The sequence below is a fragment of the Nostoc sp. genome, assembly GCF_036917275.1.
Taxonomy (GTDB): Bacteria; Cyanobacteriota; Cyanobacteriia; order Cyanobacteriales; family Nostocaceae; genus Nostoc.
In genome coordinates this window covers 1-115,343 of the sequence record NZ_JBALDF010000070.1, presented here as the reverse complement: position 1 = coordinate 115,343, position 115,343 = coordinate 1, and the positions used below count along the sequence as shown (strand labels likewise).

General features: G+C 41.9%; 94 protein-coding genes and 4 pseudogenes (1 of these 98 running past the window's edge). 42 read left to right on the top strand and 56 right to left on the bottom strand.

Annotation, left to right across the window (positions count from 1 at the left end; all coding sequences use genetic code 11):
• The 6 genes from V7K35_RS27380 to psbP all read right to left on the bottom strand — a co-directional run.
• Positions 1 to 273 carry the 5' end (the start) of a DevA family ABC transporter ATP-binding protein gene (locus tag V7K35_RS27380; RefSeq protein WP_335083358.1) on the bottom strand. It extends 438 nt beyond the left edge of the window, so only the first 273 of its 711 coding nucleotides appear in the window; it begins with the start codon at positions 271 to 273; the stop codon falls past the left edge of the window.
• A gap of 124 nt (positions 274 to 397) precedes the next feature.
• A complete protein-coding gene (devC, locus tag V7K35_RS27375) occupies positions 398 to 1,552 on the bottom strand; it encodes an ABC transporter permease DevC (RefSeq protein ID WP_335083356.1) in 1,155 nt (384 codons plus the stop codon).
• A gap of 278 nt (positions 1,553 to 1,830) precedes the next feature.
• Entirely contained in the window at positions 1,831 to 3,270 is a 1,440-nt protein-coding gene (locus V7K35_RS27370) for an HlyD family efflux transporter periplasmic adaptor subunit (RefSeq protein ID WP_335083354.1), read from the bottom strand.
• Between the two features lie 925 nt (positions 3,271 to 4,195).
• Positions 4,196 to 4,933 carry a phycocyanobilin:ferredoxin oxidoreductase gene (locus V7K35_RS27365; RefSeq protein ID WP_335006625.1) on the bottom strand — a complete coding sequence of 246 codons (738 nt, stop codon included), beginning with the start codon at positions 4,931 to 4,933 and terminating at the stop codon, positions 4,196 to 4,198.
• A gap of 194 nt (positions 4,934 to 5,127) precedes the next feature.
• On the bottom strand, positions 5,128 to 5,721 hold the full coding sequence (locus V7K35_RS27360; RefSeq protein WP_335083352.1) for a Maf family protein: 594 nt from the start codon (positions 5,719 to 5,721) through the stop codon (positions 5,128 to 5,130).
• Between the two features lie 103 nt (positions 5,722 to 5,824).
• Positions 5,825 to 6,370: a photosystem II reaction center PsbP gene (psbP, locus tag V7K35_RS27355; protein WP_335083350.1), complete on the bottom strand. Its 546-nt coding sequence runs from the start codon at positions 6,368 to 6,370 to the stop codon at positions 5,825 to 5,827.
• A 1,472-nt stretch (positions 6,371 to 7,842) separates the two neighbouring features.
• Between psbP and dapB the strand changes: the two genes are divergently transcribed.
• Entirely contained in the window at positions 7,843 to 8,679 is an 837-nt protein-coding gene (dapB, locus tag V7K35_RS27350) for a 4-hydroxy-tetrahydrodipicolinate reductase (RefSeq protein ID WP_335083348.1), read from the top strand.
• A gap of 32 nt (positions 8,680 to 8,711) precedes the next feature.
• Positions 8,712 to 9,398: a phosphate ABC transporter permease gene (locus V7K35_RS27345; RefSeq protein WP_335083346.1), complete on the top strand. Its 687-nt coding sequence runs from the start codon at positions 8,712 to 8,714 to the stop codon at positions 9,396 to 9,398.
• Positions 9,399 to 9,605: 207 nt separating this feature from the next.
• Here the strand turns inward: V7K35_RS27345 and V7K35_RS27340 are convergent, their stop codons facing one another.
• From V7K35_RS27340 to V7K35_RS27315, 6 genes are all read right to left on the bottom strand, one after another.
• Entirely contained in the window at positions 9,606 to 11,018 is a 1,413-nt protein-coding gene (locus V7K35_RS27340) for a right-handed parallel beta-helix repeat-containing protein (RefSeq protein ID WP_335083344.1), read from the bottom strand.
• Positions 11,019 to 11,118: 100 nt separating this feature from the next.
• Positions 11,119 to 11,748, bottom strand: a complete 630-nt coding sequence (locus V7K35_RS27335; protein WP_273762167.1) for a precorrin-8X methylmutase — start codon at positions 11,746 to 11,748, stop codon at positions 11,119 to 11,121.
• Between the two features lie 103 nt (positions 11,749 to 11,851).
• Positions 11,852 to 12,661: a TPM domain-containing protein gene (locus V7K35_RS27330; protein ID WP_334794450.1), complete on the bottom strand. Its 810-nt coding sequence runs from the start codon at positions 12,659 to 12,661 to the stop codon at positions 11,852 to 11,854.
• Between the two features lie 355 nt (positions 12,662 to 13,016).
• Positions 13,017 to 13,556, bottom strand: coding sequence for a DUF948 domain-containing protein (locus tag V7K35_RS27325; protein ID WP_335083342.1), 540 nt, complete (start codon positions 13,554 to 13,556; stop codon positions 13,017 to 13,019).
• An 11-nt stretch (positions 13,557 to 13,567) separates the two neighbouring features.
• Positions 13,568 to 13,918, bottom strand: a complete 351-nt coding sequence (locus V7K35_RS27320) for a YtxH domain-containing protein (RefSeq protein WP_273762171.1) — start codon at positions 13,916 to 13,918, stop codon at positions 13,568 to 13,570.
• A 245-nt stretch (positions 13,919 to 14,163) separates the two neighbouring features.
• Complete coding sequence (locus V7K35_RS27315; RefSeq protein ID WP_335083340.1) at positions 14,164 to 14,499, bottom strand: hypothetical protein; 336 nt, start codon at positions 14,497 to 14,499, stop codon at positions 14,164 to 14,166.
• 540 nt (positions 14,500 to 15,039) lie between these two features.
• Here V7K35_RS27315 and V7K35_RS27310 point away from each other — a divergent pair.
• Entirely contained in the window at positions 15,040 to 16,032 is a 993-nt protein-coding gene (locus tag V7K35_RS27310) for a metal ABC transporter solute-binding protein, Zn/Mn family (RefSeq protein ID WP_335083338.1), read from the top strand.
• Positions 16,033 to 16,128: 96 nt separating this feature from the next.
• On the opposite strand, the gene V7K35_RS27305 is transcribed toward V7K35_RS27310, so the two are convergent.
• Entirely contained in the window at positions 16,129 to 16,662 is a 534-nt protein-coding gene (locus tag V7K35_RS27305; protein WP_335066635.1) for a DUF4330 domain-containing protein, read from the bottom strand.
• A gap of 393 nt (positions 16,663 to 17,055) precedes the next feature.
• On the opposite strand from V7K35_RS27305, the gene V7K35_RS27300 reads away from it, so the two are divergent.
• The gene (locus V7K35_RS27300; protein ID WP_335083337.1) at positions 17,056 to 17,919 is read left to right on the top strand and encodes a M48 family metallopeptidase; all 864 of its coding nucleotides are present in this window, start codon (positions 17,056 to 17,058) and stop codon (positions 17,917 to 17,919) included.
• 78 nt (positions 17,920 to 17,997) lie between these two features.
• On the opposite strand, the gene V7K35_RS27295 is transcribed toward V7K35_RS27300, so the two are convergent.
• Positions 17,998 to 18,753 (bottom strand): metallophosphoesterase family protein, encoded by a 756-nt coding sequence (locus V7K35_RS27295; protein ID WP_335083335.1) that lies wholly within the window; start codon positions 18,751 to 18,753, stop codon positions 17,998 to 18,000.
• 258 nt (positions 18,754 to 19,011) lie between these two features.
• On the opposite strand from V7K35_RS27295, the gene V7K35_RS27290 reads away from it, so the two are divergent.
• The gene (locus tag V7K35_RS27290; RefSeq protein ID WP_335083333.1) at positions 19,012 to 19,308 is read left to right on the top strand and encodes a DUF2470 domain-containing protein; all 297 of its coding nucleotides are present in this window, start codon (positions 19,012 to 19,014) and stop codon (positions 19,306 to 19,308) included.
• A 696-nt stretch (positions 19,309 to 20,004) separates the two neighbouring features.
• Here V7K35_RS27290 and V7K35_RS27285 read toward each other — a convergent pair.
• From V7K35_RS27285 to V7K35_RS27185, 21 genes and pseudogenes are all read right to left on the bottom strand, one after another.
• Positions 20,005 to 23,142, bottom strand: coding sequence for a plasmid replication protein, CyRepA1 family (locus V7K35_RS27285; protein ID WP_335083331.1), 3,138 nt, complete (start codon positions 23,140 to 23,142; stop codon positions 20,005 to 20,007).
• Between the two features lie 343 nt (positions 23,143 to 23,485).
• A pseudogene (locus tag V7K35_RS27280) lies at positions 23,486 to 23,716 on the bottom strand (Txe/YoeB family addiction module toxin); the annotation flags it as partial.
• Positions 23,717 to 23,819: 103 nt separating this feature from the next.
• Positions 23,820 to 24,059: a type II toxin-antitoxin system Phd/YefM family antitoxin gene (locus V7K35_RS27275; RefSeq protein ID WP_335083329.1), complete on the bottom strand. Its 240-nt coding sequence runs from the start codon at positions 24,057 to 24,059 to the stop codon at positions 23,820 to 23,822.
• A gap of 28 nt (positions 24,060 to 24,087) precedes the next feature.
• The gene (locus tag V7K35_RS27270) at positions 24,088 to 24,777 is read right to left on the bottom strand and encodes a uracil-DNA glycosylase family protein (protein WP_335083327.1); all 690 of its coding nucleotides are present in this window, start codon (positions 24,775 to 24,777) and stop codon (positions 24,088 to 24,090) included.
• A gap of 264 nt (positions 24,778 to 25,041) precedes the next feature.
• Complete coding sequence (locus V7K35_RS27265) at positions 25,042 to 25,422, bottom strand: hypothetical protein (RefSeq protein WP_335083325.1); 381 nt, start codon at positions 25,420 to 25,422, stop codon at positions 25,042 to 25,044.
• Positions 25,400 to 25,651, bottom strand: coding sequence for a hypothetical protein (locus V7K35_RS27260; RefSeq protein ID WP_335083323.1), 252 nt, complete (start codon positions 25,649 to 25,651; stop codon positions 25,400 to 25,402). Before V7K35_RS27260 ends, V7K35_RS27265 begins: the two co-directional genes overlap by 23 nt.
• A gap of 3 nt (positions 25,652 to 25,654) precedes the next feature.
• The gene (locus V7K35_RS27255) at positions 25,655 to 25,990 is read right to left on the bottom strand and encodes a DUF6883 domain-containing protein (RefSeq protein ID WP_335083321.1); all 336 of its coding nucleotides are present in this window, start codon (positions 25,988 to 25,990) and stop codon (positions 25,655 to 25,657) included.
• A 165-nt stretch (positions 25,991 to 26,155) separates the two neighbouring features.
• On the bottom strand, positions 26,156 to 27,682 hold the full coding sequence (gene bchB, locus V7K35_RS27250) for a ferredoxin:protochlorophyllide reductase (ATP-dependent) subunit B (RefSeq protein ID WP_335083319.1): 1,527 nt from the start codon (positions 27,680 to 27,682) through the stop codon (positions 26,156 to 26,158).
• 486 nt (positions 27,683 to 28,168) lie between these two features.
• Complete coding sequence (locus tag V7K35_RS27245; protein WP_335083317.1) at positions 28,169 to 28,738, bottom strand: peptidylprolyl isomerase; 570 nt, start codon at positions 28,736 to 28,738, stop codon at positions 28,169 to 28,171.
• 120 nt (positions 28,739 to 28,858) lie between these two features.
• Positions 28,859 to 30,841, bottom strand: a complete 1,983-nt coding sequence (locus V7K35_RS27240) for a primary-amine oxidase (RefSeq protein ID WP_335083315.1) — start codon at positions 30,839 to 30,841, stop codon at positions 28,859 to 28,861.
• Positions 30,842 to 31,210: 369 nt separating this feature from the next.
• Complete coding sequence (locus V7K35_RS27235) at positions 31,211 to 31,735, bottom strand: tetratricopeptide repeat protein (protein WP_334794463.1); 525 nt, start codon at positions 31,733 to 31,735, stop codon at positions 31,211 to 31,213.
• A 91-nt stretch (positions 31,736 to 31,826) separates the two neighbouring features.
• Positions 31,827 to 32,645: a transporter substrate-binding domain-containing protein gene (locus V7K35_RS27230; protein ID WP_335083313.1), complete on the bottom strand. Its 819-nt coding sequence runs from the start codon at positions 32,643 to 32,645 to the stop codon at positions 31,827 to 31,829.
• Between the two features lie 12 nt (positions 32,646 to 32,657).
• Positions 32,658 to 33,014, bottom strand: a complete 357-nt coding sequence (gene rplT / locus V7K35_RS27225) for a 50S ribosomal protein L20 (protein ID WP_069069781.1) — start codon at positions 33,012 to 33,014, stop codon at positions 32,658 to 32,660.
• A 19-nt stretch (positions 33,015 to 33,033) separates the two neighbouring features.
• The gene (gene rpmI, locus V7K35_RS27220) at positions 33,034 to 33,231 is read right to left on the bottom strand and encodes a 50S ribosomal protein L35 (RefSeq protein ID WP_335083311.1); all 198 of its coding nucleotides are present in this window, start codon (positions 33,229 to 33,231) and stop codon (positions 33,034 to 33,036) included.
• A gap of 171 nt (positions 33,232 to 33,402) precedes the next feature.
• Positions 33,403 to 33,525, bottom strand: a complete 123-nt coding sequence (locus tag V7K35_RS27215) for a hypothetical protein (RefSeq protein WP_335083309.1) — start codon at positions 33,523 to 33,525, stop codon at positions 33,403 to 33,405.
• Between the two features lie 17 nt (positions 33,526 to 33,542).
• The gene (locus V7K35_RS27210) at positions 33,543 to 33,695 is read right to left on the bottom strand and encodes a ribbon-helix-helix domain-containing protein (RefSeq protein WP_335083307.1); all 153 of its coding nucleotides are present in this window, start codon (positions 33,693 to 33,695) and stop codon (positions 33,543 to 33,545) included.
• 76 nt (positions 33,696 to 33,771) lie between these two features.
• Positions 33,772 to 35,817: a ribonuclease catalytic domain-containing protein gene (locus V7K35_RS27205; RefSeq protein WP_334794468.1), complete on the bottom strand. Its 2,046-nt coding sequence runs from the start codon at positions 35,815 to 35,817 to the stop codon at positions 33,772 to 33,774.
• A gap of 239 nt (positions 35,818 to 36,056) precedes the next feature.
• Positions 36,057 to 36,272 (bottom strand): 30S ribosomal protein S18, encoded by a 216-nt coding sequence (rpsR, locus tag V7K35_RS27200; RefSeq protein WP_012411240.1) that lies wholly within the window; start codon positions 36,270 to 36,272, stop codon positions 36,057 to 36,059.
• Between the two features lie 2 nt (positions 36,273 to 36,274).
• Positions 36,275 to 36,469, bottom strand: a complete 195-nt coding sequence (rpmG, locus tag V7K35_RS27195) for a 50S ribosomal protein L33 (RefSeq protein ID WP_162397071.1) — start codon at positions 36,467 to 36,469, stop codon at positions 36,275 to 36,277.
• A 43-nt stretch (positions 36,470 to 36,512) separates the two neighbouring features.
• Positions 36,513 to 37,070 (bottom strand): RDD family protein, encoded by a 558-nt coding sequence (locus tag V7K35_RS27190; protein WP_335083305.1) that lies wholly within the window; start codon positions 37,068 to 37,070, stop codon positions 36,513 to 36,515.
• Between the two features lie 155 nt (positions 37,071 to 37,225).
• A complete protein-coding gene (locus tag V7K35_RS27185; RefSeq protein ID WP_335083304.1) occupies positions 37,226 to 37,357 on the bottom strand; it encodes a hypothetical protein in 132 nt (43 codons plus the stop codon).
• Positions 37,358 to 37,585: 228 nt separating this feature from the next.
• Between V7K35_RS27185 and V7K35_RS27180 the strand changes: the two genes are divergently transcribed.
• Together V7K35_RS27180 and V7K35_RS27175 are read left to right on the top strand one after the other, a co-directional pair.
• Positions 37,586 to 38,206 (top strand): PEP-CTERM sorting domain-containing protein, encoded by a 621-nt coding sequence (locus V7K35_RS27180; RefSeq protein ID WP_335083303.1) that lies wholly within the window; start codon positions 37,586 to 37,588, stop codon positions 38,204 to 38,206.
• Positions 38,207 to 38,391: 185 nt separating this feature from the next.
• The gene (locus tag V7K35_RS27175) at positions 38,392 to 39,657 is read left to right on the top strand and encodes a molybdopterin molybdotransferase MoeA (RefSeq protein ID WP_335083302.1); all 1,266 of its coding nucleotides are present in this window, start codon (positions 38,392 to 38,394) and stop codon (positions 39,655 to 39,657) included.
• A gap of 229 nt (positions 39,658 to 39,886) precedes the next feature.
• On the opposite strand, the gene V7K35_RS27170 is transcribed toward V7K35_RS27175, so the two are convergent.
• Positions 39,887 to 41,119 (bottom strand): cysteine desulfurase-like protein, encoded by a 1,233-nt coding sequence (locus tag V7K35_RS27170; RefSeq protein WP_335083301.1) that lies wholly within the window; start codon positions 41,117 to 41,119, stop codon positions 39,887 to 39,889.
• A gap of 176 nt (positions 41,120 to 41,295) precedes the next feature.
• Here V7K35_RS27170 and V7K35_RS27165 point away from each other — a divergent pair, with 176 nt between their 5' ends.
• Both V7K35_RS27165 and V7K35_RS27160 read left to right on the top strand, forming a co-directional pair.
• Entirely contained in the window at positions 41,296 to 41,568 is a 273-nt protein-coding gene (locus tag V7K35_RS27165) for a hypothetical protein (RefSeq protein ID WP_335083300.1), read from the top strand.
• A 76-nt stretch (positions 41,569 to 41,644) separates the two neighbouring features.
• Positions 41,645 to 44,062, top strand: coding sequence for a sucrose synthase (locus V7K35_RS27160; RefSeq protein WP_335083299.1), 2,418 nt, complete (start codon positions 41,645 to 41,647; stop codon positions 44,060 to 44,062).
• Here the strand turns inward: V7K35_RS27160 and V7K35_RS27155 are convergent.
• A complete protein-coding gene (locus tag V7K35_RS27155; protein WP_335083296.1) occupies positions 44,016 to 44,456 on the bottom strand; it encodes a hypothetical protein in 441 nt (146 codons plus the stop codon). The genes V7K35_RS27160 and V7K35_RS27155 overlap by 47 nt on opposite strands.
• Before the next feature lie 53 nt (positions 44,457 to 44,509).
• Between V7K35_RS27155 and pgmB the strand changes: the two genes are divergently transcribed.
• The 5 genes and pseudogenes from pgmB to V7K35_RS27130 form a co-directional block, all read left to right on the top strand.
• Positions 44,510 to 47,554 carry a beta-phosphoglucomutase gene (gene pgmB, locus V7K35_RS27150; RefSeq protein ID WP_335083294.1) on the top strand — a complete coding sequence of 1,015 codons (3,045 nt, stop codon included), beginning with the start codon at positions 44,510 to 44,512 and terminating at the stop codon, positions 47,552 to 47,554.
• A gap of 779 nt (positions 47,555 to 48,333) precedes the next feature.
• On the top strand, positions 48,334 to 48,771 hold the full coding sequence (locus V7K35_RS27145; RefSeq protein ID WP_335083292.1) for an RrF2 family transcriptional regulator: 438 nt from the start codon (positions 48,334 to 48,336) through the stop codon (positions 48,769 to 48,771).
• Between the two features lie 70 nt (positions 48,772 to 48,841).
• Positions 48,842 to 49,234 (top strand): pentapeptide repeat-containing protein, encoded by a 393-nt coding sequence (locus tag V7K35_RS27140; protein ID WP_335083290.1) that lies wholly within the window; start codon positions 48,842 to 48,844, stop codon positions 49,232 to 49,234.
• 98 nt (positions 49,235 to 49,332) lie between these two features.
• On the top strand, positions 49,333 to 49,821 hold the full coding sequence (locus tag V7K35_RS27135) for a DUF2243 domain-containing protein (protein ID WP_335083601.1): 489 nt from the start codon (positions 49,333 to 49,335) through the stop codon (positions 49,819 to 49,821).
• A 221-nt stretch (positions 49,822 to 50,042) separates the two neighbouring features.
• Positions 50,043 to 50,330, top strand: a pseudogene (locus V7K35_RS27130) (DUF4129 domain-containing protein); the annotation flags it as partial.
• Positions 50,331 to 50,474: 144 nt separating this feature from the next.
• Here the strand turns inward: V7K35_RS27130 and V7K35_RS27125 are convergent.
• Together V7K35_RS27125 and V7K35_RS27120 are read right to left on the bottom strand one after the other, a co-directional pair.
• Positions 50,475 to 51,755 (bottom strand): aspartate aminotransferase family protein, encoded by a 1,281-nt coding sequence (locus V7K35_RS27125; RefSeq protein ID WP_335083288.1) that lies wholly within the window; start codon positions 51,753 to 51,755, stop codon positions 50,475 to 50,477.
• A 524-nt stretch (positions 51,756 to 52,279) separates the two neighbouring features.
• Positions 52,280 to 54,067, bottom strand: coding sequence for an ABC transporter substrate-binding protein (locus V7K35_RS27120; RefSeq protein ID WP_442939771.1), 1,788 nt, complete (start codon positions 54,065 to 54,067; stop codon positions 52,280 to 52,282).
• Between the two features lie 269 nt (positions 54,068 to 54,336).
• On the opposite strand from V7K35_RS27120, the gene V7K35_RS27115 reads away from it, so the two are divergent.
• On the top strand, positions 54,337 to 55,356 hold the full coding sequence (locus tag V7K35_RS27115) for a potassium channel family protein (protein WP_335083284.1): 1,020 nt from the start codon (positions 54,337 to 54,339) through the stop codon (positions 55,354 to 55,356).
• A 44-nt stretch (positions 55,357 to 55,400) separates the two neighbouring features.
• Here V7K35_RS27115 and V7K35_RS29860 read toward each other — a convergent pair.
• The 4 genes and pseudogenes from V7K35_RS29860 to V7K35_RS27095 form a co-directional block, all read right to left on the bottom strand.
• Positions 55,401 to 55,550: pseudogene (locus V7K35_RS29860) on the bottom strand (heme-dependent oxidative N-demethylase subunit alpha family protein); the annotation flags it as partial.
• On the bottom strand, positions 55,546 to 56,100 hold the full coding sequence (locus tag V7K35_RS27105; protein ID WP_335083280.1) for a methylmalonic aciduria and homocystinuria type D protein: 555 nt from the start codon (positions 56,098 to 56,100) through the stop codon (positions 55,546 to 55,548). The gene V7K35_RS27105 and the pseudogene V7K35_RS29860, both read right to left, overlap by 5 nt.
• A 476-nt stretch (positions 56,101 to 56,576) precedes the next feature.
• Complete coding sequence (locus V7K35_RS27100; protein ID WP_229498956.1) at positions 56,577 to 56,783, bottom strand: glycogen debranching protein; 207 nt, start codon at positions 56,781 to 56,783, stop codon at positions 56,577 to 56,579.
• Positions 56,784 to 57,190: 407 nt separating this feature from the next.
• Positions 57,191 to 58,987 carry an alpha/beta hydrolase gene (locus V7K35_RS27095; RefSeq protein ID WP_335083278.1) on the bottom strand — a complete coding sequence of 599 codons (1,797 nt, stop codon included), beginning with the start codon at positions 58,985 to 58,987 and terminating at the stop codon, positions 57,191 to 57,193.
• Positions 58,988 to 59,350: 363 nt separating this feature from the next.
• Between V7K35_RS27095 and V7K35_RS27090 the strand changes: the two genes are divergently transcribed.
• On the top strand, positions 59,351 to 59,497 hold the full coding sequence (locus V7K35_RS27090) for a DUF6887 family protein (protein WP_335083609.1): 147 nt from the start codon (positions 59,351 to 59,353) through the stop codon (positions 59,495 to 59,497).
• A gap of 92 nt (positions 59,498 to 59,589) precedes the next feature.
• Here V7K35_RS27090 and rsmH read toward each other — a convergent pair whose 3' ends face one another.
• Positions 59,590 to 60,501: a 16S rRNA (cytosine(1402)-N(4))-methyltransferase RsmH gene (rsmH, locus tag V7K35_RS27085; protein WP_335083276.1), complete on the bottom strand. Its 912-nt coding sequence runs from the start codon at positions 60,499 to 60,501 to the stop codon at positions 59,590 to 59,592.
• A 253-nt stretch (positions 60,502 to 60,754) separates the two neighbouring features.
• On the opposite strand from rsmH, the gene V7K35_RS27080 reads away from it, so the two are divergent.
• Positions 60,755 to 61,939, top strand: coding sequence for an NAD(P)H-quinone oxidoreductase subunit H (locus V7K35_RS27080; RefSeq protein WP_335083274.1), 1,185 nt, complete (start codon positions 60,755 to 60,757; stop codon positions 61,937 to 61,939).
• 398 nt (positions 61,940 to 62,337) lie between these two features.
• Positions 62,338 to 65,757, top strand: a complete 3,420-nt coding sequence (locus V7K35_RS27075; protein WP_335083273.1) for a helicase-related protein — start codon at positions 62,338 to 62,340, stop codon at positions 65,755 to 65,757.
• A gap of 119 nt (positions 65,758 to 65,876) precedes the next feature.
• Here the strand turns inward: V7K35_RS27075 and V7K35_RS27070 are convergent, their stop codons facing one another.
• Positions 65,877 to 66,122: a hypothetical protein gene (locus tag V7K35_RS27070; protein ID WP_335083271.1), complete on the bottom strand. Its 246-nt coding sequence runs from the start codon at positions 66,120 to 66,122 to the stop codon at positions 65,877 to 65,879.
• Between the two features lie 297 nt (positions 66,123 to 66,419).
• Between V7K35_RS27070 and V7K35_RS27065 the strand changes: the two genes are divergently transcribed.
• The 5 genes from V7K35_RS27065 (at position 66,420) to V7K35_RS27045 (ending at position 75,724) form a co-directional block, all read left to right on the top strand.
• On the top strand, positions 66,420 to 69,977 hold the full coding sequence (locus V7K35_RS27065) for an Eco57I restriction-modification methylase domain-containing protein (protein ID WP_335083269.1): 3,558 nt from the start codon (positions 66,420 to 66,422) through the stop codon (positions 69,975 to 69,977).
• A 583-nt stretch (positions 69,978 to 70,560) separates the two neighbouring features.
• Positions 70,561 to 70,950, top strand: coding sequence for a VOC family protein (locus V7K35_RS27060; protein WP_335083267.1), 390 nt, complete (start codon positions 70,561 to 70,563; stop codon positions 70,948 to 70,950).
• Between the two features lie 338 nt (positions 70,951 to 71,288).
• Positions 71,289 to 73,034, top strand: a complete 1,746-nt coding sequence (locus V7K35_RS27055; protein ID WP_335083265.1) for a Dyp-type peroxidase — start codon at positions 71,289 to 71,291, stop codon at positions 73,032 to 73,034.
• 236 nt (positions 73,035 to 73,270) lie between these two features.
• Entirely contained in the window at positions 73,271 to 74,482 is a 1,212-nt protein-coding gene (locus V7K35_RS27050; RefSeq protein ID WP_335083263.1) for a class I SAM-dependent methyltransferase, read from the top strand.
• Positions 74,483 to 74,845: 363 nt separating this feature from the next.
• On the top strand, positions 74,846 to 75,724 hold the full coding sequence (locus V7K35_RS27045) for an NAD(P)-dependent oxidoreductase (protein WP_335083261.1): 879 nt from the start codon (positions 74,846 to 74,848) through the stop codon (positions 75,722 to 75,724).
• Positions 75,725 to 76,150: 426 nt separating this feature from the next.
• Here V7K35_RS27045 and V7K35_RS27040 read toward each other — a convergent pair whose 3' ends face one another.
• Both V7K35_RS27040 and hslO read right to left on the bottom strand, forming a co-directional pair.
• Complete coding sequence (locus V7K35_RS27040; RefSeq protein WP_335083259.1) at positions 76,151 to 78,175, bottom strand: chromosome segregation ATPase; 2,025 nt, start codon at positions 78,173 to 78,175, stop codon at positions 76,151 to 76,153.
• Positions 78,176 to 78,328: 153 nt separating this feature from the next.
• Positions 78,329 to 79,234, bottom strand: coding sequence for an Hsp33 family molecular chaperone HslO (hslO, locus tag V7K35_RS27035; protein ID WP_335083257.1), 906 nt, complete (start codon positions 79,232 to 79,234; stop codon positions 78,329 to 78,331).
• A gap of 139 nt (positions 79,235 to 79,373) precedes the next feature.
• On the opposite strand from hslO, the gene V7K35_RS27030 reads away from it, so the two are divergent.
• Complete coding sequence (locus V7K35_RS27030) at positions 79,374 to 79,760, top strand: hypothetical protein (protein ID WP_334794858.1); 387 nt, start codon at positions 79,374 to 79,376, stop codon at positions 79,758 to 79,760.
• Between the two features lie 266 nt (positions 79,761 to 80,026).
• On the opposite strand, the gene V7K35_RS27025 is transcribed toward V7K35_RS27030, so the two are convergent.
• Positions 80,027 to 81,361, bottom strand: a complete 1,335-nt coding sequence (locus tag V7K35_RS27025) for an HlyD family efflux transporter periplasmic adaptor subunit (RefSeq protein ID WP_335083255.1) — start codon at positions 81,359 to 81,361, stop codon at positions 80,027 to 80,029.
• A 966-nt stretch (positions 81,362 to 82,327) separates the two neighbouring features.
• Between V7K35_RS27025 and V7K35_RS27020 the strand changes: the two genes are divergently transcribed.
• The 3 genes from V7K35_RS27020 (at position 82,328) to V7K35_RS27010 (ending at position 85,532) form a co-directional block, all read left to right on the top strand.
• Entirely contained in the window at positions 82,328 to 82,582 is a 255-nt protein-coding gene (locus tag V7K35_RS27020; RefSeq protein WP_335083253.1) for a hypothetical protein, read from the top strand.
• A 417-nt stretch (positions 82,583 to 82,999) separates the two neighbouring features.
• Positions 83,000 to 83,275, top strand: coding sequence for a hypothetical protein (locus tag V7K35_RS27015; protein ID WP_335083251.1), 276 nt, complete (start codon positions 83,000 to 83,002; stop codon positions 83,273 to 83,275).
• A gap of 112 nt (positions 83,276 to 83,387) precedes the next feature.
• A complete protein-coding gene (locus V7K35_RS27010; protein WP_335083249.1) occupies positions 83,388 to 85,532 on the top strand; it encodes a peptidase domain-containing ABC transporter in 2,145 nt (714 codons plus the stop codon).
• 225 nt (positions 85,533 to 85,757) lie between these two features.
• Here V7K35_RS27010 and V7K35_RS27005 read toward each other — a convergent pair whose 3' ends face one another.
• Together V7K35_RS27005 and hisD are read right to left on the bottom strand one after the other, a co-directional pair.
• Positions 85,758 to 86,183 carry a universal stress protein gene (locus V7K35_RS27005; protein ID WP_335083247.1) on the bottom strand — a complete coding sequence of 142 codons (426 nt, stop codon included), beginning with the start codon at positions 86,181 to 86,183 and terminating at the stop codon, positions 85,758 to 85,760.
• A 491-nt stretch (positions 86,184 to 86,674) separates the two neighbouring features.
• A complete protein-coding gene (gene hisD, locus V7K35_RS27000) occupies positions 86,675 to 87,973 on the bottom strand; it encodes a histidinol dehydrogenase (protein ID WP_335083246.1) in 1,299 nt (432 codons plus the stop codon).
• Between the two features lie 741 nt (positions 87,974 to 88,714).
• Between hisD and rpsT the strand changes: the two genes are divergently transcribed.
• The 7 genes from rpsT (at position 88,715) to V7K35_RS26965 (ending at position 103,369) form a co-directional block, all read left to right on the top strand.
• Positions 88,715 to 89,011, top strand: coding sequence for a 30S ribosomal protein S20 (gene rpsT / locus V7K35_RS26995; protein WP_334794868.1), 297 nt, complete (start codon positions 88,715 to 88,717; stop codon positions 89,009 to 89,011).
• 192 nt (positions 89,012 to 89,203) lie between these two features.
• Complete coding sequence (locus V7K35_RS26990; RefSeq protein ID WP_335083245.1) at positions 89,204 to 89,980, top strand: TatD family hydrolase; 777 nt, start codon at positions 89,204 to 89,206, stop codon at positions 89,978 to 89,980.
• A 743-nt stretch (positions 89,981 to 90,723) separates the two neighbouring features.
• A complete protein-coding gene (gene rpoB, locus V7K35_RS26985) occupies positions 90,724 to 94,023 on the top strand; it encodes a DNA-directed RNA polymerase subunit beta (RefSeq protein ID WP_334794870.1) in 3,300 nt (1,099 codons plus the stop codon).
• A gap of 137 nt (positions 94,024 to 94,160) precedes the next feature.
• On the top strand, positions 94,161 to 96,038 hold the full coding sequence (locus V7K35_RS26980; protein ID WP_335083244.1) for a DNA-directed RNA polymerase subunit gamma: 1,878 nt from the start codon (positions 94,161 to 94,163) through the stop codon (positions 96,036 to 96,038).
• Between the two features lie 92 nt (positions 96,039 to 96,130).
• Positions 96,131 to 100,177, top strand: a complete 4,047-nt coding sequence (locus V7K35_RS26975; protein WP_335083242.1) for a DNA-directed RNA polymerase subunit beta'' — start codon at positions 96,131 to 96,133, stop codon at positions 100,175 to 100,177.
• A 751-nt stretch (positions 100,178 to 100,928) separates the two neighbouring features.
• Entirely contained in the window at positions 100,929 to 102,254 is a 1,326-nt protein-coding gene (locus tag V7K35_RS26970; protein WP_335083241.1) for a hypothetical protein, read from the top strand.
• Between the two features lie 158 nt (positions 102,255 to 102,412).
• On the top strand, positions 102,413 to 103,369 hold the full coding sequence (locus V7K35_RS26965; protein ID WP_335083239.1) for a putative 2-dehydropantoate 2-reductase: 957 nt from the start codon (positions 102,413 to 102,415) through the stop codon (positions 103,367 to 103,369).
• A 115-nt stretch (positions 103,370 to 103,484) separates the two neighbouring features.
• Here the strand turns inward: V7K35_RS26965 and V7K35_RS26960 are convergent, their stop codons facing one another.
• Entirely contained in the window at positions 103,485 to 106,559 is a 3,075-nt protein-coding gene (locus tag V7K35_RS26960; protein WP_335083237.1) for a thioester reductase domain-containing protein, read from the bottom strand.
• A 334-nt stretch (positions 106,560 to 106,893) separates the two neighbouring features.
• Complete coding sequence (locus V7K35_RS26955) at positions 106,894 to 107,331, bottom strand: response regulator (RefSeq protein WP_335083235.1); 438 nt, start codon at positions 107,329 to 107,331, stop codon at positions 106,894 to 106,896.
• Between the two features lie 205 nt (positions 107,332 to 107,536).
• Here V7K35_RS26955 and V7K35_RS26950 point away from each other — a divergent pair, with 205 nt between their 5' ends.
• Positions 107,537 to 107,659 (top strand): hypothetical protein, encoded by a 123-nt coding sequence (locus V7K35_RS26950; protein WP_335083233.1) that lies wholly within the window; start codon positions 107,537 to 107,539, stop codon positions 107,657 to 107,659.
• Between the two features lie 443 nt (positions 107,660 to 108,102).
• On the opposite strand, the gene V7K35_RS26945 is transcribed toward V7K35_RS26950, so the two are convergent.
• Complete coding sequence (locus tag V7K35_RS26945) at positions 108,103 to 109,470, bottom strand: DUF3370 domain-containing protein (RefSeq protein WP_335083231.1); 1,368 nt, start codon at positions 109,468 to 109,470, stop codon at positions 108,103 to 108,105.
• Between the two features lie 338 nt (positions 109,471 to 109,808).
• Positions 109,809 to 110,223: pseudogene (locus tag V7K35_RS29855) on the bottom strand (peptidase C15); the annotation flags it as partial.
• 76 nt (positions 110,224 to 110,299) lie between these two features.
• Between V7K35_RS29855 and hisH the strand changes: the two are divergent.
• Entirely contained in the window at positions 110,300 to 110,935 is a 636-nt protein-coding gene (hisH, locus tag V7K35_RS26940; RefSeq protein WP_298913920.1) for an imidazole glycerol phosphate synthase subunit HisH, read from the top strand.
• A 94-nt stretch (positions 110,936 to 111,029) separates the two neighbouring features.
• Positions 111,030 to 111,575, top strand: coding sequence for a 16S rRNA (guanine(966)-N(2))-methyltransferase RsmD (gene rsmD / locus V7K35_RS26935; RefSeq protein ID WP_335083229.1), 546 nt, complete (start codon positions 111,030 to 111,032; stop codon positions 111,573 to 111,575).
• 104 nt (positions 111,576 to 111,679) lie between these two features.
• Here rsmD and petG read toward each other — a convergent pair whose 3' ends face one another.
• On the bottom strand, positions 111,680 to 111,793 hold the full coding sequence (petG, locus tag V7K35_RS26930; RefSeq protein ID WP_273762277.1) for a cytochrome b6-f complex subunit V: 114 nt from the start codon (positions 111,791 to 111,793) through the stop codon (positions 111,680 to 111,682).
• Positions 111,794 to 112,003: 210 nt separating this feature from the next.
• Here petG and V7K35_RS26925 point away from each other — a divergent pair, with 210 nt between their 5' ends.
• From V7K35_RS26925 to V7K35_RS26905, 5 genes are all read left to right on the top strand, one after another.
• Positions 112,004 to 112,378 carry a cytochrome c gene (locus V7K35_RS26925; protein ID WP_335083227.1) on the top strand — a complete coding sequence of 125 codons (375 nt, stop codon included), beginning with the start codon at positions 112,004 to 112,006 and terminating at the stop codon, positions 112,376 to 112,378.
• A gap of 115 nt (positions 112,379 to 112,493) precedes the next feature.
• Positions 112,494 to 112,802, top strand: a complete 309-nt coding sequence (locus tag V7K35_RS26920) for a hypothetical protein (protein ID WP_335083225.1) — start codon at positions 112,494 to 112,496, stop codon at positions 112,800 to 112,802.
• A complete protein-coding gene (locus V7K35_RS26915) occupies positions 112,802 to 113,596 on the top strand; it encodes a peptidylprolyl isomerase (protein ID WP_335083223.1) in 795 nt (264 codons plus the stop codon). Before V7K35_RS26920 ends, V7K35_RS26915 begins: the two co-directional genes overlap by 1 nt.
• 129 nt (positions 113,597 to 113,725) lie before the next feature.
• Entirely contained in the window at positions 113,726 to 113,917 is a 192-nt protein-coding gene (locus V7K35_RS26910; RefSeq protein ID WP_335083599.1) for a helix-turn-helix domain-containing protein, read from the top strand.
• 208 nt (positions 113,918 to 114,125) lie between these two features.
• The gene (locus V7K35_RS26905; protein WP_335083221.1) at positions 114,126 to 114,536 is read left to right on the top strand and encodes a hypothetical protein; all 411 of its coding nucleotides are present in this window, start codon (positions 114,126 to 114,128) and stop codon (positions 114,534 to 114,536) included.
• A gap of 343 nt (positions 114,537 to 114,879) precedes the next feature.
• Here V7K35_RS26905 and V7K35_RS26900 read toward each other — a convergent pair whose 3' ends face one another.
• A complete protein-coding gene (locus V7K35_RS26900; RefSeq protein WP_442939774.1) occupies positions 114,880 to 115,092 on the bottom strand; it encodes a DUF29 family protein in 213 nt (70 codons plus the stop codon).
• Positions 115,093 to 115,343: the final 251 nt, after the last annotated feature.

Here is a 115,343-nt window from a genome sequence, read left to right as displayed (position 1 = left end):
ACCAATGCTGCGTCGCATCTGCACCAGTTTGTTTTGACTGACGCCAACGAGTTCTTCACCTAAAAATTTCAAACTTCCCTCTTGTACAGATCGCAAACCACCAATTAAGCTCAGTAATGTTGTTTTACCTGAACCCGATGGCCCAGTCATAATTACAATTTCACCAGAATCAATTTCTAGGTTAATGTCAAATAATATTTGTTTTTTAAGTGCGCCTCTGCCATAGTAATGATTGAGGTTTTTAATGGCAATAATAGGTTCTTTTTGGGTCATGATTCTGTTAGCTATAAATTAGGTTTTTTAAAATAAAACTGTAGTAGTTTCTGAAAAAACTTTTCTTAACTATTAATTTTAATCCATCAATCCTAACAATATCTTTTGCTTAATATTTAATTAATTAAAAGATATCTGCTGGATCGGCAGAACGTAATTTTCGGACTGCGATCGCACCAGAGATAATACACATAAGCATTGTCAAAATCAACACCATTACCGCCCGATCAAAACTCATAAAAACTGGTAAAAGTGTCGCATCTCTGGCAGCTTTATACATAAATAAAGCAAAAATAATTCCAGGGAAATATCCAAAAACTGCTAATAACAAAGCCTCTTGAAGAATGACTGTCAATAAATAGTTTTGTGTATAACCTATTGCCTTGAGAGTAGCATACTCAGCTAAGTGGTCTGCAACTTCTGTATAAAGGATTTGATAAACAATTACAGTCCCTACAATGAAACCCATGACAGTCCCTAATGTGAAAATAAAGCCAATAGCTGTACTATTTGCCCAATAATTCCGCTCGAAATCAATAAATTCTTGCTTAGTTAAAACATTTACCTCATTAGGTAAATATTTTTGTAGTTGTTGGACGACAACTTTAACATCTGCTCCCGGTTTTAATCTAATTAACCCAATATCAATTAATCCGGGTTGACGATTGTTGAATATTCGCAGAAAGTTAATATCACTTGTAATTAAATTTCCATCTGCACCAAATGATGCACCTAATGTAAATAGTCCTCCTACTTTAATTCGCCGCCTTCGTACTTCTGCTATTACAGTTTTTCCTTGCTCATAATTAGCAGCGATTGGCCCATACTCCACTCTAGAAGAACGGTCAAATAAAACTACATCAGGCAGTTTAAGTTTATCTAAATTCTCCTGAACTCCAGGTAAGTTAACTAGGTTGTTCTCTGGGTTCATTCCAAAGATAAGGATACTACGAGGACGGCCTGTTACAGGATTTTTCCAAACTGTATAGTCTAAATATATAGGATGTACTGATTGTACTGCGGGTAAATCTAAAGCTTTATATAACCGCCGTTGAGAAAAGCTCCTCATTGCCAGAACAGCACTGGATTGACTATTAATTAAAACAATATCGCCCTGCAAGCTGCTATGAAATCGAACGTTACTATAATACAAAGCGTCCCGGAAACCGAGTTGCATAAACATCAAAATATCAGCAAAGGCAATTCCTGCCAAAGCCACAGCTAGGCGAGTTTTTTCTCTTGTCAGTTGTAGCCACGACAGAGGTATTTTTTGATTCATGTTATAGGCATCCAAGCACAGTTATCAATTACAGTAGTATTTAGAACTAATTCAATTTTTGATTGAGGGAGAAATCTAAAATCTAAAATTGGCAGAGTCAGGAGTAAAATAGTCTTTATATCTCAATACGCTTGGGTTAAGGCTAAAATTATTTATTTTTTGAACGTAGATGCAAAGTGGTGAAGCAGCGCCGTATTCTCACATTAGGAGACGCTTTAGCGCATAGCGCAACATCGGAACAAGATCCAAAATATCAAATCATAAATTTGTATTACTGTTCACCTATAACTTGATTCGCTATTAATTTCAACAAGAACTTTAGCGTAAGTTAAACCCGAAACTTTCTGGCTATCTTGTGGAGGTAGAGCAATTTTCACTTCTACTACTCTGGCATCCACATCTGCTGCTGGATCTGTATTCAGCACATCTTTTTTACCAATTTTTCTACCAATTTCAGTAACAGTTCCTTTTAATTCGTCGCTAAATGCTCCATTATCGCTGCTGATAGTGGCGCTTTGACCAATACGCACTTTTCCAATACTGTCTTCAGCGACTTCAGCAATCACAAACATTTGGCTGGTTTGTCCAATTTCAGCAATACCATTTGCACCTATGGCTTCGCCTGACTTGGTGTAAACCTTTAAAATCTCTCCAGCTATTGGTGCTTGAACGTAGCTCAACCTCAATTCTGCTTCAGCTTTTCTAACATTTGCGATCGCATTACTAACTTGGGCTTGCGCTACTTGCACATCGGTAGGACTAACATCTAAAATTTTGCTCAGTTTGGCCTTTTCTTCATCGATTTGTCTTTGCAAAGTTGCTAAAGTTTTGTCACGGTTAACTTTGGCTTCGATTAGCTGCTGTTGCAAAGTTGCTGAATTTTGTATTTGGTTAGCTCTAGCTTCAGCAACTTGCTGTCGTAGGGTTGCCAATGTCTGCTTTAGTGTAGCTTGGCTTTCGGCAACCTGCTGATTAGAAGTTACTGCACTCAGGCGTCTACTATCCCGTTCTTGCTGAGAAATCGCACCTTCTCGGTATAAAAAATCATAGCGTCCGGCATCGACTTGAGCATTGCGCTGTTGGGCTTTAATACGTGTAAGCGTTGCTCTAAGAGTTTCTCTTTGCCCACTGAGTTCAGCTTCTATGCGATTCACGGTTGCTTGTTGAACGAGTTTATCTCCACTAAACTGAGCTGCAACCCGCGCGATCGTCGCTTGTTGAGCATCCCTTTCCCCAACAAACTGCGCTTGTAAGCGAGCAATAACTGCTCTTTGAGCTTGAATATCTCTTGGAGATCCGGCTCTGATTTGTGCTAAATTCGCACGGGATTCTTGCACCTTGGCTTTTGCCTCTTCTAGTCCGGCTATTTGGGAATCGCGGTTATCCAAAATTGCCACAATTTGGCCTTGCTTTACCTGTTCACCCTCTCTCACCAGAAGTTGCTGAATTCGTGAGGATGGCGCTAATCCTGAGGATGGAGCGGACAATTTAACAACTTCGCCTCGCGGTTCCAAACGCCCTAAAGCACTAATGCTATTGGTAGATGGCATTACGGGTGCAGATGTAGTTAGTTTTCTCAACTGCTCGATTTTCGCTGTACCTAGTATCCCAGCAGCTATTACTACTGGTACAGCTACAGCGATACCCCACCAAATCTTAGGTTGTTCATGATTAAGTGGCCGCTCACTTGGCTTTGGCTTTTCAGTCACCCTTGACATAGTATGTTGCCCGTTTACCTGAATTGTGCTGATGGAAGTAAAAATAAAAGGGTTTTTAATCAACAGCCAGCCGTTTAGGACAAACAACAGTGGTTTAAAGCTGGGTATGGCTTAAAATCCATTGTGTGATGAACGCTCAACACTATGGTTTTGCAAAATGGTGTTTTCTATAGCGTAGGCGTAGCCCGCCGTAGGCATCGCTCGTTTGTATGCAATACAGTGACCTCACTTCCATTTCTCTCTCTTAAAAAGAGAGAGGCTTTGAGGCTTACTTGAGGTTAGGTCTGTATTGAAACCTAGAAACGCTATAGTAGCTGGCTATTTAAGAACTCTGAGTATTATTGAGACATGAGTGCAATGCGAGTTAGCAGAATTCACAAGCAGTATGAATCTAGATGTATAAACGTGATATATCGCGTCTCTACACAAAATCCCAAATTGGTATGATGCGGTACTGTACTGCTACATTCGCTACGGCTACAGTTAGTCACAAAATTGAAAAAAAATATCAAAAATAGACTGTTGCCAATGCTTGATACAATCTTGCTACAAAAGTTAGTCTTCCTTAAGTGAATTAGTGATTAACTAACTAAAAAATATCTGTTCACCCTGAGCGTTCGCGTAGCGTCTCGTAGAGAAGTCGTTGGCGCAGCCTCTCGTAGAGAAGGGTCAACTTGAGCATTCTTAACATTAAAGTTTCCTTAACTTTCTGGTCAATGAGTTAGCTGTCTCTAGTTGCTTGCACCTACCAAGACAACAAACCATTTTGTAATATTTGCTTTAAAGACCTGACTACTTTTCCTGCTGCTGTTTTGGGACTCCATTAAACTCTCGTTGAATGAATTCTACATTTATCCGTTACGCGAAAACGTAACAGAGCTTACAGATGGGTAACTGTGAGTCTGAAAGGAGATTCGGGGGATGATTAATTTGGCAGGTCGAATAAAACTGTGGTCATGTAATGTTCTGCCCAAGCTGGGCCAAAGGCTTTTTCTAGTACGCGGCGGGTTTTATCGTTTTGCTGCTGTTTGGTGCAGTAGTTGTGTTGTCCGGCGATATTTTGTGTGACTTGTTCAACTGAAACAGGATGTGAGGCGATCGCTTGGGTGCAATGAATATCTAAAAATTCTCGCACACGCGAGAGAAACATTGTTTCTTCTTCTGGGGAACTGGGGCGGACAAAGATGCAATAATCTGAAAAAATATTTCCCCATTCAGGTAATTCACGGGGTTGAGAAAAGTTAAGCACTGTTAGCTGTGTCAGTGCAGAAGTATAAGATTCTGGTAAGGTGCGCTCTAATTGAATCGGAGAAAGGTCTGCGATCGCTGCACTAATTTGACCTCTACCCCCAACTAAATCGCAACCAAACATCGGCAGGTTGTATTCTGGACGGGGAAACATGACGCAGTGCAAAATATCCAGCATATTTCCGATTTTCGCCAGTTCCAAGTGCATTTTCCGAAACTGGGGCGTTTGATAGCAGCGATTTTCAATTGTCAGTTTTTCGCCTTCTAGTCTACCTTCCACATACCCCAACTCATCAGGCAAATGGTAGGGCGATAGATCCAAGTGCTGATGCCAAGCTGCCTCAATACAATCAGCTAGCTGACGAATTAGGGGATGTTGTTGCTCACGCAGCGAGGGCATAGAAGTAAATGACATATTCTAGTTGGGAATGCGATCTAGTAGCCAGTCTACAACTTGTTGTACCATACCTGTCGTGGACTGCAATATAAGCAAACACTTGGTGGGCATTGGGGAGCCACTGTATTGCCGGGGTTCTTGCGGTTGTTCGCGCAGCGTCTCCGACAGGAGAAGCAAGTGGCGTCATTGGGCAAATGACAAAACCCAAAGGACTATTGCCACAAATCAGTGACATCGTATCCCAATTCCCCTAGCATATGCCGCAGCAAGGGTAAACTAAGTCCAATTACATTGCTGTGACAGCCTGCGATTTTTTCTACAAAGAAACTACCAAAACCTTCAATGGCAAAAGCTCCAGCACATTTGAGGGGTTCACCTGTGGCAACATAGGCTTTAATTGCGCGATCGCTCATTTGAGCAAAGTAAACTTTTGTCACTTGAGACTTGACTATAGTACGGTTTTGCTCAATGTCAATTAAAGCGTGACCTGTGTACAAGTCGCCAAAGTTACCCTGCATTATCTGCCAACGAGCGATCGCTTCAGAGAAGTCTGCTGGTTTACCGTGAATTTGACCATTGATAGACAAAACTGAATCACAACCCATAATCAAAGCCGATTCAAACTGCGGGGCTACAGTTTCCGCCTTATATTGAGCAAGAGTTTTGACCAATTCTGCTGGTTCACTTAATTGGATTTGCGACTCATCAAAGTCACTTGGTCGAACTATCGGTTCAATACCAACAGTTTGCAGCAAGCGGCGTCGGGCTGGGGAAGCTGAGGCAAGTACAAAGGGTGGAATTTTCATGATATTTCTGACAAAATTGTTAATTGGGCATGGGGGATAAGGCATTGGGGATTGGTGATTAAGTTTCTTTTCTATCCCCTATCCCCTATTCCCCACTCGACAATTAATAGACAGAAAAAGAATTGACAACTTGATCAATCATTCCTTTAACTCTCTGCCAGCGTTTTTCAGGAATTGAGGCGTTAAAGGTAAAAAGCTTACCACGGCTAACAGCGACGCTGGCGATGTTGTGTCGTTCCTGTTGATTGGGAAGTTTAACCTCATACTCTAATAGGTAGTATATTTTACCGTCTACTTCTCGCTGTGCGGCATTAACTAATTCAGCTGAACGACCAGAGTCAGGAGGCGCAAGAGCTGCTTTTCCTAACTTATATCCTATTTCTGTTGGGGTTCCCAATTCTGACAAAGTTTTGCCTTCTTGAACTGGGCTAATCACAACCGAAACGTTTTCAGACACCTCAATCAAATCGTGAAAAACCACATCTGGCCCGTTGGCAACTTTTACTTGCAGCCAGCCGTTAGGATATAAAAACTGATAGCCATCATTCGTGTCTACAAAGCTTTTGAGTCCAGCCGCAGCCGCTACATTAGAATTACTCAGGCTGAAGCTCAACACCAATAGCAAAATTAATACAATTCGTTTCCACATTTCTACAAATTCCTTTGGGCTGGAGACAACACCAAGCAAGCATCATTTCTCGTTTTTATTCTCCCATCAACCGGGACGCTTCGGATGACGCATTAGATGGGGAGGGATCAATAAATGCCCAAATGTCGGCAAATACTCCCTGGTGTCTCGCCTTACTGATGAAGCGGTGGGAAATGCGTCAGCGTAGTTCGTCGTAAACATCGCTTACCCGCCTCGGAATTCATTCCAAGGCTAATAGCTCAAGCTGACTGGAAGATTTTTAACCATTGCGGGAATACTAGACGCAATAAATTTCATCAAAAACAGCACGTACATGGCTCAAAACTCACGCAGCTAAAGCAATGAATTCCATTAATCTTTAAGTTCTAGGACTTACGCACACTCTACGAATTCTCGGCGCTCTTGGCGTCTTGGCGGTTCGATAAATTAAGCTTTTTGGTAATTTTTGCGTAAGTCCTAAGTTCATTGAACCTTAGTACAACATTTCACTAATTCCTAGCGAATTAAATTTGCCAATACCCTGCTTTGTTAATGCGTCAGCTTACTTTGTTAATGCGTCGCCTTACATTGTTAATGCGTTAGCTTACATTGTTAATGCGTCAGCTTACATTGTTAATGCGTCGGCTTACATTGTTAATGCGTTGGCTTACATTGTTAATGCGTTGGCTTACATTGTTAATGCGTCGGCTTACATTGTTAATGCGTTGGCTTACATTGTTAATGCGTCAGCTTACCTTGTTAATGCATCTCAATGCAATCCCAATGTATTCCCCTGCATTAAAAACGCTACGCTTTTACGCAAAACTGTATTTAGTCAGCTTAAGCTGACTTGAGCTATGAGCCTCAGAATTCATTCTGAGGCTGACTTGTAGTCAAACCAATATTCCGCAATTATCATAATGTTCAATCTCGCGGCTGAACCATCACCCGTTATAGGTTAGAAACCTACAGCTAATAGCGAAAGTCATCTCAAAGATGACTAAATCAGTAGTAACTGCTAAAGAAAAGTTAATCGAGAATATAAAAACCCCGACTTAATAGCCGAGGTAGATGGGAGAAGTCTAAATGTTGATGAGATAAGCGATACAGAAATCTTATTTTCTTAGCTAACACCAGTTAGGTAGTTAAGTTTGGGCTTTGCTAAGTTATGTAAATAAATTTAACAAAAAGATTATAAATAGTCAATTGAACTTGACAAAAAAAGACTAATAGCTTTTATAAGAGCTACTTATTAAGGACAGTATCGGATTGTTTTTGGAGTGTGGTAAGTGAAGTAGGGAAAATAAAACGGGTTACTGGCTAAGATAGTGAGATGAAAATGAGAACCCATCCGCTTTCGGGAGTGGAAAAACTGAGCGATTAGCTGCATAACTCAAGGTAGTCGGAATTAAGCCAGAGATTTGAAAAGCTAGCTACTAGATCACTAAAGTCTTTACAATTCCTTTGTTGACTCAAAAAGTATTTCTTGACCTATGACGAATCAAGCTCCTATCCCGGTTATTATCAACGGTGCTGCTGGTAAAATGGGTCGTGAGGTGATTAAGGCGGTGGCGCAAGCGCCTGACTTGAACCTAGTGGGTGCAATTGACCACAGTTTGGAACATCAAGATAAAGACGCTGGAGAGTTCGCGGGTTTAAGCGAACCCCTGGAAGTGCCAATTACCAATCAATTAGAACCGATGTTGGGGTATGTGGCTGGCGACAGACACTCTCCTCCAGGGGTGATTGTAGACTTTACCCATCCCGATTCAGTTTATGACAATATTCGTAGTGCGATCGCTTACGGTATTCGTCCTGTAGTGGGAACCACTGGGTTAAGTCCAGAACAAATCCAAGAGTTGGCAGACTTTGCCGACAAAGCTAGCACTGGTTGTCTAATTATTCCTAACTTCTCCATTGGCATGGTGCTGTTGCAACAAGCCGCAGTTGCAGCCTCAAAATATTTTGACCATGTAGAAATTATCGAACTGCATCACAACCAAAAAGCTGATGCTCCGAGTGGTACTGCCATTCAAACGGCGCAGTTATTAGGAGAATTGGGTAAAACTTTTAACCCTGCTCTTGTAGAAGAAACGGAGAAATTACCAGGAGCTAGAGGGAGTATAGCAGATGAAGGGATTAGAATTCATAGCGTCCGCTTGCCAGGATTGATTGCCCATCAGGAAGTTATTTTTGGCGCAGCGGGACAGATTTATACTTTACGACATGATACGAGCGATCGCGCTTGCTATATGCCAGGAGTCCTACTAGCGATTCGCAAAGTCTTAGCGCTAAAGTCGTTAGTATATGGATTAGAAAAGATACTTTAAACACACTATCGCTCATTCATTACTCAGCACTCATGTTAGTACCACTGACTCGCCAGAAATTTGAACAAGTTGTCCCCCTAATTGGCACTGGTTTGCAGTACAAGTACTACTGGGGGAAATTCTCAAATTTTTTGCAACGGCTGTTAATTTCTGTAGTTGCAGTAGTTGTTATTTTGCTTGTGACAGTCGTTTTTAGGCTTCAGTTTGCTTCAATAGTATTTGTGGTGGGGATACTTAGCGCTTTTTTTTGGCTGTGGTATCCAGTGTTTCAAGCAAGTATGCGGAATTTGCAATGCCGCCGTTATAAGTATGGCGGCTTTTTCCGTGGTCGAGTGTTAGATTGGTGGATTACAGACCAGTTGATGGGTAAAACCGAAACAGTCAACAGCAAAGGCGAATTAGTGATTGTAGAAAACCGAGAAAAACAGATTAACTTAGAGGTGGGTGATGACACAGGATTTAGTATTGAGTTTGTAGCACCATTACGTCCTGCCCACAAAGTTATTACTCGTGGTCAAATTGCAGAAATGGTAGTGATGTCAAATCGCTCAGATTTGAGCAGTATTGAAGAATTCAGCGATATCTACTTTCCCAGTCGTGACCTATGGGTTAGCGATTATCCTTATCTACGGCGGGATTTCTTTAACGAAATCGGTCGCCGCTTGAGTGAAGACCAACAACAAAAGCCGCGTCGGCGGCGTCGGAGAGTAGAGGATTAAAGAAGTGAAGCTGGCAGGAGGATGTAATAACCATAGGCTTCTCTTTCAGACACATGCAAAGGACAGACCGACACTAATTATGAGCCACCTATTGCAGAGATTTTGGTAGTTTGCTCTTAACCGCAAGACTCCCCGATAGTCGCCCATGAGGTTCGGCATTTGGATTCAGCATAAATCATCTCCTACCCTGTGCCCTTTGCCTTCTTGCTAACGGGAGCATCCCACTTTGATGAGTTTGCCTTTCAAACGATAGGTCATTGACCCACAAACAAAACCTCCCGACTTAGACTCTACATAAGTCCGCCTCGGCGGATTTTGTTTAGCTAGCCGCGATTTCCAATTGCTAGATATTTTTTCTAGAGTGGGATGCTTCCTTAAAAACTCAGAGTCTGCAACAATATCGTGAGATCCCTTAACATTTACTTTAGAACTATTAATGTAGATATTATAATCATAAATAACGTTTTTATTTTTATTGTTACCGTTGATATTTTTGCCAGGATAAGCATAGAGAATGTTCCTTAAAATTTTGACATCAGATGACACATTGCCAAATATTTGCCCATCTTTAATTTCTGGACTCTGATTATTTAAAACAGCTGTGTTATTGACGATATCAACATGATCACTTGAAAATGTATGAATTCCTGAACCACCATTATTAAATGTCAAATTGTTTTGAATTAAAGTCCGTCCTATATATGCACCCAAATTTGGGTTCTGATCATTTCTGGTACTATCGATAATAATGCCATTACCATCTGTGATCTTTCCCGTCGCAACCCAAGGGATGTACATGCGATTGTTATATACCTTGTTATTGGTCACGAACATCTTATATCCCCGGTTGGTGTCAGAATTCCAACTGGTCCCTATCGTAATGCCACTGCAAGCATAAACACCATACCAGGCATTATTGAACACAGTGTTATTATCTATCTTCACATAATCAGCCTGCCCTGCTCCGATACCTCCTCCTCCACAGTCATGCACTTTGTTGTTCAGAATACGGATGTGATGAACATGACCATTGGCTCGTCCGTCAATGTTTATGCAGTTTCCGCTTGTAAGTGGATTTGATCTGTTAGTCTTCTGACTTAATGCATAAGCAAGGGTAATATTGGCATTGTTTCCTATGACCTCTAGCCTGTTGATCTCGATATATGAAGCTCTACTTGAAATCAGGATACCGTTCCATGTATTGTGTTTAATTTTTGGGAAATGACCAGGATATGCTTTATACTTAATCCATGCTTTTGCGGTTCCAGAACGTTTAATACTTACTACACTCGGAGCTTTTGCTAAATTTGTGTATACTCCGTTCATAATCAATACTGTATCGCCAGGGTTAGTTATATCTGCTGCCTTTTGAATTGTCCTAAAAGCGGATGAAGTAGAAATTCCACTATTTGTGTCGTTTCCGCTACCACTAACATAATATGTTTTCGGAGTCGCCTTAATGCTGATTAGTTTGTGGTTGGGTAGGATGATTTCCTTGTTAGTGGATACCTGACGGGCGTTTTCAACTAAAGATACTTTTATCCTTTCTTTCCCACCCAAAAGACTTAATACCACGGGAATTGCAAGAAATGCGATTAAACCAAAACGTTGAAATACCACAGGAAAAGGCTCCTTTATCGGCACTACTTAACAAAAATATCAGGTTATTTAGTAGTTTTAAATCCTATTTGGCATAAAGGGAACGATACGGCCGACTTTCCTAACTCCCCCGATTTCCATCTTGTCCATAGGCTTGCCAAGCCAAGTCTACCAATCCATCAACGATCGCAGCTGCTACAACTGCATTACCTTTGCGACTATCAATTGTAATGTGAGGCACTAGAGAATCTTGTAAGCGCTCCTTTGCTTCATTAACATTTACAAATCCCACTGGAGTCGCAATTATCAAAGCAGGTCTAATTTCCTCAGCTTCAATTAAATCCACTAGTGCTGTTAGTGCTGTTTGTGCTTGACCCACCACAAAAATGCCTTCTGGATAACGCTTTGCTAAAGTTTCTATTCCCCATGCTGCCCGAGTTTTTTCTTTTTGAGGGCGTGTCAGAGCTTCCATACTGCAATACACCGGATTGGCAAAGGTGTTTTGAATCTCGTAGGCAATACCTACTTGTACCATCGGTACATCTACCACAATCGTGGTGCGCGCGGCTAGTGCTGCTGCTCCAGCTTGCAAGGCACGCTCAGAGAAACGAATCAAAGACTTATACTCAAAGTCAGCTGTAGAGTATATTACCCGACGCACAATCTCATACTCTGCTGGTGAAAAAACATGATTTTCAATTTCACTATCAATGATTGCTAAACTTTGAGCATCAGTTACGTGCCATTCCATTTTTGTTGAGCTTCTCAAATATTAGCTTTCAGCTTATCAGCTTCAGAGAGTTAGGAGTTAGGAGTTATAAGTTAATTAAAAACTCATAACTCCAACTCAGCACCTATAACTCATTACTAGAAGAAGACCGACTGAAAATAGGAGATAAGTAGGCAACCAAGACGCCAATGAGAAACCCAGAGATATTGCGAACTAGAGGTAACCAGTCGCTTGTGCGTGTCACCACTGGCCCAATACCAAAGGCAATAAACAAGATTCCCCACAAAGGTGAGAAAATTAAAGCCCATTGCCAAGCGAAAACTTGTCCTTTCTCGCGGGGTTGAGCTGCAAATCCACAAATCACCCCACCAATGATTGAGCTAATCAAGGTGAGAATCCATTGCTCTCGTGGCAGTCCGGGGACAACATTGCAACCACCCTTGAGTAAACAGCCTTTAACCGATTCTAAAGCTTGCAGAATGGCTTGGTCTTCACCTTGTTCGCGGACAAAGTACAAATTACCAAAGCGGGTTTGTAGTTCTATCCAGAAAGTCCGGGGTAAAAGTTCATAAACAGCATCGCCGACGCTAAAACTGAGAATGTTACCGCCACGAGAATCGGCAACTAGCAGAATGCTTTTGTCATCCAAACCCCAATATTTTATGACTGCCCGACCTGGGGTGCGGTCATACTGGGTCAATACTCGCAATTTCCAACCCGTATCGGTTTCAAACTGCTCTAAATCTTTGACAAGCTTTTCTTCTTGCAGCACAGGAAGAGATTTTGCTAAGTCTACAACTGGGGTAAAGGTGTTAGGGAGTAAGTCAGGATTGTCATAAGCCAGTGCTGGGGGAGAGTGCATGACCCAAATTGTCCCAGCCAGGAAAAATACTGCGATAGATACCAGAATTCGTCGCCAAAAACAAGATTGCATGGACGTTTTTATACAAATATCAACGGTAGAAGTGAACAAGTTGTTTTAAAAGAGTACTGGAAAAGTGATACTTCTTTACACTTGTTTACTTTACTCTAATCTAAGGGATCAAAACAAAGCGTTTTTGGGTATTGGGAATTGGGGAGCAGCATTCGTAATAATTTAAAATAAAGTACATTTTGTCAATCAGTTAAAATACTCAAAATATCCTTAATAAAAATCATAATCGTGGCTGGGGAGAGGGGTAGAAGGCAAGCAACGATCTCTCTTTTTGATTATCATTATCGTCAAAGTTTTTAACAACTCAAAATTGACTAATACCAATTCTGTATAAAGATGCACAGCCTTTTTTTGGTCAATCTTCGTCATCGAAATTGGTTTCCCAGGTAGCAGCGTCATTGTAACCGTCATTAGCGCGGTATACTTCTGTCTTTATCCGGCGATTTTCTTGCCTGAGCACTTCTCGTTCTCGCAACGTGAGTGGTGGTAGTTCATTGCTTAGGGTGCGATCGCCTGTTCGCCTCGCGGGTTTTTGGCGTGTGAAGTTTCTCCAAGCAGCTTTCGCGCCAACAAAGATGCTGCGTGTACCTACTTGCAGATTTTGAGCCTGAATTCTTGCACTATCAAGGCTTTGATCAACTTGTTTCATGACTTGACTGGCACTTTTTACACCTTCACCAACATCATCAGTTAAGTCAGTGATTTCCAAACCAGTCACGCGGATAGCTTCTAGAGTGGGTGGTAAATCCCGTGAAAGTGTATCAAATAGCTTTTCTGCACTGCGAGCAGCGCGTGCTAACTGCTGGAAAGCCGGTATTGCCACCACTAAAACCGCAGTCAAACTTGTGGCGACTAAGAGTAAGGAAAGTCCCAACCAAAACAGGGGGTCAATCACGATTATGTTATTTATGAGCGTTCTAATTGCTGGGCAAGAGAATCTGAGTCTTCAACAGATGTTTGCCGCTTTAAGACTTGGCTTTCTTGCTGACTGGCATCTACACCTGCTGCGATCGCTTCCCGTAATCTATCTAAAGTCTCATCCCAGTTTCGCAGTGCGCTGGCAGAGAGACGATCTGCCTGAATTTGTACACTCGTTGATAAATCTTCTGCCAATTCTGGGATAGCATTGGCAGATTTCTTCAAAATTTTACGCGTTTCGCGCCCTGTGCGGGGAGCTACGAGCAAACCGGTCAAAGCACCGATGGTAGCTCCCAGCATCAAACCGCCAATAAATACTCCAGAACGGTTATTAGACATCTTGTTATTGCTCTCCTTACACCCATTTTAGGTGGGTTTTCTACCCTTGCAAGACTTAAACGATTTTATCTAATTAATCTATCGTGACAAAATATCAGCCAAAAATGTTGCTTTAATATCGAAACTGTTAATTACTTATAATTCAAAACTCCTAGTGTCACCGTCTCACCGTATTCTCACCTCCTTGTGTCACCGCATCCCCGTGTCAGCCCTAATTATAAATGTTCATCCGAACTTGACATAACTCATTTTGCGACTGTTTTTTTCCCAGGTGTTAACTCTAGTCTAGGAAAATAACGCTGCCAGATTTGCTGTCCTAGCAAAAGTAGACTGATAATTTGCTGCACTTGTTGAATTTGTATTTGTAGTGCTTGATTTTTCTGCCGTAAGTTGTAAATATTCTCCTGGCTAAGATAAATATTTTCGGGTGCTTTATTCAGTGCTGCATGGGTAAAACTTTCATAGACGGTTAACTTATCTGCTATGTATGCTAACTGCTGCTTGAGTTGCCACACCCGCCAAGCCACATAGAATAATATCAGCGAAATCAGGGTGTTAACGAGGATAACTAAAATTACCATTGTTTATCTTCACCAATATTTGTAACAAGCATCTGCCCACACCTCACAAAACCGCAGTTACAATTGCCTTAGATTCACGACTTGCTTTGCGAAATCAACTTGTATGATCAATAGGCCCCATCATCACTATATTTTTCTCCTTAAGCGGATAATTTTAGTCAATTTGCGACTTTGGCGGCACATAAGCACAATGGTATAGCCGCTTCAGCAGATGGTGAGAGAACTGCACTACACTTCTTACCAAAGACACCCTAGCATCGCTTTGCTGATTGTGCTTTTATCCCTAGCAGTTTTGCAGCCTGTCGCGTGAAGCGAGATTTTTGCCTGCAAAAACCTCATTTGTAGTTCACTTACCAAAAATTGCCGGGTCTTTTTTCCCCATTCTCTTCAAAGGTTCAGTTCGCCTTTGGTGTTAACACAGCGATCGCTAAAAGCCATAGCTCTGACTGTTCGCTAATTGCCTAAGCTGAATTCAGAATTCAAAATTCTGACTTGTTTAATAATGATTATCTTTTTTTATACATCCAGTAGGAGTTTAGGATGTCAAAAAAACCACTATCAAATAATTCCTTACGAGCTATTCTTGTTGCTTTGACAATTGGATTTGTTGGGTGCGGAAATCAAACTGCAAGAACTACATTTACTCAAACTACCACGCAGGTAAATGAGAATCTTCCCCAAGTCGTAGCAACTACAAGTGTACTATGCGACTTAACCAAACAGGTTGCCGGAAATACTGTTAACCTTACCTGCTTGATTTCTCCTACTGCCAACCCCCAATTTTATAAACCAAAGCCAGAGGATCGTAAAGCCATTGAGCAAGCTAATCTTATTCTCTATAATGGCTATAATTTAGAACCAAATCTGATCAAATTAATTAAAGCGACTAAAAACTCTGCACCGAAAATAGCCGTCGGTCAACTTGCAGTGCCTAAGCCACAAAAATTTCAGCGAGGCGATAAGAAAGTAAACGATCCTTATCTTTGGCACAATACTAAGAATGCGATCAGGATGGTGGAGGTAATTAATAGCAACCTGGGAAAATTAGAATCTAGTGATGCCACGACTTATACCAGCAATACCAGAAAAATCACAAATGAACTTACTCAACTAGATAGCTGGATTAAGTCAAGAATTGCCAGTATTCCTACTAAAGAACGTACGTTAGTTACAACCTCTGATGCACTGAGTTATTACACCAAAGCATACGGTATTTCATTAGTAGGGGGATTACAAAATATTAGTACTGACAAAAACCTAACAGCTACAAGAGTGAAAAATTTTGTTACAAATATTAAACGGGCTAAAGTGTCAACAATTTTTGCTGAGACGGCAGTTAACCCTAATTTACTTCAATCTGTAGCAAGAGTTGCTCAAGTGAAAATTTCTGATAGGAAGTTGTATGCTCAGGGACTTAGTGAACCAGAAAGTGAGGCAGACACTTATCAGAAAATGATGATTGCCAATACACGCACAATTGTAGAAGGGTTAGAAGGGACGTATTTAATGTTTCAAGTGAAAGCTGCTCAATAGTTATAACCTCAATTGAGTAATCTGATAAACCGAGTTTTTTTAGATGACATAAAGTTCGGTTTATCAGCCCCTTTTTTGAAGACGAAAATGGGAATGCTATTTGTCTTTTAATCTGAGATCAATAACAGTTGCATTGAAATTGTAGTTAAAACCTTCCAACTCAAATGGCATACCAATTTTAACTTTACTGTTACCCAGAACTGGCCCATTTTCAGTAAGCTGGGCTTTGCCATCTAAAGTCAAAATCAAATCTGTACTAAAATTGTTGGTTTTTGGATCTGGCAATTCTTTAACAGTACCATCAGGTTGGGGAATATTGATTGTTCTAGGTAGCTGTTGAACGGATTTAATCTCAATCTCTCCGTGGGGTTGATTGCGAATAATCACATTAGTTTTTCCGCCTTTTTTTAATCCGTTATTGAATAATTGTTCAGGGTCACGAACATTCAAACCACGGACTACTAAATCTACTTCTATGGGTACTGTTTTCGCACCGACTTGGGCAACAGAACCAGAAGTGCCAGGGAAGATAAAGATGCCAAATATAACTAGCAAAATTACCAGCGCAGCACCTAAATCTAGAAGATTGATTTTGCCAAACAAGCGACCTTTTGAATCTAAAATAGCCATAAAAACTTTTCCGAGGTAATAGCGAAGTAATTGATTGTAGCAAGAAGGCTTTCTATGGGAACGGCAATTTTCCCTATTTGGTAATAACTCAAAGCGGCTGGAGATTGCGGTTATGCGACAGTTTATCACGAGTTCGTAAGTTCTACAGGGGTGGCAGCTAACCCTCAAACTTTTGCCTGTTAAGACTGACGCACCCAGAAATTAATATCTCGTGTTTAAGCCTATCTCTACAGGGAATCGCCAACCCCCGCAATTCGGTAGCTTTGCCTATACATTAGCTGTATAACAACTCCTTTGGTCTTGAGTTAATAATGCAACTTAGAATACTCTAAATCCGTCTGATAATTTGTCCGATCATTTTATGTTCTCCCAAAATAATCTTCAGAGTGTATTATGTTCAACTGGAAAAGTTTTGTTGCAAATTACCGTGTGTGGCGGCGTTACTGGTTTTATCCTTTAATTTCGGTGGTAGTTGCTCTGAGTCTGTGCCTAAGTACACCCTTGCCTGGAAGAACTTTAGACTTCTTGCCTCTTCTACTCCAAGGAGTTCAGGCATTTCAGCTTTCTAATATATCCCCTAACCAAGAAGTTGATCTTGGTAAGCAGATTAATCAAGAATTAGTTGGTAGTCAAGTCCGGCTTTACCGCAATCCCGAAGTTAATCGTTATGTGGAACAAGTTGGTCGGCGTTTAGCAGCTAATAGCGATCGCCCCGATCTCCCCTATACCTTCCAAGTAGTTCAGGATGACAGTATTAATGCTTTTGCTACTTTGGGCGGCTATGTCTATGTCCACACGGGTTTACTGAAAACCGCAGACAATGAAGCGCAATTGGCAAGTGTACTCGCCCATGAAATTGGTCACATTGGCGGCAAACACGTAGTCAAACAGATGCAGCAAAAAGCGCTCGAAGGTGGCCTATTAACAGCTGCTGGCTTAGACCGGAATACGGCAGTGCAAATTGGTGTCCAGTTAGCGCGAGACTTGCCACGCAGTCGTAAAAATGAATTTGAGGCCGATCAAAGAGGACTACGAACTTTGACACGGACTGGTTACGCCCAGTCTGCAATGGTTTCCTTTATGCAAAAGCTGCTGAAAAAAGGTGGTTCTACTCCGACATTTTTGAGTACGCACCCCGGAACCAGCGATCGCATTGATGCCCTCAGAAGTGCAATTAAGTCTCAACCCAGTAATGGAAATTATGGCTTGAATAATGCTAGTTATAAAGCTAATATTCAACCATTAGTGCGGTCTTAAAGTTAAGCGTCAAGGGTCATTTCTGCCCCATCTCCCTGATCTCGCCTATCTCCCTTATCTTCCGATCTCGAATGATGCTCAATTCTTGTAGCGGCGAGCGACTTTGATTTTGGCTGGATCAACTCTGATCACTACATCTTTTAAGGGCAGGGCACGAAGATAGTCTTTAAAAATGTTAACTTGATAAACTAAATTATTCGTGACATCCAGTCCAGTCAACCAGCCACTCCGGGGATGATAAGCGCCAGTATCTATGTCTAGCCATCCCTGTCCTTGTGCCAGTTTACCAGGAGAAACACCCGGCAGAGTAAAGGTAATGGTATGACCGATGATAATTAGCTTATCGGGAAAGTAGGGTTTTTCAATACTATGAAATTCCTCTCGTATCCAGCACAGTTGATCGGCAGTTTGTTCTGTCACTAACTTGCAAGGGTCAACACCAGCATGAGTTAACCAAATATCCCCCAAGTCGAGATATGTAGGCAAAGTCTTCAACCAATCTAGATGGTCATCAGGAATTGTAGCCTCGTGGTAACTGGCTACGGTAGCTTGCCCCCCACTATACAACCATGCTTGCATCGTCGGCGAGGAAGTTCTTTCATTGGTCAGAATGTTTAATAACATCTGCTCATGATTTCCCAGCAAACATGGGTAGTTATGTCGTTTGACAAAATTAACTACTTGTGCGCTATGAGGACCGCGATCAATTAAGTCTCCCAAAAAATAGACTTGATCATCTGAGGTGGGGGCGATCGCCTCCAACAATGTCATCAAACCTTCATAGTGACCATGCACATCCCCAATTACAATTCGTCTGGGGCTAATTTCGCTCATTGTCTCTTAGCTTCAATAGTTTGGCTAATACTTCTGCTACAGTTTAAGCTGTCTGGTTTCCGTAATGGAAGGTAAAAATACTGAATAAGTTTTATTTTAATTTAATTATTCGGCTAAAAATAAAATATATTGATGATGAAGATAGGGTAAGATGCATACTTTTTACTGCTAAGAAAGAAAATCAGCAAATTTCACCCGCGTTAGCTTAAAATCTTAAAATGTAAGCTGTTGCTGTATTGCTAACTTTTTATCTCAACAATGTCTAAGGATTTCTCTGCTGATATTAGTTCGCGCATCTGCAAGCATATGAATGATGATCATGCTGATGCCATAGTTCTTTATGCTAAGGCTTTTGGCGGTATAACAGATGCGATCGCAGCCCAAATGCTGTCAATTGATGCACAAGGTATGGATTTAACAGCGCAAGTGAATGAGGAAGCTGTGCCAGTTCGCATTCAGTTTGATCATGTTTTAGCAGATGCAGAAGATGCCCATCAAACTCTAATTGCGATGGTGAAGCAGGCGCGGGTGAAGGCAAAGTATAAATTGGGATAGGTAAGTAAGTCGGCGGGAATAAATCAAACTATGTGTTTTGCAATGTAAAGTTATTGTAATTGAGTTTGTAATAAGCGGCTCAAGCCCTTTTTTGTTCGCGTAGCAAGATATCCAAAGGGGTATACTATAAATTTTTAATTATTTACGCCGTTCTACTTAAGTAAAATATAGCGATCGCTTCCATTAGTTCAGGTTATGATATGGTATCGCAATCTTGATTTTTTAAAGCAACCGTACTTACAGCTATTTTTAGGTAAATATACCACACAATGTAGGGGCACAGCAATGCTTATACGTGTCAACTTAAGGTAAAAGCTAGTCTAGAACAAGTTTTTAGAGATTGTCTCATTTGTCTGTTTAAGAGTCTCTGACTGGGAATGCCTAATGAGAGGCTCCACCTCAAGACTAGCGCCAGAGCCGCAATTGAAGAGCATTTCCAGCCAGAGGCTGGAAACGAGATTTTAAAGGAGTTTTTGCTTAAGTTGACACCAATGAGCAATCCTGTGCCTACAATCTATGTGGTTCAAAGAAATGAAAACTGCTGTAAATCCCACATTTTGCAGGTGCGTAGGCGTAGCGCGCCGTAAGCATCGTAAGTGCTGTATTTTTTAAAATGATTTAAATGCTGCATTTTAGAAGTATGACAATCACCATTAGATATTAGGCTACAGGATACTCACAATTCATAATTTGTAATTATTTTTTGACCACTGCGGCATAAGGCTTGGTTTGGATAATGTCAAGCTTCCAGTCTGAAGAAGAATCAGGTAACTCATAGCCAACACTCTTAACATGAGCCAACATTAACTCATCCCGTTGATGCCAAACTGCAAATATTCTCTCTCTGCCATCATAAAGCGTTTCTAGGTCGATTTGATAAACCTCATTTACCCGCTTTAGTTTCAAACCCAACAAATTTAACAATCGGCTGAGTATTTTTATTGCTGAAACCTGCTCTTTGTCTCCAGCTAAGTTAATACCAAGCGCTCTTTTAATATGCCTACTATGCTGAAAAACAACATTTTTCAGTAATATCAAATCTGGATTACTCTCGGTAAATTCTCGTTCTGCTTCGAGAAACTGAAGCATTCCCAAGGCTCTCATCGCCTCAACTTTGAGCGTATAAGTTTTTAAATCTGGTAGAAAAACTTTCCCTTCACCCCAAGATAATTGTTTATGCCATTCTTGCTCATCTCTAACATGAAAATATTCGCTTTCGTGAGTTAAATAATAGTGAATTAACAGTTGAGGATAATATCCGTGGTCATCCTGCAACTTCAGCCAAGGAGTAACTTCTATCTCATATTTTTGTCTGAGAACATATTTGTTAATTTGGTTGCGTTCACCATCAGTCAGGGAATGTTTCACTAATAGCTGCTCATATTCTACATAATCGATATCTTTAGTATTAGCTACAGCAGTTGCTAGCGATAGTTGATTTTGCTGCTTAATATCTTTAATTTTACGTTTAATCTCTTTAGCTTTTTGACGGCTTTGCGTCCAATCTTTTTGAACTTTGACAATTTCTAAAATTAATCTTCTACGGGTAGCTAAATCATCAGCGTCAGTTGCCAAAAACGCAAGACGTAAATCTCGAATAATATTATTGTGAACAGCATTACTCCGCATCTGAATTTGATGCCCGTCAGCAATTAAACCATCTTGCATCGATTGTCGGTAGAGGCGGATAGAGGCATTTACCCTTGCAGATAACTTGGCCCAAGTTCGCAAATGAATCGGGTCATGAACTAAAGGTAAATCTACATCTATTTTATGTAGTGGACTAAGCAAAGCTAAGTTTTCTTTTTGATTTTCTTGATACCAATCAGATAGCAAGCGATAATTTGTACTACCACTACCAATTAAGCCAATACCTCGTTTAGCGCACCAGACAATACGCGGAACATCATCCCGCACTCTCGCTAATGCTTGTCTTGCTTCCGAGTCAGGAATCACCCCTTGAAAAATGCCATAAACTCGGTCGAAATGTTGGACATCAATACTAATTCCTGTACCAAGGCTAGGGGTAACAAAAACGCCGTCATATTCAGAGATTTTTTGATTGATAGCTGCGATAAAATCAACTGCTTCGTGACCAGGTGTGTTTATAGTGTGGCTACTAACTACTAAAGTTTTAGGAAATTGCCGTCGTAATTTTTGTAACCGCTCTTTCAGATAACGTTCAATTGTTTCACAACTGTAACGCCCAGCCCGACTATCGGTAGTAACGTAACATTTACGTCCAGCAAGTAAATCCAATTCCAGTTGGTGAATTAGCGGTGTTGGGTTCGGCGAATCATAAAAAGTTACGTCCCAACCATGCTGAGGTTTCCACTGGTTAAGAACTACCCAAGGTGTTAATTTAATTCCTGCCAATCCCTGTAAATATTCAAGTGACACATCTGATAAATCAGCATCTTGGGCAATTACTAACCCTCCAGTTGTTAAAACTGTGGAAATTAGTTGCTGGAATAATTTTAATATTTTTACACGCTTGTGCTTACAAGTATTACTATTTAATAGATGCCACAAAGATTGCTCTACTTCATCTAAAATTACTATTGCTCCCTGCCAAGTTTCAGGGTTAAGTTTCCAAATAGAATCAACGCACAATCCAAGAGAGGGCTGAGGAGAGAGTGAGCGGAGAATGGGAGGAGCGGGGGTAAGTGTTTTATCAATCCTTTTATCCGCATCTTCTTTATGTGTTCCCCATTGAATACCAATTTTTTTACACAAAAATCTTCCTAATAGGATTCTGTGAGTAATTAACAAAACAGGTTGGTTTATAGTTTTTGCTTGTTGAACAACGGCTTGCAGTGCTGTAGTTTTACCTGTTCCTTTTGCTGATTTGACTCCTACTAATCCAGAAGTAGGGAAAGGTATTTCACCTATATAAGGGCGATTTAAGGTGAGTGCAGCAGGAATGCTTAACTCAGTGTGGGGTTTGGCTTGAGCAAGATAAATTTCTAAGTCAACGCTTTGCCGATAAACTTTCTCGAAACTACTTGCACCTTTAGCAACGATAAACTCATCAACTCCTTTTTCGATTCCTGGAAGTTCGATGACTTTAACAGTGCAATTTTTTTGCTGGAATAAACAACCAAGTTGAGAAATAGCATTATTTACAGCAGCAATTGTTTTAGGCTGAGTTTCAAAATCAAAGCAAATATAAAAGCTACGTTTTGTAATTGCAAACGCTGCTAAATCAGGAATTAGCTGACGACAGGTAACTTTGCCAAATTCATCTTTAACAACCCGATAACCACTGGTAATTCCGGGAATGGCAATAGCTGCATATCCTTGCGTCAAAAGCGTTGCTGCTTTCTTCACACCCTCGCAGAGAATGAGAGGAATGTTATGTTGCATCACCCATTGCCAAAAGCCTTCAGCTTCACCATCAGCAGTAATCGTGATATTGTCAGGCATGACCAGATTGTAACGTCCAGCAATTTGCTGCCACACTTGCAGTGTTACCCGCAAACAAAATATCCGCGTTGGCGTGCTGGGGGGATGCTCGTATTTGATGGACTTACCATTGTGATTCTGTCGGCGTTGGTTTGGCTTAAAGCACCCCCATTCCATCATTTGCCAATTATTCAAAGGGTCTAGCCCCGAACACCACCAACCACCTTCAGTGATATGAGCATAACGCTGCAACCATCCACTTTTCACCATTCCGGTATTGGTGCGAGGGAGTAGCTCAGAAATTAATAAGTACTCATAAGCTGTTACGCCTTGGAGTGACCTAAAATTGAGTTGCACTAGGTGTAAGTCTATACCACTACTCTTGACTAATTCTTCAAGGTGTTGGGGGTGTAAATAGTGCAGATGCATAGGGAAAGGCACGAAGGGAAGTCAATGAGATTAAAACATTAACATGCATCAGCTTTTTTTCTATAAGAGATATTGCGAGGCTTTTGTGATGCTTTTTTTACTTCGTCGCGGGAGACACATCGGTTAAGGCTTTAGTGGGTTATTCTGCCTATTAGATCCCCAAAGTAATAATTTTGTATTGTGATATTTATTCGCAATTAATTTTTATTTATCAGTAAATTTCTGCGTTAAGGAATGCGATCGCTTGAGGGGTTGCAGCAGCGATCGCTATATGGTAACATCTTGCAAGATAAGCTTTGTTTAGGATTTGTAGACGGTCAGTGTCTTGTAGCTATGTGCTATTTCAGTAGTGATATCGAGCTTGAAGAAAATCAATTCGGTCATCACTTACTAGATAAACAATCCGATGTTCTTGAGTAAGTCGCCGCGACCAAGCATCTGAATCTAAGTATTTCAATGGTTCAGGTTTCCCAATACCTGTAAAAGGATCTCGCATAATCGCTTCAACCAAGTTAAAAGCGCGAAGTGCAGTTTTACGGTTTGTTTCTACCCAATAAGCGAGGTCTTCCCGAAATTCTGGATGAAATACAGCATCTCAAACTTTATTTTCTTGGGGTTGGGTTTCATCCTTCTTTTTCTTCGTCAATTCCCAACTCCTGACGTAGTTCGTTAATATTTTAAGGTTTTAAAGTTCTAGCTTTTGCTCTTTCCAAAGCAGTTAACAGATGGACTGCATTTTTAGGTGAACGAAGTAAATGAGATGTTTCTAGTAAACTATTTAGTTCATCAACAGCAATTAAGGCGACGTTTTCGCCTTCTTGTCGAGTGATAATTACCACTTCTCTATCTGCAACTACTTGATTGCAGAGTTCGGCTAGGTTGTTACGAGCATCAGTCAAGTTTGTCTGGTTAGACATGGTGGGATATTTCCTAATGCTGTAGACTTTATAGATTTAAATATTTTCTTACTTCTGACTTAATTATTACGATTTTAGAATCTTTCTCATCTTTTTTATAGTGGTAGCTTGGATGCTTCACATAAATTACTGACTTACCATGTAAACTTTTATAGCTCTGAAGAAATTTTTCAACTTCTCTTCCAAAAGCAATGATTACCTTTGGATTAAAAAAAGTCATTTCACGCATCAAGTGGCATTGAAAACAGTTTTTGATAGTATTGTTTTTTAGTTTATCTTGTTCTCCAATTGTTGAACATTTCACAAGGTTAGTCAGGACACAATACTTAAAGACTTCACCTTGATGAACATCCAGTATAGTTGACATATAGTTCAATATATTTTTGTGGAAAACTAGATTACCCTTTTCTCCTGGCTTTGTTATGACATTACCAGTAAATAACCCCCGATTCCAATCTATATGTTTTTGAGCAATATCTTTAGGTGAACCTCTATAGTAGCCAATTTCAGCGTTAATAATATGTCCGGGATTTTTGGCAACAAGCATCACTTGGATATTTTCGGGATTTCCTTCTGTGTAAAATCCTCTTGGTGGAGAATCTAACGCAGGATTATTTGGTTCATTATTTAGTCGATTCATGTTAATAGTATTTGGACACTCTCTTTCTGAGTTTTTGCAGTTGACTACTGTTGCGTAGAAATTAATAACTTGATTCATTGGCTTATATGGGTGGTTTCTTAAAAACTATACTGATATGACTAAAGTTGTCCTGCGTAATACTACTAAAAAATCGTTTCGCTGAAACATCAGCCAAACGATTGAAGTTAATCTCAAAATTAAAACTAGCTAATAGCTAACCCGCTAAACTAAGCCACGACAGCTTCTTCGCGGCGTACAACACCTCAGCGTTGATTTCTTTGAAAGCGCGATCGCAATTAAATTTATTGGTGCTGTATTAAATTTATATTATGTTAGGTGAAATCATTGCTGAATAGCAGGTAAAACTTCTAATTCACTAGGATGAATTAAAACCTTGCTTAATAGCTCACTGAAATAAACAACTTGATAATTAGGTGCAAGTTCTGTTTGCAATTGCTTCCACAGGCTGATTCCTTCTTGCTCAAAAGCCGCTTCAGCTTGTTCACTTAGGAAACCTGATGAGTTAGCAGGATCTTCCCAGTTCAACTTTGCATTATAAATTTCTTCCCATTTATTCAGGCGTTTAATAGTTTCTGGAATTAATGGCAATGTTTCTGGGTCAATGTTACCAACTTTCTCAGGACTTACCCACCATAGCGGATAGCATCCATAGTCAGCCATGAGTTTGATTTTTTCTGCGTTAAACTGTCTGCCTTGTATCATGTTCAATACTTCCCCAGGTTTCAGGTAGAGGATTAACCCAGGAAATAGGCACAGTAACTACATCTAGAGTTTCACTGTCTTTAAAGATTTCTAAAATATATCCTGGCTCTTGCTGAGTTTTAGTAGGACGCAGATGATCCAATACAACCCCTCTATCGCCAGCTTTTACAGGACTATTAGGAACATTGTGCTTCAGTTCTACCCACTGAAATAAACTAGCTGTTGTCATCGTTTAAGTCTCCTGTGATTTATCAGGATATAGTGTTATAAATCTAACAAATTCTGTTTCTTCATCTTGTTGCCAGATAGTAATTACCTTAATTAATCGACCATTACGCCCAGTCCACTCGCTTTTAACCTCAAACTGAGTCCCCCAATCACTAGGGGTAACTTTTGCAATTTCAGAACATTCTACAGCATTTATTATATCGTTCTTAAGAAGCTCCCAGTTATCAAGGTTATATCCTGCTAAAGCTAGATATCTTGATTTATCACTTTTAGGTTGATAAACAAGTAGGTATTTAGTAATTTTTTCATCCTGAATTACTAAACCTGATGGTATTTTCATTATATTTAATTTGGTTATTTTAAATAGTTATTGAGAGAATAAATAAAAATTAATATTACATCTATGATATCTCATAATTTAATTTTTATCACTAAAGCAAAAAAAAATGGGGGTAAAGAGTATACATAACTCCTCACCCCTCAATATTCTCGATTAACCGCTAATCTAAGCCCCGACGGCTTCCTTCGCGGCGTACAATACCTCAGCGTTGATTTCTTTGAAACCGCGATCGCGGGCAAATTTCTCAGTATTTCGCTTCACTTTCCCGCGCACAAATCCAGGAATCTTATTCAATTCTGCTTGACCATCTTTTGTCCAATTCAAATCAGAATCAGCAGAAATTCCTCTAGTAATTACTTCTTTGGTATCATGACCACCGAAGATTTCTAACAGGTGATCTTCCATTCCTAAAGTGAAGGAATTGTAGATCAAATCTGTAATCTGATTCGTGCCTTCGTAACCCATAAATGGTTTGTAACCAATGGGGAAGTTTTGGACGTGGATTGGTGCAGCAATTACGCCGCAGGGAATATCCAAACGTTTACCAACGTGGCGTTCCATTTGTGTACCGAAAATAGCAGAGGGTTCGACACGAGCGATCGCATCCCCAATTTCACCATGATCTTCGGAAATTAGCACTTCATCGCAATACTCGCTAACCTGTTCGCGGAACCAGTCTGCATCATATTTACAGTAGGTTCCAGCCCAAACAACATGAATACCCATTTCTCGCGCCAGAATCTTGGTGATGGCGGCGGCGTGGGTGTTGTCACCAAAGACCACAGCTTTTTTGCCAGTCAAGTTTTGACAGTCAATTGAACGGGAGAACCAAGCAGCCTGAGAGACATACAAGGTTTGCTCATTGATGAAGTCTTCGTAATCAACTTCTGCACCTTGAGCATTAATTACCTGCTGAATCTTGCGAATACAACGGGCAGTTTCTACTACACCCATTGGAGTAATGTCTATATAAGGTGTGCCAAATTGTTCTTCCAGATAACGCGCTGTAGTCAAACCGAGTTCGCGGTAAGGCACTAGGTTAAACCAAGCTTGGGGCATCTTCTTCAAGTCATTCACCGAAGCACCTTCGGGAATTAAGGTATTTACCTCAATTCCCAAGTCAGCCATCAGCCGTTTCAGTTCGGTGCAGTCGTGATTGTTGTGGAAACCAAGGGTAGTAGTACCGATAATGTTCACCGAGGGTTTCGCAGTTTTGCCCTCTGCTAATTCGCCCCGCTTTCGGGCTTTTTCAATGTAGTATTGGACGATTTGATCCAAAGTGCGATCGGCGGCTTGCAGTTCGTTGTAGCGGTAGTGGTTCACATCCGCTAACATTACGTCTCCTTTAGCTTCCAACTGCGATCGTTCGACAAAGTTGTGCAGGTCTTCTTGCAAAATGCTGGAAGTGCAGGTGGGAGTTAACACAATCAAATCTGGGTGTTCCTCGGCATCCTTGCGGACGATGTTATCTACCACCTTCTCTTGGGAACCACGTGCCAAAACGTTGCGATCTACGACACTGGTTGTTACCGGAGTAAAATTCCTCTCCCGCGATAGCATGGAGCGCATGACGTTAAAGTAGTCATCGCCAATGGGGGCGTGCATGATCGCATGAACATTTTTAAAAGAGCTAGCGATTCGCAGAGTGCCGATGTGGGCAGGGCCTGCATACATCCAGTAAGCCAATTTCATGTTTGTGTTCTCCCTTTTCAACAGAAATAACACGGAGTCCGATAAAAGTGGACTATAAGTGCTTGATTATTATTAAATCGTTTCTGATTGTCTCAAAAGTTGTATCCCTGATGAAGTGAAGACTTGTAAGGATTTTGTCTAAAGTGCGTAGGCTTGTCCAGCGTAGGCATCGCCCAAACCTCGTACCTGATTGGAATCTAGCTTCTGAACTTTAACAATATTACTGTTGCTTTTTTAAAATAAATCTTAATTTTTTGGCAAATTTGTTTTCAATTTGGGGCGGTGTATTAACCATCACCAATAAATTTATAAAATTTATGTACAACTTTTCAAAAAATACAAAGATCCTCTCAGAGGATATTTGTAAACAATCAGATTGGATCAAGATCCCCCCTAACCCTCCTTAAACTAGGAAAAAAAGGGGGGAATAACACTAGCGCAATTTGTTCATTCGAGGGAGTAGAAATTAACCTAGAGAGGTGTTAGTTACTGCCGAAAAATTTCTACTTTTTCTAACACTACGTCTTGATTTGGACGATCTCTAGTCGTAGGCACATTGGCGATGCGGTTGACTATATCCATACCTTCGACAACTTTACCAAAAACACTGTGTTTGCGGTCAAGATGAGGCGTTGGCCCTTCTGTAATAAACCATTGCGAACCATTAGTACCGCGTCCTGCATTTGCCATTGAGAGGATACCTGCACTAGAGTGTTTCAATTCAGGATGAAACTCATCTTCAAATTGATATCCTGGGCCACCAGTACCCCAGCGATTGGCCAGATCCGGATAACGAGCCAGGGGATCGCCACACTGAATCATAAAATCAGGGATGACTCGGTGAAAGCGAATCCCATCGTAGGCAGGAGTCCCCTTCTGAGATTGACTTGTCTTAGGGTCTTTCCAGTCGATTGTCCCAGTTGCTAGACCTACAAAATTTTTGACGGTGTTGGGGGTTTTGTCTTCCTCCAAACGAACTATAATTTGACCCAAGGAAGTAATTAAACGAGCGTGCAGTGCGCCATCACCGGGAATATTAATTTCGGGAAAATTCATGAAGTATCCTATGAATGAAAACTGCCAGTTTTTGGACTAGGATAAGCTTATCAGCATTCAAGTTACAGGTTTACAGATTGCGAAAAAAGTAAACGAAGCAAACTTTAGAAAACTAATATTTTACTCTGGTAAATTAATCGCTGGATTACGGCTAAAGAATCCTCTAGGGACTAGCTTAAAGCCAACTTGGTGAACAGGCATCACAGGCCAATCTTCCGATCGCGGAATATGAGTTACGCCCATTGTGTACCACAGCACGACATCTTCACCCATCAAGGACTCATCGTCAGCAATATATTTTGGTAAACCCTGTCCTGGTTGAGTTTGGTTTGGATAATCGCCCCCAGCATAGAGTTCAGCAGGTTTATATTTTGTTACCCAGACGTGGTGAGTCGCAAATTCTGCCCGTTGACGGATTTTCGAGCCTTCCACTGGGAAAAACATGGAGTTTCCACCAGGCATTAGCATATATCCAGGTGCAACCCCTAGCGGATTTTTCTTATCTGCACTAACAATCATCCATTCCCGACTGTTTTTCATATCTAAATCGCGCACAGCAGCCGTTTCATTGGTTAATGGGGTTTCTATAAGTGCGATGGCATTTCCTAAAGGATTTTTTTCATCCATCGGCAAAGCTTTCACGTTCATTTCCATCACAGAATTAGCTTCACCATCTACATCGAAATCTAAGCGGTAGTTGAAAAAGTGCTGGTGATTTACTCCGAAGATATTCTTAGCGATTAGCTGACCATAGGAATTACCTTCAGATTGCTTTTCAGAAGCGGTTCCCTGCGCTAGTAAGATACCCGTTAATTCATTTTGGACTTCCAAAGTCCCATCCTGGTGAAAAATCCAATTGATGCTATAATCATAGTTGTCAATAGCCGCAGTCATTGTCATCACTAGTTCTCGACTGCGACGGACATCATTGCGCTGAGTATTATACTCATAGTGTTTCCAAAGCATTCCGTTATCGCGCTCGTAGATACCGATAACCCCTGGCATTACATAAGGCTCTCCCTGCTCATTAGCAAATACAGCATTTAGCAACAGGCCGTTTTCGGGAATTTCCTTACTTAACTCCATCGTATTTGCTAACAAACCAAGGTTATATTCTCCAATATCAAAGGCATTCCTAAATGACCAAGTAGGCTCAGGATCGCCATAAGGTACTACCATTTCCGATAGACTAGCGCGGTATAAAACTGGTCGGATATTTTCCCCGTCTTTGTGCGTCACTTGGTATAGCATTAATCCATTCCGAGGATGCATTGAATAGCGAAACTTCCAACCTTGCCAGCTAATTTCATTGTCTTTGATCTGGAAACTTGCACCATTTGGTTGTAGAATCTTTAATGCTTTAAGTGGTGAAAGTAATTTGCCCAAAGATTTGATATCGTAGTTCCAGTTTTCTTGAGAGAAAGGTACGTTTCCTTTATCAACAAAACTGGCAATTTTACCTGTGTTCAAATTGACTGTTGCTATGACTCCTTCAATCGGACTACCGTAATAGTTCCAGCCTTTACCCTTGTAGTAAGATAAGCTCCGACAAAGACGATTACCTGTTGCTTCTTCCTGTTGATTCAGGATGCCTGGGGCCCATGAACTAATTTTGACTCGATTGAAATCGGTAATTCCCCGTCTTTGCATCGCTTTTTGCCATCGGGGATCGGCTTTAACTAACTGAGTTGCCAGTTCATATTCTGAATTGACGATCGCAGGTTGAACAGAGGATATTTCTTTCCAAGAACTTAAGGTTTTGCTTGTTAGATCGACAATTCCCTCATAGGTTTTGTTTTGCGATCGCTCATAGATTACCAAAAAAGCTTTTCGCCCAAAAGCTTTACCAGGTGTAAATTTAAGAACTTCTTGTTTATTTGGTTCTTCTAAAGCGATCAGTGGAAAAGCTGCCGTTTCGCTCAAAGTTTTTTCTCTTTTGATGATTGAAACAGCTGTGCTAATTTCTACCTCTGTTAGCGAAATGAGAGGATGGGAAATCGAAGACTGTTGAGCCATTAATTTCCCCATTGATCCAAGTGAGAGAGAAATGAGGACAATGACAGGAATAGCTAGCCACAAAAAACGCTTTAGCCGCTTAATCATCTTTTACATTCTTACAAAAGACGTATAGTTATCTATTTCTAAGCCTAAGCCTGAAACCCGATAAATTAAGCTAGCTAAAGCTAAATTAATTTGCTAATAGTTGGGGGGACTGGAACTATAGCGCTTTTCGTTTGTATACAATAGACCTCTTGCATAAGTCGAATAGACCCCCCTTAATCCCCCTTTATAAGGGGGGAAACAGAAAAAATGTTGCTCCCTCCCCTTTATAAGGGGAGGGTTGGGGAGGGGTGATTCAAGGATTTTTGCAAGAGTTCCAATACACACTGATTTCTCTCCTTAAAGGAGAGAGCCTTTAAATCTTACTCCCCAACGCTACGACGGTTGGGGCTGTTGTTGTTAGGTCTTGATTTACGCAGAAACCAAACGGCGTAAAGATTCAGCACGGCGTTTAGCAATAGAGTTATTTGGAGCAAATTTTAGTGCTTCTTCGTAAGTTTGTAACGCCTGAGTAGTTAACTTTTTTTTCTCGTAAGCGTGACCGAGATTATTCAACCCTGTTACGTAGTCTGGTTTAGATTTGAGGGCTTCTTTATACTGACGAATTGCTAAGTCATATTGCTCTTGGATAAAATAAACATAACCCAGCCCGTTGTAAATAGGGGCAATATTTTCTTCTCCATCTTCTGGGGCAGCTTTCAGAGCTTTTTGAAACAGCGCGATCGCTTGGGAATACATTTTTTTGTCTGAATAAATACTGGCTAACTCATAATATTCTTGAGTCGTACCCTTTTCTTTCTCTAACTTCTTTCGTAATTTTCCAAAGGAGCCTTCAATCTTGCGAGTTTTGAAAATCTGGCGAAAAACACTCACGGCTGCAATTGTGAGTATAACCACCAAAATTGAGAGATAAACAACGGCTAGACTGTTATCCATTGCTGCAAATACAAATATTAAAAGTTGCTTCTGTAATCTATTATCAGCCTATTGGGCATGAGGGAGTTAGGAACGCGATTAATCGCGTCTCTTAAGGTAAACCCCAATATTGAGAGCGTTGCTGGAGCCAACCTTCTTCTAAGTAACGAGCGATCGCTTGATTCACATTTCGTCTTAACTCATCGGACTGCAATCCCTTGGGCATGACTACAGACAAGGGTTCAGTTGATAGCTTAGTTGGTAGTAGCCGATATTGGGGATATTGTTGCACCCAACCGCTCAGAACGCTAGCATCTGCGGCAAAGGCTACGGCGGCATTACTTTCTATTTTCTCTCGCGCTTCCTCATAGGAATTCGCTCCTACTAACTCGCCATTTGGCACATAGTATCGCACTTTAGCAATGGTGCTGGAGTTATTCAGGACGGCAATTTTGCGCTTTGCTAAATCACTCAACTGCTGGACAGAGGCATCTTTTGTAACTAATACAGTGCCATCCAAATAGTAGGGAACACTGAAACTAACTATGCGACTGCGAGATTCAGTTGCTGTTACCCTAGCGATCGCAAAATCAACTTTCTTGTCTAATACTACAGACAGGCGATCGCGATTCGCTACTGGTTTAAACTTGACTTTAGCAGCACCTTTCCCAACCAAATCAGTTGCCAAGCGCTGTGCCAAGTCAATTTCTAAGCCTTGCAAATTGCCACTAGTATCTTTAAATCCCAAGGGACGCAAGTTATCTTTAACTGCAACAGTTAAATAGCCCCGCTGCTGAATTTCTGGCATTTCTGCGGCAGATGCAGTTAATCCTGTCCCCACTATGAAAAAGCAAGATATCCAAAAAATAGTGGCGGATAATACCAGATGTAACCGAGTAATTACTTGCCATCTGTTACATCCCTTGTACATCCGTTGCCACCTTTATCCTTTAGCTTGATTTGCTAGTTCAGCAACTTTGCCGAAGCTAGCTGGATCGAGGACTGCCAATTGCGCCAACATCTTGCGATTTAGTTGGATATCAGCTTTTTTCAAGTTACCGATCAACTGGCTGTAGCTCAAGCCGTGTTGCCTTGAAGCAGCGTTGATGCGGGTGATCCAGAGGCGACGAAAATCGCGCTTTTTCTTTTTGCGATCGCGGTAAGCACTCCGTAGTGCCTTCATCACTTGTTGGTTGGCAGTTCTAAACAGAGTTGAGTGGGAACCGCGAAAACCCTTAGCTAGTTTGAGAATTTTATTGCGGCGCTTCCGAGCTACATTACCGCGTTTTACCCGTGTCATAACTTATTTCCTGAAATACTTACAAATATGGGAGCATCAAGCGCACGTTGAGTTCATCGCGTTCATGTACAAGTCCGCTCTTGGACATGCTACGCTTTTTGTCTGAAGATTTGTGCTCTAAAAGGTGGTTTTTGCCAGCTTTCCGACGGACAATTTTGCCGGTGCCGGTGGCACGGAATCGCTTCGCTGCGGCTTTACGAGTCTTGAGTTTAGGCATGGTATAGCTTTAATTCGACACGATCCATAATTATATACTAATAAAATTGCTTATATGGAAATATAATTTTTTTGTTGAGTCATCGAGCCGCGCCACGATTAAAGCGGGTAATGTAGCTACTAAGTTCTTTCAAATCTAATCTAGCTGAAGGTGCTAAAATACACCTACTGATTATTTAACAGCCTCTATTTGTTGCATTTGAGCTTCAGCGCGTCGGATGTCTTCTTCAATTTCAGCAAATACCTTTTCACCACGTTCGAGTTCTTCAACACCAACTTGGATTTTACCTTTCAACTCTGCTAGACGCTGATCTAGAATGCGACACCGAATAGCCCGCCGCAGGCATCGCGTTCTTCTAGCAATCTTAATGCTTCACCCATCACCTTACTCACTGAGTGGTATTTCTGACTATTAACTTTATCCTTAACCAACTGCTCCAGTTCTGTGGTCAAAGATATATTCACAACTATTACCTGATTCGATTTACTCTATATGCTAACCAACAAAGGTTGGAGCAAGGTTAAAATAATTCGCTGCTGTTTAGGCTTCCTGATAAATTATTTCTTGAAACTGGATCATATCTTTTTGCGGATCGGCGTGGCTAACTTTCACTAATATCTGTTCGCCCAAGTTCACAGAACGTTTGAAAGTCATTGGCAATTGCAAACCCAAATCTTCTAACAAAATTAGTGCCAAGTTGCTGTCTTCCCGCAGCCACATCAACACTGTCACATCCCAAGTTTCCTCTGGATGACGGCGTAAATACTCTAGAGCATAATATCTATTAGTTTGCCGTTCCACCATCGTCACTTCTTGGGTGATACTGGCAACAGTCATCATTACTTCTTTTAGTTGTTCTGCGGAAAATGGCAAAACTTCACCGCGCAAATGAGCTTTCAATTGAAAGTGGGTGAGCAAGTCACTGTAGCGGCGGATGGGAGAGGTTGCTTGGGTGTAGGTATCCAAACCTAAACCAGCATGACGCAAAGGCGTGATGCTCATTTCACTCTTGGGCATACAACGACGCATGGCGCAGGCGCGAACGAATCCAGCCGGAAGTAGGAGCAATTCCTCATCTGGAGGTAATTCCGGTTGCGGCTGACCGCGAAAGGGCAAAGGTATATTATGAGCTTTACCATAACGAGCCGCAACTTCACCGGCAAGAATCATCATTTCTGCTACCAGTTGCCGCGACGGAGAATCGTCCAAAATGTCAATGTTGATCTCGTCACCTTTGACTTTGATCGTCGCTTCCGGCATAGTGATGCTAATTGCCCCTTGGGCGTAACGCCAAGCTTTGCGCCGTTGTGCCCAAGTAGCGATCGCGGCAATTTCCGGTTCTGCTTGTACCCTTAATTGCAGCATTTCATCTACATCTTCGTAGGTGAGGCGATAAGTCGGCTTAATCGAACTGGTATGAATGCTGTAATCTTCTACTGCTCCAGTTGTACCTAAAACAATCCCGAAACTGAGGGCGCAACAAACCCTTCCCTGGATCAGACTCATTGGCCCAGTTGCCAATACCTCTGGGAACATGGGAATCATCCCCGTAGGTAAATAGACTGTACTACCCCGCTTTCTGGCTTCCAAATCTAATTCATCTTCCGGCACTAACCATCTAGTGGGATCGGCAATATGCACCCATAGGCGTTCCCGTCCATCAGCGAGTACTTCCCAACTTAGACCATCGTCGATCTCTGTGGTAGTTTCATCATCAATGGTGTAGACCTTCAAGTGAGTCAGATCCAAACGGTTTGTATCTGAGTCAATCGGCGGGAAATCCAAACGCTGTTGCGCCACTTCTAATACCTTATGAGGAAATTGAATTGGAATTGAAGAACGACGCAGGAACAAGTTTTCATAAGGACTCCAGCAACCCAAATCCACCAATAGTTGAAAGGCTCCTTGGGGTGTTGTGGGTCGTCCCAGCATGGTCATAGTTTCTAATACTGGAGCGCTGGGGGGATAAGCGCGAGCCAAGGAGTCATAATTAACCCCCGTCCGCACGGTGTCAGCTATCAGCGCTGCGTATTTTTCTAGTCCTTCTATGCGTTGGCGATCGTGGCGGCCCCACTCTACCACTTCACCTTTGAGCGCCTGCTCTATACGAGTTAAAAATTCCTGCTGTCCCTTAGCTTTTAGTGCCTCTACTTCCAGCTGGTGCTTCCGTTCTGCCACCTGAGCAGCAGTTCGCGGTTCGTAAGCATCTCCTTTTTGCTTGAAATAAAGTTTGTCGTCTGATAACAAGCAATAGGCGGCGTAACAATGAGGCGCGGCTGATTCTGAAAATAGCAGATTCGCCATTTGGTCTGGGGTGACTGTTTCCCCATCTTCAACTAGTAATTCCCAAGCCACTTCTAAGCTAGATGGATCTAGATAAGGCTTAATCTGTTCCAAAAAGCTGGCAATCTCAGAGGGCTTGTAAGTCTCTTTAGTAACTGTATAAGTTATTTGTTTAGGCGCGAGGCTGTGGGATTGACCACGTTCGTCTACCACAAACCAGCGGGTTTTTCCGTCTGGACGTTCTACGATGCCCAGACGGCGATCGCCTTGAACCCTAAATTCAACTAACGTCCCCTTCTCCACAACTCTCGCACTCTAATAATTTTAGATTTTAGTCGCACCTTTGGTGCGCTGGAAGCGCAACTTGGATTTTGGATTTCATAACTGGTATTAAATCCTTAAATCCAACCATTTTTTATCCAGCAATTCATTTTACACTCTCTTCTTCAGATTTGAGATTTTGGTCTTAGTAAAGATAAAGCCAAATGTTTATTTAAATACAGCTTCTCTTTCTAATCCAAAATCCAAAATCCAAAATTGCTCTAGCCTTCCGCGTTGATAAATGGCAACAAAGCCACAATCCGCGAACGTTTAATTGCTAATGTCAACTCTCGCTGTTGCTGAGATGTCAGCCCAGTAATCCGACGTGGCAGTATTTTACCCCGCTCGGTGACAAACTTACGCAATAAATCAACATCTTTATAATCGATTGGTTCTCCTGGCTTGATCGGAGAAAGACGACGACGGAAATAACTCATCTCTATTTAATTTCCTTGTGAACAGTATGTTTGTTGCAGTGGGTGCAGAACTTTTTCAGTTCTAGCCGATTTGTAGTGTTGCGGCGATTCTTGGTACTGGTATAACGTGAAACACCAGCAGAACGCTTATCTAAATTTGTCCGACACTCGGTACACTCTAGTGTCACAATTATGCGGGCACCTTTACTCTTAGCCATAATCTTACAAACAGTGAAGCCTGAAGAGAATTAACACAAATGACTATCTTCTCACATTCCGCCGCATATTTTCAACTAATCTTTTGACTTTTATATCGAGCGAGTAGCCACGACGCGACGAAACTATGAAAGTTCCGCAGTAGCGATCGTGTAAAGCCTGCCGCATTTTGGCATCATAGAAGGCAGTCCCACAATCGATTGCTAAGGGAAGTATTAGCAGTATAGCAGTGGGATTGGCTCTAATATTGCTCAGAGCAATTGACATTAAAAGGGCACCCAAGCCGATGATTGCCTCTCGCTTCAGCAGTGAGGGCAAATCTGGAATTCTGCCCATCACTTGCCCATCTTCGACTGACAACACCTTTAAATCGAACGCCCAACGCCCTAAACTTTGCCCTTGATTGTTGTATACCAGTAGCACCCGCAAAACTAGCCAAAGTATTACGAAAACTAAGATTTCAACAAATTGAATACCGATATCGCTGCCTCCCAGTAGCGAACTGACTAACCAGACACCAAGGAAATCAAGTCCCAATGCCATACCTCGCCGCCCAATACCAGCCTTGGGATAGTGTTTTTGGGGAACTCGTTCGATTGTCATACAAAATAGGTATTTTTATTTAGGGGTTGGGGAATAATGATTGCTCCTGTTTTTTATATTAAGATGATGACTTGGCTAGTTGCTGCGCTGTAAACGAACAAAAACCAGCCAACATAAATTTGTGCAACTGCCAACTGCACGACTCAAGAATAGGATTAAGCAGCTATAGCGATTCTCATCCCCTGCCGATTCGCCTTTGGCGTTCTCGTAGAATAGCCGCTACGCGTCATAGATGCAAGATACAGTAGGGGCGTACTGCTAACTTCCCCAGAATGACTTATAGCCATTTTTAATCCCGTGAGGTACAGGTATGCAAACAGACCTAACCCCCTAACCCCCTTCCCGAAGCGGGAAGGGGGAAAATTCAAAGCCTCTCTCCTCTTAGGAGAGAGGTTTGGAGAGAGGTCAAAATTGTGCCTCACTGGGTCGAGAACTGCTATAAGCTTTAATTCTGTTTTTGGGAAATATTATATTGTTATAGAAACTTAATTTTAATTAATTTGGAAGTTGTATCCATGAAACATATGTTTACTAAAACAGCTTTTAGGATAGTGACGACTACTAGTTTAATGTTAGCGATCGCCATAACCACTAACGACCTAGCTCATGCTGCTGAGTTCAATTTTAACTGGAAAGGAGACACTGGTTATTCAGCTAAAGGTTCATTTAACTACGATACAACAACTGCTCCAAGCGTCATTTCTGAAACAGGTTTAGGGGCTACGAAGAACTTGCAGTCTCTCTCAATTTCTTTCTTTGATCCATTAAATACTTTCATAAATAGTCTCACTCCAGTGGTTAGTGGTATATCTAACTACAGCTATTTGAGATTCAACTTTGATAATACTGCCCAGCAAATCTTTGGCCCCTTTGATGTTGGCAAGGATAATAACCTTTCTGGTGACACATGGCTTAATAATAATCTCGCACTCATAGATGAAAACTTTAGTAATCAGGTTCTAGCTAAAGAATTTCATTTGATCAACAGAGATGCACCAGACAAAGAGCAAATATTAGATTTAAGTAACAATTCAGTCCAGGTATCCAAAGTCCCCGAAGGAAGCATAATTATAGGTTTACTAGCAGTGTGTAGTTTGGGATTTGCCCTCAAGCAGAAAAAAGCTAGCACAGCTTGACGTAAATCCAGCTATTATCACAATTAACCAGACTTGGGGATTTTGCCCCTTGTCTTAAAGGTAGGTATTCTGACTTTTGCACAGAAAGTGAAAAGTTAAATCAATTTTGGAAAGGTGCGACTAAAATCTAAAATTGATCAGTGTTACTTTACAGAAATTAAGGTAAAAAGTCGGAGGCGATCGCTATGTTATCAGTCAGCGATGCACAAGCAATTATTTTAAATTTAGTCCAGCCGTTGGATGATCAACGGGATACAGAAGTTGTCGATTTATTGGCAGCCCATAGTCGGATTTTAGCAACACCTGTCACCAGTCCGTTAGATTTTCCCCATTGGGATAATTCGGCAATGGATGGCTACGCAGTTCGTTATCAAGATGTACAGCACTCTAGCAGCGAACAACCAGCCGTTTTAGAAATTGTTGAAAATATTCCGGCTGGGTATCAGCCCAAGTCTACGATTCAACTAGGGCAAGCCGCGCGGATTTTCACGGGTGCAGTGATCCCAGCAGGTGCGGATACTGTAGTCATGCAAGAGAATACACGTCGGGAAGAAAACCGCGTATTTATTCTGGCTGCACCAAAATCGCAAGAATCTGTCAGATACAAAGCATCTTTTTATCAAGCTGGAACACAACTACTACCAGCAGGAATTAAGTTAAATGCCCCAGAAATTGCCGTATTAGCCGCAGCACAATGTTCGCAATTAAGTGTTTACCGTCGTCCGCGTGTGGCAATTTTTTCGACTGGTGATGAACTGATGACAGTTGAGAAACAGCTGCAACCAGGGCAAATTGTGGATTCTAATCAGTATACACTGGCAGCTTTGGTAAAACAGAGTGGGGCAGAACCGTTAATTTTAGGTATTGTGAAGGATGATCCAGTTGCCCTTGAGAAAGTCATTGCCCATGCCATTGCGATCGCTGATATAGTTCTCTCTTCTGGTGGTGTCTCAGTGGGAGATTATGATTATGTTGACAAAATTCTAGACTCATTAGAAGCAAAAATCCACATTCAAGCTGTGGAGATGAGGCCAGGGAAACCCCTTACCGTCGCCACTTTCCCCAGTAGAGACGCAATTAATCGCGTCTCTACCCGTTCAGCCCTTTATTTTGGTTTACCAGGAAACCCTGGGGCTGTATTGGTAACTTTTTGGCGGTTTGTGCTACCAGCAATCAAGAAACTTTCGGGAATTACTGAAGGTTGGGAACCAGTATTTTTGAAAGTGCGATCGCATGATGAGTTGCGATCGGATGGCAAGCGTGAAACTTACCTTTGGGGTAAATTGCATTTAATTGATGGAGTTTACGAATTTCACAAAGCTGCTGGTAGTCACAGTTCCGGCAATTTAATTAATTTAGCTCAAACCAATGCTTTGGCTGTTGTGCCGGTGGGTAAAACATTAATTTCTCCAGAAGAAGAGGTGCAAGTTTTGCAGCTTGTTAACGGGTAAGTAGGTCAAAATAATACAGCACTTTGAAAGTAAATTATACCGCTCTCCAACCCTCTCCTTGCCAAGGGGAGGGTGCGCGACAGCGCGGGTGGGGTATTTTTGTACTTCATCAAGTTTAAACAGGACTTACGCACGGGTTATGAAAGAACCAACCACTCCAGACACAGAGTACACGGAGGAATGAGAGTTTGAGAGGTTTTTTGCGTAAGTCCCATTAAATCTGCTGTAGTTAAAATATCTGCTCAAAACCTTCAATCAAGCTGTTAACTTCCTCAAGGGTATTGTAATGCACCATACTTACCCGGACTATTCCACCTTGCGATGCTAACCCCAAGTATTCAATCAGCCGTTTAGCATAAAAGTCCCCGTAGCGAATCCCAATATAATGTTGGTCAATTTTTGCCGGAATGGTTGAGCTATTTATTCCATCTACTACAAAAGATATAGTTGGTACACGAAATCGGCGATCAGCTTTTGATTGACCAATTACTCGCACATTAGACTTACTGTTGAGGTAGTTTAGGAGGCGATCGCTAATCTTTTCTTCATGGATGCTTATTAAATCAAAGGCTTGCACCATTTGATTTCTCAAATCAGGTGCAGTTTGATTGCCGTAGTGCAGTTGTGCTAACTCACTTAAATAATCACATAATCCTAACATTCCATAACTTAATTCAAAATTGACATTCCCTAATTGAAATTTATAAGGTATATCTGTCTGTTCAATAAAATAATGGTTCCAACCAGGCAATTTTAATAAATGTTCTTCTTTACCATAAAGTAAGGCATGATGTGGCCCATAGACTTTATAAAAACTTAAAGTATAGAAATCAACATCTAAATCTTGGACATCAATTAATCTGTGGGGTGCATAAGCTACACCATCTACACAAATCATCGCGTTGCGATCGTGGACAAATTCAGCAATTTCTTTGATCGGGTTGATGGTTCCCAGAACATTAGAAGCATGAGTTAAAGCTACTAGTTTGGTGCGCTCACTCATCAAAAGTTCTAAATCTGCTAAATTAAGTTCTAAGGTGTCTGGGCGAATTTCCCACACTTTAACCTTCATTCCTTGTTTTTCAAGAGCAACCCAAGCACCAATATTGGCCTCATGGTCACAATTAGTAACAATAATTTCATCACCAGGCGTGAAAGTTTGACTCAGAGAAATTGAGAGAACTTTCAACATCATTGTAGTAGATGGACCCATGACCACTTCTTTAAAAGAATTGGCGTTAATCAAGGTAGCCATTCCCTTAGTTGCTCCCGTTAATCGTTCTCCTGCAAGTTCAGAAACCGCATAAGAAGCTCCTAACTGGACATCAGAACTTAAAAGAAATTCGCTAATTCTATCTACTACTTTTTTTAGAGTTTGTGATCCGCCAGCATTATCAAAAAAAGTCCATTCACCAGCTAAGGCGGGAAAATATTGGCGAACTTTATCAAGATTCAGGAGCATAGTATAAGTTTTTTAGAGAATGTTCTTTACCCTAGCCTACCTTTTGGCGAGTCGCCCAGAGAGCATCTACATTCTCTTTTGGTGTTTATAGTTTGTTTTGCCAGCCTTCTTGCTCTGCAATAATCTCTCTAGAGGGGGTATACTTCGGAACCCAATTAATTTACTTAGCTGAAATCATGTTATTAATTGTCAGAAAGATTAATCATGAGTTAGCGATCGCTAGACAAATTAGACCTCTTGCAAAAGTCCCTAACACCCCTCCCCAAAGCATCGGGGAGGGGAGACAAAGCGTAGCTTTGGCGGGGTGGGGTTCTTATTTTCGATTTATCCAAGAAGTCTATTACACTACACCTCCTACTTCCCTACTCCCTAATCCTATAAATTTGAAGTCTTCGCAGCATTTCATCCCAGAGTTAGATGCGAGAGGTTTTCACGGTTATATATCATGACAGACGGAAATGTGCCTCACAAGACTGAAGACAAAAATGAGGTCGTGACCTAGCTAAAGTACTGGAATTCGTCATCATGCATGAACTAGTTCAAGCTGTCTTCAACAGTGATGAAAAAACTGCTCTACATCAGTTTATTTATGCGTTGAATGCTTCAGGTAAGCATTACTTCCTAAGAAATGAGATTTTGCTCCTCTTTGCCGATTACTGTCATCAATCTCAAAAGCCAGCCTATTTTTACTACTCTTCTTCTGTTGGCAAGCTGATCCAGTATACCCACGAAATAATTCTCGAAGAGGAAAGTACCTGGTTCGTGGTTCGACCTAAGATTGCTAACCAACAAGTTTGGCATCTGACAGCCGATTTTAATAGTTTCGAGCAGATCACACCTCAAGCCCTGCTAGATGTAAGAGATCGCTTAGTCAACCGCTACCAACACCACATTCTCGAAATTGACCTCCACCCCTTTTATGAGGGTTCCCCAAGAATCGATGACCCCAGAAGTATTGGTCAAGGTTTAGCCTTCCTGAACCGTTACCTGTGCAGTCAATTGTTGACTGACCCCCAATATTGGTTAGAAACATTATTTCAAGCATTACATAGACTGGAATACGATGGTATTCGCCTACTGTTGAACGATCGCATTCCCTCCGGTATTCAGTTAGCTAAACAAATCAAGCAAGCGCTCAAATTCCTGAGTCAGCTTGAGCCTCATGAACCCTATGAAAAATTCCGCTTTGACTTCCAAGAATTCGGCTTTGAGCCTGGTTGGGGTAACACTGCGGCGCGAGTTTCCCAAACCCTAGAACTCCTCGACCGACTCATTTTCTCTCCAGAACCTGGCATCTTAGAAACATTTGTCGCCCGTGTCCCCGCTGTCTTTCGCGTCGTCCTTATTTCCATCCACGGCTGGGTTGGACAGGAAGATGTTTTAGGAAGAGATGAAACACTCGGTCAAGTTATCTACGTCCTCGAACAAGCTCGCAGCTTAGAAAACAAACTGCGTGAAGAAATCAAACTCGCTGGACTGGATCTGCTGGGCATTAAGCCACACGTGATTATTCTTACCCGGCTAATCCCTAACTGTGAAGAGACATTTTGCGACCTGCGTTTAGAAAAAGTCCAAGATACTGAAAATGCTTGGATATTGCGCGTTCCTTTTGGGGAATTTAATCCCGAAGTTACTAACAATTGGATTTCTAAATTTGAGATTTGGCCCTATTTAGAAACATTTGCTCTAGATGCAGAAAAAGAATTACTAACTCAATTCAAAGGCAAACCTAATCTGATTGTTGGGAACTACAGCGATGGTAACTTAGTAGCCTTTCTTTTATCTCGCCGGATGAAAGTTACCCAGTGCAACATTGCCCATTCTTTGGACAAACCTAAATATCTATTTAGTAATTTATATTGGCAAGATTTAGAAGACCAATATCACTTCTCGGTTCAATTCACCGCCGATTTAATCAGCATGAATGCAGCTGACTTCATCATCACATCGTCTTACCAAGAAATTGTCGGCACACCCGACACCATAGGTCAATACGAGTCGTACAAGTGGTTTACGATGCCACAGTTGTATCATGTGGTTGATGGGATTGATTTGTTTAGTCCTAAATTCAACTTGGTGCCACCGGGAGTAAATGAGAATATTTTCTTTCCCTATAGCCAAAAAGAAGACCGAGATATTAACCTCAGCACCCAAATTCACGACTTACTCTTTATCCACGAAGATCCCCAAATATTAGGTCACTTAGAGAACCTTAATAAGCGACCAATCTTTGCTGCTGCTTCGGTCACTTCAATCAAAAATCTCACTGGGTTAGTTGAATGCTTTGGTCAAAGTCAGCCGTTGCAAAAGCATTGTAACCTGATCCTCTTAAGTGGTAAACTGCATCCACATGAAGCTACCAACCCAGAAGAAGCAGAAGAAATCCAAAAACTTCACGACATCATTGATCAATATGATCTCTATGGTAATATTCGCTGGATAGGGATGCGTATCCCGACCCGCGACCTCGGCGAAGCTTACCGGGTAGTTGCAGACTCTCAGGGAATTTATGTCCATTTTGCTCTCTTTGAATCCTTCGGGCGGAGCATTTTGGAAGCGATGATTTCCGGCTTGCCAACTTTTGCAACTCAATTTGGTGGCTCTTTAGAAATAATCGAAAACCAAGAGAATGGATTTAATGTTAATCCTACAGACTTAGAAGGAACAGCGAAGAAAATTTTAGACTTCGTTGAGCAATGCGATACTCATCCTGAACATTGGCACGAAGTCTCAGAACGGATGAGTCAGCGAATTCATAATAAATATAATTGGCATTTACATAGCAATCAATTACTACTACTAGCTAAAATGTTTAGTTTCTGGAACTTTGTTGCTCCAGAAAATAACGAAGCTAGAGATCGCTATATGGAAGCCTTATTTCATCTCATTTATAAACCTAGAGCCGAAAAGATTTTGGAAAAGCACATGGGGCATAGTGCTTAGGGAATGGGGAGTAGGGGATGAGAGGACAAGGGGATGAGGGGACAAGGGGACAAAGGGAATTAGAGACTGGTTCATCTACCTCGGAACTCCGTTCATCCACCTCGGAACTTGGTTCATCCACCTCGGAACTCGGTTCATCCACCTCGGAACTCGGTTCATCCACCTCGGAACTTGGTTCATCCACCTCGGAACTCGGTTCATCCACCTCGGAACTCGGTTCATCCACCTCGGAACTCCGTTCATCTACCTCGGAACTCGGTTCATCTACCTCGGAACTCGGTTCATCTACCTCGGAACTCGGTTCATCCACCTCGGAACTCCGTTCATCTACCTCGGAACTCCGTTCATCCACCTCGGAACTCCGTTCATCCACCTCGGAACTCCGTTCATCCACCTTTAATACTCGTTCATCTCTCTCAAAGACTCAAAATCCCCACTCCCCACTTTATGCAAACAAAAGGTCGTTCTCGCCATTTTATCTACACAGACTGGATATTAATCGAAACCCAGTTTGACCCTGAGCAATTGCAATCCAAAGAAACCGTTTTTACAATCGGCAATGGATACTTGGGAACAAGGGGCAGTTTTGAGGAAGGGCATCCTCATGCATTGCCGGCTACTTTCATCAACGGTGTCTATGACGATGTGCCAGTGGTGTACACTGAACTGGTAAATTGCCCAGACTGGCTACCCTTGGTAGTAATTGTGAATGGCGATCGCTTCCGTCTCGATCAAGGTGAGATATTAAGCTATGATCGCCAACTCGACCTCCGTCAAGGACTACTCATCCGTACCTTGCGTTGGCGTTCTCCGAGTGGGAACACCATAGATATCCATTTTGAACGCTTTGCTAGTCTTGCAGATCCGCACGTGTTGGCGCTACGCTGCAAAATAACGCCAGTAGATTTTGATGGGTTAATTGAAGTTCAAGCTAGCATTAACGGCTATCCAGAAAATCAGGGTTTCAATCACTGGGAAGGACTGGATCAGGGCAAGACAAACCAAGGAATCTGGTTGCAACGCCGCACCCGCAACTCCCGAATTGAACTTGGTATGGCAGCTAAGGTAACAATATCTGGCACTGAAGCATCTTTGCAAGTCAGTACCGCACCTGGTTATCCTACCTTGAGTACGACCTACCAGGCTAAAGCGCAACAGAGCGTAACAGTAGAAAAAATCGTCACAGTTTTTACCTCGCGGGAGATTGAAACACCAGTCCCAGCAGCTCAAGAAAAACTTGCACATCTGCCAGACTATGCAACATTAGAAAAAGCCAATCTACAGGCATGGGATGAGGTTTGGCAACAAAGTGACATTCTCATTGAAGGGGATAGCACAGCTACTTTTGCTGTTCGCTACAATCTGTTTCAGCTGCTGATTGCTGGCCCACAGCATGATGATCGGGTGAGTATTCCTGCTAAAACCCTTTCGGGGTTTGGTTATCGCGGTCATATCTTTTGGGATACAGAAATTTTTATGCTGCCCCTATTTCTATTTACCCAACCAGCGATCGCCCACAACTTACTCACTTACCGCTGGCACACCTTACCAGGAGCGCAACGCAAGGCAGCCCATTACGGGTATAAAGGGGCAATGTATGCCTGGGAAAGTGCAGATACCGGAGATGAAGTGACACCACGTTGGGCACTCGAAAGTGATTTTTATGGTGAAGATGTGCGGATTTGGTGCCGCGATCGCGAAATTCATATCAATGCAGATATCCCCTACGGCATCTGGAACTACTGGCAAGCCACTGGTGATGATGAGTGGATGCAAAAGTGCGGCGCAGAGGTGATCTTGGATGCCGCCATTTTTTGGGGTAGTCGCGTGGAATTCAATCCTGAGCAGGAAAAGTATGAAATTCGAGGAGTGATCGGAGCGGATGAATACCATGAATTAGTTCACAACAACGCCTTTACAAACCGGATGGCGCAATGGCATTTAGAGAAAGCGATCGCAGTCTATGATTGGTTGGTTGACAAATTCCCCGAACGAGCCACCGAACTAGAACAGAAATTAAAACTTACCCCAGAAGAGCGATCGCATTGGCAAGATATTATCGCCAAAATATTGTTTTTCTATGACCCATCAACAGAATTAATTGAGCAGATCGAGGGATTTTTCCAATTGGAAGATATTAACTTAGCAGAATATGAACCACGCGATCGCTCCATGCAACCGATCTTGGGTATGGATAAAACCAACAAATCTCAAGTACTCAAGCAGCCAGACGTATTGATGCTGCTTTATTTAATGCGGGAATCAGCAGATTTTCCCTACAACAAAAAAGCATTGCAGACAAACTGGGACTACTACGCACCCCGTACCGACATTACCTATGGTTCGTCCCTTGGGCCAGCAGTTCACGCCATCTTAGCTTCCGATTTGGGCAAATCAACGGAAGCTTACGAACAGTTTATGCACGCGTCAATGGTGGATCTTGAAGATAACCGAGGTAACACCAAAGATGGAATTCATGGCGCTACTGCTGGTGGCGTTTGGCAAGCTGTAATTTTTGGATTCGGTGGCATCCAACTAACCGAAAACGGCCCCGTAGCCAATCCCCATCTGCCCCCAGGCTGGACACGCCTGAAGTTTAAACTGCACTGGCGCGGGAAATGGCACGAGTTCGATCTCCGTCCGGGACAAGTTGCCCAGGATATAACTAATCAACTAAAATCTCTCCAACTTTCCCTTTCTGCAAATCCCCCAAATCTCCGTTCAGAAGTTTCTGAACACCAGGCTGATTCTCCTGCTTCATCCCCGCCAGTTGCCAATCCCCAATCCCAGAGCGAAGCAACCTATAACCTCAACATCCAAGGATTCATCTTCGACTTAGATGGTGTGCTAACAGATACAGCAGAACTTCATTATCTAGGTTGGCAGAAGTTAGCAGATGAAGAGGGTATACCGTTTAATCGGGAGGCTAACGAAGCGTTGCGGGGTGTATCCCGTCGTGCTTCTCTGATGCTGATTCTTAAAGATAGACCGTATTCGGAAGCACAAATCGAGGAGATGATGGAGCGCAAGAATCGCTATTATGTGGAATTGATGCAAAAGATGACGCCCCAGGATTTGTTACCAGGTGCGATCGCCTTCTTGGATGAACTGCGGCAAGCTGGGATTAAAATCGGTATTGGTTCAGGTAGTAAAAATGCCCGCACAGTGATCGAGCGACTGGGCATTGCTGATAAAATAGATGCGATCGCTGACGGTTATAGTGTACAGGAACCCAAGCCAGCACCCGACCTGTTTCTGTATGCAGCCAAGCAACTAGGACTCGAACCAGAGCAATCTGTAGTTGTAGAAGATGCCGCAGCAGGCGTTGAAGCGGCTCTAGCTGCTGGTATGTGGGCAGTAGGACTCGGCCCCGCTGAACGAGTTGGAGCCGCTCACATTGTATTGCCCAGCCTAGCAGGGGTCAAATGGGCAGATTTAAGAGCCAAATTAAGCAACATTGCCAGACAAAAGGATTTAGGAACTTCCAAATAAAATTTGTTGAAAGTCCATAAACAAGTCAATAAAGAGGCAGAGGAGTGGAGTTAAGTAGTAGTGCAAAATTAAATATACATTTGTCATTGCCGAAGCAAAGCGAAATGTTAGCCTTACTGCCTTTCTCAAGACAGGAGACGCTCTTACGTTCGCGTATCCTACGGCAGGTGTTCCCGCAGGGTAGCAATTCACTTGCGGTTTGGGATTGCTCTGCTAGATTCCATTTTGCTCGCAATGACATAAATAATTTTGCGTAACCACTTATGATCTGCGTCCTTTGAGTATCAAAGAACTCGTTAACGGAGTTCTAAGCCTGATTAATGAGTATTAGAGCTTGTTTGAAAAGTGGTTAACTGTGATTTTAATTGCGTTGTTACCCCCCTTAGTCCCCCCGATATATTGGGGGGAAACAAGAAAAATCCGGTTCCCTCACGCCACATGCTTCAAGTCGGGCATTGCCCGCCCAACGCAGTGGCTCCCCAATATATCGGGGAGGGTTAGGGAGGGGTAAAAAAATATTTTATACATCATTATGGACTTTTCAAACATCCTCTTAAACACTAGTTAAACTCTTAAACTCAAAAGACGGTAAAATAATCAATCACTTTTATTTATCGAATTAAAAGTAAAAAATAGTTGCTTCTATCCTTGAAGGTCTTTAAAGTAGAGTTAGCCTGTCAACAATAAGTTAATTGTAAAGTTTTTCTTAACAGTAAGGTTAGGGAAACCAACTCAAGGACTTTGTATCTTTAAAAATATGACTTTAAAATATTACGCCTGTGGTAATCTCTAACAAATCAGAATACGCACTTCTAGCCCTGTTAGAGTTGGCAACCTGCTACCCTAACGGTGAAGCCCTACAAATTCGAGAGATAGCGGCATTGCAAGACATACCGAACCGCTATTTGGAACAACTCCTGGCAACATTAAGGCGTGGAGGTTTAATTAAAAGTATCCGCGGAGCCAAAGGTGGCTATGTTCTGGCACGAGATCCTGGTAAGATTACAGTGTTTGATGCTTTTAGCTGCATGGAAGGGTCAGATATTGCTGTCTCTGATTGTGAGCCGACTCCTAACACGGTAGAAGGTGAACTAATTCAGGAAGTCTGGCAGGAAGCACGTCAGGCTGCTAACTCCGTTTTGGAAAAATATACACTCCAAGACCTTTGTGATCGAAGATCAACCCGCAAGCAGAAGGAACTCATGTATTACATTTAGGAAGGATGAAGTGGGAGAATTTTCATCCTTAATATCAAAGAAATAACAAGATAACCCGTGAGGCTGTTATATGCCTGAAGTCAATTCTCAACAGCCGATAAATAGTGCCGCTACTCTTGTAGAGAGTTATGCAGCCGGAAAACGAGATTTTAGTAAAGCAGAACTGGGTGATGCTGATTTGCAAAGCATTAACTTGAAAGGATCTGATCTCAGTTATGCTGACTTGAGTGAAGCTAACCTGAGTGGTGCTAGTTTGAAAGGAACTGACCTGAGCTTTGCCGATCTAAGTCAAGCTAATCTGAAGGATACTGATCTTAGGGGAGCATTATTAATGTCAGCGAATCTGTGCCAAGCTGAACTTAAAGGAGCAAACCTGAAAAAAGCAGACTATGATCGCAACACCCATTTTCCTCAAGATTTCGACCCAGTGAAAGCGGGTATGCAGATTAAATTTGAAAATTGATTAATTTAAGTTGAATGATCGTATATACCTCAAGATAGAAGATTTTTCTCCCAAAAGATGTTGTATTTTGGTAAGAAACCCTATCTATGAGGTTGACAATGGAGGCAAAAAGTGAAACCTTCTACCGACGCGCACCGCTAATTAGTGCTGGAATTTGTCTTGGTGTGGGTCTTGGAGGATTTCTTGATGGAATTTTAATACATCAGCTCCTCCAGTGGCATCATATGCTCAGTAGCATTCGGCCTCTGACAAACATAGCGAATATAGATTTGAACATGGTATGGGATGGGTTATTTCATGCCTTTGATTGGGTATTCACTGTGGTAGGACTTGTGTTGCTATGGCGTGCAGGAGGGCGTGATGATGTTCCTTGGTCATCACAAACCTTTATTGGCTCACTAATAATTGGGGCTGGGTTGTTTGACTTCGTTGAAGGTCTAATTGACCACCAAATTCTCGGTATCCATCATGTCAAACCAGGCCCAAATCAGTTAGTTTGGGATCTAGGATTTCTTGCATTCGGTGCGCTACTTATTGTTATCGGCTCGATAGTGATAAAAAAAGAGTCAATAGTCAATAGTCAATAGTCACGGGGCATTAGGAAATTCAATTTTGGATTTTGGATTGATTATTTTAGATTAAATTTCAATCCAAAATCTAAAATCTAAAATTATTACTCCCCACCCCCTCCTATGCCTACAGATACTTTTGAAAAAACGGCGTTGCTGAATCATAGAATGATTTTGCCCAATTTGGAACGGATTTTTAATGGTTTCAACCGCTAATTCATCCCGTATTTATGCAACGCCTGTTAGAGCGATCGCCAGAATTTTCCCGTCAGGGGAACTACCGTGAAGCTTGCCGTTGTGTGTATTTAGCGATGTTGCAGCAGTTGGATGAAAACACCATCGCACCCCACAAACTCAGCCGCACAGATGGATAATATCTGCAATTGCTGCGATCGTCTGTGACTCCTATACAGCCTTATGAAACTTTAATTACCACACACGAGCAATTATGTTTTGGTAATGCCGGGATTTTACTAGACAATTATCAGCAGTGTCGGCAAGCTTATCGGGAAATTTCCCCAGAATGAAGAGGGACGCAGGGACGTAAAGATTAAACTCGTTCCCATGCAGAGCATGGGAATGCCTATTTAGAGGCTCTGCCGCCAAAGACTAGAGGCATAGCCTCCCTAAACCCATTCCTTGGCTCTGCCAAGGAACGAGAGGTTAATATTTTATTTTGTAGCGATCGCGATCGCCTTTTCCACAGCTTCCAAGGCAGTGTTTACTTCCGCCTCTGTGACAATCAGTGGTGGCACAAATCGGACTACTTTTGGCCCGGCTGGTACCAGCAATACGCCCTCGTTGATGGCAGCATTGACGACATCGGCTGCGGTTAGCCCAATGTCGCTCCGCAACTCCAAACCGTTGATTAAACCCCATCCCCGAACTTCCCCAATCTGCTGAGGATATTTTGCTGCGATCGCCCTCAATCCACTTCGCAATTGTTCACCCCTATCTTGCACATTCTGCAAAATATTTTCCCGTTCTAATGTTTGGCAAACACTGAGTGCTACACCACACACAAAAGGATTTCCGCCAAAAGTACTGGCGTGTTCCCCTGGTTGAAAAACATCGCAGAATTTCTTGCTCATCATTGCGCCGATGGGAATACCACCACCTAAGCCTTTGGCACTGGTGAAGATATCCGGTTCAACGCCGAGATGTTCGTAAGCCCATAATTTGCCACTGCGCCCCATACCAACTTGCACTTCATCAAAAATCAATAAAATGCCAGTTTCGTCGCAAATCTGCCGCAGCTTTTTGAAATAGGCAATATCTCCCGGACGCACACCGCCTTCTCCCTGCAATGGCTCGATCAAAATCGCTGCTACCCGATAATCACCTTCATCTAACTCGCTAATCGCCACTTCCACAGCGTTAATATCGTTGTAATTTACGTAGTGGAAACCAGGAACCAAAGGATCAAAATATTTTTGATACTTCGGTTGTGCAGTAGCGGTAATCGTCGCCAAAGTCCGTCCGTGGAAACTGGCATTGGCGGTTAGAATAATCGGTTTTTCAATGTCTAATACTGTGTGGGCATATTTCCGCGCCAGTTTAATTGCGGCTTCGTTAGCTTCAGCTCCAGAGTTGCAGAAAAATACGCGATCGGCACAGGAATGATCAACGATCCATTTTGCCAATTCACCTTGCTCAGGAATGTAGTACAAATTAGAGACATGGTGCAGCTTTTGGATTTGGCGTGTCACCGCTTCTACCATAGCTGGGTGGGCGTGTCCTAAAGTACAAGTGGCAATTCCCGCTACAAAGTCCAGATATTCTCGCCCCTGTGTATCCCAAACCCGGCATCCAGCACCCCGTTCTAGGGCTAAAGGAAACCGGGCGTAGGTAGACATAACAGCTTCATTAAAGCTATCTGCATCAAAGGGACTGGATGCTGACCCTGAATCTGGGGGGATGGTGGCTTGGTCAACGAGAGTTTGTAGGCTCACTACCGCTCCTCCTGAAAGTTTTTCATTATATAGTTATTTACTAGTTTCCTAGAAATCCCTAAAAAATACTTTTTATTTAGTACAACTTGTACTCCCTTTTAGGCTAACGCTTATATAACCTCAAACGCTTGGCGGTGGTGAAAAAAAACTTTGTACTCAACACTTGAGCAATAGGCAGTTTGCGTAGGTGCAGCCTGTCATAGGTATCGCAAGTCTTAGGTGGAGTCCAGTCGAGGGGTTTTCTTACTGATGTCCAAGCCTGACTCGTTGTTAGTCTGCGGTTTTGATGGCGCTAATACACATGAGGAAATTCCCCTTGCTGTGTGCGGGAAAACCACAAGGGAGCTAAGTACAGCATTTCATTAATTCGTAGCGAATTAAATTTGGCAATTCCTTGCAATGTCAATGTATCAAGATGCACAGAATATTAAACGAACCGCCAAGTACGCCAAGAGCGCCAAGAATAGAGAGTTACTTATTTAGTGCAGCTTCACATTAAATTGGTATTAAATCTCTGGTTGGAATTATTTTTCTGTGATTTTCAGTTCATCAATATTCCATAAAGTTTCTCCTAAAGCAGAAAACTTGATGGGATTGACACGTTCACGCACCGCCTCAAACGAGATTGGATTCACAAGGCAGAATATCGGCAACTGTTCCGCAACGATTTGCTGAAATCTGTCATAAATCGCCTTACGCTTGCTCTGATCTAGTTCTTTAAATCCGGCGTAAAAAAGACTGTCAATTTCTCTCTCCCATTCAGAAACTACCCATCCTTGCAATGGGGGTTTTCCTGGTAGAGCACCTTGGTTGAATTGATGAAATGAGCCTTGACTAGTCCAAAATAAAGATAGAAGATTAGGTTCAACATCTGCACCGTCAACACCAAACGCACCGACATAACAATCCCAATCTCGACGAGAGAGTAGCTTTTGCAATACTATGTTAAAACTGACTACCTGCATATCTGCTTTGATACCAATTTGACTGAGGTCTTGTTGGATTTGAACTGCGGCATCGATTCTTGATTGCTCTTCTGATTTTACTAAGAGATTGAATTGCACCCGATTTCCATCTTGGTCTAATAGTTCTTTTTGGGAGTTGTACCTAAAACCAGCCTCTAACAACATCTGCCTAGCTCTCTGGGGATTATAATCATAAACTTTTAACCCTGCTGCTGGGGACAAGTAATAGGGGCTTTGAATAGCAATTGGCGAATGTTGTATTTCACCTAAACCGCGATAGATATTAGTTTTAATTCGATTGCGGTCAATGGCATAGGCAACTGCTTGTCTAAAAACTAAGTTATTAAACCACCGAGATTTGATCGGGTCTATAAAAGGCTTACCTTTAGGATTGCGAGCTCGGTTGAGATTGAAACCCATAAGGCTAAAACCCTCAGTCGGCCCACCATTGTAAATAATGAATTTTCCTCGCTTTTCCTCTTTCTTGAGTAACCCAAATACTGCTGGTGTCACATTCAAAGTATCCAGTTCCCCTGAGCGAAATCTCACTAACTGATTTTCTGTAGAAGAAATAATTTGCCAGACAATCCGTTGAATATAAGGCTGAGGATTTCTTTGAATATCTTTGCGCCAGTAATAGGGGTTGCGTCGTAAAATTACCCGTTCAGCAGGAATATAGCTTTCTATTTGGTAAGGGCCATTGCAAATGATTTTTTGCGGATCAGTATTGGTTCCCCACATTGAGAGAAACTGAGGATTACCATTGGCATCATTGGATAGTACAGAGGCACGCAAGGCATGAGCTGGCAAAATTGCTAGTTTTTCGGCGTATCTCAAAAAAGGGGCAAAAGGTTCCACAAAAGTAAACTCAACTCGCAGCTCATCTAGTTTCTGCACTGACGGGAAAGTTTCTGTGTTGCCAATACGCAAAAAATCTCTATATAAAGTGGGAATTTTTTTGTTCAGATAAATGTCCCGATAGGTAAAGACTACATCATCTGCTGTGAGAGGTTCACCATCTGACCATTTCAACCCTGTTTTTAAAGTAAAAATAATTCGCTTTTGATCAGCAGATATTGACCAAGATTCTGCCAGTGCTGGCTCCAACTTGGTAGTTATAATATTCTCATCGAGCAATCCCTTATAAATTAAAGAAAAAACACTATATGGAGAATCATTAACCGCAAAGTTAAAAGTAGTCGGGTCACTTAGCGAAACTAGAACTAATTGAGCTACCTGAGATGCTTTGCTTTTCATCTGTGTCGGGTGACAACTTGTAAGCAAGAAACAACAACATAGCAGCAAACCAATTATCAAATTCAGAGGTCGAACAACAGCAGCAATCATCTCTAGTTATTTACCTTGCAGCTACTATCTACACAGTACAGTATGGTGATTGATCAGCACTAGAACAATGTCAGTAGCCTGAAAAATTCTGCGTTAGCGTACTCCTACGGGGATCTTGCTACGCAAAGCGTCTCGTAGAGAGTTTAAATGTACTAAAAAGGACGAATGCTATAAAGTTAGTATAAAACTAAAAAAAGTAGGCTAAAAGTACTATTGTTACGTCATTCTCAACACTTGAGCAAAAATATCAACGTATCCAAAAGGAATTAATGGCTGGGGCGATCGCTCTCGGCGGTGTTTTCGTCATTGGCACTTTGTGGTATTGGTTAGTGGAGGGCTGGTCATGGGAAGACGCGGCTTACATGACAGTCATCACTTTAGCGACTGTGGGATATGGAGAGATCCACCCAATGGGTAGCCGAGGACGGTTGTTTACAATTGCCCTAATTTTGTTGGGTGTAATGAATATCGGTTACATTGTCAACAGATTTACAGAAGCGATTATTCAAGGCTACTTTCAAGAAGGAATTCGGCTACAACAGCAGAGGCGGTTAATGGAATCTCTATCAGAACATTACATCATCTGTGGATTTAGTCGGACTGGTCGTCAAATTGCCAAGGAATTTCGGGCAGAAGGCGTACTTTTTGTAGTGATTGATTCGGAGATGGAATCTATACAAAGGGCGCAGATGGAAGGTTACACGGCATACCAAGGTGACGCTACCCTAGATGACACACTTTTAAAAGTTGGTATTGAAAGAGCGACTTGTATCGTTGCAGCCCTTCCTTCAGATGCCGAAAATTTATATATTGTGTTATCAGCAAAAACACTAAATACAGGAATTCGAGCGATCGCCCGCGCAAGTACAGAAGAAGCTTTGCAGAAGTTACAACGCGGTGGTGCAGATGAAGTGATATCCCCCTATATTACTGGTGGGAAGCGCATGGCTGCTGCGGCTCTCAGACCCCAAGTATTGGACTTTGTAGACGGGATTTTGACAGGTGCAGACCGCCAATTGTATATGGAAGAATTTTTACTCGATCCGATTTTTTGTCCCTTCGTCGGTCAAACTTTACAAAAAGCGAGATTGCGATCGCAAACTGGGGCATTAGTTCTGGCAATTCGCCGCCTTGATGGGACTTTAATCGGTGGCCCTACTGGTGATACAGTTTTAATGTCAGGAGATCGGCTAATTGGCATGGGTACAGCTGAACAGTTGCGTGACCTTAACCAAATTCTCGGCCCAATTGGTTCTCAGAAATTGCGTAAACCTAAGAATAATAACTGATAAGTACTTAGGTGATTTCTAAGATAAAAAGCCAAGCCAGGTGTCATCCCAGATGCGATCGCATCCCCTCGCCGATTAATTTTTTCCATACCTGCCACAAGTGCATGTATCGTAGCAAAGTCTTTACCAATTTTCTCCTCAGCTGACCAGTGGTTAGGATAGCAGAGATGAACTGCACTCAGCCAGTTTTTACCAAATTTCTTTCCACCCATGCATACCTGCTATACCTTTTGTAACCCATTCGATCGCAATTGGGGGAGCTTCTGATATCAAAATGCTAGGATAAACTGCTGCACCCCAGTCGGGATGCACTAGAATACGGCATTGATTTTTAATCACTGGATAGTTGAGCAAAGCTTTGACAACTGCTGTGTCATCATGGGGAATTGCTCCGGGATGAGACAGTAAAGGATAGCCTGTACGAGGATCGATCAAGTCTGTTAAATAGCCGCGATCGCGCAGATTAAATGCTAAATCGCAGCCAAATCTCATAAACTTTTCTCGCAAGCGTTCTTTCTCTGTCTCTACTTCTGCTGTCTTTTCGACTAGTTGATAACGCGATTGCTGTAAGACAATCACTACTCGTAAAAATGGCTGCCGTTTCCAATCTGGTAATATCCGTTCGCAGTTGGCACAGATATATTGACTGGGAGCATGAATTGAAATTTGAACCGCTTGTCCCCTTTCGTCAACTAAATTAATGGGACAGGCTTGCTCCGAAGTGTAAACTCTGGGATAGTTCACTAAATTGATTCGGTTTTGGCAAATTTTTTAATTGAATCTCCGGTATAGATGATAACTCTTAAAAGTTCCAAAAAATCATCAATTTTCTTTAATATATTACTTTTTTTGGAAGCAGTTGTTAATAATTTGAGAATTTTAATCCGAATTTTATCCTTCATTAACCTTTTCTAATGGGATTTGCTGCGATCGCTCTAGGCATTAGCATAGGTGCAGCCTGTGGTAAACAAGCGATGCCTACGGCGGGCTACACCTACGCTCCTGAAATCTGTTCGATCAAAATCCCAAATAATGACCTCCATTTCAGACGATTTGCATCTCAAACCAAAATGGTCTAACTGTCAGCAAAGCAGGATTAAACAGGCATTTGGTGAGGCAAAGCGCGTTGGAGTTTTGCCAAAGGCAAGCAGAAAAAACAAAGGTAATCTTGTCTCTTTGGAAATGGCTAACCGATGCAGCATACTTTCCATTGCACCCAATTAATTGAGTTTTAAAGAATTCACCGGCACTTCATCCCAAGAATCGACTGTCCGCAATTGCGCTACCCAACCTGCTGCCTTTTGCGTCTCGGTCAAATTATTCTCAAAGGAATCATGACAATCTTTGGCTTGAGATTCATTACAAGTGGCAATACAGGCATGAATCATTCCAGACGGATCAATTTGCTCATTTACCCAAATAGTCATAGAGTATTCCCTCAAAAACTTTAGCGAAAAAAGCTATTCGTTATTTTAGAACACTATTAGAGTTGAAAATTGGATATCAAAATCGACTTGTATCCCTACGGGGAAGCAAGCTTGGCGCAGCGTCTCCTGTCTTGAGAAGCAACTGGCGCGACACAGAGGTAAGAAGTTAAAAAGAGGTTTTTCGACTAACATTTTTACCCACCTTGAAAGGGCTAATTTATCGGACTTACGCACTGTACAAATTAACCATAATGTGGATTATGAAATTTCGTCGTTTCAGACCCTTCATATAACCCTAATTTACTCGTATATTTGCGACGCCGAATAGCCTGCGGCGGGACTGCAATAGACCTGATGATAAATTATCTCATGGGTTCCATCTGGAGGAAAGCCAAAGTTATACATTTTCAAGTTATGCGAATTGTTTGGATTTGTCCTTTTGCGGATTCGCCTTGAGCAAACGGAGTTTTACGAGTTGCAAGCAGAACTTGAATATATTTGCTTTTACAATCTTCAGAAAATTTTGAATTAAGTAACAATTCATCAGACTGATTTGAGCCTGTCTGTTGGTGTATAGAATCTGAATATCTCTTAAGTAGTCCCTTATAACCAAGAAAAGCAAGTTCATTAATTAGGAGTTGACAAAATTCGCCCTCCAAATATCCTCCATGTACGTTGATATACCTGGGAAATTTAAAAAAGTACGCTCCACACAATTGAACATAGTCCCAAAAATTGAGAGCAGATTGTTTCTTGGAGAAACTGAGAATTCCTCTCTTTGATCTTTCTGTATCAGTGCAATCAGTATAATCAGTGCAATCAAAATATGTAAAAGAGTCTGCAATAGCCTTCTCGTGAAGTGGAACGTTATTATTCAGGCAATGTAAACTTTTACGCTCGTTTGAGGATGCTCGGATTTCCAGATATTCAGAAGGAGGAGCAGGGTTAGTAAAATCGGCATTCTGACAATTCACTATACCATAATTTTTTGGTAACGATTTTTTCTTATCAACAGTTACGTTACCTAATTTATATCCTCTATCCCTAGTTTTAGTTGGAAAACTAAAATAATTAGCAGCGGGTGAAGCCAAGCGTAATGCTAAATCAGCTTCGTTAGAAAATATGTAGGCTTCTTCACAACGCATCAATGAAGATTTCAGAAAATTAGCCCTAGAAGTTAAAATCGATTCCACAGGAATATCTGGTGCAACAAGCACCAATCTTCCTAGTTTAAATACATTACCAATTTTAGAAGAAGGTTTATGAATAAGTGCGTCAGGGTCAAATACATCAGAGAGAATACGAATCGTCTGAGTTGCTACTTCACAACCTAAGCTATGAGCAATAAATGATACTTTTATTCTACTGTTTTCCCTATTTTTATTATTGGGATATTTATCTAATATTTCGTTTTGTAAATCTTGGAAAAATGTTACTAAATCTACTACACCATAATTACTAGCCCGAAAGCGATCGCGAGGGTAAGATGTCACACGAAGGATGATTAGTGCTAAAATTATACCGGTCAACAATACGAAGAAAACGATGACAAATATTAGCCACGGATAAGGATTTTTGACAAATAGACTGAAAATTGCACCAAACAACCAAGCAAAAAAAACCAATAATAATCCATTCGGGATGATGCGTAAAGAATCTGTTGCTTTTGCTATGTGTGTTATCCAAACTCCAAGCCCAGATGCAAGGAGAATAATTAACAGAGATTTGAAAATAAAATTCGATGCAGTATTTGTCCAGAGTGTTAATATAATAGCTATTAAACTAAATACAAGGGAAGTAATTAATATTCCCACAATTAAACTTGGTAGTGATTCTAAGGAATTTCCAGTTTGAACTAAAGGACTTTCAGTAGGCCAGCGATAGCCAATAAATACACAATTGCGATTGTCAGGTGTAAGTCCTGAATCTTGTGAATTGGCATATTTGCAGGCTTTATTATAGCGGTTTTTAGCATCTTCTTCAGAATTAGCATAGCCATGTATATGGAAGACTAATTCCGGTTGATCGCTACTAGTGAGATACTCAGCAATTTTCTTTATATCTACACTATCATTATGCTGTTGAGGTTCAGGTGGATCTTCAACATTAATAGTTGCAGTACTTTTTACATAATAGCCAGGTACTTTAGAATAACTACCTTTTTCAAGAACCTCAATGGTATATGCTGATTCTGGATTTGACATATATTTGAATATTTTATTATGAAAACGAAAACAGTTATTTAGTGAGCATTAGCAGCTAGAAATTGCTTAAATATTACATTAAGTCGAATTAATTATAAAAATAAAATTTAAAAAAGTTAATTTATCTGGATAAAAAATATTTTTGAAATCGTATTTTTCCTTAGAGTATTGCTGGATTGGTAAAATTAATTGATAAAATTTCTTGGCAGATGAGGAAAATATTATAGAGATATACCCTAATAGTAAAGGGAGATATAGGACTCCAATTTTATTTATGAAAACATCCTGAGACTGAAAAGCCCGTTTGATCGCGGTTTGATCTGAAATCTCATTCAAAAATCAGATATGAGTCCTATATATAGGATGAGCAAGCCTAATTTTCATGCAATGAGTCAGAAAGAGTTACATGATTACGTTCTTGCTCATCGGGAAGATCAGGAAGCCTTCTACGCTTATGTGGATAAGCTACATGTTGAAGGTAATTGGATTGAACCACCGTTACAGTCATAACAGGATTTAGAAAATTATCATAAGTTCATTGAGCGTATTCGCAGCAGTTCTGAGCCAGGAGAAGGAGCAGTTTAACGCTGCATTCATTGCATTTACAGCAGCTTTTGGGCTATCCTCAGTTTGGCCGATCGCGATCGCGGATTCCTCTGAATTTCCTCTTCTAATGCAATAATCGGCTTCTTTGTCAAGACTTTTAACAAAGGTGAATTTCTTAAACCATGCTTCACCGGGCGGTCTTCCAAACTGTGAAAACTGATTATTGCAATTCTGCCACCAGGGACAAGGGCATTTGGTGCTTTATCCAAAAAGGTTTCTAGGGATTTTAACTCATCATTGACGACAATTCGCAGAGCTTGAAAAACACGGGTAGCGGGGTGAATTCTCCCATAACGGTATTTCGGGGGAACTGAAGAAGCGATCGCTTCAGCCAATTCAACAGTCGTATGCAACGGCCGCCGTTCAACAATGCGACGAGCAATGCGCCGCGATAATCTTTCCTCACCGTACTTAAAGAAAATATCTGCTAAATCCGCTTCATCCCAATTATTAATCACATCAGCAGCAGTTAGCGATCGCCCTCGATCCATTCGCATATCCAAATTCGCAGCTTGGCGAAAGCTGAAACCCCTTTCTGCTTGATCTAAATGGTAAGAACTCACTCCCAAATCGGCTAAAATACCATCGAAAGTGTTGGGGGGAAACTCGTAGTCAGCAAAATTGCTATAAATAAATTGTATGCGAGCCTCCTTCGGAGGAGCTTCGCTAACGCCATATTCAGCTAAATTCTTCTTTGCGGCTGCTAAAGCCTCTTCATCTTGGTCAACTGCCGTTACCCGCACATCCGCAGCAGACTGTAAGATCAGGCGACTGTGACCACCACCGCCTACCGTCACATCTAAATAATGCCCACCCGGACGCACCGCCAAACCCTCAATTACCTGCCCACCTAAAACTGGCACATGAAAAAATTCCTGCGCCTCAACTCCCTGAAATCGAGCTTCCATATAATAATTGAAGAAGTGCAACAAAATTAAACATCAAGTAAAATCCCTCCTCTGTCACCCCTTCTCCAACATACCCCTGTATGAGCAATACATCTAGACGCCCCAAAGGCAGTTTTCCTGAGAGTATTGCTCCTGCAAGCTTGATTTTGGCTTGGCAGACTAGATAAATCGGGTCTGGTTGGCATTTTGGCGGTTCAATTCAAAATTTTGGCTTTGGCACGCTACACGAACACAACGGGAGAACACGAAATCTATGACCAGACTAGAAACCCGCACTGAACCGATGGTGCTAAACATGGGGCCACACCACCCCTCAATGCACGGGGTTCTGCGGCTAATCATGACTCTGGATGGCGAGGATGTCGTTGACTGTGAACCAGTTATCGGCTATTTGCACCGGGGAATGGAAAAAATTGCTGAGAACCGCACTAATGTAATGTACGTTCCTTACGTCAGTCGCTGGGACTACGCTGCGGGAATGTTCAACGAAGCCGTCACTGTTAACGCCCCAGAAAAGCTTGCAGGTGTCGCTGTCCCCAAACGTGCTAGTTACATCCGCGTCATCATGCTGGAGTTGAACCGCATCGCTAACCACTTACTGTGGTTTGGCCCCTTCCTCGCTGACGTAGGCGCTCAAACTCCCTTCTTTTACCAGTTCCGGGAACGGGAGATGATTTATGATTTGTGGGAAGCCGCTACAGGCTATCGGATGGTAAATAATAATTACTTCCGCGTTGGTGGAGTAGCAGCCGATTTGCCCTATGGTTGGGTAGATAAGTGTCTGGAATTCTGCGACTACTTAATACCCAAAGTTGATGAGTACGAACGCTTAGTAACCGATAACCCCATCTTCCGGCGACGTGTTGAGGGTCTTGGCACTATCACCCGTGAAGAAGCAATTAACTGGGGACTTTCTGGCCCAATGTTACGCGCATCTGGCGTGCAATGGGATTTGCGGAAAGTTGATCATTACGAATGCTACGACGATTTTGACTGGGATGTGCAGTGGGAAACTGCCGGTGATTGCTTTGCCCGTTACGTGGTGCGGATGCGGGAAATGCGCGAATCTGTGAAGATTCTTCGCCAAGCAATTAAAGGACTTCCTGGCGGTCCTTACGAAAATCTGGAAGCCAAGCGTTTAGCAGCAGGTAAAAAATCCGAGTGGGACGCATTTGATTATCAATTCATCGGCAAAAAAGTTTCCCCCACTTTCAAGATACCCAAGGGTGAAATCTACGCTCGTGTAGAAAGTGGCAAAGGTGAATTGGGAATTTATTTGGTTGGCGATGATAACGTCTTCCCTGCACGTTGGAAGATTCGCGCAGCAGATTTCAACAACCTCCAGATTGTCCCACATTTACTGCGGGGCATGAAGGTTGCAGATATTGTGGTGATTCTCGGCAGTGTTGACGTAATTATGGGGTCTGTGGATAGGTAGATAATATCTATCTAAGTACTTTTTTAGAGCAGTTGTATACAGTGCAACTGCTCTATTTTTTTAGCATTGGTAAAACTGCCGATTATAGCGTTTCTGTGTTGAGTTAAATAAAGACCAAACAAGAACAGCCCCTTAAGAAAGCTACGTGGGGAGTAAACTTCCATTCCTCTCTTTTTTAGAAGAGAGGAATGGAAGTGAGGTTTTCCAGATTTCGTGAAAAGTCAGACCACTCGTAGGGGCACAGCATTGCTGTGCCCCTACCATCTGTTGCATCCAAACGAGAACTGCTATATATCAAGTCTAGTACCGCACCCTTGACTAATGAATCACGCCTACTCTGGCTGGAAAAATTTTTTACTCATATAACATAAATGATCTCTTTTTAAACGTTTTGAGTAATGCCCCGGATATTTGACAACATTGATTTACAACTGCTACCGATTTTGCGAGAAACTCTTAAAGTCTCTTATCGGGCAGATTTTTGCGTTGGCTACTTCAACCTCAGAGGTTGGCGAAAAATTGATGATTTAATCGAACAATATGTTGGTAGTGAAAATGCTTGTTGCCGTTTGCTAATAGGGATGCAAAGTTTGCCGAGTGATGAAGTTCATGCGGCATTTACTCTTAGTAGTGGTGATGGACGGATTGATAACAGTGCCATCGTGCGGTTGAAAAAACGCATGGCGGCGGAATTTCGTAAGCAGTTAGCTATCGGTGCGCCGACTAATCAGGATGAAGCGGGGTTGCGGCGGTTAAGTCATCAGCTAAAAACTCAGAAACTAATTATTAAACTATTTCTGGGCCATCCCCTGCACGCCAAATTATATCTTGTACATCGCCATGACTTTAATACTCCAACAGTGGGATTCTTGGGTAGTAGCAATTTAACCCTTCCAGGACTGGTGAAACAAGGGGAGCTAAATGTTGATATTTTAGATCATGATGCTTGCAATAAGCTGCAAAAGTGGTTTAGCGATCGCTGGCAAGATTACGGTTGTGTAGATATTTCCCAAGAATTGGCAGAAATTATCGATCAAAGCTGGGCAAGAGTTGAGTTAATCCCACCTTACTACATCTACCTGAAGATAGCTTACCACTTATCCCATGAAGCGATCGCTGGACTTTCAGAATTTCGTATCCCCCGCGAATTTAATAACTTATTTGATTTCCAAAAAGCCGCCGTGCAGCTAGCAGCACGTCATGTAACTAGGCGTGGTGGCGTGTTAGTGGGTGATGTGGTCGGTTTGGGCAAAACCCTAGTTGGAACCGCCCTTGCCAAAATATTACAAGAAGATTGTTTTTTAGAAACACTGATTATTTGCCCAAAGAACTTAGTGTCAATGTGGCAAGAATATGTAAATAACTATCGGCTACTTGCCGAAGTTATGCCAATTAGTCAAGTACAAAATAAATTACCAAAACTCCGGCGTTACCGAGTTGTGTTGATTGATGAAAGTCATAACTTACGTAACCGTGAAGGCAAACGTTATCGAGCAATTACAGAATATATTGCAGCTAACGAAAGTAAATGTATTTTATTATCAGCTACTCCTTACAATAAAAGTTATCTTGACCTTTCCGCCCAACTCCGGCTATTTGTGCCAGAAGACGAAGATTTGGGATTAAGACCAGAAGCTTTAATTAATGAACTTGGTGGCAGTTCTGTAGGAGAATTAGAGTTTATTAGAAAGCATCAATGTTCAGTACGTTCTTTAGCTGCCTTTGAGAAAAGCGAACATCCTGATGACTGGCGAGAATTGATGAAGCGTTACATGGTGAGACGCACTCGCTCTTTTATTAAAGATAATTATGCCCACACAGATGAAACAGGGCGGAAATATTTAGAATTTTCTGATGGCAGACATTCTTACTTTCCCCAGCGCCTACCTCGTAGTCTCAAGTTTCCTCTAGAAGATTCTAACACTGACTTTTATTCTCGCCTTTACTCTGAATTAGTAGTAGAAGTAATTAATCAACTTAATTTACCTCGTTATGGATTAGGAAATTACGTTATTGCTAAACACAAAGAACCGCCTACAGACACCGAACAACGCTTTATTAATAGTTTATTTCGTGGCGGTAGGAGGTTAATGGGTTTTTCTCGCACTAATTTGTTTAAACGTTTAGAAAGTAGTGGTATTGCTTTTATCCAATCAATTGAACGCCACATTTTACGGAACTTCATTTATTTATATGCCCTAGAGCAGGGGCTTGATATTCCGATTGGAACTCAAGAGGCTGAGTTATTAGATACAAGTAATAATGATGAAGATGCCGATTCTGTGGCAGCAGCTTTGTTTGATACAGAAACAGAAGATGATTCTACTGCTTCACTGCAAGTAGAGAGAGAAGTAACTCCTTTTTCTAATGAAGAAGAGAAGGTATCTAAAACAGAAAAAGTCTTTCGTCAAAGAGCAGAGTCAATTTACCAAGAATATACAACTCGATATCAACGACGATTTAAGTGGTTGCGTTCTACACTTTTTGACATTAAAAAACTGAAACGGGATTTATTAGAAGATGCCAAAGCACTTATTAATGTCCTGCAAGAGTGTGGCGAGTGGAATTCTCAAAAGGATGAAAAACTTGCTGCTTTAATTAAACTGTTAACAATAACTCACCCTAAAGATAAAGTACTAATTTTCACGCAGTTTGCCGATACAGTCCGCTATCTTGCAGACAATTTACAGTCAAGTCATATTATTAATGTGGCAGGGGTAACGGGTCAATCTCAAGACCCTACAGTAATCACAGGAAGATTTAGCCCTGTGAGTAATGGAAAACGGGAGCAAATTTCATCATCAAATGAGTTGCGGGTTTTAATCGCCACAGATGTTTTGAGTGAAGGTCATAATTTGCAAGACTGTGCAATTATCGTCAATTGGGATTTACCTTGGGCAATTATTCGCTTAATTCAACGCGCTGGACGAGTAGACCGCATTGGACAAAATGCTGACCAAATTCTCTGTTATTCTTTTTTACCAGCCGAGGGAGTAGAACGGATTATTAATTTACGGGGACGACTCCGCAAACGACTGCAAGAAAATGCTGAAGTGGTGGGAACTGATGAAGCATTTTTTGAAGATGATGATGCACGAGTAATTCTTGACCTTTACAACGAAAAATCTGGAGTTTTAGATGGTGAAGAAGATACAGAAGTTGACTTGACTTCAGAAGCGTTTCAAATTTGGAAAAAAGCCACTGATGGTAATCCGGGCTTGAAAAAAACGATTGAGGAAATGCAAAATGTAGTTTATTCTACCCGCGCCCATACTCCGCAACCTGTGCAACCGGATGGAGTATTGCTTTATATGAAAACCACTGAGGGAAATGATTCTTTAATTTATGTTGACCGCGATGGAAATAGCGTTACTCAATCACAATTAGCGGTTCTTCGAGTGGCGGCGTGTGAAGAATCCACCCCAGCGATACCCAGAGACAAACAGCATCACGAATTAGTTAAAAAGGGTGCTGAATTGATTGCTGAAGAAGAGAAAAATGCAGGCGGTCAATTGGGACGACCATCAGGTGCAAGGTTCCGCACTTATGAACGACTGAAGAGTTATGTTCAACAGATGAAAGGAACACTATTTGTTAGCGAAGAACTTTTAAAAGCAATTGATGAGATTTACCGTTATCCTTTGCGACAATCAGCCATTGATACTCTTAATCGCCAACTAAGAAGCGGCATTAATAATCAGCAGTTGGCTGAATTAGTAGTGGCGCTACGGATGGATGACCGTTTGTGTATTGTAACAGAAGAACTGGAGAAGCGAGAACCTGAAATTATTTGTTCTTTGGGTTTATTTGAGGAGTAGCGGTATGTGTAAGGTGTGTTATGGCGTAGCGTAGCGCAACGCACCCTAAAATACTTAACATTAAATTAGCAAAACCCAACAAGGGCTTGATAATGTTGGGTTTCGTTCCTCAACTCAACCTAGGCCTTGCGTAAAATACTGAAATCAGAAAGCAAAAGCTTGTTTTGCTTGTGGAAAACACCAAAATTAGAAAGTAAAAGCTTGTTTTGAAGAAGCAAAAGCTTGTTTTGCATGTGGAAAACACCAAAATTAGAAACTAAAAGCTTGTTTTGAAGAAGTAAAAGCTTGTTTTGCATGTGGAAAACACCAAAATTAGAAACTAAAAGCTTGTTTTGAAGAAGCAAAAGCTTGTTTTGAAAAAGCATTTCAGTATTTTGAGAAAAAAATTAGGCATTTTGATAAAGAAATCAGCAAATATACTTGACAATTAAAAATCACAGATGCACAGAACTAAGTCGGCGTTTAGATAACTCAGGTAATATCCCTGAACCTACTTTGATATAAAGGATTTATAAAGTATAAAAAGCATGGTTAAAATTTAACTCGTATAAAGAGGCTTTTTTAAAGTCTGTCAGCGCAGACTTAATTTTTAGAGTCACAGATTTATTTTCTGAGTGGCAAATTTACTATGCTCTTTTTTTATTCCTCAAGTATGGTAAATTATGTCGCTTAATTTTCAACGAACACGCGATTTACTTTATAACTTCCAATTTAGTATTTTATTTATAGAAGAATTAGGTTGGTCTAAACCTACAAGACAAAAACCTGTAACCTTAAAGATTGAAAATAAGACATATCAATACCAGAAAATTGCTGAACTTTCAGGTGTTGCAATCTTTGAAATCACTGCAACAGATGGGAAAATACCAGAGGCTAAAGTTAGAGTTACTATTCATCAAGAAATAACTAAACTAATAAATGAAAATCTCCTAATTTTTATTACCGAAGAACGCACACGTAGTCTTTGGTATTGGGTTAAACGAGAAGGAAGTAAAAGCTACGTCCGTGACCATTTATATGTGAAAGGTCAACCAGGAGACTTATTTTTAAGCAAGCTTGGTTCTTTAGTTATTGATATTACTGAATTAGAACATGGGGAACCGACGGTTGTCGAAATTGCCTATAAGTTACAACGCGGGTTTGATGTTGAGCCAGTAACTAAGAAATTTTACAAAGAATTTCAAGAGCAACACCAGAAGTTTTTGCTGTTTGTTAAAGGAATTGATAATGAGACAGATAGACGTTGGTATACATCGGTAATTCTGAATCGCCTGATGTTTGTTTATTTTCTCCAACGTAAGGGTTTTATTGATAACAAAGATTTAAACTATCTGCAAAATAAACTTGAACAAAGCCAGCAAAAAGGTGAAAATTATTTTTATGCTAAATTTCTCAAGGCTTTATTTTTTGAAAGCTTTGCAAAACCTGAGTTTGAACGCGATTTATCTGTACAGGAATTGGTAGGAAAGGTTAAATACCTTAATGGTGGGCTATTTCTCAAGCATCATATTGAAGATAAATATGATATTTCTATAGTTGATAAGGCGTTTGAGCAAGTTTTAGATTTGTTTGGGCGTTATTCTTGGAATCTGGATGATACGCCGGAAGGTAAAGACGATGAAATAAATCCTGATGTTTTGGGTTATATTTTTGAGAAATATATTAATCAAAAAGCTTTTGGGGCGTATTATACTAGACCGCAGATTACAGAATATCTTTGTGATAGAACTATCCACAAGTTAATTGTAGACCGCGTAAATGATGCGCTATCTGATAATGATAAGCGGTTTGAGGATATTAACGAACTTCTTATCAAGCTGGATGCAAATGTTTGTCGTCTACTAATGGAAGATATTCTTCCTAATTTATCAATTCTTGACCCCGCTTGCGGTTCCGGTGCTTTTCTTGTCGCGGCGATGAAGACGCTCATCCAAGTTTATAGTGCAGTGTTTGGGACAATTAAATTGATGAGTGATGGTACTCTCAAAAAGAACCTTGAAGATATAGAAAATTCTCATCCATCACTACCTTATTTTATCAAAAAGCGTATTGTTTCTGATAACCTTTATGGTATAGACATCATGGAGGAAGCAACAGAAATTGCTAAACTGCGCCTTTTCTTAGCTTTGGTTTCTTCAGCTTACGATGTTGAAGAGTTAGAACCATTGCCTAATATTGATTTTAATATTATGGCGGGTAATTCCTTAATTGGTTTAATTCGGGTAGATGAAACAGCTTTTGATGCAGTCGGAAATTCTCTACAAGGAAATCTATTACAGTCTTTAGCCGCAGATAATTATAAAAAAATTCTCGAAGAAAAGAATAAATCTCTTGACTTGTACAAAAAACACGCTTTTTTACCTAAAGCATTACCCGATACAGATACACCTCAAGATACTCGATTGATACACCTCCGCAAAAATATTGAACAACTCAACAAAAAATCGCAAGAAAAGTTAAATGTTTTGCTATTGGATGAGTTTAGTAAACGCTTGGGTATCAAATATGAGGAAGTTCAGTTAACTGGAAAATCACATAAGCGGGTTTTGAAGGTTGAGGATATTGCAGCTTTGAAACCGTTTCACTGGGGTTATCATTTTGACAAGGTTTTAGAACGCGGCGGTTTTGATGCAATTATCACTAATCCACCGTGGGAAATATTTAAGCCACAAGCTAAGGAGTTCTTTGCACAACATAATGAACTTGTGACGAAGAACAAAATGGATATCAAAGATTTTGAGAAAGAACAAAGTAAACTTTTACAAAATCCAATAATTGCAAGTACTTGGTTAGACTATCAAAGTCAATATCCTTATGTCAGCGCTTATTATCGTTCATCAGAACAGTATAAAAATCAGATTTCTGTAGTAAATGGTAAAAAAGCAGGTACAGATATTAATCTCTATAAGCTATTTACAGAACAATGTTTTAATCTTTTACGTTCAGGCGGTGAGTGCGGAATTGTAATTCCTAGTGGGATTTACACAGATTTAGGGACTAAGCAATTACGGGAAATGTTGTTTAGTCAAACTAAAGTTACTGGTTTATTCTGTCTTGAGAATCGTAAGGAAGTCTTTGAAGGTGTTCATCGCAGTTTTAAAATAGTTGTTCTTACTTTTGCAAAAGGTAGTACAACAACAGAATTTCCATCAGCTTTTATGCGTCATGATGTGCAGGAACTTCAAAGGTTTCCTAGTGATGATAGCTTACAGATTAATATTGATATGGTGCGTCAACTCTCACCAGATTCTTTATCTGTGATGGAGTTTAAAAATAAGGTAGATATCCACATAGCTGAAAAAATGCTTAAGTTCCCCTTACTAGGTGAAAAGATTGAGGGGAAATGGAATTTACGGTTAACTCGTGAATTTGACATGACAAATGACAGTCATCTCTATTTTAAAGAGCAAAAACCAGAGATGCTATCATTATATGAAGGTAAAGTGTTTCACCAATTTACTCATAAATGGAGTGAGCCTAAGTATTGGCTTAATGAAACTGAAGCAGCTGAACAGTTATTATCGCCACGTCATAAATATATAGATAGAATTAGTAAAGAATTTTTTAGTAGATTACCTGGTAGTGTACAAGTAGCTCTTGATTATAAATCTTATAGACTAGCTTTTCGTGATGTGGCTGCTAGCACTAATGAGCGTTCTATGATTATGACTATATTGCCAAAAAATGTTTTTTGTCCACATACAGTTTCTCTTGAGCAAGTCTATGATGTTCGTGTAGAAGACGGAAAAATTAATCCTAATTACCAACTAATCAGCAATGCTGAAAAATTTTATATTTGTACAATAATGAATTCGTTTATTATAGATGCCTATTTAAGACGAAGTATTACTAATCATCTTTCATTCTTTTTTGTATATGCAACACCCGTCCCACGTTTAACAAAAAACGATCGCAACTTCAACGACATTGTACAACGCGCTGCCAAACTCATCTGCACCACACCAGAATTTGACGAACTCGCGCAAGAAGTCGGTCTAGGTTCCCATCAACAAGGCGTTACCGACGAAACAGAACGCGCCAAACTCCGCGCCGAACTCGATGGAATGGTAGCACACCTTTACGGCTTAACTGAAGATGAATTTAGCTACATCCTCACGACATTTCCGATTGTTAATGCGATCGTTAAAGAAGCAGCATTAGAAGCTTACCGTACCTTTGCCCCAATGTTTGGAAAATCAAAAAAGTTAGCATTAATTTAGTAAGGTAAGAGTGATAAACTCAAATTGATATCTACTGCACCTTGAAATTTGCAGTAAAACAAACAAGATAAAGCAATGGAACATGAAATCGTAAAAACCATTGCCGCTTTTTTGAATACTAATGGCGCAAGCATAAAGGTTTTTAACCATGTTAGCTGATTGGTATAGCGGTTCCCATTCAGATGCGGTACAACATTATATCCCCAAGTGTAGGGGCACGGCACTGCCGTGCCCCTACGGGTGTAACTTACGTAAACGAGAACCGCTATAGGACGGGTAAAGGCTGATATTGAATTAAAGCCAATCCAGTTTTGTCATCAAGATTTTCTCTGCAATTTGCAGATTTGCGCCAACTTGGTTGTACCAATTTTGATATTTAGAGGACTATGAGGATTGCTAATAGCACATCACTGTTAAGGGCATAATTATTAGGTCGCCATCAGATATGGAAATGATGCAAACAGAAGCACAAATAGCAACAGATCGTAACATTCTGGATTAAGCTACTGTGTATTCAAATCGCATACAGTGAAGTAGCAAAGATCCTCGCTAGCACTGATTTTTCTAATAAGGAGAAATAACTGTGAAATTTGGTTACACGCTCATCTGGGTAGACGATGTAGTTAAAACCGTTGAGTTTTACGAAAAAGCTTTTGGTTTAGTTCGTCGCACTCTCCTGGATAAGGGGCAATCTATCTGGGCTGAAATCGAAACCGGAAACACCACACTAGCTTTCTCCTCCAGTAGCGAGGCACATAAATTATTTCCTGGCGGCTTCCATCCCAACGACGCCACACAACCACCGACATTAATCCAGATATCATTTATCACTCCTGATGTTGGCAGCGCTTATATGAGAGCAATAGGCGCAGGCGCAAAAACACTAGATGCCCCTAAAACTCAGCCTGGGGGACACACTATTGCTCGTGTCCGCGATCCTAATGGCGTGCTTGTGTCGTTGGTGAGTGGCTAGGTAACAAATTTCCTTGGACGCGATTAATTGGGCTGACGTTGACGTAGCCCGTCGTAGACATCGCGATCGCTTGGGCGAAAATCAATACTTAAGAAACCATTTATAAAATAAATCAAAAGTTAGGGTGTGTTACGGCTTTAGCCTAACGCACCGTGTTATGTAGCGCTGTGTTAGGCGCTTTAATTATATTGAAATATGCGCTGAAATATGGGGAGAATTGCTGCATAAATTCTTTACCAACGTCCGATAAGTTAACACAGGTTCCCATCAGGGATACCTGATTTCATTTTTCCATTCTGGAATAGCCAATAGGCTTTACTATCAACAGGACTTTCATCATGACACAAGAAATAATTCGTGAAGCACCTGCTTCTGAAACCTTAGAAGGTCAACAGGCAAACGCATTCTTCTACGCCTCTGCGCCTAATGATCCTATTCTCAATGTCAATAACATTCAAGGCAACATTCTAGGTGGGTTCAATAAAGATTACCAGGCCCTCTTGTTCCTTGAAATTGAAAATCCAAATGCCTTCAAGCAGTGGCTTGAGTTACAGATCGACTTCATTGCTACCGCCTCAGAAGTGATAGCCTTCAATCGCGTATTTAAGTCGAGCAAAGAACGACGAGGCCGCGAAGGCGCTGTTAAGGCAACCTGGGTCAATATCGCTTTCTCCTTTGAAGGGCTGAAGAAACTAACCAATGATGCCGATGCATTTACGGATACATCCTTTAAAGCTGGGCTAGCAGCACGCGCTATTGATTTGAACGACCCAGTGGACAAGGATGGCAAGCCTATTGGCTGGGTTGTGGGTGGGCCGGATAATGGCAAAGTTGATGTAGTTTTCATTATTGCCAGCGACGAACGCGCGGACTTGCTAGCAGAAGTCTCGCGCATCTTAGAAAGCATTGTGGCATTTAGAGACGATCAAGGCAAACTTAAGAGCAGCGGAGCCAGAATTACCTTCTTGGAAGAGGGAGCCAACTTACCCGCACCCCTGTCTGGACATGAACATTTCGGCAACAAGGATGGAATATCACAACCTGGTATTCGTGGCAGAGTTTCTGATAATCCTAAAGACCTTCTTACTCCTCGGCAGAATTCAAAGAAGCCAAACCAGGGCAAACCAGGACAGGATGTTCTGTGGCCAGGAGAGTTTGTTTTTGGCTATGAGGGTCAAAACAATGAGGCTAAAACGTTGGAAGATAGCAAAGGTGAGGTTGTGTCGGCAGGACTAAGACTACACTGGGCGAATGATGGCTCTTATCTTGTATTCCGCCGATTGCGTCAAGATGTGTATAAGTTCCACAAGTTTTTAAACGATACTGCTGCCTACCTGAATACCGACCCTCCAAAGGTGAGCGCAAAGCTGATTGGTCGCTGGCCTAGTGGCGCTCCCACTGTCCGCACGCCCGAAAAAGATGCCCCGTGTTTGGGTGATAATGACGATGCCAATAATGATTTTGAATTTAACGGTGATGATTCACGCAAGAATCATTTCTTCAAAAACGATGTAGTTCCGCCTTCTGATGATGCAACGGGTCTGCGTTGCCCGTTTATTGCCCATACCCGCAAGACTTATCCACGTAATGACAAAACACCAGGAGGTGGAGGTCCTGGGCCAGAAGAGATTGACCGCAGTGAAGTGACCACTCAAACACACCGCTTGCTCCGTCGCGGCATTCCTTATGGCCCGGTGTCTCCTTCAACGCCGAACAATCCGCTACCAGACCCGAACTTTGTTGATCGTGGTCTGCACTTTTTGGCTTATCAGACCTCAATTGAAGACCAGTTTGAGTTTGTAACCAAGTTATGGGTTAACAATCCAGACTTCAGTGAACCGGCGGCTACCAATCACAAGGTTGACGGTAAACTACCCCTTGGTCACGATCCAATTATTGGTCAAAGTGAAAATAACAAACCAAATGGCGATCGCACACGCGAGTTCTTTATCCACCTTGAGGATGACCAAGGTCAACCTCTAACTAAGAAGTTGACTGCACCTGAAGACTGGGTGATTCCTACTGGTGGCGGCTACTTCTTTGCACCGTCGATTTCTGCTTTGAAGGATGTATTGACAAAGTAAGGATTTGATGTATGTAGTAGATACTAAACCATTTTGTGGCGTTGCATTGGTGGGCGATCGCATGAAACTGCAAACTTCTCAAGTTTTGTCTGTCAATGAATGCCAGCGCTCATAGCACAGTGGTCGATATTATGGGGTTTGTAGACCGTTAGGGAAATTATGAATTATGAATTTTGTTTTGCATCATTCATAATTCATTTATTTTCTCTACACCCTAATTTAAAACCTCAAATTTTATGGATTCAAATCCAGCATTGTGTGCAGCGATCGCAAATCACATTACCACTAGTCCCCAGCAACGAATTACTTTTGCCCAATTCATGGAGATGGTATTATACCACCCTGAACATGGCTACTATTCCAGCGATGCTGTCAAAATTGGCTTTCAAGGTGGTGATTTTTTCACTTCTCCCAACCTCTGCACTGACTTTGGTGAGTTACTAGCAGAACAATTTTTCCAAATGTGGGAGATTTTAGGAAAACCTGTACCCTTTTCTCTGGTAGAAATGGGAGCAGGTCAAGGACTGCTAGCATTGCATATCCTCAAATATCATCAGCTACGCTACCCAGATTTTTTTACTGCACTGGAATACATCATTGTTGAAAAGTCCCCAACTTTAAGACAAGAACAGCAGCAACGCTTGCAAGATTTGCCCGTGCGTTGGTGCAATTTAGAGGATATACCATCTGAGGCGATCGCAGGCTGCTTTTTTTCTAACGAGTTAGTAGATGCGTTTCCAGTGCATCAATTCATCCTAGAAACGGGAGAACTCCGAGAAATTTATGTGACAACAGACAAGAATGAGAAAGAAACCAATGCCCCATACCCATCATTTGTAGAAGTCACAGGAGAACTTTCAACGCCCCAACTGGCTGAATATTTGGATTTAGTGGAAATCAACTTTACCCAAAGTGCATACCCAGATGATTACCGCAGTGAAATTAATTTAGCTGCTCTAGACTGGTTGAGTATAGTAGCAGACCGCTTGCAGCGCGGCTATGTGTTAACAATTGATTATGGCTACCCCGCCAGTCGTTACTATAATCCCAGGCGATCGCAAGGAACCCTACAGTGTTATTACCATCACCGTTTCCATGACAACCCCTATATTAATATTGGGCGACAAGATATCACTGCCCATGTTGACTTTACGGCTTTGGAACGCTGGGGTAAGCGGTGTAGCTTAGAGAAAGTTGGTTTTATCCAGCAGGGATTATTTTTAATGGCGTTGGGGTTAGGCGATCGGCTTAGCCGCGTCTTTGACGAACGCATTGCTGCCCTTTCTGATCAACAGCAACCCCTTTTACAGTTACTACAGCGCCGGGACGCACTACACCAACTTATAGATCCCACAGGACTGGGCGGCTTTGGAGTCTTAGTTCAGAGCAAAGGTCTAGACAAGACAGAAATTTCTCAACCACTAAAAGGATTGACGCTGCCTGAGTAAATGTAAAGAAAGAAAAGTTAAAACTCTATTTAAGAATGCACTAGCAGTCTGATTTAGACTAGCATAACAGTGATTACTGTAAACTTAAACACACTACCAAAGTAATAATTATGTCCACTCATGACCTGCTAATGCTAGCAACACTACTTACCCCTGGTATTTTGCTTTCAGTGATAATTATGGTGACTTTTGCGGCTGGTGGTTGATTGCCAGAGTTAGAGAATAGTGCGTGGGGAGTAGGGAAACTGGGATTTGGGATTGTATCTTAAGTCTCAAGTAACTACTTTCCAAATAATTTGAATTAAACAATGCAAACGCGATGTCCACGATGGGCTGTGAAGCTGTATTAAAGGAACGTGAAAAATGAAGGTGGCATTTCTGGGAACTGGACTGATGGGACTACCAATGGCTCAAAGGTTATTAGCCGCAGATATACAGCTAGTTGCCTACAATCGCACCCCAGAAAAATTAGCACCGCTACAAGCAGCTGGGGCTGAAATTGTCACACATCCCCGCCACGCCATTCGTGCTGCTGAGTGTGTAATCCTCATGCTTACTAATGCCCCGGCCATTTATAATGTGTTGCTTTCAGATACTGCTTGGCAAACTCTGGAAGGGCGCACTATCATCCAAATGGGAACAATTACTCCCACAGAAAGCCAGGAAATTAGAGATGCAGTTGTTTCAGGTGGTGGTGAATATTTAGAAGCACCCGTATTAGGAAGTATCCCGGAAGCGAAAGCTGGCAAGTTGAGTGTTATGGTAGGTGCTGAACCAGAACAATATCAACGCCACTTGAAGTTACTCCAAAATTTTGGGACAGAACCTTTACTTATAGGCCCTGTGGGAACTGCTGCGGCGCTCAAATTGGCACTAAATCAACTAATAGCTTCCCTAACAACTAGCTTTGCTCTGAGTCTAGCTTTTGTCCAGCGTCAGGGTGTCGATGTCGATGTGTTTATGCAAATATTGCGCGACAGTTCACTCTACGCACCTACCTTTGACAAAAAGCTACAACGGATGTTGGATGGCAATTATGCTGATCCGAATTTCCCCACAAAACACTTGCTCAAAGATACAGAATTGTTTATCTCTGAAGCGAAATCTCAAAGTTTGGATCTCAGCAGTATTAAAGGTGTACGGCAAATCTTGCAAACAGCCGTGAAAATGTCATTTGCTGATGATGATTACTCATCACTATTTTCTGTAATTAAGGAATGGGGAGAAGCGATCGGGGAATAAATTTTTGTAGGGTAGCACAGCTAACTGTGTTACCCTAATCCGTGGTTTATATACAGCAAGGGACTGGGGACTAGGGACTGGGGACTGGGTGAAAAGCCTTTTTGTATCTAAGTTTTATCATGTGTTAATGTCCTAACCACCTTAGCTATTGCTATACTTAAAAAAGTTGTAAGTTGAGACACATTGAGAGAAGTTTCTACCTACACCCCAGTTTCCCTGATACAGCATTTTGCATTTAAATGAAGTACATCCTTACCCCCCTTAATCCCCCCGATGTATTGGGGGGAAATTCCTAATCTAGTTCCCTCCCCTTTCTAAGGGGAGGGTTAGGGAGGGGTATTTTTGTACTTCATTAACTTGCAATCTGCTGTATACACTTTGAAAATGCTGAATTAAAAGATTTTAACTAAATCGTTAATAAGGATATTACTGCCCATTAGTAGTAGTTGATGGAGGAAATGGTAGAGACTCAGGCTGAGGCTGAGGTGACGGTTGAGGATTGAGAAATGCCTGCCAAGTCTTAATTTGCTCCTGCGCTGCACTGTAAGCAGCACTACCACGGGGAATCGATTTGGCAATCTCAATGCCTTTGGCAATATCAGACTGACCTTGAGAGCGTGCTATTTCTAACAATTGCTGACTCCACTGGTCAATAGCGAGATTTGCATCCATCCGTAAGATGCTATTATTTGAAACCCGATCTGCCAACCGCATTGCTTCAACCAAGGCTTCTGGCGTGCCAGTCGCACCCACTTCCTGAGCTTTTTTCCAATTTTCTCTGGTGCGGATTTGCCCTTCCCAGTCATTTATCGCAGCTTGTGCTTCCCTAGAAAGCGCCCTTCCCGACGAGGCAATTTGTTGAGCGGCGCTAATGGCGGCAGTGAGATTTCCACTCTGAGCTAGTTCTTGTGCTTGATCCAAGTAGGGTTGGTCTTGAATTCGCTGAATCTTTCCTACCCAAGTACGAATTTTTTTCTGTGCTTCTGGATATAATGCACGACCTCTACGAATTTCGCTGGCTTGGGCGATCGCTGCTTGCAAGGAGTTGATATCGTCAAATACTGCTATTTGGTCGGCCCGTTCTAAGTAAGGTTGGTCTTCAATTGTCTCAACTTCGGCACTCCAGCGACCGATCTCTTGTCTAGCTTCTGTGGCGCGGGGGTTACTAGAAGGGATCAGCTGCACTTGGGCGATCGCTGCTGTTAAATTAGGGACTGTTCCCTGGCTAGCTAATATTCTCGCTTTGTCTAGATGGGCAACATCTTCAATTTCCAACTGCCAACGAGCAATCAGTTGCTGTGCTTCGTTGTACACTGGTCTGGAAGGATCAATTTGTTGTGCTTGGGCGATCGCAGCCTCTAAACCAGAAACATTACCGATCCAAGCACTTCTTTTCGCGTCAGCCAAGGCAATAAAGTCATCTGTTTCGCCCTGGAGTTTCGCACTCTCTGGAATTTGTCTAGCAATATTCAGTGCTTCATCCGCATCCCGCTTGTCTAGTTTTGCCTGTGCCAACTCCAGCATTTTGCGTCCAAATGTCGGAATCGCTTCCTGAGCTTTTTGGTAAAGGTAACTTTCCTGCCCAATCGACTCAGCTATCTTGATCGCTTCTAGTAAATTATCAACTACTTTACTAGAAGCTAAGTTTTCAGCTTTTCCTAACTTATCGCCATCTTCCCGCGCTGTGGCGATCAGGCGATTCAATTGGTCGTATTTAGTAGTTGCCCAGTACTGATTGTCTACGCGCAGCATTTTGGCGGACAGCATGAATGCCGATTGCCAGCGTTGTTCCCGGACTTCGGCGATCGCACCGTTGTATGTGGCTTCTGCTTTTGACCAAATTGACTGCCATTTGCCAATTTGCTGATCGACTAATTTATAAGCTGGTACATCTTCGGGTATTTTCTCAGCTGTAGCGATCGCTTCCTCTAAATTCCCTGTTTGGAAACTTTGATCAGCTAGCTTCAAAATATCCCGCGACCATTCTTGAATGAAATGATCAATTTCTCCATGCAACGGGTGATTTTGTGGTAGTTGCTTCACCAGAGCGATCGCTTGCACTAGGTCATTCACTGTCTGTTTAGAAGCCGCCAACTGAGCGCAGTGTATCCGCACAGAAGCACTAGCTAGGGGCCAAAAAATCGATGGGCAATTAGGGGCAGCTGGCAACTTCAGCAGCATTGCCATTGCCAAGAATCCGACACCCCCGGTAATTAACATTAGCAGTACTGGCCACCACACCCAGCTTTTCATCCACCGTGGCCATTTCCCAGGACTTTTACTGAGTTGGGCAGTTTTTCGCCGCTTCACTGACTTGGAGCTAGAATCAGTCGCTGCGACATCAAATGGTTGAGTTTCACCGAATTGTTCTGTTCGGGATAATCTTGTGTTTTGATCTGGCTCTCTTGCTTTGCCTGTTGACCAACTGTCTGGAATATCCCGCTCTGTCATCTCTCACACCAAAATAATTGAATAGCGCTCTGTTTTAGGTCGATAATTCCATTCTTGCCATAGTAACTTTCTCGTGATTAAAAAGCTACTTTTTGATTATCTCTCTCCACAGACTACCATTAACAACCTGGAAAATTAGTGCTGTTTTATACTTTATCCCGAAACAGTAGATTCAGCTTGCAAATCGGCAATTAGTTGAGCTAACTGCTCACTACTTGCCTGGTAAACGTTGCCGCAAAAGTCGCAAGTTGCTTCAGCACCATTATCTTTAATAATCATATCTTGCAGTTCAGCTTCTCCCAAAATTTTAAGTGCCCCCAAAACGCGATCAAAAGAACAACCACAGTGGAAGCGCAGCATTTGTCTTTCAGGAAAGATTGCCAGCCCCATGTCTCCTAGCAGGTCGGTGAAGATTTCAGTCAAAGTCTTCCCAGCTTGCAACAATGGCGTAAATCCTGCTAGACTAGCTACCCGTGATTCCAAGGTTTTTACTAAGGCTTCGTCTCTGGCGGCTTTGGGTAACACTTGTAGCAGTAATCCTCCAGCAGCCGTTACTCCACTTGCTCCCACGAAGACACCTAAAACTAAAGCTGAAGGTGTTTGTTCAGAATTCACCAGATAATGAGCCACATCATCGCCAATTTCGCCAGAAACTAGTTCTACAGTACTAGAGTAAGGATAACCATAACCGATATCCCGCACAACGTAGAGGTAGCCGCCACCCACCGCACCACCAACGTCTAGCTTACCTTTGGCATTAGGAGGTAATTCCACAGATGGATTTCCCACATACCCGCGTACTGTTCCATCTAAACGTGCATCTACCAATATGCCACCCAAAGGTCCATCGCCCTTCACCCGAACATTCACCCTCGACCCAGTTCGCTTCATGCTAGAAGCCATCAACAAGCCCGCCGCCATAGTCCGACCCAGTGCTGCCGTTGCCACATAAGAAAGCTTGTGGCGTCCCCGTGCTTCTTCTGTTAAACGTGTGGTAATCACACCTACGGCACGAATCCCACCTTCGGCTGCTGTTGCACGAATTAACTGATCCGCCATGAAAAACCTTACATTTCTTAACAGTTCACTTTTTCTATTCTAAGTTCTCTGCTGGTAGAAAAGTGACACCATAATAACTAGTGATTGTATTTGCAATATTAGAAATAGCGATGTCTCACCTTTAGGTAATCCTATAAAAATGCTGGGTAATTTTCAACAAAGCCAACTGCGGATAGAAATAGAAGCACCAACAGATGCAATTCGTGACAGTCTGCTGCATCCGGTGCAACTAGAAAAATGGCTCTTAGGGCAACGCTTTGCGCCAGGAATGCCAGAAAAACTGCTTCCCGGATTCCAGTTTACTACCTGGACTGGGCCAGTCTCGATTCATCATCAAGTAGACGTTGTAAAATCCAACTGTCTCCGTTTGCTACTGAGTGGAGGCATTGACGGGTTTCACGAATGGTACTGGGGAGAAGGTTGGGTACAATCCCGCTTGGAAGGAATTTCCATTTTGCCCTTGAATTTGGGTCAAACCCTGAGTTTGTTAAGCTTGCGTCAGTTTTTGGCAACTCAAGGACGTTGAATTGACTGGACGTGAAGGGATTGGGCATAGGGTATTAGGCATTGCTTGTTCTTTGCGTCCTTGTGCCCTCAATCCTCAATCTCCAGTTTTCTCATTGGGTACAATCCCGTTTAAAAATAATTTCAATTTTACCTTTGAATTTGGGTCAAACCCTGAGTTTGTTAAGCTTGTGTCAGTTTTTGGCAACTCAAAAACGTTGAATCGATTCAACGTGGAAACAAAGAGGATTTTCCTTGTCTGTGTCTCTATGCCTATTCTCAATCAGCCTACAAATCTGTCAACAGCCTTGCTTTTCTCAAAATAAATGTCAGAACAGTCTCTTCTTTAGAAATAATGTCGGCTGTAACTTCCATACCAGGTTGAATGGCATAAGATTGATTGCCCTTAATCAGATAATATCTATCGGGCTGAATTGTGATCTCGTAGTAAGGTGCAGCAGGAATATTACTGTTCGATTGAGATATAATCGCATCGGCAGTAATACCTCTAACAGCACCATTGAGTATGCCATAATCGGGGTACGGATAGGCAGAAAGCCGCATTTGGACTTTCCCTTGAGTACATTTTGTAACTTGTACAACTTTACATACTTTTACCTTGGTAATATCAGAAGCGGCAACACGGGCTTTGATCACCAGAGGGGCACTACTAGGGGCAATTTGAGCGATCACATCCCCAGCCTTCACAACTTGCCCAGTATTTCTTAATTCCAGTCTCAGAATAGTACCTGCCTCTGAGGTTCTAATTACAGTTTTTTGCAGTTCCGTAAAAACTCGTTTAAGTTCTTGTTGAGCGTTGCTAGTTTGGTTTTGGATTTCTATTTGACGCCTGATGATTTCTTGTCTGTCTTTGTTCAATGCCGCCAGTGTAGATTTACCCTTTGTCGATTCTTGGGCAATGCGTTCTTGGGCGATCGCCACAGTCGCATCACTGGGATTGAGTCCAATTTTGCTACGTTCCAATCTAGCAAGTGCAGCTTTAAAAGCTTGTTCTTTTTCTCTAATTTCGGCATCAGGGATCGCTCCAGTGTTAGCTAGCCCCTTATATCGGTTCAGTTGATCCCTAGCTAACGTCACAGAGGCTTCTGCTTCGTCCACTTCTGTCTGACTTGTAATTCCCCTGTCTCGATAGTCTCGTTGGTTGCGACTCAAGTCTGCTTTTGCGGATGTGATCGCCTGTTCCATTGCATTGGACTCAGCAGTGACTTGAGTTTCTAAGGCTTTTAGTTGTCCATTGATCTGCGATCGCTGTAACTGATTTTGTTGGATATTTCCGAGTATTTCGTCTTTTCTACTTTCTAATTGGAAGTTGTCGATCACTGCGATCGCATCTCCCTTTTTTACAACCTGATTTTCCTTCACCTTGATGCTTCTGATTGTTCCCTCAGCTGATGCTTGCACTAACCGTATTTCTCCCGTTGGGCGGACGGTAGCATCAGCTTTCACTATTATGTTGTATTTAAAGACACTAGCAAGGCTGAAGGCAGCGCCAATACTTCCAATTAAAAATATCCCTCCTAACCTTGTCCATATGCTGATTGGCGGAAGATATTCGTCGTTTTCGACTAGGCGAATAAAGTCTGGTTGGGGGTCAATAAACATAGATGCTAAAAAACATTTTGGTTGTGTTAATAATCTAGCAAAAAAATCTACCTAGCCTTAGCGTGACGACGAAAATTTAGGGAAATCCAAAAAATAAAAGCTTTCTTCCGTTTTAATCATATTTTTGGCAAAATTCCTATAATTTTGGCGTTTTAGCGCTGGAGGCGGAAAGCAACGGCTTTTACTTTTATTACTGATAAGTGCCTTACTTGGATATAGTTAGTATGTAAATACAAGGTTTCTATACAGTTAAGTCTAAATAATAATTAGCGCATTTAGTTAGAACACCAAATCTTTATAAATTTCTCTAAAAATTTATCATTTCTTTATTTATTTCTGAACAAGGTATACTAGACAAAGCTTTAAAAAAGCTTTATTCCAATTAATCAATAATTAAGCAAACTGAAGCGTATTTATATTAAAAGAAATTATATCTATTCAAATTAGCTGTGTATAGAATAATTTTATAAAAAGTGCTTTTACATAAAAATACTTATTCAAAGGTGCATAATCCCAGTTTTTTAATCTTATGATTTTATTTAAGTATAATTTGTATAAAATAATTTTTTATCTACTTTACTAAATCTTTAATTTGGGCATTTTCGTGGTTCTCTAAGTACTAATACGTAATAAATGTAACTTATGTTGTTTATGAAAAGATTAAGTTTTTAAAGCGCTATATTATGAACATACATATGATATTTACGTTATCTACATCTGCGATTTTTTGAGAGATAATTAAAAGCTTTTTTGAATTATCTACTTATGTATCAAAATATCTCTGTAGTATATTTCTGAAGAGGTGTAATAGATGTTTATTACAAAATTAGTCGCTTGACCTTTTGAGCAAGAGTCGTATAAGATACTTTTAACGACATCGAAACAGTAACTAAATATACTTTTTCCGTTTATATTTGTTACTTTTAAGTGACGTTAATCCCAACAATCAAGCGAGAAGTTAAGATTATGGAAAGCATGTTGTTCACTACATTAACCGCCCAAGAAGAAGCAAGTTTGTCTGGTGGTAATTGGAAGAAGAAGAAGCCCGTTCCTGCTAAACCTGCCACCCCTGCCACCCCTGCTAAACCCACCACCACCATAGGTCCTATTACTATTACCTTTGCACCCATCGTTACACAAGTCGCCATTAATACTAACACTGGTGCCGTAAAGGGCGACCTCACCCAAGTAGCTGCGAACCAAATCACATTTAAACCGTAGAAGGGAAAGAATAAACGTAAAGACACGATTAATCGCGTTTTTACTGAGGTAAAGTGTCTTAAAGAAACTAACCTGTTTTATCAGGAAAGTTTCCTTTTTGGCAAACCATTAGCTTTGTTGCTAATCGCAGTTATTTTAGTATTACGTTTATTCTTACCAGATCATTTTGTAGAACAAAGTTAACAAAGTCTATCAACAGTTGCCTAATAGCAACTGTTGATGCTCTTTGTTAAAGATACTGCTCACCTTAAGTAGTCAAGTAGAGAAACAAATACTACTTCTTGAGAAGTTGACAATTTCCATGTTTAATCACTCTTAGTACAGTAAAATCTTAAACACTTTCATATTTAAGGTTTTGCCTATTTTGCTTTTTTCCAGGGTTTCTATCAATATTAGCAGCTGAGGTTAATTATAATTATGAAAAGTATTCAAATCTCCCCAATGTTTATGTCCCTGACTAAAACTGAAGAAGTAAGCCTGTGTGGTGGTAAAGCTTCAATAGTTTCTAAGCGGGTTTCTCATAATCATAATGTTATTAAAGTTAAGAAAGCAACTGGGAAACCAGGAGTAAAGAAACAAACAGTTCAATCAACATTAAATACAAAAGTTGTGAAAACTACTAATAAAGTAGAAATTCCAAAGGAAATATCATTTGACTCCATATCCTCCCTACTAAATTTTGATTGGTTTTGATTAGTAGTGATAGCAAAACCAAACTACTGGTCAAATTTTAACCACGCAGGGACGAAACCCTGCTATTTTTTTTTGAGTTTTTTCACGATGTTATTGGGTACTGGAGTATAAAATGAAATACCAAGTTGTTACACAACATAGTGAAGAAGATTGTGGAGCTGCTTGTCTTGCTTCCGTTGCCAAACATTATCGGCGTAACTTTACACTAAATCGCATCCGGGAAGCAGTAGGCACCGGGCAACTTGGAACAACATTATTGGGATTGAGGCGGGGAGCCGAGGCACTTGGTTTTAATGCGCGTTCGGTTAGGGCATCAAAAGAAATATTAGACCGAATGAACCAAGCACCACTGCCAGCAATCATTCACTGGAAAGGCTACCACTGGGTTGTTTTGTATGGTCAGAAAGGCAAAAAATATATAATTGCCGACCCAGCCTATAACATCCGTTATGTCTCTAGAAAAGAATTAACGGAGGCTTGGTCAGATCAAGTGATGCTTTTACTAGAGCCAGATTCGGTTCGCTTTTATGCTCAACCAGATGATAAAGTCAAGGGTCTTTGGCGCTTTATGCAGCGTGCATTGCCTTATGGAGGCATAATATTCGAGGCTTTTCTCTGCTCTATAGTTATCGGTCTGCTTTCATTAACGTCTCCTTTCCTGCTTCAAATTCTAACGGATGATGTACTAGTTCGAGGTGATACCAAGCTTCTTGGTGGTGTGATTATTGCGGTTATAGTAATGAATTTGGTGTCAAGTAGTCTGCAACTAGTTCAATCTAACCTGATTGCCCATTTTGCCCAACGGATTGAGTTAGGACTAGTTCTAGAATTTGCTAGAAAAATTCTGCGGTTACCTCTGGCTTACTATGAATCACGTCGCAGTGGCGAGATTGTTAGCAGATTGCAAGATATTGAACAAATTAATCAGCTAATTTCTCAAACAGTTATCAGTCTGCCTACCCAATTGTTTATCGGAACGATTTCTTTGGGTTTCATGGTGTTCTATAGCTGGAAACTCACCTTGCTTGCCTTCGTTATTGCAATTGTCATGAGTTCATCTACGGTTGTATTTCTACCCACACTTCAACAAAAAATCAGAAGTATATTGGTGTTAGACGCAGAAAACCAGGGCATTCTTGTTGAAAGCTTTAAAGGGGCGCTGACACTCAAAACTACTACTGCTGCTCCTCAATTTTGGGAAGAATTTCAGAATAGATTTGGTCGGCTAGCAAACAAAACATTTAGCACAATTCAAATTGGAATTATTAACAATATCTTTTCTGGGTTAGTTTATGCTATTGGCAGCGTTAGTTTAATTGGTTTCGGCAGCATCCTAGTTATTAGTAAGGAACTCAGCATTGGTCAACTGCTGGCATTCAACGGGATGAATGGGAATTTTTTGGCATTCATCGGTGCTGTGCTTGGATTTATAGATGAATTCATGCGTGCCAAAACTGCCACCCAACGCTTAACAGAAGTTATCGATTCCACATCTGAAATTCAAAGTGATACTGACAAACCCTTTGCTAAAATTCCTAGTGATGCAAATATTATTTGCACAAATCTAAACTTTCACTACGCCGGCAGGCTAGATCTACTGGAAGATTTTTCCCTGATCATTCCTGGCGGTAAAGTTGTTGCCCTCATTGGTACATCCGGCTGTGGAAAAAGTTCTCTTGCTAAACTGATTGCCGGATTATATACACCTAATTCTGGCAACATTCGCATTGGGATTTATAATCTGGAAGATTTAGCCCTTGATTGTTTGCGGCAACAAGTTGTTCTCGTTCCTCAAGATGCTCATTTTTGGAGTCGCTCAATTATTGAAAACTTCCGCTTAGGTTCTCCTCACCTCACCTTCGAGCAAATTGTCGCCGCTTGCCAAATTGCTGAGGCAGACGATTTTATTAGTAAACTACCTGAAAAATATCAAACTGTATTAGGTGAATTTGGGTCAAATATTTCTGGGGGACAACGGCAAAGACTGGCTTTAGCAAGAGCGATCGTTAACGATCCACCAATCCTGATTTTAGATGAATCAACTGCTGGACTCGATCCAGTTAGTGAAGCTCAAGTTTTAGATCAACTGTTGTTGCAGCGCCAAGGTAAAACCACGATCTTGATTAGCCACCGTCCTAGAGTAATCAACCGTGCTAATTGGATCGTGGTATTAAATCAAGGGAAGTTACAAATTCAGGGGACTGTGGAAGATTTGCGATCGCAACCCGGTGACCATTTATATTTTCTCAACCCTTAAATTATTTTTAATCTTCGGCAGATATCATTTGCTCAACTGTTAATTCTAACTTTGGAAAAATTTGAGACTAAATGCGATTAGTAGCAAAAAACTCTACTGGTTCATATAGTTCTTCAATCAATATTGACCAATTCGTAGCGGATATCAGTGCCATCATCATATTTCAGGTATACTTCAAAGGTTAGTTTTGGGGTGGTTATAGTCATTGCTTCCCTTTGCAAATTTTTACCTTGGCTTTACCACCAACACCGAACAATTAGCCTCTTCCACAACTTGACTGCTAACAGAACCTTGGACAATTCGCTTCATCCCAATCAACCCACGACTGCCAATTATAATCAAGTCAGTTTTGTGAATATTAGCAAGGCGAATAATCTCTTCGGCAGGATCACCAGTTACCAGTTCTAACTCACAAATGACTGATAACTTTTCTTGATACGATTGCAATTGTTTTTCAATATGAAGATAAGAAAATGTTGGGGACTCTGGCTGAGGACGATCAGCGGGTAGTTCCATCTCTGACTCTGGCGTGGGAAACACATGACACAGAATAACCTTGACATCTTTTGACAACGCCAAATTATCTAAAGTCTGAATTACTCGTTCTGCAATTTCCGAACCGTCCAGAGCTACCAAAATATTCTTTAGCACCGCTCTCGTCTCCTAAAAAGTAGACCCCTTACATAAGTATCTAGCAAAACTTGTTGCCAGCTACACTAAATTAATTTCCCATCTTCCTACTTAGTTTATATATTCAAGGCTGCGTCATAGGTCGGTTTAACCCACTTTGACGTTGGTGCATTGTAGCAATAAGGGGATGCTAACTCTCCTCTGAACTGTTCACTGACTTACTATCCAGGTAACTCCTTCCTTAACAAGCCACTGGATTAGGTGGGCAATGCCCAACTTGTAGACGCCCGCCAAAAGGCTTAAAGCAAGGTAGCAAGTGGCGTGCGTAGACGCGTAGCGGTAAGCTAGCGCAGGCACAGGGGTTTCCCCATGAGCGACTGCCGTTAGCGTTAGCGAGGAACGAGCGTCACTCGGAGGGCTTGTCGTCAGACATTGCTGTCCAAACTTTTATTTGGAACCTATCGAGTAACTTTTGCCAACAGGATTAGGAAAAAATTAACCACTCCAAATCATTATTCTTGCTGAATTCGGCGTCGGACTGAATCAGCATGGGAAGGTAAGCCCTCTGCCGTTGCTAGCACATCAATGGCACTAGCCACATTTTGCAGCGCGGCTTGGGAGTATTGAATAATACTGGAGTGTTTCAGGAAAGTTTCAACCCCTAATGCTGAGGCATAGCGAGCAGCGCCAGAAGTTGGCAAGGTGTGGTTAGGGCCTGCCAAATAGTCTCCTACAGCTTCTGGTGTGGAGTAACCTAAAAAGATTGCCCCAGCGTGACGAATCTGTGGTAGTAGTGCCCAAGGGTCTTTAACTTCTAATTCTAGATGTTCGGGGGCAAATTCATTTGAGAGTTCTGCTGCTGCTTGGAGCGATTCCACAAGAACAATCAACCCATAATGAGCGATCGCTTTTTCTGTGTCTATTCGCCGTGGGTGATCTACTAGCTGTCTTTCCAAGGCTAATTGCACGTTTTTCGCCAAAGCCGCATCTGTTGTCAGCAAAATTGCTGCCGCCATTGGATCGTGTTCGGCTTGGGCTAGCAAGTCAGCAGCTACATGCACCGGATTTGCAGTTTCATCGGCAATTACCAGCACTTCGCTAGGACCTGCCAAAGAATCAATGCCAACGGTGCCATAGACAAGTTTTTTCGCTAGGGTGACATAAATGTTGCCAGGACCAGTAATCACATCCACTTTCGGAATTGTTTCTGTGCCGTATGCTAAAGCAGCGATCGCTTGTGCGCCCCCAATGCGATAAATTTCTTGCACTCCTGCTTCTTGGGCAGCTACTAAGACTGCTGGGTTAATTGCACCCCCTGAGCCTGGTGGTGTCACCATCACTACATGAGGTACAGCAGCAACATGAGCCGGAATTGCATTCATCAGCACTGTACTGGGATAGGAGGCACGGCCACCAGGCACATACAACCCCGCCCGATCTACGGGGGTGTAGCGTTTGCCCAACACTATTTCATCGTCGCCAAAATGTACCCAGCTTTTGGGTACTCGCTGACGATGAAACGCTTCAATTTGGCGGTAAGCTAGCCGAATTGCATCAAGCAACTCCTTTGACACCTGCTGATAGGCTGCATCTAGTTCTGAGCCTGTAACTCGGAGTTCTTCTGCTTTCAGGGTTTGTTTGTCGAATTCGGCTGTGTAATGCAATACAGCTTTGTCGCCTTGGCGCTTCACTGCTTGCAAAACTTCCCGCACCGTTGCTTCTTTGTGAAGCACCTGTTCGTCATGGGTGCGATCGCAGATCCGTTGTAGTTCTGCTCTGACGTCTGCCTGCTGAGTAATGATTCGCAGCATGGAGTAAGGACAATGCCAAAATTATAATATTGCCACCTGAGATTTAGTATTGCTCTTGACCACTGGGGTGTGCAAGCTGACTCTAATTCTCTTCTCTAGCTTAACCTGGATTTTTTTGATACTCTCAAGGCTGCCAGCACTTGGTTTGCTTGAGAAGGCGATTTAATTGCTCAATCCGACAAACCTTGGCAGGCTTGCGGCAGGAAGCAGGCGTGCCATTTCCCGTTACCTTTATGCCCTTTCCCTCACTCCTTGCGGGGTGCAGGTGGCGTGTTTGCACATCTAAGCCTCGGATTTACAGGGGGTAGGTTCTGAGTATAATTTTTACTTATTTTCCTAACTTTTTAGTAGTTAACGTGTGTACAGACACCATATGTCGGTTCTATACTTGGAAATTCCTGGAATTTAGCTCTTTACAATTCTTTGCCTCCAACAATACATCCGCTTTATGGACAGATTATTATATTCATTGGCAATGACATTGCTTAACCAGGTTGTGGTGAGTTAGGGTGACTATTTAATTTTATGTACCTTATCTTAACGCATTTCCTAAATTGACGACACACTGAATTGGGGACTGGGGAGATGAGGAAGCAGGGAAACAAGAACTATTGATCATTCATCCATGCCCCATGCCCAATACCATAATTTTTTAGGAAATTATAACATTGGCAATTTGGATGCTATATTAGTAAATCTAGTAGTATGTGTACATAAATAATAGTATTTTTGGAATTGACTGTGGCGAATACAAAGTCTGCTCTCAAGCGTGCCGAAATCGCAGAACGTAACCGACTGCGTAATAAAGCTTACAAATCAGCAGTAAAGACACTGATGAAGAAATATTTTAATGCTGTAGCTGCCTATACAGCTAATCCTACCCCAGAATTAAAACAAGAAGCACAGGATGGGTTATCGGAGGCTTACGGTAAAATCGATAAAGCGATCAAACGGGGTGTCCTTCACCCTAACAATGGGGCAAGAAAAAAGTCAAGATTGGCTCACAGACTAAAACCCCTCACACAAATAGTTGAGTAGTCATTGGTCATTTGTCCTTAGTCATTGGTCAAAAAACAAAGAGACAAGTCTGAGCGTCGGCTGACGACAATAGCGCCGCCTGTTCTCTACGAAAGGCGGTGCCAATAAATCCGCGAGCAGATGCCAAAGGCATCCCGAAGGGTACAGAACTTCTCTTACAAATGACGAAGGACAAACAACAAAGGACAAAGAATGCAACTGATAGACACGCACGTTCATCTTAACTTTGATAGTTTCCAGCCAGATTTAGCAACAGTGCGATCGCGGTGGCAAGAAGCAGGTGTAGTGCGTTTAGTACATTCCTGTGTTCACCCGGAGGAGTTTTCTAGTATTCAATCTATAGCCCAACAATTTCCCGAAATCAGCTTTGCCGTAGGATTACATCCTTTAGATGCTGATAAATGGAATAGCGAGACAGCCGAAAAAATCAAAACTTTAGCAAGTTCTGACTCGAATGTGGTAGCAATTGGGGAAATGGGGCTGGATTTTTACAAAGCTGATAACTATGAGCATCAGCTCATGGTGTTTGAGTCGCAGTTAGCGATCGCTTCTGTTCTCAACTTACCAGTGATTATCCACTGCCGCGATGCTGCTGTGGCAACCAAAGAAGTGTTGCAAAAATTTAAAGGAGAAAGAGTGCGGGGTGTCATGCATTGCTGGGGAGGAACGCCAGAAGAAACTCAATGGTTTCTCGATTTAGGCTTATACATCAGCTTTAGCGGGACGGTAACGTTCAAAAACGCCAAAGCGATCCAATCCTCAGCTGCGATGGTGAGTAGTGATCGCCTACTGATTGAAACAGACTGCCCATTTCTGGCCCCAGTTCCCAAACGGGGCGAGAGGCGCAACGAGCCTGCCTACGTGCTTTATGTAGCCGAGCAAGTAGCTAAACTGCGTCAGGAAACGGTAGAGGCGATCGCCCATCAAACCACCCAAAATGCCTGTGAATTATTCGGTCTGTCAATATAAAGTGGGCTTTAATCTCTTTTATTCAGTTGTGCTAAAAAAAATAAAACTCTAGGGGGACAAAAATATGATAATATTATTGCCTCAAAAACATTTTGCTTGCGCCATAATGATAAAGGAAGGAAGCTAAAATTTTAGATCCTAATTTTCCGTGCTGTTATCGGCTTGGCCATGCTCCAAATCTCTACAAGCGGATGCTCTCCACACATGACTAACCGTGCCAACCCAGGTTGAATTAAACTTTTGCACAACATCAGCTTGGTATGTATTGAACATATTCAAAATCGTTAAACAAAATTGCCTTGTGAGTACAATTCAGCAAAATGAAGTGATTCTGATTCAAAGCCGACAAGGTACGGATCATTCCCTCAGTCTTAGGATATCTAGGATATTACTGAGAGTATCAATAGCGGGGTGATTTAAGACACACCGTCTAGAGCTGCGTCAGCAAATTAACGCGCTTTTTGGAGGGAAAATGAAGAAAGTAGATAAAACTCAGGAATATCTCAACTGTATATTCTTCTTAAATCAAGACTATAGTGAGTTTTTGGCGTCTGAGTACCCGATTAGGGTATCCCTTGTGCAAATTGCTCATTCCAGCTTTAATCGCTGCGTTTGCCCACACCTGTAAATAGCAACTGTGTAAGAAGAAGTTCCCAAACTAGCTAAGGACACTGGTTAGCAATGGGAAGCGTCAATCAGCAGTGTCCAAGAGAAAATGTTACCAGGTTGACAAAGGAAGAGGCATGACTAAAGAAACATACATGGAACCCGCTTTTCTGTTGCCCGACTTGATTGAAATCCAGAGGTCAAGCTTTCGCTGGTTTTTGGAAGAAGGGCTGATAGAAGAACTTAACTCCTTTAGTCCTATTACAGATTATACGGGCAAACTAGAACTGCACTTTTTGGGTCATAACTACAAACTCAAGGAGCCAAAGTACAGTGTCGAAGAAGCCAAACGGCGGGACAGTACCTATGCCGTTCAAATGTATGTCCCCACACGCCTGATTAATAAGGAAACCGGGGAAATCAAAGAGCAAGAGGTATTTATTGGGGATTTACCTTTGATGACCGATCGCGGCACGTTTATTATTAACGGAGCCGAGCGGGTAATTGTCAATCAAATCGTGCGATCGCCAGGAGTCTACTACAAATCAGAAATAGACAAAAACGGACGACGCACTTATTCAGCTAGCTTAATTCCCAACCGGGGAGCATGGCTGAAATTTGAAACAGACCGTAACGATTTGGTGTGGGTACGCATTGACAAAACCCGCAAACTCTCAGCCCAGGTACTCCTAAAAGCTTTAGGGTTATCAGACAACGAAATCTTTGACGCCTTACGCCATCCAGAATATTTCCAAAAAACCATCGAAAAAGAAGGGCAATTCTCTGAAGAAGAAGCCCTGATGGAGTTATATCGGAAACTGCGTCCGGGTGAACCACCCACAGTCTTAGGTGGGCAACAGCTCTTAGACTCCCGATTCTTTGACCCGAAACGTTATGACCTTGGTCGTGTCGGACGGTACAAGCTTAACAAGAAACTGCGCCTTTCTGTCCCAGACACAATGCGCGTGTTGACTGCTGGGGATATCTTGGCAGCCGTGGATTACCTGATTAACCTAGAATATGATATTGGTAATATCGACGACATTGACCACTTAGGCAATCGCCGGGTGAGAAGCGTCGGTGAATTGCTGCAAAACCAAGTGCGGGTAGGCTTAAACCGCCTAGAGAGAATTATTCGGGAACGGATGACCGTATCCGATGCAGAAGTACTAACCCCCGCTTCCTTGGTGAACCCCAAACCATTGGTAGCAGCAATTAAAGAATTCTTTGGTTCCAGCCAGCTAAGTCAGTTCATGGATCAAACCAATCCCCTAGCAGAACTGACGCACAAACGCCGTCTGAGTGCCCTTGGTCCTGGTGGTCTAACCCGCGAACGCGCTGGTTTTGCTGTGCGAGATATTCATCCTAGTCACTATGGACGCATTTGCCCCATTGAGACACCAGAAGGCCCCAACGCCGGATTGATTGGCTCCTTAGCAACCCATGCGCGGGTTAACCTGTACGGCTTCTTAGAAACGCCATTTAGACCTGTGGAAAATGGGCGAGTCAGATTTGACCTGCCTCCAGCCTACATGACAGCCGATGAAGAAGACGACCTACGGGTTGCTCCGGGAGACATTCCTGTAGATGAAACCGGGCACATTATTGGGCCGCAAGTGCCAGTCCGCTATCGCCAAGAATTCTCCACCACAACACCAGAACAGGTGGACTATGTAGCAGTATCTCCAGTACAGATTGTGTCGGTAGCGACCAGCATGATTCCCTTCTTGGAGCATGATGACGCTAACCGAGCGCTGATGGGGTCGAACATGCAACGGCAAGCAGTACCCCTACTGAAGCCAGAGCGTCCTCTGGTAGGTACAGGTTTGGAAGCGCAAGGAGCAAGAGACTCTGGGATGGTGGTTGTATCGCGCACTGATGGCGATGTCACCTATGTGGATGCCACAGAAATTCGCGTTCGTCCTAAACCTAGCACCTCAGAAATTAAGTACACCCTTTCTAAATACCAACGCTCAAACCAAGACACCTGTTTAAATCAGAAACCTCTCGTCCGCATTGGTGAACGTGTTGTTGCTGGTCAGGTGCTAGCTGATGGCTCCTCCACCGAAGGTGGTGAATTGGCGCTAGGACAAAATATTGTAGTTGCCTATATGCCTTGGGAAGGCTACAACTACGAAGACGCAATATTAATTTCTGAAAGACTGGTGCAGGATGATGTTTACACCTCAATTCACATTGAAAAATATGAAATTGAAGCTAGACAGACAAAGCTGGGGCCAGAAGAAATCACCAGAGAAATTCCCAACGTCGGCGAAGATGCCTTACGCCAGTTGGATGAACAGGGAATCATTCGCATTGGGGCGTGGGTAGAAGCTGGTGATATCTTGGTAGGAAAAGTCACACCCAAAGGTGAATCTGACCAACCGCCAGAAGAAAAACTGTTGCGGGCGATTTTCGGTGAAAAAGCGCGCGATGTGCGGGACAATTCTCTGCGAGTACCAAATGGTGAAAAAGGTCGCGTAGTTGATGTGCGCTTGTTTACTCGTGAACAAGGCGATGAATTGCCACCAGGAGCCAATATGGTAGTTCGGGTATATGTCGCCCAAAAACGCAAAATCCAAGTTGGTGACAAAATGGCAGGCCGCCACGGTAATAAAGGGATTATTTCTCGGATATTACCAGCGGAAGATATGCCTTATTTGCCCGATGGTTCACCAGTGGACATTGTACTAAACCCCTTGGGTGTACCCAGTCGGATGAACGTTGGACAAGTATTTGAATGCCTCTTAGGTTGGGCAGGTCAGACCTTGGGAGTGCGATTTAAGATTACTCCCTTTGATGAAATGTACGGTGAAGAGTCATCCCGCCGAATCGTGCATGGCAAATTGCAAGAAGCACGAGACGAAACAGGCAAAGACTGGGTATATAACCCAGATAATCCCGGCAAAATCATGGTGTATGACGGTCGTACAGGCGAACCCTTTGACCGAGCAATCACTATCGGTGTGGCTTACATGCTGAAGCTGGTGCATTTGGTGGATGATAAGATCCACGCCCGTTCCACAGGCCCATACTCACTGGTGACTCAGCAACCCTTGGGTGGTAAAGCCCAACAAGGTGGTCAGCGGTTTGGAGAAATGGAAGTGTGGGCATTGGAAGCCTTTGGTGCGGCTTACACCTTACAGGAATTGCTCACAGTTAAATCTGACGATATGCAAGGGCGGAATGAAGCGTTAAATGCGATCGTTAAAGGTAAGGCAATTCCTCGACCTGGAACCCCAGAATCCTTTAAGGTGCTAATGCGCGAGTTGCAATCATTGGGGTTGGACATTGCCGTACACAAAGTAGAAACCCAAGCAGACGGCAGTTCCCTAGATGTGGAAGTCGATTTGATGGCAGACCAATCAGCCCGTCGCACACCTCCTCGACCCACCTATGAATCTCTTTCCCGCGAATCGCTGGATGACGACGAATAACGATTGGGGATTGGTGACTGGGGACTGGTGACTGGGGAAGAAATATTATAAAACAGATATTTCTAGTCTTAGTCACCAATTCCCAATTCCTAATCCCTAATCCCCAGTACCTAATCCCCAGTCCCTAATCCCTAGTTATGAGACCTGCCCAAACTAATCAGTTTGACTACGTAAAAATCGGCTTGGCTTCCCCTGAACGCATTCGGCAGTGGGGCGAAAGAACATTGCCCAATGGTCAGGTAGTCGGTGAAGTTACCAAGCCTGAGACGATTAACTACCGAACTCTCAAGCCAGAGATGGATGGCTTATTTTGTGAGCGGATCTTTGGCCCCGCGAAAGATTGGGAATGCCATTGTGGCAAGTATAAAAGAGTTCGTCACAGAGGTATTGTCTGTGAGCGCTGTGGGGTAGAAGTCACCGAGTCACGGGTGCGTCGCCACCGCATGGGCTATATTAAACTCGCCGCACCAGTAGCTCACGTCTGGTATCTCAAAGGCATTCCTAGCTATATTTCCATCTTATTGGATATGCCTTTGCGGGATGTCGAGCAGATTGTTTATTTCAACTCTTATGTTGTCCTGAGTCCAGGTAATGCCGAAACTTTAACTTACAAACAGCTACTGAGTGAAGACCAGTGGTTGGAAATAGAAGACCAAATTTATAGCGAAGATTCTCAGCTACAGGGTGTAGAAGTAGGTATTGGTGCTGAAGCACTGCTACGTTTGCTTGCCGATATTAATTTAGAGCAAGAAGCCGAAAGCCTACGCGAAGAAATTGGTAACGCCAAGGGACAAAAGAGAGCCAAGCTAATTAAGCGACTGCGGGTGATTGACAACTTCATCGCCACTGGTTCCAAACCAGAGTGGATGGTAATGGCAGTTATTCCCGTGATTCCCCCCGACTTGCGCCCAATGGTGCAACTAGATGGTGGACGGTTTGCTACCAGCGATTTAAATGATTTGTATCGGCGGGTAATTAACCGCAACAATCGTTTGGCACGCTTGCAAGAAATTTTGGCCCCAGAGATTATTGTGCGGAACGAAAAGCGGATGCTGCAAGAAGCAGTGGATGCTTTGATTGACAATGGTCGGCGGGGACGCACTGTGGTAGGGGCAAATAACCGACCCCTGAAATCTTTGTCCGACATTATTGAGGGTAAGCAAGGACGTTTCCGACAAAACTTGTTAGGTAAACGGGTTGACTACTCTGGACGTTCGGTTATTGTGGTCGGGCCAAAGCTGAAAATTCACCAGTGCGGTTTGCCGAGAGAAATGGCAATTGAGCTATTTCAACCATTTGTGATTAACCGCCTTATTCGTAGCGGTATGGTGAATAACATCAAAGCTGCGAAAAAGCTGATATCGCGTAATGACCCCAGTGTTTGGGATGTGCTGGAAGAGGTGATTGAAGGACACCCGGTGATGCTAAATCGGGCACCAACGTTGCACCGTTTGGGTATTCAGTCTTTTGAACCGATTTTGGTAGAAGGTAGAGCGATTCAACTGCATCCTTTGGTGTGTCCGGCATTTAACGCCGACTTTGACGGCGACCAAATGGCGGTACACGTCCCGCTGTCGTTAGAAAGTCAGGCTGAAGCGCGGTTGTTGATGTTGGCTTCTAACAATATTTTGTCACCAGCCACGGGTAAACCCATCATCACGCCTAGCCAAGATATGGTGTTGGGAGCGTATTACTTAACAGCAGAAAATCCCGGTGCGACAAAAGGTGCAGGAAAGTACTTTTCTTCGCTAGAGGATGTGATTATGGCTTTCCAGCAAGAGCAAATTGACTTGCACGCCTATATCTATGTGCGGTTTGACGGTGAAATAGAATCAGACCAACCGGATATAGAACCCGTGAAAGTGACGGAAAACGATGATGGTAGCCGGACATTACTTTATAAGTTCCGCCGAGTCAGACAAGACGCTAAGGGTAATGTACTTTCACAGTATATATACACAACTCCTGGTCGTGTTATTTACAATAATGCTATTCAGGAAGCACTTGCAAGCTAAAAGTGAGGAGTGAAAAGTTAGGAGTTAGGAGTTATTAATTACAAACTCTTAACTCCTAACTCCTAACTATTAATTTGAGGACTAATGACTAAATGACTAACGAAAAAATGATTTTTCGCAATCGGGTGGTTGACAAAGGTCAACTGAGAAATTTAATTTCTTGGGCCTTTACGAATTATGGTACGGCGCGAACCGCAGTGATGGCGGACAAGCTCAAAGATTTGGGATTTCGCTACGCTACCAAAGCAGGGGTTTCCATCAGTGTAGATGACTTGATGGTGCCACCAACTAAGCGATTGCTCTTAGAAGCAGCCGAAGAAGAAATTCGCGCCACTGAAACCCGTTACCAACGGGGAGAAATCACTGAAGTAGAACGCTTTCAAAAGGTAATTGATACCTGGAATGGTACCAGTGAAGCCTTGAAAGATGAAGTAGTCGTCCACTTCAAGAAGACTGATCCCCTGAACTCCGTATACATGATGGCATTTTCCGGGGCACGGGGTAATATCTCCCAAGTCCGGCAATTGGTGGGGATGCGGGGACTGATGGCAGATCCTCAAGGGGAAATTATCGATTTGCCCATCAAAACCAATTTCCGTGAAGGGTTAACTGTGACGGAATACATTATTTCGTCTTACGGTGCCAGAAAAGGATTGGTGGATACTGCCTTGCGGACGGCTGACTCTGGTTATCTCACCCGGCGGTTGGTGGATGTATCCCAGGATGTAATCATTCGGGAATTTGACTGCGGCACCACCAGAGGTCTTACCATTGGACCAATGACAGAAGGTGCCAAAACCTTGATTCCTCTAGCAACCCGCTTGATGGGACGGGTAATTGGCGAAGATGTGGTGCATCCGGTGACAAAAGAAGTGATTGCACTACGCAATTCCCCAATTTCTGAGGACTTGGCGAAGAAAATTGAAAAATCTGGGGTGGGAGATGTTGTGGTGCGGAGTCCCCTAACTTGTGAAGCTGCACGTTCAGTGTGTCAACACTGCTACGGCTGGAGTTTAGCCCACGCCAAAATGGTGGATTTGGGCGAAGCAGTGGGGATTATTGCCGCCCAAAGTATCGGCGAACCTGGTACCCAGTTAACCATGCGGACATTCCACACAGGTGGTGTGTTTACTGGGGAAGTGGCGCAACAAGTTCGTTCTAAAATCGATGGGACTGTCAAGCTTCCCCGCAAACTGAAGACCAGAACATATCGTACCCGCCACGGGGAAGATGCCTTGTATGTTGAGGCTAACGGCATCATGCTTTTGGAGCCAACAAAAGTAGGTGATATTACCCCAGAGAACCAAGAGGTTCATCTTACCCAAGGTTCAACACTATATGTATTTGATGGAAATAAGGTAAAACAAGGTCAGTTGTTGGCAGAGGTTGCCCTTGGTGGACGCACAACTCGGACTAATACAGAAAAAGCAGTTAAAGATGTTGCCTCTGACTTAGCAGGGGAAGTGCAATTTGCCGAAGTTGTTCCAGAACAAAAAACTGACCGTCAAGGTAATACCACAACCACAGCCGCACGCGGTGGTTTGATTTGGATTTTGTCTGGGGAAGTTTACAACTTGCCACCTGGGGCAGAATTGGTAGTGAAAAATGGTGATGCGATCGCCTCTAATGGAGTTTTAGCAGAAACCAAGTTAACCACTTTGCACGGCGGTGTGGTGCGCTTGCCGGAAGCTACCCCAGGTAAAAGTACCAGGGAAATTGAGATTATTACCGCTTCTGTAGTCTTAGACCAGGCAACGGTAACAGTCCAAAGTTCCCAAGGTCGCAATAATTACTTAGTCTCCACTGGCAACAACCAGATATTTAATCTCCGGGCTACACCAGGCACAAAAGTGCAAAATGGTCAAGTGGTAGCTGAGTTAATTGATGACCGCTATCGGACAACCACTGGTGGATTCCTGAAATTTGCGGGTGTAGAAGTCCAGAAAAAAGGCAAAGCCAAGCTGGGTTATGAAGTTGTGCAGGGCGGTACCCTTTTATGGATTCCCGAAGAAAGCCACGAAGTTAATAAAGACATCTCCTTGCTGTTGGTAGAAGACGGTCAGTTTGTGGAAGCTGGCACCGAGGTAGTAAAAGATATTTTCTGCCAAAACAGCGGTGTGGTAGAAGTCACCCAGAAAAACGACATTCTGCGGGAAGTGGTGGTTAAGCCAGGAGAACTGCTAATGGTAGATGATCCAGAAGCAATCATCGGGCGAGATAATACCTTCATCCAACCTGGCGAGGAATTTCAAGGCAGTGTCGCCACAGAATTACGCTATATCCAGTATGTGGAGACACCAGAAGGCCCTGCCCTGTTAAGTCGTCCGGTAGTTGAGTTTGCCGTACCGGATAATCCAGACGTGCCATCAACTACATCGGTAAGTCAAAAAACTGGGCGTTCGATTCAGTTGCGGGCTGTGCAGCGACTACCTTATAAAGATTCGGAACGCGTCAAGTCTGTTGAAGGTGTGGAACTGCTGCGAACCCAGTTAGTGCTGGAAATTGAGCAAGAAGGGGAACAAGACCATAATGCTTCGCCCCTAGCAGCAGATATTGAATTGGTACAGGATACTGAAGATCCAGAAGTTCAGCGCTTACAACTGGTGATTTTAGAGTCCTTGGTAATTCGTCGAGATATTACCGCTGATGCTACCCAAGGTAGCACTGAGACAACACTTGAAGTCCAAGATGGGCTTACCATCGCCCCTGGATCTGTGGTAGCACGAACCCAAATCTTGTGTAAAGAAGGGGGGATAGTGCGGGGTGTGCAAAAAGGAACCGAAAACGTGCGTCGCTGTTTGGTGTTGCGCCACACCGATATGCTCACAACCAATACTAGTACTCAGCCCAAGGTAAAAGTGGGTGACTTGCTAGTAGAAGGTACAGAAGTTGCTGCGGGAGCTTTTGCCCCAGAATCAGGGCAAGTAGTGGATATTAAAAGTGCCGCTGCTGCATCTGGTGGAGAATCAGCTCTGAGTACTAAAAACTACGTTATTACTACCCGCATCGGTCGCCCTTATCGAGTCAGCCCTGGTGCAGTGTTGCAGATAGAAGACGGCGATTTGGTACAACGGGGTGATAACTTGGTGTTGTTGGTGTTTGAACGCGCCAAAACCGGAGATATTATTCAAGGTTTGCCCCGGATTGAGGAACTGCTTGAAGCTCGTAAACCCAAAGAAGCGTGCATTTTATGTCGGCGGGCGGGTGAAGTTAAGGTAGTTTACAGCGATGGTGATGAAGCGATCGCCATCAAGGTCGTAGAATCAAATGGCGTGGTCACTGATTATCCTCTAGGACCAGGACAAAATTTGATTGTGCCAGATGGAGCAACTGTGTTAGCGGGACAACCGTTGACAGATGGTCCATCCAACCCCCACGAAATTTTGGAAATCTTCTTTAGCCTGGGTTCCGAAGACGGAGTTTATGCTTGTGCTAGCTATGCTTTGCAGAAAGTACAGACATTCTTGGTGAATGAAGTGCAAATGGTATATCAGTCTCAGGGGATTGATATTTCTGATAAGCATATTGAAGTGATTGTTCGCCAAATGACCAACAAAGTCCGGATTGATGATGGTGGTGACACCACAATGCTTCCTGGCGAATTGGTGGAACTGCGCCAAGTTGAGCAGGTGAACGAAGCTATGGCAATTACAGGCGGTGCTAGGGCACAGTATACCCCAGTATTGTTAGGTATCACCAAAGCATCGTTGAACACTGACAGCTTTATCTCCGCTGCATCCTTCCAAGAGACAACACGAGTCCTTACCGAAGCAGCCATCGAAGGCAAATCCGACTGGCTGCGTGGATTAAAGGAAAACGTGATTATCGGGCGATTGATTCCGGCAGGTACTGGGTACAATACCTATGATGAACCAGGTGCGATCGATGATTATGCTGCTGAGATTAGTAATGGTGTCTTGGATGAAGTTGATGATCCCCTCGATATGGTCTTAGATGACCGTACTGCTCGCACCTATAATTTAGATTCTCCTACTCTTGGGGAATCTGGTTTTGGTAGCAGACGTGCAGAAAGGTCAATTTTAGATGAGGACGATGAATTAATTGCCGATGAAGTAGCAGACGAGGACGATTTCGAGGAAGAAGAGGAAGACGAGGAAGATGATTTCGACGAGGAGTAGAGACTTGAAATTTTGCGTCTCAATTAAAAGGTAAAAAGTAAAAAGGCAAAAGAAGATTTTCTTTTGCCTTTTGATTTTGCTCTCTAAAAACACATTTTTAGATCCTCAAGATTCTGGTTTTTGGCTTTCTACCTAGTAGTGATTTTTCAAACTAGTTTTGATTGATGGTTTGTAGTCAGGACTTTATACCAATTCACGAAAACCCTGATACAGATAGATTTCTTGTAGGGGCATAGCAATGCCCATGCGTGTCAACTTAACATGAAAGCCTGTCTAGATAGACCTTTCAAAGATTACCTTGTTGTCTTGTTCCCAGTCTCCGACGGGGAATGCTTAATGAGAGGCTCTGCCTCAAGATTAGCAGCAGAGCCGCAATTGAAGAGCATTTCCAGCCTATGGCTCTTAACGAGGTTTTAAAAGAGTTTTCAGCTTAAGTTGACACCAATGGGCAATGCCATGCCCTTACCAACGTATTTATATCATTATTAAAGTGAAATGGTATTAGTCCTTATTTTCTCAGGACTAAAGTCTTGTCTACTGATCAATTTAAACTTGACACAGTAGACATCTCCCAAAGGAACTTTGCAGGTTAGGAGCCAGCAGCGTCAGATCATCTAATTTGGGAAAAAATGTGCTTATTGAAAACTTTTAGAGGAAATATGACAGTTTCCATAGGGAAGTTGCTAAATTATCAAACAAGCAATTCTCTCAAAAGCTATAATTTACATCTGTTGCACCGAGAGATGAACTTGTGGATGTCATATTAGAACGATCGCACGAATTAAAACAAGCCTTAGTTGATTTTGTTCTTGATGCAGAAGGCGAACTGGCACAAGCACTCGAAACCTATGCAGCAGCACAGTTGCGTCGTGGAAGTGGGGATAGTACGCAGCAGGACTTAATCATCGATAGCTTTCTGACAGTAAGGAAAGTCGGTGAGAAGTCACCATTAGAGTTGTTTATCGAAAGCCGTCCAGATTTAGAAGGGAGCGATCGCAATCTGATCAAAAGCTGGCATCATAGTTTTATTGGCTTATTTGCCATTACTAACATCCTACCTGATGGTTTTGAGTTGACGAACTGGTTGACAGATAAACGCTACATCGTCAAGCCAAACAATACCCAAACACTACAGGCAATATCTCGGTTAAAAGTAGGAGAAATCTTACTAACTCGTATTTCTCCCGTTACCGACAGCTACTGGATGTTTTCTGGCCCTTACACAATGATGGGTAAATTGGGTAAACCAAAACTTGCTGTAGCAATTGGTAATTTCAAAGAAAACTATAAAAGTAATCTTTACAGCGATGCTCCAGACTTGCTAGAAGAGGCTTGGGAGTCAGTAGCACAATATCATCAGCAGTTTGTGGACTTTTTTAGCACTGATGAAATCACACTGCCAGGATACCAGCTTAATAAAAAAATAGCTCAATTCCAAGAATTAATCACTGAAAAAAGCTTTGCAGCAGCAGGAATTGATACTTCCAAGTCCTTAGCTGAAGTTGCAGAAGCAGCTGGCATCACAGATGAGGAAATCAAAGCAGCAGCACAAGAATTTGGTGCTGACTCAAACGCAGTTTCTCAGATGTTTAACAGTAAAAGTGGCAATAGCAAAATGGTTATGCCCAAAGTTGATTTACCTGCGGAACTCAAAAAAGCAGAACAGGTAACGGCTCTTTCTGATCCTCGTTGGGGACAAATATTTTTACCAACATATAGTAAAATACAAGCAATTTTATCAGCAGAGGACTGGCAAAGTATTGAAGGATCTGAAAAATTAATTCGGTATTACCTCGAAGATAAAAGTATTAACGCCTTTATCTGGCATCGGTTAGCGCAACAGTATCCAACTCAGTTAGAAAGGGTGTTGCAGAAATATCTACAACGTCCATTTAGCCTTGAAAGTGACTTAGATGCACTTTTACAAGAATTCAACAAACCTATTGAGCCAGAGTTACCAGAAATTGCTAGTGTTCCTATACATTTACACAACTTATTTCAAGAAGCTTTAGGAGAAGTTAATAAATCTAAGTCTAAGAGTAAGGGGCAAAAAAAGCCAACAAAGGGTTTTCAATAAAGTTAACAAATATATCCAACATCTCAGCCTAGTCATTTAGGGTTATATAGTTTCCAAGGCAGAGTCGTTTGTAGGAGGGTACCACCAGCAGTTTTTGGCTGTATGTGTGCGGCGTATTCGCCTTATGATCATCATAGAAAAATCTCATTATTAGCAAAATGTCCGAGCGTAGTTACGCCATTCTAGGAACTGGTGCATTAGGTGGCTTTTATGGTGCCAAACTGCAAAAAGCTGGTTTAGATGTCCACTTTCTGCTAAAGAGTGATTATGAATATGTCAGTAAATCTGGTTTGGTTATTGAGTCAAAAGATGGTGATTTTACTCTGACTCAAGTCAATGCCTACAATGATGTAGAAAAAATGCCACAATGCGATGTGGTGGTGGTAGCACTAAAGACGACACAAAACCATTTATTGCCGCAGATGTTACCGCCACTCGTCAAGGATGATGGGGTAGTGTTGGTATTGCAAAATGGACTGGCGGTGGAAGAAGAAGTTGCCAAAATAGTTGGCAATGTCAGCATTATTGGTGGGTTGTGTTTTCTCTGTTCCAATAAAGTCGAAGCAGGACATATCCGCCACCTCGACTATGGACAAATTACATTAGGGGCATATGCTTCTGGCTATCATCCTATTGGGATTACAGATAAGATGCGGCAAATTGCCGATGACTTCAAGAGTGCTGGTATCTCAATAGAATTAACTGAAGACTTACTACTAGGGCGATGGAAAAAATTGGTGTGGAATATTCCCTATAATGGACTGTCTGTAATTCTCAACGCTAGAACAGATGAATTAATGTCCTATGTCCACACCCGTAAATTAGTTGAACAGTTAATGTATGAAGTTGCAGCAGGTTCCTTTAGTTGCGATCGCATCATTCCTGATAGCTTCATTCAAACAATGCTAGATTACACCGTGAAGATGAAGCCTTATCGTACCAGCATGAAAATTGACTACGACGAAAGACGGCCTTTGGAAGTGGAAGCAATTTTTGGGAACCCATTACGGAAAGCGCATTCTAGGGGTGTGGATTTACCGCAGATTAGTTGTGTATACCAGCAGCTAAAGTTTTTAGATGAGATTAGAAGAGTGGAAGATCGCCAAAACGTTTAATTCCTTCTGCCACTCTGCACTTTGTCCAAAGCCAAGACTCAAGAATTATCGCCGTTGTCATTAAACACAACAGGATAAATTCCAAAGGCACAAAGAAGTGTTTTAATAATGTTCATTATTTCGCATCCAAAAAACCGCTACTAATAAAGTAGTCAAAATAGGTATTCAGTAATTTAGTATCTACTGGAGGACAGATAATCGAACTTTCTGCCAGTGCAGTCTGCGTTGCTTGACAGCTAATTTTCGGTTCTCTAGCTTGTTGATGCTCTGGAGAATTTTGGAGAAAAAAAGGTAAAAGAGGATATAAAGGATTTGATTGCGAGCGAGCTTGGTTATTAAGCTGTGACTGCCAATTTTGATAAGAAATATGCTTAATGGGATAGCCTAAAGAACGAATAAAATCAGTTAGCTGATTCCAAGAAATAGGTTGAGGATTGTTTAAATGGAAAGATTGACCAAGAGCTTCGCGTTGTCTCGATAAATAGACAATGCTTTTGCTGACATAATCAACAGGAGATAAATCTAATATATCAGTTATACTAGCCATGCTTCCCATTTGGATGCAACCTTTAATCATTCGACAAATAACATCATCTGTATACCAAGCACCTGTTTCACTATGACCAGAAATAAAGGGTGGTCTGTAGATAGAAACGGGAATACCTCGCGAACGTGCAATAGTAGCTAATTTTTCTGCAACCCATTTACTTTGAGAATAAGAAAGTTTCATTCCAGAGCTATGAGCAAGTGGGTCTGATTCGCTAACTGTTTTTCCCAAATAAAAAGATGACTCAAAAACAGCAACGGTAGAAATATGATGTACTGGTTTAACTTTACCAAAACTTGCCAATCTAAAAATTTCTTGCGTTCCCAAAACATTGCTAGGCTTTAAAGCCTCGTAGGGATAAACATAATTTAGCCAAGCTGCACTATGATAAATTACATCAATTTGACTAGCAATATGAAGAAAATATTCGGTTGACAAACCCAACCGAAATTTTGATAAATCGCCTAAAACCGGAATAATTCTACTATGAAAAGCATTCTGCCAAATACCATAAGATTTTAAGTTATTTTGCACTTTGATTTGAGCAGAATCATTATCATTAGCACGAACTAAGCAATAAATATCAGCTTGAGTTTGTTGCAGAAGTTGTTGTAGTAAAAAAGCTCCTAAAAATCCTGTTGCTCCTGTGAGGAGAATGGCTGTTGGTTCGGTAATAAATGAGTCATAACTATATTCTGGGTAGATTGCATGGTCTAAAATCACCTCAGCTTCTAAATCTATGGCATCATTAGTTGCAATGCTTTTTGATGTTAATTGTTCAAGCAATACATTTACCAATTGATGAATATTTGACCCTGCCAGCAAAATTTCTATAGGTAAGTTTATATCAAGTTCGGTATCAATCCGGTTTTTCAGGTCTATATTGCTCAGAGAATTTAGACCCATTTCATTTAATGGTTTTTGTAAATTTAGATGTTGGGATTCATCTAACCCCAAAACTTTGACAACTTTTTCTCTAATGTAATTAACTAGAAGTTCTTGGCGTTTTGTTTCGTCAACTGATGCTAATTGTTGAAGTAACTGCAAATTTTTGGTCAATTCAGGTTCTGGTGGGTTTTCTGCTATATTTGCTATTTCTCGTTGCACTAAAAGCCGACGCAAAATTTTACCAGAAGCTGATTTGGGGATTTTATCGACAATTTCCAACCGACGAATTCTTTTATGTGGTGCGACAAGTCCTGCTACAAATTCCATAATTTCCCCAGGAGTAGCTTCGTTTTTGAGGACAACAAAACCCTTGGGAACTTCACCCGTGCTAGGATGGGGACTGGGGATTACACCAGCATCAGCGATCGCTGGATGGGATAACAATACAGCCTCTAGTTCTGCTGGCGCAATTGGATATCCGTTATATTTAATTAACTCTTTAATCCGGTCAACTATGTAAAAATAACCATCTTCATCTACATAAGCTATATCACCAGTGCGAAACCAACCATCGGCATCAATTACTTTTGCAGTCGCTTCAGGGTTATTTAAATACCCTTTCATCACTTGCGGACCGCGAATCCATAGCTCTCCTTGCTCGTGGAAACCCAAGGGTTTCTCTGTTTCAATATCTACAATTTGACATTCAGTATTTCTCATGCAAGGGCCAACAGAACCGGATTTGATTTTTTCACGTTCGTCAGGGTTGATATGCGTTACCGGGCTGGTTTCTGTCAAACCGTAGGCTTGCTTGACGACACAATTTAAACGCTGTTCGCATTCCAAGGTCAGTTCATTACCCAGTGGAGCTGCTCCACTGGTAATTATCTTTAAGCTAGAGAGGTCGTATTTATCTACTATTGGTTGTTTTGCTAAGGCTAAGACTATCGGAGGTACTAAATGAGCGCGAGTAATTTTATACTTTTGTACTAGTCTCAAAAAAGTCTCTAAATCAAATTGCGGCATCACAACTACGGTAGCACCACAATAAAGGCTATAGTTTAAGAAAATTTGCAGTCCGTAGCTATGAAAGAATGGCAGAATGCCAATAATTGTATCTGCTGAACTTATCAACTCGCGGTTTGAAAGTTGGTACACGTTGGCTGCTAGATTATAGTGTGTCAGTTTGACACCTTTAGGCAAACCAGTTGTGCCACTAGAATAGGGCAAAGCAACCACATCTTCTTTTGGATTAATTTGTACTTTTGCTACTGAGTTACAATCTTCTAAAAGTACAGAAAATGGAATTGCACCCGCAGCGTTACCAAACACAAATACTGATTCAACTTTTGACTGACTAGCGGCCTCTAATCCACGTTCTAGCAGTTCTGGTACTGTCAGCAAATATTTAGCACCAGCATCATTTAATTGATATGCAAGTTCGCTAGCTGTATAAGATGGATTTGCCGTGGTGCTAACTCCACCTAAACTAGCGATCGCCCCAAATGCGATGGGATATTCCAGACAGTTAGGACTATAAATAGCAACTACATCCCCCTTAGAAAAACCCCTCGCAGCAAAACCAGCAGCTACTTTGCTAATTGAGTCTGCTAGTTCTCTATAAGTTATTGTTCGATTAGTTAGCCCGTCAATCATCGCTGGTTTGTCAGCGAATTCTATCACTCGTTGCAAGACAATTTCCGTTAAGGGCTGTTCAGGGATAGAGATATTCGGTTCTGTACTGCGAAAAATCATAGGGTTTCCTTAGATAAAAAAAAGTTAGCTTTACTCAGCAGTGTTTTTGCAGGTTTTTACTTTGAGATATTTTTTGTACCTTCTTCAACCCGTCGATCTCACGTTAATTTAATATCCCATTTATCAACACATTTTAAATAAGTAGATAGGCACAATTAAACTAAACTACATAAACTTATATAAAGCACCAGAAACGCTTTGAAGATAAGCTTTAAGCAATTTACATTTCTTAATCTAGTTGTATTTTTTAACGCCCACTTATTTAGAGTGATTAATTGACAAAAGTAATCTTGTCTTAACCTCTCACGAATGGATAAAGACCGAGTATTTATATCTAAAGATCGGTAGATAACAGGTGAACAATCTCACCTACGATTGCCTCTGGACTCTCAAGCTTGACTAGAAATCGATTAAAACCAGCATTCAAAGCCTTATGACTTGAGACTTCCCGTGTATAAGAAGTGATGGCGATCGCAGGCAACTGTCTTAGAGATAGGCAAGAATGCACTCTAATTTGCTCAATTAACCAATTTCCATCATGATCAGGCAACTTCACATTGCACAGCAGAATATCGGGATGAAGCGATTCTACCAAGGCAAGGGCTGCTTCTGCATCGGTTAAAGCCATCACCTCTGCACCAGCTGCTTCTAAAATGAAGATGAGCAAATCTGCAACATCTGGCTCATCCTCTACCAGTAAAATCAGGGTTCCAACAAGGATCTGGAGCGAATTTAACTCAGTTTCTTGATTGATTTTTTGATCGGTTCCCATGCCGTCCTTTTATTGCCTGCTATAGTCTGCTATTTATATTGCAACGCATGGAGCGAAATAAGTATTCACCTTAAATACACAAACTTTGGGTGAAAAGCCTTATCAATATTAGGACTTACGCACACTCTACGAATTCTCGGCGCTCTTGGCGTCTTGGCGGTTCGATAAATTAAGCTTTTTGGTAATTTTTGCGTAAGTCCTAAATATGAAGAAGTTAATTTATGGAGCAACATTAACCGCCTTGTTAGGTAAGCGATCGCCCCAACCAAGTCATCTATGGCCACAGGCTTTAATAACCATTCGTCAAAAGAGTATATACAAAACTTAATCTTATCAATCTAAAATTATAAATAACTGAAGGAAACATTTATCCTAAAATATGACATGCTTGTTTCTAAGTAGTATAATTAATGACGCTACTTACCAGGAACAGATTTGACTAATGTATGTGGTTTACGCTCTACACAATCAATAAAAACAAAAGAATCTATGCCTGAGATAAAGCCTTGGACTACTACCCTAGTAGTCACAATATCTATTATTGCAACTTCAATAGGCGTCTACAATCTTGAATCATTTTTAAACACTGTCTGTTTGATAAATACTATGCCTGCTATCAGTAAACATTGTAAATCGTTACCCTAACTGAGTGTTTTATAACAGATGTGCCTTCGAGCCGCGCCAAGTTGGTAAACAGTAGGACTTTGTGAATGATCTGACTAATATTTTTTGCTAATAGGAGAAAAGCTCTTACCCATTACTTATCAATCATTACCGAGGTGCAGCTTGAGTTGACACTGTTAATACTTGCGGTGGTGTGGCATCCGGTGGATAGAGAAAGTCTACTTCTACTAAGGAGCGATCGCCAGCTTTCATATTTAATAAAACTAACGGTTCTCCTGGTTGACCTCTCTTTTGTACCAAATGTACAAACTCCGTTTGCGGCTGACCAAGGTCATTTTTGTAACGTACCCGAACTGTGCCTCGGAAGAATACTTCACGGGCTGGTGTACTTAAAAAGCGTAACCCTGGTTTTCCCAACTGTTCCTCTTTTAGTGGCGTTTGCATTGACACACTAACAGTTTGAGAACTTTGAGTATTGTTATATAACGGCAACTTTAGATTATATTGAATTCCATAGTTGCCATGAGCGCGATATGCGGTGTCAGGATAACGCACTAGCATGGGTGCACTTTGAATTTGACCAGTTCCTAACGTACCGCCATGCAGGGTACTCAGAGCGTAGGAAAACACTTGACCAGGCTGGGGAATAGTCAGATACCTAGCTTTAGGATTATCTACTAATAAGGCTCTCCATTGTGAACCACCAGCCACTCCAGCAACACGCCCATAAATTCTTGGTTTGTCAGTTTCCTCTAAGGGAGTAGCAGTTTTATCCCGTGGCCCAGCCAAATCACCATTATCTAGTAAATTCTGCCACTCTTCTAAAGTAGGCGATCGCTCACTGCCATCGGGATTCACCCGTGCAAACATGGCTAGGCTAGCTGCATAGACAGTGCCATTACTTTGCAATCGGATCAATGTAGACCGACCATTCACGGGTGGTGTCAGTCCCTGCACAGGAATTGGCAGATTGAGTAACATTCGACTTTGCCCTGATGGAATCTCAATTTGGGCAGGAAAAATCTCTTGTCGCCGTCCCCTTAAAACATCAGACATGACGCGATCGCCTGGCCCCGCAAAAATTGTACCTAAAAGATTTTGGGTAAAGGATGGTAACTGAATAAATGGTGCATCCGGTTGACTCAAATAACTCGCCGCCTGCCAAATATTTATCTTCACTGGTTCAGAACCAGGATTATGCAAAATTATTCCCAGATACAGCGAACGCAAATTCTCTGGTGGTTCAGCCTTAGCAACATGATGGGCAAAAATATCAAATCGTCCCCGAAAGGGAAAATTCAGATGCGCTGTTGGCACTTTTTTGCCATCTGGTGGAAAAGTGGAGAGTAAAATTCCTTCTTTTAACACCAATTCTGGACTATTGCTGTTAAACGTTGGCACTGTATCCAACTTGCCTGGTAGAGGACGCACTTCTTGTGGTTGCACGACTTCTTCAAGTAGTGGTGTGGCAGGAATTGATTGAGCAATTGGTAAAGCCAGTAGCAATGGCAACATACACTTAGATATTTTTTCCAATATCACAGACACTAATAAGTTTATAAAAGTGCCAATTTGTTAATAATTAATAAGAAATCTCCAAGAATTTCCATCAAATTTTCTTGATTGAGAACCGAAACGTGGACAAAGATACAACGCGCCGTGAGTTGGCTTTGATCGTGCCAATTTTAGATTTTAGATTTTTTGGTTCATGCCCCGTCCAAGCGTGGGCAAAAGAAATCCAATCATCCGCTCGTGGACTCGCTCTAAGCGTTAGCGCAGTCTCTGGTAGAGAAGCCATGCCGCAGGCTTTACGCTCCGCTATCGTCAATTCCATTATCCAAAATTGATTAACTTAAGTAGTCCGATACTGAATAGTAAACACCTTCTGGTGTATCCGCACTCGTGTTCACAAACAAATTTACCGCAATCATGGCTAATCTGAATTGCCAATGCTCCCACTACTAATTTCTCTAAATCAACTTCTGTCTACAAAATAATTTCTTTACAGCTAGCACCTGCTTGCACACTTAATTATGTACGGCTTGCAGCCATGCCACAACAGATGATCTAATCAGGTTCGATTGCATTGATTTTTTCAATTACCTGATGACTGGCAAGTTGCACATCTACCGGTAACTGGCGCAAAAAAGTTAAGTCACTAGGTATCAACTCAAGTTTTGTAACTTCTAGTAATAGACTTATCCGAAGAATTTGACAGTTGATCGTTTAGCAAGTGTCAAAGGAAGTTAATAGAATTCTTTTATTCATAACAAATATTATTTAGAATAGAAATATTATTTAGAATAGAAAAACCCTCCATAATAAATTTACAAGGAGCAGGTAAATGCCAGTTATTGCGGTCGTAGACTATGAGATGGGAAATTTGCACTCAGTCTGCAAAGGCTTGGAAAAAGCTGGGGCAACTCCTAATGTTACTTATTCTCCAAAAGAATTAGAGCAGGCAGATGCAATAGTCCTACCGGGAGTGGGAGCATTTGATCCAGCAGTGCAACACTTGCGATCGCGTGGTTTGGAACAACCTATTAAAGAAGCGATCGCATCTGGTAAACCTTTTTTGGGAATTTGTTTAGGATTGCAAATTCTCTTTGAATCAAGTGCAGAAGGTACCCAACCAGGGCTAGGAATTATTAAAGGAAAAGTGCGGCGGTTCCGTCCAGAACCTGACATCACTATTCCTCACATGGGTTGGAATCAACTGGAAGTGACTCAGCCAAAAAGTATTTTGTGGGAGCATTTACCGTCCGATCCTTGGGTGTATTTTGTCCATTCCTACTATGTTGACCCCATAGAAGAGCAAATCCGTGCAGCAACCGTCACCCACGGGACTCAAACCGTCACAGCTGCGATCGCCCACGAAAACCTGATTGCAGTCCAATTTCACCCCGAAAAATCCTCTAATATCGGATTGCAAATCCTGTCTAATTTTGTTGCTCAAGTCCGCGAAAAAATTCCTGCCTAATACTATTTTCCTCATTTGTCTTTTGTTATTTGTCGTTTTTCATTTGTTAATAAATGAAAATGGCTAATGACCAATGACTAACGACTAATCGATTATGAGTCTGAGAATTTACGGCAATCGCCAGCTAAAAACTTTACCAGGAAAAGAAACTAGACCCACCAGTGCGCGAGTCAGACAAGCAGTTTTTAATATTTGGCAGGGAGAAATAGTAGGTCGTCACTGGCTGGATTTGTGCGCCGGTACTGGTTCAATGGGTGCAGAGGCTTTGTGTAGAGGAGCCAGCTTAGTAGTGGGAATTGAACAATCGAGCCGAGCCTGTGCCACTATTCAACAAAATTGGCAGCAAGTAGCTAATACCGAGCAAGAATTTCGGGTATTATGGGGAGATATTATCCAGCAGTTAAAGACCTTATCAGGCAAGCAATTTGACAGAATCTACTTTGATCCACCTTATGCCAGTGGATTGTACCAGCCAGTTTTAGAAGCGATCGCTCACTATCAGCTTTTAGATTCTAGCGGCGAAATCGCAGTTGAACACGGCTCACAAGGTTGGACACCGCCAGAGATTTCCGCTTGGGAAATTTGCCGCAACAAAGTTTATGGCAACACATCACTTACTTTCTACAAAATTTTGGAATGAGAGAAGAGGGTGAGTGGGGAAGCAGGGAGAGAAAATTGTATCTTGTCCTCCTTGTCCCCCTTATCTCCCCCACTCATAACTCAGCACTCATAACTCAACACTTCTCACCCCCCCAACCGATTGGGTCGCTTGTATTGCTTATAGGCAGCGTAAAACAGTCCGGCGAGAGTGACGAAAACTAGACCAAGGACAATACCTGATAGCAGGGGTTCAACCACCGTAAATCTCCTCTTCGTAATTATTAAATATTCGTTTCCTGTTTTTGATTTTACCAAATTTGGTATGAATCCTGCGCTCTACAGCCTTTTTGGAGGATGACTGCCCACAAGAAAATTGTCTTCTGTGGTTGCAGACACAATCAAGAGCTTTTAAGCTATGTGTAGGAAATAAAAACTTTTTAGCACACCTAAACTTTCACCGCAAACCTTTTGGATAACCAGATTACCAAACCTGAAATTTTGATTCAGCGCATCGTTTTATTGACGCTGGCCATACTGTTAGCAGTCCCTTTGGGCTTTTTTGGGGTTCAGTTGGTTCAAGCCTCCGATCCATACGTCAAGAGTGTTCTGTCCCTAACAGGAAACCCAGTTCAAGGACACGCTATCTTTCAAATTAACTGTGCTGGTTGTCATGGAATGGAAGCAGACGGGCGAGTAGGCCCCAGTTTGCAAGCTGTTTCAAAGCACAAGTCTCAATATGGACTGATTCACCAAGTAATCAGTGGTGAAACACCGCCAATGCCCAAATTCCAGCCTAGTGCCCAAGAAATGGCGGATCTTTTGAACTATTTAGAGTTGTTGTAGAGGTTATAATTTTTGGTTAAAGAATACATAAATCTCTCATGGAAAAAGGCAGCATTGGGTGTGCTGCCTTTTTCTATCTCTGATAACTGTTAACAGACGACGAGAATTTTTAGATATGCAAGACAAGCGTGGCTTGTCACCAGACATCGTCTTTGAGCATTCTTTGGAGTATCTACAAAACCGTCATTCAGGCGTTGTCACACAAGTTGAACGTCTTCACATCTGGTCGTATGTACGTAGAATCTTTGATAAAAACTTATATAAACTGTATATTTTAAAGTATGTTAGCAAATCACTATTTAATTATTGCAAAAGTAAGGTTAACATACCTGACTCGGTGGGACTAAGACAAAAGCTCCCAGTGAATGGGCTATGTTACAGCTTGTTTGACAAACCAGATATTCTTGAGATGCCCGAAAGCTAATGACTGAAGCGATCCAAATCGGTAATCGTACAATCACAGCTAGTGAACTGATTTCTTTACTGGCAAGTTACCAAATGCTGCCACAATTGCACCGGGAATTGATCCTTGATGAAGCGATAGATCAAAGCTCACGCTCCGCGAACGTAGCAATATCTACACTTGAGGAAGTATCCCAAGCTAAACAGCAGTTTTACGCCGAAAAACAATTAAAAAATGAAGAAGACATTCAGGCTTGGATGGCACATCAAGGTGTAACTCCCGAACAACTAGAAGTTATTATCACTCGTAAGCTTAAAATTGAAAAATTCAAGCAAACTACTTGGGGTAATAAACTGGAATCCTACTTTTTTCAGTCCAAGGCAAAACTGGACAAAGTAATTTATTCTCTACTCCGAACCCAAGATGTGGGAATTGCCCAAGAACTTTACTTTCGGATTCAGGCAAAAGAAAACTCTTTTGCTGATTTGGCGCGGGAATACTCACTCGGGCCAGAAGCCCAAACTGGTGGCTTAGTGGGTCCGATTGAACTGAATGCGCTACATCCGGTAATGGTGCAAATGCTTTCTAGCAGTCAACCAGGTCAAATATTGCCCCCTACCCGCATCGCTGACTGGTTCGTGATTTTACGGCTGGAAAAATTTATCCCCGCACAACTAGATGAATTCATGAAAGTGCGCCTGCTAAATGAACTCTTTGAAATCTGGCTACAAGAACAGCAAAAGCAAATCATGTCTGCACCACGGCCAGAGGCGGGGACGGGACGACAGGGAGAGGGTGATCAACCTTTAACCTAAGTAGTACGGGAGGTGACTCCTATGCTTGGCTTTAAAACTGAAGATAGCGATCGCTCTGTTAGTTTTCCCGGCTGGACGAGCGATCGCTTTTGATGTTGTTCATATAGTAGGTAGAATCCCACCTCATTAATTTTTAAAAGGTGGAATCTCGCCTTTGCAAAGATAAAAATAGGACTAGTTAGACTAAAAATTAGAGAACTTGCAGCAGAAAGAAGTTGGACAATCAAAGAGTTGGCTGAAGATGCCCAGATAAACTACAACACAATGCAAAGTTACGCACGACATCAGGGGATGAATATGGTTGACCTAACTGTTGTTTAAAAAATAGCCCGTGCTTTTGGTGTATCAATTGAAGAATTGATTGAAGTAGTGGAAGAGTAGGCGATCGCAAAGGTGTGTGAAGATATCACTTTTGAATATCCTCAATCTTGCCGTAATCTCGATATAAGTGTTTTTACCATTGTTGACAAGAATACTCACTGAGTAGAATCTCAAATAGACTATGATTTTCTCAATCTAAATTGAAAATATGGATATCTTTAACTCCCTTGAAAATAGAGAGCAACGTAAGTGGGGATATGGAACAAATCCTGAGCATGAAGTACCAGAAGTAACTTCTACAGAGGTTATGTTGCATCAGTATGTGGAGGATAACTCGGCAGTTCTCAAAAGAGGCTTTTGGGCGAAGAGACACAGTGGGATAATCTTAGTGGACTTTGCTGTTTCTCCAACTATATTAAGCTTTATAGATAAATCAACATTGTCCATAAAGCTGCCTAGCAATGTTGCTGATGATGCCTTGAACTTCTTGAATTCAAATGGAAAATTACATAGATACAGTGAAGGGTTGATCACTGTTGGTAAGCTTGGTAATGATTACTCGATTCAGGATTATCCCCTCCAAGGTCGCGATGTAGGACTACCTTATCTTGTGGAGTAATACTTTTCATTCATATTGGAAGAGAATATTGAAGCATTTAATTCTACTGCTTATCCCTCATACCAATTTAATGTGAAGCTGCACTAAATGAGTAACTCTCTATTCTTGGCGCTCTTGGCGTACTTGGCGGTTCGTTTAATATTCTGTGCATCTTCATGAAGAATTGGTACAGATAGATTTTTAAGTAAAACCAGTAAGGGGATGTCTAACAATGTCTGACAAAGAACAGAGTCAAGTGAGACAGATGGGCGCAGAGTTAAGTTAAAATAGTAGCAGCCTAAACCTAGCTGCTGAAGCAAAGCATATTCTGTCTTGGATGATAGTGAGTAATCTAATAAATTTACTACAAATCCCTCACATAATTATTTTTACTTACCTTTACCTTTAAATTTAAATCTTGAATTTCTAAAATCGAGCCTTTAATAGAAGCTACCCAGGAATTAGTTAATCTCTGTTCAACTTTATTTCTAATCAAATGAATAATGAGCCTGATGAGGAAACTCCTAATCTTTCGGATATAACTCTTTCGACTCATCAACTCTAGCTCATCAACAATTACTAAAGCGTCATCATAAAGTCCATTATTGATGGACTTTCTTAAATCTCAAAGTTCTTGGGTCATAAGTTATAGCGATTTATGCAATACTAAATTCAGCATAAACGAAAACCCGCTAGCAGTGATGTGAGCTAGCGGGTTTTGTTTGTATTAAAATCCCTGGCATCGAGCTATTTTTGCGTAGGGCTACCCCTAAACTATCGTGGCCGCAGCAGCGTTTCACCTCTGAGTTCGGGAAGGGTTCAGTGTGG

Excerpts from the sequence above, each read along its gene's own strand:
- V7K35_RS27160 (WP_335083299.1), top strand. The coding sequence starts at position 41,645 with ATGCATGAACTAGTTCAAGCTGTCTTCAACAGTGATGAAAAAACTGCT.
- V7K35_RS27370 (WP_335083354.1), bottom strand. The coding sequence starts at position 3,270 with ATGTCAAGGGTGACTGAAAAGCCAAAGCCAAGTGAGCGGCCACTTAAT.
- V7K35_RS27365 (WP_335006625.1), bottom strand. The coding sequence starts at position 4,933 with ATGTCATTTACTTCTATGCCCTCGCTGCGTGAGCAACAACATCCCCTA.
- V7K35_RS27285 (WP_335083331.1), bottom strand. The coding sequence starts at position 23,142 with ATGCATCTGCACTATTTACACCCCCAACACCTTGAAGAATTAGTCAAG.
- V7K35_RS27230 (WP_335083313.1), bottom strand. The coding sequence starts at position 32,645 with ATGTACAAGGGATGTAACAGATGGCAAGTAATTACTCGGTTACATCTG.
- V7K35_RS27010 (WP_335083249.1), top strand. The coding sequence starts at position 83,388 with ATGAAATACCAAGTTGTTACACAACATAGTGAAGAAGATTGTGGAGCT.
- V7K35_RS26980 (WP_335083244.1), top strand. The coding sequence starts at position 94,161 with ATGAGACCTGCCCAAACTAATCAGTTTGACTACGTAAAAATCGGCTTG.
- V7K35_RS27240 (WP_335083315.1), bottom strand. The coding sequence starts at position 30,841 with ATGATTAAGCGGCTAAAGCGTTTTTTGTGGCTAGCTATTCCTGTCATT.
- V7K35_RS26945 (WP_335083231.1), bottom strand. The coding sequence starts at position 109,470 with ATGTTGCCATTGCTACTGGCTTTACCAATTGCTCAATCAATTCCTGCC.
- hslO (WP_335083257.1), bottom strand. The coding sequence starts at position 79,234 with ATGGCGGATCAGTTAATTCGTGCAACAGCAGCCGAAGGTGGGATTCGT.
- V7K35_RS27275 (WP_335083329.1), bottom strand. The coding sequence starts at position 24,059 with ATGTCTAACCAGACAAACTTGACTGATGCTCGTAACAACCTAGCCGAA.
- V7K35_RS27100 (WP_229498956.1), bottom strand. The coding sequence starts at position 56,783 with ATGACTATTTGGGTAAATGAGCAAATTGATCCGTCTGGAATGATTCAT.
- V7K35_RS27315 (WP_335083340.1), bottom strand. The coding sequence starts at position 14,499 with ATGGTAATTTTAGTTATCCTCGTTAACACCCTGATTTCGCTGATATTA.
- V7K35_RS27255 (WP_335083321.1), bottom strand. The coding sequence starts at position 25,990 with ATGAAAATACCATCAGGTTTAGTAATTCAGGATGAAAAAATTACTAAA.
- V7K35_RS27270 (WP_335083327.1), bottom strand. The coding sequence starts at position 24,777 with ATGAATCAAGTTATTAATTTCTACGCAACAGTAGTCAACTGCAAAAAC.
- rpmG (WP_162397071.1), bottom strand. The coding sequence starts at position 36,469 with ATGGCTAAGAGTAAAGGTGCCCGCATAATTGTGACACTAGAGTGTACC.
- V7K35_RS27330 (WP_334794450.1), bottom strand. The coding sequence starts at position 12,661 with ATGCAATCTTGTTTTTGGCGACGAATTCTGGTATCTATCGCAGTATTT.
- V7K35_RS27055 (WP_335083265.1), top strand. The coding sequence starts at position 71,289 with ATGACACAAGAAATAATTCGTGAAGCACCTGCTTCTGAAACCTTAGAA.
- bchB (WP_335083319.1), bottom strand. The coding sequence starts at position 27,682 with ATGAAATTGGCTTACTGGATGTATGCAGGCCCTGCCCACATCGGCACT.
- V7K35_RS27050 (WP_335083263.1), top strand. The coding sequence starts at position 73,271 with ATGGATTCAAATCCAGCATTGTGTGCAGCGATCGCAAATCACATTACC.
- V7K35_RS27335 (WP_273762167.1), bottom strand. The coding sequence starts at position 11,748 with ATGGAATGGCACGTAACTGATGCTCAAAGTTTAGCAATCATTGATAGT.
- V7K35_RS27045 (WP_335083261.1), top strand. The coding sequence starts at position 74,846 with ATGAAGGTGGCATTTCTGGGAACTGGACTGATGGGACTACCAATGGCT.
- rplT (WP_069069781.1), bottom strand. The coding sequence starts at position 33,014 with ATGACACGGGTAAAACGCGGTAATGTAGCTCGGAAGCGCCGCAATAAA.
- hisH (WP_298913920.1), top strand. The coding sequence starts at position 110,300 with ATGCCAGTTATTGCGGTCGTAGACTATGAGATGGGAAATTTGCACTCA.
- V7K35_RS27020 (WP_335083253.1), top strand. The coding sequence starts at position 82,328 with ATGGAAAGCATGTTGTTCACTACATTAACCGCCCAAGAAGAAGCAAGT.
- V7K35_RS27015 (WP_335083251.1), top strand. The coding sequence starts at position 83,000 with ATGAAAAGTATTCAAATCTCCCCAATGTTTATGTCCCTGACTAAAACT.
- V7K35_RS26960 (WP_335083237.1), bottom strand. The coding sequence starts at position 106,559 with ATGATTTTTCGCAGTACAGAACCGAATATCTCTATCCCTGAACAGCCC.
- V7K35_RS27120 (WP_442939771.1), bottom strand. The coding sequence starts at position 54,067 with ATGATTGCTGCTGTTGTTCGACCTCTGAATTTGATAATTGGTTTGCTG.
- rsmH (WP_335083276.1), bottom strand. The coding sequence starts at position 60,501 with ATGGAAGCTCGATTTCAGGGAGTTGAGGCGCAGGAATTTTTTCATGTG.
- V7K35_RS27265 (WP_335083325.1), bottom strand. The coding sequence starts at position 25,422 with ATGATACAAGGCAGACAGTTTAACGCAGAAAAAATCAAACTCATGGCT.
- V7K35_RS27290 (WP_335083333.1), top strand. The coding sequence starts at position 19,012 with ATGTCTAAGGATTTCTCTGCTGATATTAGTTCGCGCATCTGCAAGCAT.
- V7K35_RS27170 (WP_335083301.1), bottom strand. The coding sequence starts at position 41,119 with ATGCTCCTGAATCTTGATAAAGTTCGCCAATATTTTCCCGCCTTAGCT.
- V7K35_RS27030 (WP_334794858.1), top strand. The coding sequence starts at position 79,374 with ATGCTGGGTAATTTTCAACAAAGCCAACTGCGGATAGAAATAGAAGCA.
- V7K35_RS27040 (WP_335083259.1), bottom strand. The coding sequence starts at position 78,175 with ATGACAGAGCGGGATATTCCAGACAGTTGGTCAACAGGCAAAGCAAGA.
- V7K35_RS27065 (WP_335083269.1), top strand. The coding sequence starts at position 66,420 with ATGTCGCTTAATTTTCAACGAACACGCGATTTACTTTATAACTTCCAA.
- dapB (WP_335083348.1), top strand. The coding sequence starts at position 7,843 with ATGACGAATCAAGCTCCTATCCCGGTTATTATCAACGGTGCTGCTGGT.
- V7K35_RS27070 (WP_335083271.1), bottom strand. The coding sequence starts at position 66,122 with ATGCTTTTTCAAAACAAGCTTTTGCTTCTTCAAAACAAGCTTTTAGTT.
- V7K35_RS27245 (WP_335083317.1), bottom strand. The coding sequence starts at position 28,738 with ATGAATTTTCCCGAAATTAATATTCCCGGTGATGGCGCACTGCACGCT.
- V7K35_RS27140 (WP_335083290.1), top strand. The coding sequence starts at position 48,842 with ATGCCTGAAGTCAATTCTCAACAGCCGATAAATAGTGCCGCTACTCTT.
- V7K35_RS27080 (WP_335083274.1), top strand. The coding sequence starts at position 60,755 with ATGACCAGACTAGAAACCCGCACTGAACCGATGGTGCTAAACATGGGG.
- V7K35_RS27360 (WP_335083352.1), bottom strand. The coding sequence starts at position 5,721 with ATGAAAATTCCACCCTTTGTACTTGCCTCAGCTTCCCCAGCCCGACGC.
- V7K35_RS27260 (WP_335083323.1), bottom strand. The coding sequence starts at position 25,651 with ATGACAACAGCTAGTTTATTTCAGTGGGTAGAACTGAAGCACAATGTT.
- V7K35_RS27180 (WP_335083303.1), top strand. The coding sequence starts at position 37,586 with ATGAAACATATGTTTACTAAAACAGCTTTTAGGATAGTGACGACTACT.
- rpmI (WP_335083311.1), bottom strand. The coding sequence starts at position 33,231 with ATGCCTAAACTCAAGACTCGTAAAGCCGCAGCGAAGCGATTCCGTGCC.
- V7K35_RS27345 (WP_335083346.1), top strand. The coding sequence starts at position 8,712 with ATGTTAGTACCACTGACTCGCCAGAAATTTGAACAAGTTGTCCCCCTA.
- V7K35_RS27115 (WP_335083284.1), top strand. The coding sequence starts at position 54,337 with ATGGCTGGGGCGATCGCTCTCGGCGGTGTTTTCGTCATTGGCACTTTG.
- psbP (WP_335083350.1), bottom strand. The coding sequence starts at position 6,370 with ATGTGGAAACGAATTGTATTAATTTTGCTATTGGTGTTGAGCTTCAGC.
- devC (WP_335083356.1), bottom strand. The coding sequence starts at position 1,552 with ATGAATCAAAAAATACCTCTGTCGTGGCTACAACTGACAAGAGAAAAA.
- V7K35_RS27190 (WP_335083305.1), bottom strand. The coding sequence starts at position 37,070 with ATGACAATCGAACGAGTTCCCCAAAAACACTATCCCAAGGCTGGTATT.
- V7K35_RS26905 (WP_335083221.1), top strand. The coding sequence starts at position 114,126 with ATGGATATCTTTAACTCCCTTGAAAATAGAGAGCAACGTAAGTGGGGA.
- V7K35_RS27305 (WP_335066635.1), bottom strand. The coding sequence starts at position 16,662 with ATGGCTATTTTAGATTCAAAAGGTCGCTTGTTTGGCAAAATCAATCTT.
- V7K35_RS27075 (WP_335083273.1), top strand. The coding sequence starts at position 62,338 with ATGCCCCGGATATTTGACAACATTGATTTACAACTGCTACCGATTTTG.
- V7K35_RS27185 (WP_335083304.1), bottom strand. The coding sequence starts at position 37,357 with ATGGCTATAAGTCATTCTGGGGAAGTTAGCAGTACGCCCCTACTGTAT.
- V7K35_RS26965 (WP_335083239.1), top strand. The coding sequence starts at position 102,413 with ATGTCCGAGCGTAGTTACGCCATTCTAGGAACTGGTGCATTAGGTGGC.
- V7K35_RS26920 (WP_335083225.1), top strand. The coding sequence starts at position 112,494 with ATGCAAGACAAGCGTGGCTTGTCACCAGACATCGTCTTTGAGCATTCT.
- V7K35_RS27175 (WP_335083302.1), top strand. The coding sequence starts at position 38,392 with ATGTTATCAGTCAGCGATGCACAAGCAATTATTTTAAATTTAGTCCAG.
- V7K35_RS27320 (WP_273762171.1), bottom strand. The coding sequence starts at position 13,918 with ATGTCTAATAACCGTTCTGGAGTATTTATTGGCGGTTTGATGCTGGGA.
- rpsR (WP_012411240.1), bottom strand. The coding sequence starts at position 36,272 with ATGAGTTATTTCCGTCGTCGTCTTTCTCCGATCAAGCCAGGAGAACCA.
- V7K35_RS27235 (WP_334794463.1), bottom strand. The coding sequence starts at position 31,735 with ATGGATAACAGTCTAGCCGTTGTTTATCTCTCAATTTTGGTGGTTATA.
- pgmB (WP_335083294.1), top strand. The coding sequence starts at position 44,510 with ATGCAAACAAAAGGTCGTTCTCGCCATTTTATCTACACAGACTGGATA.
- V7K35_RS26955 (WP_335083235.1), bottom strand. The coding sequence starts at position 107,331 with ATGGGAACCGATCAAAAAATCAATCAAGAAACTGAGTTAAATTCGCTC.
- V7K35_RS27090 (WP_335083609.1), top strand. The coding sequence starts at position 59,351 with ATGAGCAAGCCTAATTTTCATGCAATGAGTCAGAAAGAGTTACATGAT.
- V7K35_RS26990 (WP_335083245.1), top strand. The coding sequence starts at position 89,204 with ATGCAACTGATAGACACGCACGTTCATCTTAACTTTGATAGTTTCCAG.
- V7K35_RS26975 (WP_335083242.1), top strand. The coding sequence starts at position 96,131 with ATGACTAACGAAAAAATGATTTTTCGCAATCGGGTGGTTGACAAAGGT.
- V7K35_RS27295 (WP_335083335.1), bottom strand. The coding sequence starts at position 18,753 with ATGAGCGAAATTAGCCCCAGACGAATTGTAATTGGGGATGTGCATGGT.
- V7K35_RS26915 (WP_335083223.1), top strand. The coding sequence starts at position 112,802 with ATGACTGAAGCGATCCAAATCGGTAATCGTACAATCACAGCTAGTGAA.
- V7K35_RS27310 (WP_335083338.1), top strand. The coding sequence starts at position 15,040 with ATGTCAAAAAAACCACTATCAAATAATTCCTTACGAGCTATTCTTGTT.
- V7K35_RS27095 (WP_335083278.1), bottom strand. The coding sequence starts at position 58,987 with ATGTCAAATCCAGAATCAGCATATACCATTGAGGTTCTTGAAAAAGGT.
- V7K35_RS27300 (WP_335083337.1), top strand. The coding sequence starts at position 17,056 with ATGTTCAACTGGAAAAGTTTTGTTGCAAATTACCGTGTGTGGCGGCGT.
- V7K35_RS26950 (WP_335083233.1), top strand. The coding sequence starts at position 107,537 with ATGAAGAAGTTAATTTATGGAGCAACATTAACCGCCTTGTTAGGTAAG.
- rsmD (WP_335083229.1), top strand. The coding sequence starts at position 111,030 with ATGAGTCTGAGAATTTACGGCAATCGCCAGCTAAAAACTTTACCAGGA.
- V7K35_RS27025 (WP_335083255.1), bottom strand. The coding sequence starts at position 81,361 with ATGTTTATTGACCCCCAACCAGACTTTATTCGCCTAGTCGAAAACGAC.
- V7K35_RS27135 (WP_335083601.1), top strand. The coding sequence starts at position 49,333 with ATGGAGGCAAAAAGTGAAACCTTCTACCGACGCGCACCGCTAATTAGT.
- rpoB (WP_334794870.1), top strand. The coding sequence starts at position 90,724 with ATGACTAAAGAAACATACATGGAACCCGCTTTTCTGTTGCCCGACTTG.
- hisD (WP_335083246.1), bottom strand. The coding sequence starts at position 87,973 with ATGCTGCGAATCATTACTCAGCAGGCAGACGTCAGAGCAGAACTACAA.
- V7K35_RS27165 (WP_335083300.1), top strand. The coding sequence starts at position 41,296 with ATGTTATTAATTGTCAGAAAGATTAATCATGAGTTAGCGATCGCTAGA.